Origin of the sequence: Croceicoccus sp. Ery15, assembly GCF_020985305.1 — a bacterium.
GTDB lineage: Bacteria > Pseudomonadota > Alphaproteobacteria > Sphingomonadales > Sphingomonadaceae > Croceicoccus.
Map to the genome: position 1 here is coordinate 57,672 of NZ_CP087588.1, position 112,207 is coordinate 169,878.

Annotated in this window: 112 protein-coding genes and 5 tRNA genes (1 of these 117 running past the window's edge); 65 read left to right on the top strand and 52 right to left on the bottom strand. The window is 63.6% G+C overall.

The features are described from left to right. The 7 genes from LOZ77_RS00345 to LOZ77_RS00375 all read left to right on the top strand — a co-directional run. Window positions 1-115: the 3' end of a YbjN domain-containing protein gene (locus LOZ77_RS00345; RefSeq protein WP_370638091.1), read on the top strand. The gene continues 389 nt to the left of window position 1, outside the view; only the last 115 of its 504 coding nucleotides appear in the window; the start codon falls outside the window, past its left edge; the stop codon is at window positions 113-115. A 148-nt stretch (window positions 116-263) separates the two neighbouring features. Beyond that, window positions 264-1,016 carry a Bax inhibitor-1/YccA family protein gene (locus LOZ77_RS00350; RefSeq protein ID WP_230280331.1) on the top strand — a complete coding sequence of 251 codons (753 nt, stop codon included), beginning with the start codon at window positions 264-266 and terminating at the stop codon, window positions 1,014-1,016. A 243-nt stretch (window positions 1,017-1,259) separates the two neighbouring features. Continuing rightward, window positions 1,260-2,048, top strand: coding sequence for a hypothetical protein (locus LOZ77_RS00355; protein ID WP_230280332.1), 789 nt, complete (start codon window positions 1,260-1,262; stop codon window positions 2,046-2,048). Window positions 2,049-2,151: 103 nt separating this feature from the next. Continuing rightward, window positions 2,152-2,227, top strand: a tRNA-Ala gene (locus LOZ77_RS00360). Window positions 2,228-2,396: 169 nt separating this feature from the next. Then, entirely contained in the window at window positions 2,397-3,479 is a 1,083-nt protein-coding gene (gene obgE / locus LOZ77_RS00365) for a GTPase ObgE (RefSeq protein WP_230280333.1), read from the top strand. A gap of 83 nt (window positions 3,480-3,562) precedes the next feature. Further along, window positions 3,563-4,726, top strand: coding sequence for a glutamate 5-kinase (gene proB, locus LOZ77_RS00370; protein ID WP_370638036.1), 1,164 nt, complete (start codon window positions 3,563-3,565; stop codon window positions 4,724-4,726). A gap of 10 nt (window positions 4,727-4,736) precedes the next feature. After that, window positions 4,737-5,639, top strand: a complete 903-nt coding sequence (locus LOZ77_RS00375; protein WP_230280334.1) for an NAD(P)-dependent oxidoreductase — start codon at window positions 4,737-4,739, stop codon at window positions 5,637-5,639. Between the two features lie 17 nt (window positions 5,640-5,656). Here LOZ77_RS00375 and LOZ77_RS00380 read toward each other — a convergent pair whose 3' ends face one another. The 8 genes from LOZ77_RS00380 to sseA form a co-directional block, all read right to left on the bottom strand. Then, window positions 5,657-6,451 carry a phosphoadenylyl-sulfate reductase gene (locus tag LOZ77_RS00380; RefSeq protein WP_230280335.1) on the bottom strand — a complete coding sequence of 265 codons (795 nt, stop codon included), beginning with the start codon at window positions 6,449-6,451 and terminating at the stop codon, window positions 5,657-5,659. Continuing rightward, window positions 6,444-6,890 carry a DUF934 domain-containing protein gene (locus tag LOZ77_RS00385; RefSeq protein WP_230280336.1) on the bottom strand — a complete coding sequence of 149 codons (447 nt, stop codon included), beginning with the start codon at window positions 6,888-6,890 and terminating at the stop codon, window positions 6,444-6,446. Before LOZ77_RS00385 ends, LOZ77_RS00380 begins: the two co-directional genes overlap by 8 nt. Continuing rightward, window positions 6,883-8,517, bottom strand: a complete 1,635-nt coding sequence (locus tag LOZ77_RS00390) for a nitrite/sulfite reductase (RefSeq protein WP_230280337.1) — start codon at window positions 8,515-8,517, stop codon at window positions 6,883-6,885. Before LOZ77_RS00390 ends, LOZ77_RS00385 begins: the two co-directional genes overlap by 8 nt. 1 nt (window position 8,518) lies before the next feature. Beyond that, window positions 8,519-8,815, bottom strand: a complete 297-nt coding sequence (locus LOZ77_RS00395) for a DUF2849 domain-containing protein (protein WP_230280338.1) — start codon at window positions 8,813-8,815, stop codon at window positions 8,519-8,521. Beyond that, window positions 8,812-9,597 (bottom strand): uroporphyrinogen-III C-methyltransferase, encoded by a 786-nt coding sequence (gene cobA, locus LOZ77_RS00400; RefSeq protein WP_230280339.1) that lies wholly within the window; start codon window positions 9,595-9,597, stop codon window positions 8,812-8,814. The genes LOZ77_RS00395 and cobA overlap by 4 nt, the downstream gene beginning before the upstream one ends. A gap of 100 nt (window positions 9,598-9,697) precedes the next feature. Continuing rightward, window positions 9,698-10,816 carry a mechanosensitive ion channel family protein gene (locus LOZ77_RS00405; RefSeq protein ID WP_230280340.1) on the bottom strand — a complete coding sequence of 373 codons (1,119 nt, stop codon included), beginning with the start codon at window positions 10,814-10,816 and terminating at the stop codon, window positions 9,698-9,700. Further along, on the bottom strand, window positions 10,813-12,078 hold the full coding sequence (metC, locus tag LOZ77_RS00410) for a cystathionine beta-lyase (protein WP_230280341.1): 1,266 nt from the start codon (window positions 12,076-12,078) through the stop codon (window positions 10,813-10,815). The genes LOZ77_RS00405 and metC overlap by 4 nt, the downstream gene beginning before the upstream one ends. Beyond that, window positions 12,071-12,919: a 3-mercaptopyruvate sulfurtransferase gene (gene sseA, locus LOZ77_RS00415; RefSeq protein WP_230280342.1), complete on the bottom strand. Its 849-nt coding sequence runs from the start codon at window positions 12,917-12,919 to the stop codon at window positions 12,071-12,073. The genes metC and sseA overlap by 8 nt, the downstream gene beginning before the upstream one ends. A gap of 82 nt (window positions 12,920-13,001) precedes the next feature. Between sseA and queF the strand changes: the two genes are divergently transcribed. Further along, on the top strand, window positions 13,002-13,463 hold the full coding sequence (gene queF, locus LOZ77_RS00420; protein WP_230280343.1) for a preQ(1) synthase: 462 nt from the start codon (window positions 13,002-13,004) through the stop codon (window positions 13,461-13,463). Window positions 13,464-13,511: 48 nt separating this feature from the next. Here the strand turns inward: queF and LOZ77_RS00425 are convergent, their stop codons facing one another. The 4 genes from LOZ77_RS00425 to LOZ77_RS00440 all read right to left on the bottom strand — a co-directional run bounded on the left by LOZ77_RS00425 (window position 13,512) and on the right by LOZ77_RS00440 (window position 16,776). Continuing rightward, complete coding sequence (locus LOZ77_RS00425; RefSeq protein ID WP_230280344.1) at window positions 13,512-14,339, bottom strand: undecaprenyl-diphosphate phosphatase; 828 nt, start codon at window positions 14,337-14,339, stop codon at window positions 13,512-13,514. A gap of 118 nt (window positions 14,340-14,457) precedes the next feature. After that, window positions 14,458-14,533 (bottom strand) — tRNA-Thr (locus LOZ77_RS00430). 42 nt (window positions 14,534-14,575) lie between these two features. Next, window positions 14,576-15,454 carry a hypothetical protein gene (locus tag LOZ77_RS00435; RefSeq protein WP_230280345.1) on the bottom strand — a complete coding sequence of 293 codons (879 nt, stop codon included), beginning with the start codon at window positions 15,452-15,454 and terminating at the stop codon, window positions 14,576-14,578. Then, a complete protein-coding gene (locus LOZ77_RS00440; protein WP_230280346.1) occupies window positions 15,454-16,776 on the bottom strand; it encodes a replication-associated recombination protein A in 1,323 nt (440 codons plus the stop codon). The genes LOZ77_RS00435 and LOZ77_RS00440 overlap by 1 nt, the downstream gene beginning before the upstream one ends. Before the next feature lie 101 nt (window positions 16,777-16,877). On the opposite strand from LOZ77_RS00440, the gene LOZ77_RS00445 reads away from it, so the two are divergent. Beyond that, a complete protein-coding gene (locus LOZ77_RS00445; protein WP_230280347.1) occupies window positions 16,878-17,615 on the top strand; it encodes a PadR family transcriptional regulator in 738 nt (245 codons plus the stop codon). Between the two features lie 112 nt (window positions 17,616-17,727). Further along, window positions 17,728-18,162, top strand: coding sequence for a hypothetical protein (locus LOZ77_RS00450; RefSeq protein ID WP_230280348.1), 435 nt, complete (start codon window positions 17,728-17,730; stop codon window positions 18,160-18,162). A gap of 28 nt (window positions 18,163-18,190) precedes the next feature. Here the strand turns inward: LOZ77_RS00450 and LOZ77_RS00455 are convergent, their stop codons facing one another. Continuing rightward, window positions 18,191-19,330 carry a glycosyltransferase family 1 protein gene (locus LOZ77_RS00455; RefSeq protein ID WP_230281939.1) on the bottom strand — a complete coding sequence of 380 codons (1,140 nt, stop codon included), beginning with the start codon at window positions 19,328-19,330 and terminating at the stop codon, window positions 18,191-18,193. Between the two features lie 422 nt (window positions 19,331-19,752). Here LOZ77_RS00455 and LOZ77_RS00460 point away from each other — a divergent pair, with 422 nt between their 5' ends. From LOZ77_RS00460 to gspN, 8 genes are read left to right on the top strand one after another with little or no spacing between them, the layout of a single operon-like run. Next, complete coding sequence (locus LOZ77_RS00460) at window positions 19,753-20,529, top strand: type II secretion system protein N (RefSeq protein WP_230281940.1); 777 nt, start codon at window positions 19,753-19,755, stop codon at window positions 20,527-20,529. Next, the gene (gene gspD / locus LOZ77_RS00465; RefSeq protein WP_230280349.1) at window positions 20,529-22,742 is read left to right on the top strand and encodes a type II secretion system secretin GspD; all 2,214 of its coding nucleotides are present in this window, start codon (window positions 20,529-20,531) and stop codon (window positions 22,740-22,742) included. Before LOZ77_RS00460 ends, gspD begins: the two co-directional genes overlap by 1 nt. 55 nt (window positions 22,743-22,797) lie before the next feature. After that, entirely contained in the window at window positions 22,798-24,321 is a 1,524-nt protein-coding gene (locus tag LOZ77_RS00470) for a GspE/PulE family protein (protein WP_230281941.1), read from the top strand. Next, window positions 24,321-25,547: a type II secretion system inner membrane protein GspF gene (gspF, locus tag LOZ77_RS00475; protein ID WP_230280350.1), complete on the top strand. Its 1,227-nt coding sequence runs from the start codon at window positions 24,321-24,323 to the stop codon at window positions 25,545-25,547. Before LOZ77_RS00470 ends, gspF begins: the two co-directional genes overlap by 1 nt. A gap of 4 nt (window positions 25,548-25,551) precedes the next feature. Continuing rightward, entirely contained in the window at window positions 25,552-26,016 is a 465-nt protein-coding gene (gspG, locus tag LOZ77_RS00480) for a type II secretion system major pseudopilin GspG (RefSeq protein ID WP_230280351.1), read from the top strand. 8 nt (window positions 26,017-26,024) lie between these two features. Then, the gene (gene gspL / locus LOZ77_RS00485; RefSeq protein ID WP_230280352.1) at window positions 26,025-27,182 is read left to right on the top strand and encodes a type II secretion system protein GspL; all 1,158 of its coding nucleotides are present in this window, start codon (window positions 26,025-26,027) and stop codon (window positions 27,180-27,182) included. Then, a complete protein-coding gene (gspM, locus tag LOZ77_RS00490) occupies window positions 27,179-27,664 on the top strand; it encodes a type II secretion system protein GspM (RefSeq protein WP_230280353.1) in 486 nt (161 codons plus the stop codon). Before gspL ends, gspM begins: the two co-directional genes overlap by 4 nt. Next, window positions 27,661-28,407 (top strand): type II secretion system protein N, encoded by a 747-nt coding sequence (gene gspN, locus LOZ77_RS00495; RefSeq protein WP_230280354.1) that lies wholly within the window; start codon window positions 27,661-27,663, stop codon window positions 28,405-28,407. Before gspM ends, gspN begins: the two co-directional genes overlap by 4 nt. 20 nt (window positions 28,408-28,427) lie before the next feature. Here the strand turns inward: gspN and LOZ77_RS00500 are convergent, their stop codons facing one another. Continuing rightward, window positions 28,428-28,880: a Dps family protein gene (locus LOZ77_RS00500; RefSeq protein WP_230280355.1), complete on the bottom strand. Its 453-nt coding sequence runs from the start codon at window positions 28,878-28,880 to the stop codon at window positions 28,428-28,430. Window positions 28,881-29,083: 203 nt separating this feature from the next. On the opposite strand from LOZ77_RS00500, the gene LOZ77_RS00505 reads away from it, so the two are divergent. Beyond that, a complete protein-coding gene (locus LOZ77_RS00505; protein WP_230280356.1) occupies window positions 29,084-30,079 on the top strand; it encodes an adenosine kinase in 996 nt (331 codons plus the stop codon). 3 nt (window positions 30,080-30,082) lie between these two features. Continuing rightward, window positions 30,083-30,658 (top strand): TIGR00730 family Rossman fold protein, encoded by a 576-nt coding sequence (locus LOZ77_RS00510; RefSeq protein ID WP_230280357.1) that lies wholly within the window; start codon window positions 30,083-30,085, stop codon window positions 30,656-30,658. A gap of 38 nt (window positions 30,659-30,696) precedes the next feature. Here LOZ77_RS00510 and LOZ77_RS00515 read toward each other — a convergent pair whose 3' ends face one another. The 7 genes from LOZ77_RS00515 to LOZ77_RS00545 form a co-directional block, all read right to left on the bottom strand. Next, the gene (locus tag LOZ77_RS00515; RefSeq protein WP_230280358.1) at window positions 30,697-31,122 is read right to left on the bottom strand and encodes a hypothetical protein; all 426 of its coding nucleotides are present in this window, start codon (window positions 31,120-31,122) and stop codon (window positions 30,697-30,699) included. Between the two features lie 13 nt (window positions 31,123-31,135). Next, a complete protein-coding gene (locus tag LOZ77_RS00520; protein WP_230280359.1) occupies window positions 31,136-31,573 on the bottom strand; it encodes a hypothetical protein in 438 nt (145 codons plus the stop codon). Window positions 31,574-31,702: 129 nt separating this feature from the next. Beyond that, window positions 31,703-32,380, bottom strand: coding sequence for a phosphoribosylformylglycinamidine synthase subunit PurQ (gene purQ / locus LOZ77_RS00525; RefSeq protein ID WP_230280360.1), 678 nt, complete (start codon window positions 32,378-32,380; stop codon window positions 31,703-31,705). 30 nt (window positions 32,381-32,410) lie between these two features. Next, a complete protein-coding gene (purS, locus tag LOZ77_RS00530) occupies window positions 32,411-32,644 on the bottom strand; it encodes a phosphoribosylformylglycinamidine synthase subunit PurS (protein ID WP_230280361.1) in 234 nt (77 codons plus the stop codon). A gap of 91 nt (window positions 32,645-32,735) precedes the next feature. Continuing rightward, window positions 32,736-35,708, bottom strand: a complete 2,973-nt coding sequence (locus LOZ77_RS00535) for a pitrilysin family protein (RefSeq protein ID WP_230280362.1) — start codon at window positions 35,706-35,708, stop codon at window positions 32,736-32,738. Between the two features lie 91 nt (window positions 35,709-35,799). Next, window positions 35,800-36,582, bottom strand: coding sequence for a phosphoribosylaminoimidazolesuccinocarboxamide synthase (gene purC / locus LOZ77_RS00540; protein WP_230280363.1), 783 nt, complete (start codon window positions 36,580-36,582; stop codon window positions 35,800-35,802). Between the two features lie 190 nt (window positions 36,583-36,772). Continuing rightward, window positions 36,773-39,340: a TonB-dependent receptor gene (locus tag LOZ77_RS00545; protein WP_230280364.1), complete on the bottom strand. Its 2,568-nt coding sequence runs from the start codon at window positions 39,338-39,340 to the stop codon at window positions 36,773-36,775. A gap of 69 nt (window positions 39,341-39,409) precedes the next feature. Between LOZ77_RS00545 and LOZ77_RS00550 the strand changes: the two genes are divergently transcribed. From LOZ77_RS00550 to folE, 9 genes are all read left to right on the top strand, one after another. After that, window positions 39,410-39,580, top strand: coding sequence for a hypothetical protein (locus LOZ77_RS00550; RefSeq protein ID WP_230280365.1), 171 nt, complete (start codon window positions 39,410-39,412; stop codon window positions 39,578-39,580). A gap of 36 nt (window positions 39,581-39,616) precedes the next feature. Further along, window positions 39,617-39,862, top strand: coding sequence for a translation initiation factor IF-1 (gene infA / locus LOZ77_RS00555; protein WP_066771685.1), 246 nt, complete (start codon window positions 39,617-39,619; stop codon window positions 39,860-39,862). Window positions 39,863-39,876: 14 nt separating this feature from the next. Then, window positions 39,877-40,452, top strand: coding sequence for a nucleoside triphosphate pyrophosphatase (locus LOZ77_RS00560; RefSeq protein WP_230280366.1), 576 nt, complete (start codon window positions 39,877-39,879; stop codon window positions 40,450-40,452). After that, the gene (locus tag LOZ77_RS00565) at window positions 40,445-41,419 is read left to right on the top strand and encodes a ribonuclease E/G (RefSeq protein WP_230280367.1); all 975 of its coding nucleotides are present in this window, start codon (window positions 40,445-40,447) and stop codon (window positions 41,417-41,419) included. The genes LOZ77_RS00560 and LOZ77_RS00565 overlap by 8 nt, the downstream gene beginning before the upstream one ends. Next, window positions 41,416-41,604 (top strand): DNA gyrase inhibitor YacG, encoded by a 189-nt coding sequence (gene yacG, locus LOZ77_RS00570; protein WP_230280368.1) that lies wholly within the window; start codon window positions 41,416-41,418, stop codon window positions 41,602-41,604. Before LOZ77_RS00565 ends, yacG begins: the two co-directional genes overlap by 4 nt. A 149-nt stretch (window positions 41,605-41,753) precedes the next feature. Continuing rightward, window positions 41,754-41,828, top strand: a tRNA-Phe gene (locus LOZ77_RS00575). Between the two features lie 23 nt (window positions 41,829-41,851). Continuing rightward, on the top strand, window positions 41,852-42,532 hold the full coding sequence (locus LOZ77_RS00580; protein WP_230280369.1) for a hypothetical protein: 681 nt from the start codon (window positions 41,852-41,854) through the stop codon (window positions 42,530-42,532). Window positions 42,533-42,583: 51 nt separating this feature from the next. Beyond that, the gene (gene uvrC, locus LOZ77_RS00585; protein WP_230280370.1) at window positions 42,584-44,539 is read left to right on the top strand and encodes an excinuclease ABC subunit UvrC; all 1,956 of its coding nucleotides are present in this window, start codon (window positions 42,584-42,586) and stop codon (window positions 44,537-44,539) included. Between the two features lie 71 nt (window positions 44,540-44,610). Next, entirely contained in the window at window positions 44,611-45,219 is a 609-nt protein-coding gene (gene folE, locus LOZ77_RS00590) for a GTP cyclohydrolase I FolE (protein ID WP_230280371.1), read from the top strand. Here the strand turns inward: folE and LOZ77_RS00595 are convergent. Continuing rightward, window positions 45,213-45,836 (bottom strand): TetR/AcrR family transcriptional regulator, encoded by a 624-nt coding sequence (locus LOZ77_RS00595; RefSeq protein ID WP_230280372.1) that lies wholly within the window; start codon window positions 45,834-45,836, stop codon window positions 45,213-45,215. The genes folE and LOZ77_RS00595 overlap by 7 nt on opposite strands. Before the next feature lie 142 nt (window positions 45,837-45,978). On the opposite strand from LOZ77_RS00595, the gene LOZ77_RS00600 reads away from it, so the two are divergent. After that, the gene (locus tag LOZ77_RS00600) at window positions 45,979-48,642 is read left to right on the top strand and encodes a DUF2339 domain-containing protein (protein WP_230280373.1); all 2,664 of its coding nucleotides are present in this window, start codon (window positions 45,979-45,981) and stop codon (window positions 48,640-48,642) included. On the opposite strand, the gene LOZ77_RS00605 is transcribed toward LOZ77_RS00600, so the two are convergent. The 8 genes from LOZ77_RS00605 to LOZ77_RS00640 all read right to left on the bottom strand — a co-directional run bounded on the left by LOZ77_RS00605 (window position 48,581) and on the right by LOZ77_RS00640 (window position 57,112). Then, a complete protein-coding gene (locus LOZ77_RS00605; protein WP_230280374.1) occupies window positions 48,581-49,633 on the bottom strand; it encodes a DUF475 domain-containing protein in 1,053 nt (350 codons plus the stop codon). The genes LOZ77_RS00600 and LOZ77_RS00605 overlap by 62 nt on opposite strands. A 154-nt stretch (window positions 49,634-49,787) precedes the next feature. Beyond that, window positions 49,788-51,224: an efflux transporter outer membrane subunit gene (locus LOZ77_RS00610; RefSeq protein ID WP_230280375.1), complete on the bottom strand. Its 1,437-nt coding sequence runs from the start codon at window positions 51,222-51,224 to the stop codon at window positions 49,788-49,790. A 6-nt stretch (window positions 51,225-51,230) separates the two neighbouring features. Beyond that, the gene (locus LOZ77_RS00615; protein WP_230280376.1) at window positions 51,231-52,334 is read right to left on the bottom strand and encodes an ABC transporter permease; all 1,104 of its coding nucleotides are present in this window, start codon (window positions 52,332-52,334) and stop codon (window positions 51,231-51,233) included. Then, complete coding sequence (locus LOZ77_RS00620; RefSeq protein ID WP_230280377.1) at window positions 52,334-53,461, bottom strand: ABC transporter permease; 1,128 nt, start codon at window positions 53,459-53,461, stop codon at window positions 52,334-52,336. The genes LOZ77_RS00615 and LOZ77_RS00620 overlap by 1 nt, the downstream gene beginning before the upstream one ends. Then, complete coding sequence (locus LOZ77_RS00625) at window positions 53,458-55,233, bottom strand: ATP-binding cassette domain-containing protein (protein WP_230280378.1); 1,776 nt, start codon at window positions 55,231-55,233, stop codon at window positions 53,458-53,460. Before LOZ77_RS00625 ends, LOZ77_RS00620 begins: the two co-directional genes overlap by 4 nt. A gap of 2 nt (window positions 55,234-55,235) precedes the next feature. Beyond that, entirely contained in the window at window positions 55,236-56,237 is a 1,002-nt protein-coding gene (locus tag LOZ77_RS00630; protein WP_230280379.1) for an HlyD family efflux transporter periplasmic adaptor subunit, read from the bottom strand. 1 nt (window position 56,238) lies between these two features. Further along, entirely contained in the window at window positions 56,239-56,862 is a 624-nt protein-coding gene (locus tag LOZ77_RS00635) for a CerR family C-terminal domain-containing protein (RefSeq protein ID WP_230280380.1), read from the bottom strand. Between the two features lie 173 nt (window positions 56,863-57,035). Then, window positions 57,036-57,112 (bottom strand) — tRNA-Pro (locus LOZ77_RS00640). Window positions 57,113-57,326: 214 nt separating this feature from the next. Between LOZ77_RS00640 and yajC the strand changes: the two genes are divergently transcribed. The 4 genes from yajC to LOZ77_RS00660 all read left to right on the top strand — a co-directional run bounded on the left by yajC (window position 57,327) and on the right by LOZ77_RS00660 (window position 62,596). After that, entirely contained in the window at window positions 57,327-57,659 is a 333-nt protein-coding gene (yajC, locus tag LOZ77_RS00645; RefSeq protein WP_230280381.1) for a preprotein translocase subunit YajC, read from the top strand. Between the two features lie 10 nt (window positions 57,660-57,669). After that, window positions 57,670-59,262 (top strand): protein translocase subunit SecD, encoded by a 1,593-nt coding sequence (gene secD / locus LOZ77_RS00650; protein ID WP_230280382.1) that lies wholly within the window; start codon window positions 57,670-57,672, stop codon window positions 59,260-59,262. Between the two features lie 13 nt (window positions 59,263-59,275). Then, the gene (secF, locus tag LOZ77_RS00655; RefSeq protein ID WP_230280383.1) at window positions 59,276-60,304 is read left to right on the top strand and encodes a protein translocase subunit SecF; all 1,029 of its coding nucleotides are present in this window, start codon (window positions 59,276-59,278) and stop codon (window positions 60,302-60,304) included. A gap of 348 nt (window positions 60,305-60,652) precedes the next feature. Further along, window positions 60,653-62,596, top strand: a complete 1,944-nt coding sequence (locus LOZ77_RS00660) for a glycosyltransferase (protein WP_230280384.1) — start codon at window positions 60,653-60,655, stop codon at window positions 62,594-62,596. Here the strand turns inward: LOZ77_RS00660 and LOZ77_RS00665 are convergent. Next, window positions 62,593-63,165, bottom strand: a complete 573-nt coding sequence (locus LOZ77_RS00665; RefSeq protein WP_230280385.1) for a helix-turn-helix domain-containing protein — start codon at window positions 63,163-63,165, stop codon at window positions 62,593-62,595. The genes LOZ77_RS00660 and LOZ77_RS00665 overlap by 4 nt on opposite strands. A gap of 104 nt (window positions 63,166-63,269) precedes the next feature. Between LOZ77_RS00665 and LOZ77_RS00670 the strand changes: the two genes are divergently transcribed. Together LOZ77_RS00670 and LOZ77_RS00675 are read left to right on the top strand one after the other, a co-directional pair. Beyond that, window positions 63,270-63,782, top strand: a complete 513-nt coding sequence (locus LOZ77_RS00670) for a DUF6456 domain-containing protein (protein WP_230280386.1) — start codon at window positions 63,270-63,272, stop codon at window positions 63,780-63,782. An 84-nt stretch (window positions 63,783-63,866) separates the two neighbouring features. Further along, window positions 63,867-65,681 carry a DUF885 family protein gene (locus tag LOZ77_RS00675; RefSeq protein ID WP_230280387.1) on the top strand — a complete coding sequence of 605 codons (1,815 nt, stop codon included), beginning with the start codon at window positions 63,867-63,869 and terminating at the stop codon, window positions 65,679-65,681. Window positions 65,682-65,722: 41 nt separating this feature from the next. Here LOZ77_RS00675 and LOZ77_RS00680 read toward each other — a convergent pair whose 3' ends face one another. Continuing rightward, complete coding sequence (locus tag LOZ77_RS00680) at window positions 65,723-67,525, bottom strand: ABC-F family ATP-binding cassette domain-containing protein (RefSeq protein ID WP_230280388.1); 1,803 nt, start codon at window positions 67,523-67,525, stop codon at window positions 65,723-65,725. A 125-nt stretch (window positions 67,526-67,650) separates the two neighbouring features. On the opposite strand from LOZ77_RS00680, the gene LOZ77_RS00685 reads away from it, so the two are divergent. The 4 genes from LOZ77_RS00685 (at window position 67,651) to LOZ77_RS00700 (ending at window position 71,197) form a co-directional block, all read left to right on the top strand. Beyond that, the gene (locus LOZ77_RS00685) at window positions 67,651-68,406 is read left to right on the top strand and encodes an SIMPL domain-containing protein (RefSeq protein ID WP_230280389.1); all 756 of its coding nucleotides are present in this window, start codon (window positions 67,651-67,653) and stop codon (window positions 68,404-68,406) included. 98 nt (window positions 68,407-68,504) lie between these two features. Beyond that, a complete protein-coding gene (locus tag LOZ77_RS00690; protein ID WP_370638037.1) occupies window positions 68,505-68,855 on the top strand; it encodes a PepSY domain-containing protein in 351 nt (116 codons plus the stop codon). Between the two features lie 129 nt (window positions 68,856-68,984). Next, entirely contained in the window at window positions 68,985-69,662 is a 678-nt protein-coding gene (locus LOZ77_RS00695; RefSeq protein WP_230280390.1) for a response regulator transcription factor, read from the top strand. A 137-nt stretch (window positions 69,663-69,799) separates the two neighbouring features. Further along, window positions 69,800-71,197 (top strand): ATP-binding protein, encoded by a 1,398-nt coding sequence (locus tag LOZ77_RS00700; protein ID WP_230281943.1) that lies wholly within the window; start codon window positions 69,800-69,802, stop codon window positions 71,195-71,197. Window positions 71,198-71,251: 54 nt separating this feature from the next. On the opposite strand, the gene LOZ77_RS00705 is transcribed toward LOZ77_RS00700, so the two are convergent. From LOZ77_RS00705 to LOZ77_RS00750, 10 genes are all read right to left on the bottom strand, one after another. Next, window positions 71,252-73,021, bottom strand: a complete 1,770-nt coding sequence (locus tag LOZ77_RS00705) for a DUF885 family protein (protein WP_230280391.1) — start codon at window positions 73,019-73,021, stop codon at window positions 71,252-71,254. A gap of 296 nt (window positions 73,022-73,317) precedes the next feature. Continuing rightward, complete coding sequence (locus LOZ77_RS00710; protein WP_230280392.1) at window positions 73,318-73,728, bottom strand: SufE family protein; 411 nt, start codon at window positions 73,726-73,728, stop codon at window positions 73,318-73,320. Between the two features lie 42 nt (window positions 73,729-73,770). Further along, complete coding sequence (locus tag LOZ77_RS00715; RefSeq protein ID WP_230280393.1) at window positions 73,771-74,022, bottom strand: hypothetical protein; 252 nt, start codon at window positions 74,020-74,022, stop codon at window positions 73,771-73,773. A 14-nt stretch (window positions 74,023-74,036) separates the two neighbouring features. Further along, window positions 74,037-74,303, bottom strand: coding sequence for a hypothetical protein (locus tag LOZ77_RS00720; protein ID WP_230280394.1), 267 nt, complete (start codon window positions 74,301-74,303; stop codon window positions 74,037-74,039). Next, entirely contained in the window at window positions 74,300-74,638 is a 339-nt protein-coding gene (locus LOZ77_RS00725; protein ID WP_230280395.1) for a hypothetical protein, read from the bottom strand. Before LOZ77_RS00725 ends, LOZ77_RS00720 begins: the two co-directional genes overlap by 4 nt. A gap of 3 nt (window positions 74,639-74,641) precedes the next feature. Further along, window positions 74,642-74,929 (bottom strand): hypothetical protein, encoded by a 288-nt coding sequence (locus LOZ77_RS00730; RefSeq protein ID WP_230280396.1) that lies wholly within the window; start codon window positions 74,927-74,929, stop codon window positions 74,642-74,644. A gap of 27 nt (window positions 74,930-74,956) precedes the next feature. Beyond that, entirely contained in the window at window positions 74,957-75,334 is a 378-nt protein-coding gene (gene pspC, locus LOZ77_RS00735; RefSeq protein ID WP_230280397.1) for an envelope stress response membrane protein PspC, read from the bottom strand. Then, on the bottom strand, window positions 75,331-75,621 hold the full coding sequence (gene pspB / locus LOZ77_RS00740) for an envelope stress response membrane protein PspB (protein WP_230280398.1): 291 nt from the start codon (window positions 75,619-75,621) through the stop codon (window positions 75,331-75,333). Before pspB ends, pspC begins: the two co-directional genes overlap by 4 nt. A gap of 4 nt (window positions 75,622-75,625) precedes the next feature. Beyond that, window positions 75,626-76,600, bottom strand: a complete 975-nt coding sequence (pspA, locus tag LOZ77_RS00745) for a phage shock protein PspA (RefSeq protein WP_230280399.1) — start codon at window positions 76,598-76,600, stop codon at window positions 75,626-75,628. 25 nt (window positions 76,601-76,625) lie between these two features. Next, window positions 76,626-76,811: a hypothetical protein gene (locus LOZ77_RS00750; protein ID WP_230280400.1), complete on the bottom strand. Its 186-nt coding sequence runs from the start codon at window positions 76,809-76,811 to the stop codon at window positions 76,626-76,628. 152 nt (window positions 76,812-76,963) lie between these two features. On the opposite strand from LOZ77_RS00750, the gene pspF reads away from it, so the two are divergent. The 14 genes from pspF (at window position 76,964) to LOZ77_RS00820 (ending at window position 91,933) form a co-directional block, all read left to right on the top strand. Next, complete coding sequence (pspF, locus tag LOZ77_RS00755; RefSeq protein ID WP_230280401.1) at window positions 76,964-78,010, top strand: phage shock protein operon transcriptional activator; 1,047 nt, start codon at window positions 76,964-76,966, stop codon at window positions 78,008-78,010. Between the two features lie 156 nt (window positions 78,011-78,166). After that, window positions 78,167-78,742, top strand: coding sequence for a ribosome maturation protein RimP (rimP, locus tag LOZ77_RS00760; protein WP_230280402.1), 576 nt, complete (start codon window positions 78,167-78,169; stop codon window positions 78,740-78,742). An 83-nt stretch (window positions 78,743-78,825) separates the two neighbouring features. Next, complete coding sequence (gene nusA / locus LOZ77_RS00765) at window positions 78,826-80,490, top strand: transcription termination factor NusA (protein WP_230280403.1); 1,665 nt, start codon at window positions 78,826-78,828, stop codon at window positions 80,488-80,490. Further along, window positions 80,471-81,265, top strand: a complete 795-nt coding sequence (locus tag LOZ77_RS00770; RefSeq protein WP_230280404.1) for a DUF448 domain-containing protein — start codon at window positions 80,471-80,473, stop codon at window positions 81,263-81,265. The genes nusA and LOZ77_RS00770 overlap by 20 nt, the downstream gene beginning before the upstream one ends. 103 nt (window positions 81,266-81,368) lie before the next feature. Next, complete coding sequence (infB, locus tag LOZ77_RS00775; protein WP_230280405.1) at window positions 81,369-83,981, top strand: translation initiation factor IF-2; 2,613 nt, start codon at window positions 81,369-81,371, stop codon at window positions 83,979-83,981. Between the two features lie 82 nt (window positions 83,982-84,063). Beyond that, window positions 84,064-84,600: a DUF1697 domain-containing protein gene (locus tag LOZ77_RS00780; protein ID WP_230280406.1), complete on the top strand. Its 537-nt coding sequence runs from the start codon at window positions 84,064-84,066 to the stop codon at window positions 84,598-84,600. 2 nt (window positions 84,601-84,602) lie between these two features. Further along, window positions 84,603-84,998: a 30S ribosome-binding factor RbfA gene (gene rbfA, locus LOZ77_RS00785; RefSeq protein ID WP_230280407.1), complete on the top strand. Its 396-nt coding sequence runs from the start codon at window positions 84,603-84,605 to the stop codon at window positions 84,996-84,998. Window positions 84,999-85,013: 15 nt separating this feature from the next. Continuing rightward, the gene (locus tag LOZ77_RS00790) at window positions 85,014-85,610 is read left to right on the top strand and encodes a thymidine kinase (protein WP_230280408.1); all 597 of its coding nucleotides are present in this window, start codon (window positions 85,014-85,016) and stop codon (window positions 85,608-85,610) included. A gap of 150 nt (window positions 85,611-85,760) precedes the next feature. Further along, window positions 85,761-86,681 carry a VOC family protein gene (locus LOZ77_RS00795; protein ID WP_230280409.1) on the top strand — a complete coding sequence of 307 codons (921 nt, stop codon included), beginning with the start codon at window positions 85,761-85,763 and terminating at the stop codon, window positions 86,679-86,681. A gap of 41 nt (window positions 86,682-86,722) precedes the next feature. Then, the gene (locus tag LOZ77_RS00800) at window positions 86,723-87,406 is read left to right on the top strand and encodes a site-2 protease family protein (protein WP_230280410.1); all 684 of its coding nucleotides are present in this window, start codon (window positions 86,723-86,725) and stop codon (window positions 87,404-87,406) included. After that, the gene (gene truB, locus LOZ77_RS00805; RefSeq protein WP_230280411.1) at window positions 87,403-88,392 is read left to right on the top strand and encodes a tRNA pseudouridine(55) synthase TruB; all 990 of its coding nucleotides are present in this window, start codon (window positions 87,403-87,405) and stop codon (window positions 88,390-88,392) included. Before LOZ77_RS00800 ends, truB begins: the two co-directional genes overlap by 4 nt. Before the next feature lie 21 nt (window positions 88,393-88,413). Further along, window positions 88,414-88,683 (top strand): 30S ribosomal protein S15, encoded by a 270-nt coding sequence (gene rpsO / locus LOZ77_RS00810; protein WP_230280412.1) that lies wholly within the window; start codon window positions 88,414-88,416, stop codon window positions 88,681-88,683. A gap of 198 nt (window positions 88,684-88,881) precedes the next feature. Next, window positions 88,882-91,170, top strand: coding sequence for a polyribonucleotide nucleotidyltransferase (pnp, locus tag LOZ77_RS00815; RefSeq protein ID WP_230280413.1), 2,289 nt, complete (start codon window positions 88,882-88,884; stop codon window positions 91,168-91,170). Window positions 91,171-91,243: 73 nt separating this feature from the next. Next, window positions 91,244-91,933, top strand: coding sequence for a spermidine synthase (locus LOZ77_RS00820; protein WP_230280414.1), 690 nt, complete (start codon window positions 91,244-91,246; stop codon window positions 91,931-91,933). A gap of 18 nt (window positions 91,934-91,951) precedes the next feature. Here the strand turns inward: LOZ77_RS00820 and LOZ77_RS00825 are convergent, their stop codons facing one another. Next, window positions 91,952-92,194 carry a hypothetical protein gene (locus LOZ77_RS00825; protein WP_230280415.1) on the bottom strand — a complete coding sequence of 81 codons (243 nt, stop codon included), beginning with the start codon at window positions 92,192-92,194 and terminating at the stop codon, window positions 91,952-91,954. Between the two features lie 108 nt (window positions 92,195-92,302). Then, entirely contained in the window at window positions 92,303-92,968 is a 666-nt protein-coding gene (locus LOZ77_RS00830; RefSeq protein WP_230280416.1) for a GcrA family cell cycle regulator, read from the bottom strand. Window positions 92,969-93,086: 118 nt separating this feature from the next. Here LOZ77_RS00830 and LOZ77_RS00835 point away from each other — a divergent pair, with 118 nt between their 5' ends. Continuing rightward, window positions 93,087-93,941 (top strand): ABC transporter permease, encoded by an 855-nt coding sequence (locus tag LOZ77_RS00835; protein WP_230280417.1) that lies wholly within the window; start codon window positions 93,087-93,089, stop codon window positions 93,939-93,941. Between the two features lie 63 nt (window positions 93,942-94,004). On the opposite strand, the gene hspQ is transcribed toward LOZ77_RS00835, so the two are convergent. Further along, complete coding sequence (gene hspQ, locus LOZ77_RS00840; protein ID WP_230280418.1) at window positions 94,005-94,439, bottom strand: heat shock protein HspQ; 435 nt, start codon at window positions 94,437-94,439, stop codon at window positions 94,005-94,007. 155 nt (window positions 94,440-94,594) lie between these two features. On the opposite strand from hspQ, the gene LOZ77_RS00845 reads away from it, so the two are divergent. After that, window positions 94,595-94,684: transfer RNA gene (locus tag LOZ77_RS00845), tRNA-Ser, on the top strand. Between the two features lie 157 nt (window positions 94,685-94,841). Further along, window positions 94,842-95,744 carry an integrase arm-type DNA-binding domain-containing protein gene (locus LOZ77_RS00850; RefSeq protein ID WP_230280419.1) on the top strand — a complete coding sequence of 301 codons (903 nt, stop codon included), beginning with the start codon at window positions 94,842-94,844 and terminating at the stop codon, window positions 95,742-95,744. A gap of 71 nt (window positions 95,745-95,815) precedes the next feature. Here LOZ77_RS00850 and istB read toward each other — a convergent pair whose 3' ends face one another. From istB to LOZ77_RS00880, 6 genes are all read right to left on the bottom strand, one after another. Continuing rightward, the gene (istB, locus tag LOZ77_RS00855) at window positions 95,816-96,583 is read right to left on the bottom strand and encodes an IS21-like element helper ATPase IstB (RefSeq protein WP_048578302.1); all 768 of its coding nucleotides are present in this window, start codon (window positions 96,581-96,583) and stop codon (window positions 95,816-95,818) included. Further along, window positions 96,580-98,070 (bottom strand): IS21 family transposase, encoded by a 1,491-nt coding sequence (gene istA / locus LOZ77_RS00860; protein WP_081261070.1) that lies wholly within the window; start codon window positions 98,068-98,070, stop codon window positions 96,580-96,582. The genes istB and istA overlap by 4 nt, the downstream gene beginning before the upstream one ends. 100 nt (window positions 98,071-98,170) lie before the next feature. Next, on the bottom strand, window positions 98,171-98,485 hold the full coding sequence (locus LOZ77_RS00865; RefSeq protein WP_230280420.1) for an RNA polymerase sigma factor: 315 nt from the start codon (window positions 98,483-98,485) through the stop codon (window positions 98,171-98,173). 476 nt (window positions 98,486-98,961) lie between these two features. Continuing rightward, window positions 98,962-99,717: a HEPN domain-containing protein gene (locus tag LOZ77_RS00870; RefSeq protein WP_230280421.1), complete on the bottom strand. Its 756-nt coding sequence runs from the start codon at window positions 99,715-99,717 to the stop codon at window positions 98,962-98,964. Further along, window positions 99,699-100,759 (bottom strand): IS630 family transposase gene (locus LOZ77_RS00875; protein ID WP_230279791.1). Its coding sequence is split into 2 segments (ribosomal slippage): window positions 99,699-100,267 and window positions 100,267-100,759, totalling 1,062 coding nucleotides; the frame shifts between segments, so codons are not numbered across the junction. Before LOZ77_RS00875 ends, LOZ77_RS00870 begins: the two co-directional genes overlap by 19 nt. A 71-nt stretch (window positions 100,760-100,830) precedes the next feature. Further along, on the bottom strand, window positions 100,831-101,046 hold the full coding sequence (locus tag LOZ77_RS00880) for a hypothetical protein (RefSeq protein WP_230280422.1): 216 nt from the start codon (window positions 101,044-101,046) through the stop codon (window positions 100,831-100,833). 516 nt (window positions 101,047-101,562) lie between these two features. Between LOZ77_RS00880 and LOZ77_RS00885 the strand changes: the two genes are divergently transcribed. The 8 genes from LOZ77_RS00885 to LOZ77_RS00920 all read left to right on the top strand — a co-directional run bounded on the left by LOZ77_RS00885 (window position 101,563) and on the right by LOZ77_RS00920 (window position 109,697). Beyond that, a complete protein-coding gene (locus LOZ77_RS00885; RefSeq protein ID WP_230280423.1) occupies window positions 101,563-102,579 on the top strand; it encodes an IS110 family transposase in 1,017 nt (338 codons plus the stop codon). 506 nt (window positions 102,580-103,085) lie between these two features. Next, a complete protein-coding gene (locus tag LOZ77_RS00890; protein ID WP_160771783.1) occupies window positions 103,086-103,511 on the top strand; it encodes an organic hydroperoxide resistance protein in 426 nt (141 codons plus the stop codon). Between the two features lie 11 nt (window positions 103,512-103,522). Further along, on the top strand, window positions 103,523-104,014 hold the full coding sequence (locus LOZ77_RS00895) for a MarR family winged helix-turn-helix transcriptional regulator (RefSeq protein WP_160771784.1): 492 nt from the start codon (window positions 103,523-103,525) through the stop codon (window positions 104,012-104,014). Between the two features lie 53 nt (window positions 104,015-104,067). Beyond that, window positions 104,068-104,700: a glutathione S-transferase family protein gene (locus tag LOZ77_RS00900; protein WP_230280424.1), complete on the top strand. Its 633-nt coding sequence runs from the start codon at window positions 104,068-104,070 to the stop codon at window positions 104,698-104,700. Window positions 104,701-104,817: 117 nt separating this feature from the next. Then, the gene (locus LOZ77_RS00905) at window positions 104,818-105,453 is read left to right on the top strand and encodes a TetR/AcrR family transcriptional regulator (RefSeq protein WP_230280425.1); all 636 of its coding nucleotides are present in this window, start codon (window positions 104,818-104,820) and stop codon (window positions 105,451-105,453) included. After that, window positions 105,446-107,122 (top strand): MFS transporter, encoded by a 1,677-nt coding sequence (locus LOZ77_RS00910; RefSeq protein WP_230281944.1) that lies wholly within the window; start codon window positions 105,446-105,448, stop codon window positions 107,120-107,122. The genes LOZ77_RS00905 and LOZ77_RS00910 overlap by 8 nt, the downstream gene beginning before the upstream one ends. Before the next feature lie 50 nt (window positions 107,123-107,172). Beyond that, window positions 107,173-108,312, top strand: coding sequence for an HlyD family secretion protein (locus tag LOZ77_RS00915; protein ID WP_230280426.1), 1,140 nt, complete (start codon window positions 107,173-107,175; stop codon window positions 108,310-108,312). After that, the gene (locus tag LOZ77_RS00920; protein ID WP_230280427.1) at window positions 108,312-109,697 is read left to right on the top strand and encodes an efflux transporter outer membrane subunit; all 1,386 of its coding nucleotides are present in this window, start codon (window positions 108,312-108,314) and stop codon (window positions 109,695-109,697) included. The genes LOZ77_RS00915 and LOZ77_RS00920 overlap by 1 nt, the downstream gene beginning before the upstream one ends. Before the next feature lie 849 nt (window positions 109,698-110,546). Here LOZ77_RS00920 and LOZ77_RS00925 read toward each other — a convergent pair. Continuing rightward, the gene (locus LOZ77_RS00925; protein ID WP_230280428.1) at window positions 110,547-111,965 is read right to left on the bottom strand and encodes an alpha/beta fold hydrolase; all 1,419 of its coding nucleotides are present in this window, start codon (window positions 111,963-111,965) and stop codon (window positions 110,547-110,549) included. Window positions 111,966-112,207 lie beyond the last annotated feature (242 nt).

Below are 112,207 nucleotides of genomic sequence, written 5' to 3' on the forward strand. Positions count from 1 at the left end.
GGCGGTTGATGAGTGCGACCGGTTCTATCCCGCGTTCCAGTTCGTGTTGTGGGGTGACCGAGACGCCGCCGATGCCTTGGCCAACGCGCTGGTGGATGCAGCGGGCGAGGCTTGACCGGCGCTCCGCGAGCGCGCGCGGCGGGCTGTATTATTACAGAATATTGCTGACTGGCGGTTTTCCTTGAAAAGAACCGCGTCACAGCCGATATTGTCACCAGAGCGCCCCCCGTTTGGGAGGGGCGACTGAGGAGAAGAACAAAGCTATGGCAAACTGGAACGACCCCCAGCCCACGCGTCCGCAGACGCGCGCCGGCTTCGGCGCGTCCACGGGCCTCGGCGCAAGCGTGCCGCGCACCGGATATGATGCCGGCCTGCGCAAATACATGCTTTCGATCTATAATTACATGGCATCGGCCGTGCTGCTTTCGGGCGTTGTCGCGCTGTTGATGGCCAGCAGCGGCATGACGCTGTCGATGATCGGCTCGCCGCTGATGTGGCTGGTGATGCTGTCGCCGCTCGCGATCGTTTTCGCGATGAGCTTTGGCGCGAACCGTTTCTCGCAGGGCACGCTCCAGATGCTTTTCTGGGGTTTCGCGATCCTGATGGGGATGAGCCTGTCGACGATTTTCCTCGTCTATACGGGCGGTTCGATCGCGGCGACCTTCTTTGCGACGGCGGGCGCTTTTGCCGGTCTGTCGCTGTTCGGTTACACGACCAAGAAGGATCTGTCGGGTTTCGGCAGCTTTCTGATCATGGGCGTGATTGGCCTGATCATCGCCTCGGTGATCAATATTTTCGTTCAGTCGACCGCGCTGATGTGGGCCGTCAGCTTCCTTGGCGTGCTGATCTTCGCGGGCCTTACGGCTTACGATACGCAGCGTTTGAAGATGCAGTATTACCAGCTGGCCGGAACCGAGTTCATGGGCAAGGCCGTGATCCTGGGCGCGCTGTCGCTCTATCTGGACTTCATCAATATGTTCCAGTTCCTGCTGGCTTTCATGGGCCAGAGGGACTGATCGGCAATTCAATGCCTTAAGAGCGGGGCGGCTGAAAGTTCCCTCGCCCGGACGACGAAAAACAACGCCCGATCGGACACAGCGTCCGGTCGGGCGTTTTCCTTGTGGACGAGTGGGATAATACCGATGCAGCATTTCTGCCAAAGGCGCATGCTATTGCTTCACCCGGGCGCAAGCTGCGCCCTGCTATAACCGGCCCATGGCGTGATTGGACGCCGTGGCCGCAAGAAACAGGAAAGACCCGTGTCGGGAAGCAAGCCCATCATTCGCATTACGACCGTGGCCGCCGCCGCAACCCTTGCTTCGTGTGGACCGCCGCCGCCGCCGCCGGTCGCGCCCCCGCCGCCTGTGCAAGAGGCTTTCCGCGCGCGCCCGATCGCACCGGGCTATGCGCAGGACAATCTGGCGATCCCGCAACGGAACGAATTGGGCATCCGCCAGACCGTCAACACCGGCCTGTCGACCGAACAGGCGACGTGGAACCTGCGGTCGGCCTATAACGTCGCGGCGCTGAACTGTAATGCACCCGAGGATGCCGCGATTGCCGAGCGGTACGGAGATTTCCTGAAAACCCACTCGCGTGAGCTCAGCACCACGAACCAGAAGGTCGATACCCAGTTCCGCGACAAGTTCGGCCGCAGCGAATACAAGCGCGCCCGCGACCAGTATATGACGCAGGTCTATAATTATTTCTCTCTGCCGCCCGCCTTGCCGCGTTTCTGCGCCGCCGCGCGCGAAACCAGCCTTGCGCTGGCCGATACGCCCAAGGGTAAGCTGGACGAGGCGGCACAGGCCGAACTGCCCAAGCTGGAGCTCGTCTTCCTCGGCTATTTCGACGAATACGAAGCCTATAGCGCAGAGGCGCAGGCATGGGACGCGGAATATCTGGCGACCTATGGCGAACCCTATCGCCATCGCCGCATGGTGCCGCCGCCGGTCGATCCCAATGCGCCGGTTGCCGCGCCCGTGGCCGATCCGGCCGCCATACCGTCTGCCTCTGCCGACAACACCAGCGGCAATTCGGAGGGCTAGCGGGCCAACCGATCTACGCATTTTTGCTTTGACTGGAGCGCGCCTTCGGGTAAGGGGCGCGCTCTTGCACATCGGCCTTGGCGGATGGTGCAGCGAATGGAACGGGGCCGTAGCTCAGTTGGGAGAGCGCGTCGTTCGCAATGACGAGGTCAGCGGTTCGATCCCGCTCGGCTCCACCATTCATCCATTTGCCTCGACCCGAACCGGACAGGCGATCTATTGCCGGTCGCCCGGCCCGATCTGGCATGCTTGCCATTCCGGCCGCTATTCGGATAGCGAGGCATGACGCTGTTTCCGGCCATGCGCGGCAAGTTTTCCGCGCTTTGCCCGCCATCGGATTGATCGCCCATGCATTTTCTCGACCAGGCCAAGATTTACGTGCGCTCCGGCGCGGGCGGGCCGGGCGCGGTCAGCTTCCGGCGCGAGAAATATGTCGAATATGGCGGACCCGACGGCGGCAACGGCGGTCGCGGCGGCGACATTGTGTTCGAGGCTGTTCAGGGCCTGAATACGCTGATCGATTTCCGCTATTCTCAGCATTTCAAGGCGCCGCGCGGCGGCCATGGCATGGGCAAGGACCGCACTGGCGCATCGGCCCCACCGCTGGTGATCGAAGTGCCGGTGGGCACGCAGATCCTGTCCGACGATAAAGAGGAAGTGCTCGCCGATTTTACCGAGGTCGGCCAGCGCATCACCCTGCTGGAAGGCGGCATGGGCGGTCGCGGCAATGCGAGTTACAAGACCAGCACCAACCGCGCCCCGCGCCAGCATCAGCCAGGCGAACCCGCGCAGGAACTGTGGGTGTGGCTGCGGCTGAAGCTGCTGGCCGATGTGGGTCTGGTGGGGCTGCCCAATGCGGGCAAGTCGACCTTTATCAATCAGGTGTCGAACACCCGTGCCAAGGTGGGCGATTATGCGTTCACGACCCTGGTGCCCAAGCTGGGCGTGGTGCGGCACAAGAACCGTGAATTCGTGCTGGCCGACATTCCCGGCCTGATCGAGGGTGCGGCAGATGGCGCGGGGATCGGGGACCGTTTTCTGGGCCATATCGAACGCTGCCGCGTGCTGATCCACCTGATCGACATTTCGGGCAGCGGTCCCGGGCAGGACCCGGCCGAGGCGCTGCGCATCGTCGAGGAAGAGCTGGAAGCCTATGGCGGCGGGCTTGAGGACAAGCCGCGCCTTGTCGCGCTGAACAAGCTGGATCTGGCCGACCGCGAACTGGCCGAAGGCTTTGCGCAGGAATTGCGCGAGGCGGGTGCGGAGAAAGTATTCGCCGTATCTGGGGCGACCGGGCAGGGCGTCAGCGAATTGCTCGATGCCGTGCTGTCGTTCCTGCCTGCCGCCACCAGCACCGAGACCAAGGGCGTAGAGCGTGAGGACGATGCGGGCGACGGGACCGAGGGCGAGAGCAACTGGTCGCCCATCTGATCCCCGGTTCGTTTTCGTGATCGGGCCGCCTGTCGGGAAAAGCCCCCTTTGCATCCGGCGCATGAGTGCCTAACTGCATGGTCATGCAGAAACCCGACGAAATGATCGCCCATCTGACGGACCTTCAATCGCCGGAGGCTTGCGGGCGTCTGGTCGTGAAGGTCGGATCGGCGCTGCTGGTCGGAAAGGACGGCAAGCCGCGCCGTAAATGGCTGACGGGGCTGGCCAACGAGATCGCGCAGGCGCGCGACCGCGGGCAGGAAGTGATCATCGTATCGTCCGGGGCGATCGCGCTGGGCGCGGCGATCCTCGGCCTTGAAAAGGGCGGGCGTGGCAGTCTTGCCGATGCGCAGGCCAGTGCCGCGGTGGGGCAGATCGCCTTGTCCAGCCTGTGGGCCGAATTGCTGGGCAACCACGAGATTGTCGCCGCGCAGGTTCTGATCACGCTGGAAGATCTGGAAGGCCGCCGCCGCTATCTCAACGCCTCTGCCACCTTAAACCGCTTGCTGGAAACCGGCGCCGTTCCCGTGGTGAACGAGAACGATACGGTTGCCACCCATGAAATCCGTTTCGGTGACAACGATCGTCTGGCCGCGCGCGTGGCGCAGGCGGCAAAGGCCCAAGCAGTGATCCTGCTGTCCGATATCGACGGGCTGTATGACAAGCACCCCTCCGAACCCGGCGCATCGCGCATTCCCATGGTCTGGGGCGTGGACGACGAAGTGCGCGCCATGGCGACCGGCGACAGCGATTCGGGCATCGGATCGGGCGGCATGCGGACCAAGGTGAACGCGGTGGAAATCGCCGAGCGCGCGGGTATCGCGCTGGTGATCGCCAACGGCAAATATGACGCGCCCATCGCGCGCGCCATCGGCCTGCATGGCGACGATGGCATCGGCACATTGTTCCTGCCGCGCCGTCACGACACGGGCCGCAAGGCATGGATCGGCGGGCGCTTGCGGATGAAGGGCACGATCGTGATCGACGAAGGCGCGGTCAATGCTCTGCGCGACGGCAACAGCCTGCTCGCCAAGGGCATCACCCGCGTCGAAGGGCGTTTCGTGCGCGGCGATCCCGTGCGGATCGAAGGGCCCGAGGGTGAATGGATCGCCAAGGGCCTGTCCGAATATGACGCGCCCGAATGCGTGGCTCTGGTCGGGTTGCATACCGACGAGCAGGAAGAGGTGCTGGGCTATACCCCGCGCTCTGCCGTGGTGCACCGCGACCAGCTTGTGATGCTGCGATAAAGGCCCGCCCGTGAAGCTGGCCATAACCGGCGCGATAGGATTTGTCGGCTCGACACTGATCGATCACGCGCTGGAACAGGGGCACGCGGTAAACGCGCTGACCCGCCGCGATCAGGCGCCGCGCAAGGGCGTGACATGGGTGCGCGGCGATCTGGCCAATCATGCGGCGCTGGCGGCATTATGCGATGGCTGCGATGCGGCGATCCATGTCGCGGGTGTGGTCAATGCCCCCGACCGCGCGGGGTTTCAGGAAGGCAATATTGCCGGTACGCGCGCGATGGTGGACGCCGCCAATGCGGCGGGCGTGCCGCGCTTCGTCCATGTTTCCTCTCTTGCCGCGCGTGAGCCTGCATTGTCCGATTACGGCTGGTCCAAGGCAGGCGCGGAAGGCGAGGCGGCGCAGGCGAAAAACTGCCTGATCGTGCGTCCGCCCGCGATCTATGGCCCCCGCGATACCGAGATGTTCGAACTGTTCCGCGCGGCGAAAAGCGGCATCGTGCCCCTGCCGCCACGCGGGCGCGCATCGATGATCCATGTCGGCGATCTGGCGCGGCTGCTGTTGACGCTGGCAGTGGAGGGCGCGCAAACCGGCGCGATTTACGAGGCCGATGACGGGCACGACAACGGCTGGAGCCATGAGGAGATGGCCCGCATGATCGGCGCGGCCATGGGGCGCAGGATCGTGCCGCTGCATGTGCCCCGCGCGCTGTTGACCTTTGCCGCTAGGGCGGATCGTGCGCTGCGCGGCAACAAGGCGAAGCTGACGCCCGATCGGGCCAGCTATATGTGCCATCCCGACTGGACGGCCCATGCGGACAAGCACCCTCCCGCCAGCCTGTGGCAGGCCCGCATCCCCACGCCCGACGGCCTGAAACAGACCGCGGACTGGTATCGCGCCGAAGGCTGGCTCTAACCCTTGAGAAAACGGGCCTAAAAGACAGGCTCGTAGCCCGGAGGCAGATCGCCCTCGTCACTGGCGCCTGGGACGGAGTGAATGCCACATTCAGTCTTGTCCCAACCGCGCCAGCGGCCCGAACGCGGGTCTTCCCCATCGGCCACCTTGCTGGTGCAGGGCATGCAGCCGATCGAGGGATAGCCCTGTTCCACCAGCGGATGGCGGGGCAAATCGTGCTTGTCCAGATAGGCCTGAAGATCGGCAGCGGACCAGCCGATCAGCGGATTGACCTTTAACCGGCCCGCCGTATCGCTCTCGTCGATTTCGAACACCGGCAGATCGGCGCGGGTGGCGGACTGGAAAGCCTTGCGGCCCGTGACCGATGCATCGTAACCCGCCAGCGCCTCGGCCAGCGGCTGGACCTTGCGAATGTCGCAGCAACCGTCGGGGTCATAGGACCAGCGCAGTCCGCTTTCGTCCTTGGCTGCCAGAGCCGCCGGATCGGGTCGCAGATTGACCACGCCCTTCAGCCCCAGCCGTGTCACCAGCGTGTCGCGATAGGCAAGCGTTTCGGGAAAATGCTTGCCCGTTTCAAGGAACAGCACGGTCGCCGCCGGATCGACACGCGAGGCGAGATGCAGCAACACCGCGCTTTCCGCGCCAAAGCTGGAGACAAGCGCGATCTTGCCCGCGACGCCGTCTATCAGCACGGCGCGCAGGATTTCATCCGCGCTCGCACGGCCAAAGCGTGCGTTCAGCACGGCGGCATCGGCGCGCGTAAAGCGCGGTCCGGTGTCGATACGGTCGATAGAACGTGCAGCTTCAGCCATCTTGATGCCTTTGGGCCCAGATCGGCACGCGCGTGTCGCTGGACTTTTGATAGACGTTTTCCCAACGCGTGAACGCGGCTTCCACATCGGCCTCGTTCATCGGTACGTCGGGCTGGAATGCGTCGAAACCGCACCGGCGCATCGGGAACAGCTGGTCCACCGCCACGTCGCCCACGGCGCGGATTTCGCCGGTATAGCCTGCTTCGCGCAGGATCTGTGCCGCGGAATAGCCGCGCCCGTCACCGAATGCGGGAAAATTGATTTCGACGCGGGTGATATGGTCCAGATGCGGCAACAGCAGCCGCGCATCGTCGCCCGGTTCGATCCGCACGGCGCCTGCGTTCGACTGTTCGGCAAAGGAATCGACCGTCACTGCCGGCGCATCGCTGGCGTTGTCCTCGCGCAGACGGACGAGTTCGGTAAAGCTGGCGTCAGTCATAAAGAGCCTCCTTGAACGGGGCCATGCCGATACGGCGATAGGTGTCGAGGAAACGCTCCCCGTCGATGCGCTGCGCGAGATAGACGTCGGTCACGGTCTCGACTGCCTTTACCACACCGTCCTCGTCGAAACCGGGGCCGGTGATCTTGGCGAGTGAGGTATCCTCCGCTTCTGACCCGCCCAGCAGCAGCTGGTAGTTTTCGGTGCCTTTGCGGTCCACGCCAAGGATGCCGATATGGCCTGCATGATGGTGCCCGCAGGCATTGATGCAGCCCGAAATCTTCAGCTTCAGCTGGCCCAGTTCCGCGCCCTTGCCATTGGCGGCAAAGCGTTCGGAAATCTTCTGCGCGACGGGGATCGAGCGCGCATTGGCAAGGCTGCAATAATCGAGGCCGGGGCAGGCGATGATATCGTCGATCATGTCCAGATTGGGCGTCGACAGGCCTGCCGCGTCCAGCCGTGCGAACAGCGCAGGCAGGTCCGCGATCTTCACATGGGGCAGCACAATGTTCTGCGTGTGCATCACGCGGCATTCGTCAAAGCTGAACTCCGTGGCGAGATCGGCCATCAGATGCATCTGTTCGACGCTGGCATCGCCGGGGATGCCGCCCACCGGCTTCAGCGAGATGACCGCCGACACATAGCCGTCGGTCTTGTGCGGATGGGTATTGCGGTCGACCCACAGCGCGAAATCCGGATCGCTACGATCGATGTCGCTCGAAAGCCCGGTCTCAAACGCGGGGTCCGCGAAATAGGTCTTGATGCGCTCCAGCTCGGCAAAGGGCGGTTCGACGCCCTGTTCCAGCATGTACGCGTATTCTTCCTCGACCTGACGGGTGTATTCCTCCTTGCCCAGTTCATGGACGAGGATCTTGATGCGCGCCTTGTACTTGTTGTCGCGGCGGCCATAGCGGTTGTAGACGCGCAGGCATGCCTCGGCATAGGTGATCAGCCGGTCGAGGGGCACGAAGTCATTGATGCAGGGCGCGATCATCGGAGTGCGACCCATGCCGCCGCCGACATAGAACGCCGCGCCGGCTTCGCCAGCGGCATTCTTCACGATCTGGATGCCGATGTCGTGAAGGCGCATGGCGGCACGATCGGTATCGCTTGCGATCACCGCAATCTTGAACTTGCGCGGCAGATAGCTGAATTCAGGGTGAAAGCTCGACCACTGGCGCATCAGCTCGGCATAGGGGCGCGGGTCGATCAGCTCGTCCGCAGCGGCGCCCGCGAAATGGTCGGAGCTGATATTGCGAATGCAATTGCCGCTGGTCTGGATCGCATGCATCTCGACCTTGGCCAGATCGGCAAGAATCTCCGGCGCGTCTTCCAGCTTGATCCAGTTGTACTGGATGTTCTGGCGCGTGGTGAAATGGCCGTAACCACGGTCATATTTCTGCGCGATATCGGCCAGCGCATGCATCTGCGCGCCCGACAGCGTGCCATAGGGCACAGCGACGCGCAGCATATAGGCGTGAAGCTGCAGATAGAGCCCGTTCATCAACCGCAGCGGGCGGAACTTTTCCTCCGGCAGCTCGCCCGAAAGGCGGCGGCGGGTCTGGTCGCGGAATTCCTCGACCCGGGTGTCGACCATCTGCTGGTCGTAATTGTCGTATTTGTACATGTCAGATCACCCAGTTGCCGGCGGCGGGGTCGGCGGGTTTCAGCGTAAGATCGGGGCGCACGGTGGGGCCAAGGGCGCGGATGCGTTCCTTGATGTGCGAAGGGCGAACACCCTGATCGTCGGTCGTGGCATCGACGGCATAGGGCACGTTGACGCGGCCCAGGGCTTCCTCGTGCGCAGCGATTTCGTCGGCCTTGTCGCCCACATCGACCGCATCGTTCACATGGAGCGACCAGTCGGTGCCGGTCCACCAGATGACCTCTCCGGTCTTGAGGTCGTTGCCTGTCAGGATTTTCATGCTTTTGCTTCCATGGCAATTCGGGCGAGGGCGGTATCGCCGCCTTCGCGCGTGACTTCGCCGATCACGATCAGCGCAGGGCTGCGCACATCGTTCTCGGCCACGATTTCGGGAAGGCCCGCCAGCACCCCGCGCAGCACCCGCATGCCGGGAAGCGATGCGCGTTCCACAACGGCGACGGCGGCATCGGGGGCAAGCCCGTCTTCCATCAGCTTTTCGGAAATCTGCGCCGCGGTTGCGACACCCATATAAATCACCAGCGTCCGGCCGACGCCTGCAAGGCCCGACCAGTCCTGTTCGGTCAGCCCCTTGCACTGGCCAGCGACGAAGCTGACGATGCTGGCATGGTCGCGGTGGGTCAGGGGAATCTGCCCCAGCGAACCGGCGGCCTGCGCGGCGGAAATGCCGGGAACGATCTCGACCGGAACGCCCGCGGCGCGGCATGCCTCTGCCTCTTCGCCGCCGCGCCCGAAGATCAGCGGATCGCCGCCCTTCAGCCGCACGACATGGCGACCGGCCAGCGCCTCGCGCACCAGCAGGGCATTGATCTCGTCCTGCTTCATCGTGTGGCGCGCGCGCGATTTGGCGACGCTGATCCGCCGTGCGCCAGCAGGGGCCATCGCCATGATTTCGGGCCCGACCAGCCCGTCGTGGACAAGCACTTCGGCCCGTTCGATCAGCCGCGCGGCCCGCAAGGTCAGCAATTCGGGATCGCCCGGTCCTGCGCCGACAAGGCTGACCGTTCCGACGGAACCGGATTGATGGGGCGGGAAATGAGCCATGGCGCCCAGATGGTCGCTGCAACAGCTTAGTGCCAGCCAGAATGCCTAAAAGGGGGGGTAGGTCAGCTTTAGCCGCGAACTATGCGGGCGTTGCAGGCACTTAGGCCGGGGGTTTGCCCGATGCGTCCAGCCTTTGGCCGATGGCTGCGACCAGCTGATCGAATTGTTCGTTCCCGCGCAAATTGATGTCCCGCTGCGGGAAGGGAATCTCGATATCGCTTTCCTGAAACAGGTCCCACAATTTCTTCAACACTTCGGACCGTATATTGCCCAGCCCGTTTTCGGGGTCGCGGATCCAGCAATGGATCGTGAAATCGACCGAATTATCGCCATAGCCCGACAGCCAGACGCTGGGCGCGGGCGTTTTCAGCACGCGCGCGCAGCTGGCCGCGGCCTCCAGCATCAGGCTTTCGGCCAGCTTGATGTCGCAATTATACGAAATGCCGACATTGACCTGCATGCGCACGTCGCGGCTGGAATAGGACCAGTTCTCGACCTGATTGATCATCAGGTTCTCGTTCGGGATCAGATATTCCTTTTCGTCGCGCGTCACGATGGACACCGCGCGAATGCCGATCTTGCGGATTTGTCCGAACGTCTCGTTCCCGGCGGTATCCGACACCGCGATCACGTCGCCCGGCTTGATCGACCGGTCCATCAGCAACAGGATCCCCGCGATCAGATTGCCGAAGGTTTTCTGCAGGCCGAAACCGATGGCAAGGCCGAAGGCGCCCGAAAACACGGCCAGCGCCGTCAGGTCGATGCCCAGAATATCGATCCCGATCAGGATCACGATGGCCCAGACCATCAGGGTCAGAAGCTTGTCGGCCAGCAGATGTTCGGTGGCCGACAGATTGGTGAACTTGTCCAGCGCCCTGTGCGCCATGCGCACACCCAGCCGGCCCAGCACGAAAATGCCGACCAGCACCAGAATCACAAGCAGCGCGGTCCAGACCGAAAAGCGTGTATCGCCGATGGTCACGCCCCAGCTGTCCAGCGTATCGATCACACCGCCCAGCGTGATCGAATGTTCCTGCAACACTTCCTTGATCTGTTCGGCCCCCTCGATCGGGGCGTCCAGCGGTTCGGCGGGCGCGGCACTGGCCGCCTCGTTTGCCGTGTCGGTCGCTACCTGGGTTGCGACGGCTATGTCGGCCGAAGCGCTATCGGCGGCCTGTGGGCTTGCCGCTGCCGTGATCGCGCTCCATGCCCATGTCATCCGCCTGCCTCCATCGCCGCAAACCCCTGCTCAAGATCGGCGATCAGATCGACCGGGTCCTCAAGCCCTATCGACAGGCGTACCGCAAAACGGTCGCCTTCGTCCAATCCGGCCCATCCGTCAGCGGGATTGCCAACGGGCGGCCACGCCCGGACCGAACGACAGGTTTCGGGATCGACGGGCAGGGCAAGGCTTTCGAACCCGCCCCAGCTATAGCCGATACCGAACAGGTCCAGCGCATCGATCAGCCGCGCGCGGGCCGCCGTGTCGCGCCCCTTCAAAACAAAGGCAAACAGCCCGCAGCCGCCGGTAAAATCGCGGCGCCACAGATCATGGCCCGGTGCGCCATCCAGCATGGGGCACAGCACGGCGGCGACTTCCGGACGCTTTGCCAGCCATTGCGCGATTTCCAGCGCGCTGGCCGTTTCCTGCTTCAGCCGCAGGTCCAAAGTGCGCAGGCCCCGCAGCGCCAGAGCGGCATCGTCGGGCGACACGACTGTGCCCAGTTGCTGCGCGGTGCGGCGCAGGCGGCGATAAAGCCGCTCCGTCCCCGATACCGCGCCCATCATCAGATCGGAATGCCCGCCCACATGCTTCGTCAGCGCGGTGATCACCCCGTCGCAGCCATGGGGAATGCCCGAAAAACCGGTCGGCCCCGCCCAGGTATTGTCGATCAGCACCCATGCGCCCGCTGCCTTGGCAATGGCGGCAAGGGCGGGGACGTCGCACATCTCGAACGTCAGGCTGCCGGGCGCTTCCAGCAGGACCGTGCCGATCTTGCCGTCCTGCGCGCACAGGGCGCGGAACGCCTCTATATCCAGCGGGTCGAAGAATTCGGGCTTTACGCCGAAATTCTTCATCAATCCCGTGCCGATATTGCGCGACGGGTCATAGGCATTGTCGGTGATCAGCAACCGCTCGCCGGGGCGCAGCACCGCCAGATAGGCACCCGTGATCGCCGCCACGCCCGATGGGTAGAGCATCGTGCCATAGGCGCCTTTCTCCAGTCCCGTCAGCGCCTCTGCCAATGCCCATTGCGTCGGCGCGCCGCGGCGGCCGTAATAGAACCTTCCGTCTTCGTTGGCGCTGGCCGCTGCCTCTTTCAGTGCGGCGCAGTTTTCGTACAAATGGGTGCTGGCCCGCCAGACGGGGGGATTGACCACGCCGCCGGCCAGATCGGGCACGCTGGTCCATTGCTTGCGTCGTCCGGCCTCGACCACGCGGGTCGCGGTGCGGTGCTGATTATCCTGATCGTCAGCCAATGGCCGGCCCCTCGGCCTTGGGGGTGGCAGGATCGCTGCCCCATTCGGACCAGCTGCCATCGTAAAGCGCCACATCGGTCTTGCCGAGCCGAGCCAGCGCAAGGCTGAGCACGGCCGCCGTCACGCCCGAACCGCACGAAGTGATCACCGGCCGCGCCAGATCGACGCCTGCGCCGATAAGCTCCGCCTCGATTCCGCCCGCGTCCTTCATCGTGCCGTCCGCCTCGTACAACAGGCCGATGGGAAGATTGCGCGCGCCCGGGATATGGCCCGATGCCATGCCGGGGCGCGGTTCGGGCTCCGCCGCCGTGAAACGCGCTGCGCCGCGTGCGTCCACCACTTGCGCAGCCGTGCCGATCGAGGTGAGCACCGCCTGCTTGTCGCGCAGCAGGTCGGGGTTGGGGGCTGCGGTGAAATCGCCCGCAGGCCGCTGTGTCACCTCTTGCGTTTCAGGCCGACCCTCGGCCTTCCACTTGGCCAGACCGCCGTCGAGGATGGAGACATGGCCCGCCCCGAACAGGGTGAACAGGAACCAGCCCCGTGCCGCGCTTTTCAGCGGGCTGTCGTCATACAGAACCACACGGCTGCCCGCCGATACGCCAAGCGCGCGGACGCGGTCCTGAAACTGCTGTGCGGTGGGCACCGTATTGTCGAATCGGCCTGCCGGATCGTTCAGCGCGCCAAGGTTCAGGAATTGCGCCTGCGGGATATGTCCCGCCGCGAATTCCGCCGCGGCGTCACGGCCCGTGGGCGCAAGGTGATAGCTGGCGTCGAGCAGCACGATATCCGCATCGCCGAGATGATCCGCAAGCCATGCGGTGGAAACGAGAAATCCGGTCATGCCTGCCACGCTAGCCGATGCAATGGCACCGCGCCAAGTGCGCTCTCTTGAGTAGTCGGGATCAAAGTGCCAAAGCGCGCCTATGGCCGACGAACATCAACAGCCCCTCCATCTGGGGCAGACCAGCGCGCTTCCCGCATCGCCCGAACAGGCCGTGCTTGATTACGTGCCCAATCCGCGCGCGGGATCGCTCTATATGGTGCGCTTTGCCGCGCCCGAGTTCACATCGCTGTGCCCTGTGACCGGCCAGCCGGACTTCGCCCATCTGGTGATCGATTATGCCCCGCGCGAGACGATCGTCGAATCGAAATCGCTGAAACTGTTCCTTGGCTCGTTCCGCAATCATGCCGGTTTCCACGAAGATGTGACCGTCGGGATCGGCCAGCGCCTGTTCGACGAGATGAAGCCCGAATGGCTGCGCATCGGCGGGTACTGGTATCCGCGCGGCGGTATTCCCATCGACGTGTTCTGGCAAAGCGGCGCGGCCCCGCAAGGGCTGTGGGTGCCCGATCAGGGCGTGTCGTCCTATCGCGGGCGCGGCTGATTCGCGCGCAGGCGGCCAGGCGACGGGCACTGCCCTGTCAGGTTGCAATCAAAACGGTTCGATCACGCCGGTAAACAGCAGCACCAATAACGTGCTGCCCAAAAGCACGCGATAGATCACGAACGAGATATAGCTGCGCGTGCTGACCAGCTTTAAAAAGCCCATGATCACCGCATAGCCCGAGACAAAGGCGACGATGGTCGCCACGATCGTCGGCATGGCCATGCTGCTCGTGAAGTCGCCCCAATAGTTGTAGAGCTGGTAAAAGCCCGATGCCAGCACGGCGGGGATCGCCAGCAGGAACGAATAGCGTGCCGCCGCCTCGCGCGTGTAGCCCATCGCCAGTCCTGCCGTGATCGTGCCGCCCGAACGCGACACGCCCGGGATCAGTGCCATGGCCTGCGCAAAGCCGAAGATCAGCCCGTGTTTCCATGTCAGGTTTTCCAGCGGGCGGCTGCGTTGTCCCAGCCGGTCGGCCAGCCCCAGCAACAAGCCGAAAACGATCAGCATGGTGGCGGTGATATACATGTTGCGCAGATAGGTTTCGATCGCGTCCTTGAACAAAACGCCCAGGATCGCGATGGGCAGCGTGCCGATGATAATCAGCCAGCCCATGCGTACATCGGCCATTTCGCGCTTTTCCGCGCGCGGCAGATATTGTCGGATCCACGCCTCTGCAATGCGCCAGATATCCTTGCGGAAATAGAGGAGCACGGCAGCCTCGGTCCCGATCTGGATAACGGCGGTAAAGGCCGCGCCCGGATCGCCCGACGACAGAAACGGGCCCGCCAGCCGCAAATGCGCGCTGGACGAGATAGGCAGAAACTCGGTCAGGCCCTGAAGCAGGCCGACGAGAATGGCTTCGATAATGCTCATGCGGAAATGATCGTCCCGGTGCGATTTCGCAGTTGCACACATGGCTGCGGGCACAGCGCGACAAGGTCAAGGGGGCGATCGCGTTTGCCCCCGAATGGTAGTTCGAATGCCAAGGGGATGGTGCCGGCTACAGGATTCGAACCCGTGGCCCCCTGATTACAAATCAGGTGCTCTACCAACTGAGCTAAGCCGGCCCATTGCGATCGCGCGACAGATTCGCGGAAGCGCTCTTTGCGTCAAGGCGCGCCGAAGGTCCAGCCCTCCGTTTGCGCGACATCGATCAGGCCGGGCGGATTCCACAGCGCGTCGTCGTGCGCCGCGACGCGCAGCCATGCGGCGGAGAGCAATGCGTCGGCACTGTGATCGTCGATCGGTCCGCTGCCTTGGGGTGCGGGGCTGCCCAAAGCAGTCAGCGCGGCGGCAAGTTCTTCATGGCTGCGGATTTTTGACGCGCCCGCGCGCCGTCCCGCGGCGATGGCGGGGATTGCGGTATAGATCTCGACGATAACGCTGCCCGATTGCGGCAACGGGTCAACCGGCCAAACGGGGATACGCCCGTTCAGCCGGTGCAGGACGCGCATGCCGGTCAGGCTGGATTTCCCGACCTGTGCCGCGCCGACAAGGTTGAAATTGGAATAGGGCGAGCAGCCGAGCGCGGCCTGACGTTCTTCGGTTATGCGGAAACGGCCGCGGCGGTGGCGGGCGTCCGGCGCGTGGAAACAGGCGCCCTCGCGCCCGTTATGGCGGCGGAAAAACGCGCTGAGTTCGCTGTGATCGACGAAACTTGTGGCGCCAAGATGCGCGTCATCGGCGCAAATATGGTCGATCAGGGACCATAAAGCGCGCGCATCGGGCGGGGTTTCGCGCCAGCCGGGGAAAAATCCGCCGCAATCGGCAAAGGGCAGCGATATGCCAAGGTCGAGCCCGACGAGCGTATCGTCGGGCAGCCCGTCCAGCAGGATCGCCAGCACGTCCCGACGCGACCAGCCGCGACCTGCATCGACCAGCACCGGCGCGCCGCCATCGCCATGGGCCAGCGCCATGGCGATCCCGCGGGGGCGTTCCACGGCGGCGCCCGACCAGTCGATGGCAAGGAAATGGCGAAAGCGCGGCATCAGCCGCCCCGTTCAGCGCGCTTCTTCGCCCACCACTCCATCCGCTCGATCACTTGCCGTTCGAAACCGCGCGGGACGGGCTGGTAATAATCCTGCGCCTCCATCCCCTCGGGCCAGTAATGCGCGCCCGAAAACCCGTCGGCCGCATCGTGGTCATAGGCGTAGTCCTTGCCATAGCCGACATCCTTCATCAGCTTTGTCGGAGCATTGAGGATGTTGGCGGGCGGCATCAGGCTGCCCGTTTCGCGCGCACTTTTGAACGCGGCCTTCTGCGCCTTGTAAGCTGCGTTCGATTTGGGTGCGGTCGCGCAATAGAGGCACGCTTGCACGATGGCGAGTTCGCCTTCGGGACTGCCGAGGAAATCATACGCATCCTTGGCGGCAAGACACTGGACCAGCGCCTGAGGATCGGCGAGGCCGATATCTTCGCTCGCAAAACGGACGAGGCGGCGCAGCACGTAAAGCGGTTCCTCTCCCGCCGTCAGCATGCGGGCGAGGTAATAGAGCGCGGCCTGCGGGTCCGATCCGCGCAGGCTTTTGTGCAGGGCGCTGATCAGGTTGTAATGTCCGTCGCGGTCCTTGTCGTAAACGGCGACGCGGCGTTGCAGGAACTGGCCAAGCGCGGCGGGGGTCAGCGGGGCGTCGATCCTTGCGGCATAGAGCGTTTCCGCCTGATTGAGCAGGAAACGCCCGTCGCCGTCGGCGCTGGCGACCAATGCGGCGCGGGCATCGGCATCAAGGGGCAGGGGACGTTCCGTCAGTGCCTCTGCACGGTCGAGCAGTTTCGCCAGCGCTTCTGCGTCCAGCCGGTGCAGGATCAGCACCTGTGCGCGGCTGAGCAAGGCGGCATTTAGCGCAAAGCTGGGGTTTTCGGTCGTTGCGCCGACCAGCGTAACCGTGCCGCGTTCGACAAAGGGCAGAAACCCGTCCTGCTGCGCGCGGTTGAAGCGGTGAATCTCGTCCACGAAGAGCAGCGTGCGTTTTCCCGCCTTTTGCATCGCCTCGGCTTCGGCAAAGGCCTTTTTCAGATCGGCCACGCCCGAAAATACCGCGCTGACGGCGGCAAAGCGCATGCCCACGCTATCGGCCAGCAGGCGCGCGATGCTGGTCTTGCCCGTGCCGGGCGGGCCCCACAGGATCATGCTGGTCAGCCGTCCGGCCTCTACCATGCGCCCGATCGCGCCTTCGGGGCCGGTCAGATGCTCCTGGCCGATCACTTCGCCCAGATTCGCGGGGCGCAACCGGTCGGCCAGCGGCGCATCGGGGGCGATGGCGTCGGGCGGGGTTTGCGCTGCTTCGTCGTCGGCAAAAAGGTCGGTCATCGCCGGCGAAGATAGGTTGCCTGAAAAAATTTTCACCTGCCGCTTGTAAAGATGTTCTTACGATATATCTTAAGAGCATCGAAAAGGAGTTATTGAAGACCATGAAGTTTGAAAAGCAAATGGGCGGCCGCAATCGGGATGCCCGCAATATGGATGTCGAGCGCACGGGTCGTCGCGGTGGACGCGGCGGCGGACGGGGCGGTGGACGGGGCGAACGCGCCGGTCCCTGGGGCGACGGTCCGTTCGGTTCCGGCCCGTGGGGCAAAGGCTTTGGCGATGATTTCGGCGATCGCGTTCCCCGCGGGCGTGGTAGCCGGATGGGTCGTGGCCCCGGAATCGGCGAGGGCTTCGGCGAAGGGCGTGGTCGCGGACGCGGCAAGCGGATCTTTGGCCATGGCCAGCTGCGGCTGGTGCTGCTGGAGCTGATCGGCAAGCAGGAGCGCCACGGCTACGAGCTGATCAAGGCGATCGAGGAACTGACCGGCGGACGTTATGCGCCCAGTCCCGGTGCGGTCTATCCCACCCTGTCCATGCTGGCCGACGAAGGGTTGATTGCCGAGGCTGCCGGGCATGAGGACAGCGCGAAAAAGCCGTTCACCCTGACCGAAGAAGGCCAGACCGCGCTGGCCGCAGAGGCGGACAAGGTCGAGAAAATCCTTTCTCGCCTTGCCGCCATGAACGAAGGCGAAGCGCGCGAAAGCCCGCCGATCCGCCGCGCCATCGGCAATTTGCTGATGGCCACCCGCAACCGTGCGCAGGCCGAGGGTTTCTCCGACCAGACCGCGCACGACATTGCCGCCATTCTTGACGAGGCGGCGGGCCGGATCGAGCGGCTTTAACACCGCTCCCGCCCGACCCTCGGCGCCCCGCAACACCCGCATATTTGGCAATCCGTTCATCTGCGGTATAGGTTGCGCCCGAATTGCGGGGCGTATCGGGAGGGAGACGATCATGGCCAGCAGGGCGATAAAAGTGCCGGTCAGCTTTTGGGTGGTCGCAGGGCTAAGCCTGTTGTGGAACGCCTATGGCGCGTTCGATTACACGATGACTCAGCTGGATGCAGAGGCGCTGATGGGCAATTTCACCGCCGAGGAACGTGCTTATTTCACCAGCTTTCCTGCATGGCATACCGTGTTCTGGGCGCTGGGCGTATGGGGATCGGTCGCGGGGTCGGTTTTGCTGCTGGCGCGCTCGCGCTGGGCGGTGGCGGCGTTTCTGGTGTCACTGGCGGGACTGACCGTAACGACGATCTATTCCGCGATGAAACCCATGCCCGCCAGCCTTGAAGGGCCGGGATACTGGGGCGTGACCATGGTGATCTGGGCGATCCTGCTGGCGCTGCTTGCCTATTCGCGCAGGGCTTTGGCACGCGGATATATCGCCTGAGCACCTGCTGCCCTGCGGCGAAACGGGATCAGCCCTTCGCCGCGAGCAAGCGGCGATAGGTGTCGAGCACGGCGGAATTGATCCGGTCCCAGCCGAATTCCTCGGCCCGCGCCTCTCCCGCCTTGCCATGCTTTGCGGCCAGTGCCGTATCGCTGCAATAGGCTTCCAGCGCATCGGCAAAGCCGCCGATGTCGCCCGGTTTTACCAGCCGTCCCGACACGCCGTCGCGCACCAGGCTTTCGCTGCCCGTTGCCGCCGCCGCGACCACGGGCAAGGCGCAGGCCATCGCCTCCAGCGTGACATTGCCGAATGTCTCGGTCACCGAAGGATTGAACAGCATGTCCATCGACGCAACCGCGCGGCCCAGACCCTCGCCGGTCTGGTGCCCGACGAATACGCCGCCCCGCAGCCGTTGTTCGAACCATTCGCGCGCAGGCCCTTCGCCGATGACCAGCACCCTGTGCGCCACGCCGCGCCGGATCAGTTCGGCGCAGGCATCGGTAAACACGTCCAGCCCCTTTTCCATGACCAGCCGGCCAAGGAAGCCGATCACACGTTCGTCATTGCCGATGCCCAGCGACTGCCGCCAAGCCAGATCGCGCGCGGCGGGCGAGAAAATCGTGCGATCCACGCCCCGCGTCCACAGCGAGACATCGTCGTTCATGCCCTGCTGTTTCAACAGTTCGACCATCGATTCCGACGGCGCGACCAGCGCGTCGCAGCGGTTATAGAACCGCCGCAGACCCGCCACCAACGCGGGTTCGACAAAACCCATATTGTAATAGCGCGGATAGGTTTCGAACCGCGTATGCACCGATGCCAGCACCGGAATACCGCGCGCACGGGCCCAGCGCACCGCGCCATGGGCAGCGATATCGGGGCTGGAGACATGCAGCACATGCGGCGCGAACCGGCCCAGATCCTTCTTCACCGCCGAAGACAGCGCCAGCGGAAAGCGATATTCGCTGCGGCCCGGGATGGGCATGGCGGGAATGCCTACCAGCTCGCCCGTCGGTTCAAAGGCGGGATTGTTCACCTTGGGCGCATAGACCCGCACGTCGCAACCCTGTCGCAGCAAATAGCCGACCAGCCGGTTCAGCGCCTGGTTCGCGCCGTCGCGCACGTAATTGTAATTGCCGCTGAACAGCGCGATGCGCAGCCCATTCATCGGACCCGCAGCCGGGCTTGCGCTGGAAAGGAGCGTGCCTTCGTTTTGCATCGTTTCGGCATCTGCATGGGACATGGCAGCGGGCCATAGACGCATGGCGCGGTTTTGGCGAGGCGGGAAGCGCCCGCACGCCTCGCAATTCGTCGCGAGTTTCCAACATGATCGCCGTGTTTGACATGAATTTGTCAAAAAACTGCGACAATGGCGGTGCCGGGCATGTCGGTCACGGGTCTGCCATCCGGCATATGGCGTGGACGCAATCACGGCCCGATGGCCACAGGAACGGGCATTGCGCCGCTTGTGCAACCGGCGCGCGGCCCATAGGTCTAGGCACCTTGATATTGACGGGTGGGATGAAGAGCTTGCGATTCGGTCGTTTAGGCCAAAGCGGTCCTCGCCTGCGGGGGGTGAGCTTGCACGATGTGCTATGGTGGCTGCTGGCCATCGGCATCGTGATCGCCGCCGTGCGCTTGCTGTGGATGATCGTAACGCCGGTATCGCCGCTGGGCGACTGGCGTCCGGCCAGCGTGCGGGTGATGCCCGATGGCGCGCGCAGTGCATTGATGCGCGGGTTCGATCCGTTCAACCGTACGCCCCCGCAGATCATGGCAGAGGCGGGGCCGGTAGAGACGATCACCGATCTGCCGCTGACCGTGTATGGCATACGGTACAACGCGGCGACGGGCGCGGGCACCGCGATCATCGCGGACAACGATGGCGAGCAGAATATCTTCCGCATCGGCGAGGAAGTGTCGCCGGGCGTGACGCTCAGCGCGCTGGAATTCGACCATGTCGTGCTCAGCCGCGGCGGCGCGCGCGAATTGCTTTACCTCGATCAGTCGCAGCCGGCGCCTTCGATCCAGCCTTCGGTTCGGCCGTCACTGCGGCCTGAACCTGCCGGTGGCGAGGCGCAGAACCCGATTACGGCCAGCGAATTGCGCAGCGGCGTTTCGTTTGCCCCCTCGGGACAGGGCGGCAATTTCGCCGGCATGGCGGTATCGCCCGCGGGCGACGGCAGCGTGTTTCGCGCCGTCGGCCTGCGCGACGGCGATATCGTGGTGGCCATGGGCGGACAGCGCATCAGCTCTCCTGCACAGGCCGCGCAGCTTTCGGGCGCGTTCGCGCCCGGTTCGCAAGTTTCCCTCACCGTCCGGCGCGACGGGCGCGAGGTTCCGGTCAATATAACGGTGGCACCCTAATGCGTGTTTTCAATCAGGCGCTTGCCGCCGCTCTTACCTCTACCATCGCGATCTGCGCCAGCGTGACGCCTGCCCATGCGCAATATGTGCTGAACATGCGCGATGCCGATGTGCGCACCTTTGTCGCCGATGCGGCGCAGGTGACGGGGCGGACCTTTATCGTCGACGGGCGTGTGAACCAGAAGATTTCGGTCGTCTCCGACCGTCCGCTGACCCGCAGCGAATATTTCGAGGTTTTCCTGTCGACCCTGCGCGCCAACGGTCTGGTCGCGGTGCCGACTTCGGATGGCGCGTTCCGCATCCAGCCCGCCGCCAATGCCGCATCGCAGCCCAGCCGCGTAGGCAGCCAGGGCGCGCCGGGCAACCAGATGGTCACCGATGTGGTCCGTCTTGGCGCGGTAGAGGCCGAGCAGGCGGTCAACACGCTGAAACCTCTGGTCAGCCCCGAGGGTTCGATCACTGCCAATCGCGCGGGCAATTCGCTGGTCATCGTCGATTATGCCGATAATCTGCGCCGCATCCGCGCGCTGTTGAAACAGATCGATACCGACAATAGCGCGACCGAAATGATCGCGCTGAACCATGCGGGTGCGCGCGAAATCGCGGCGGCGCTGACAGAGCTGGTGCCGCAAGGGCAGGGCGGCGGCGGTTCGCTGGCCAGCGTGGTCGCGGTCGACAGTTCCAATTCGCTGCTGCTGCGCGGAGAGCGCGAGACGCTGAACCGCCTGTCGGGCATGGCGCGCGAGCTGGACAATCGCGCGGCCGCGGGCAGCGAGATCAAGGTGATCTGGCTGGATTACGCCGATGCGGGCGCGATGGTCGCCATGCTGGAAAAGCTGATCGGCGGATCGGGCAGCTATACCGCGCCGTCGACCGAAACGGTGCGCCGCACCAGCGGGCTTTCGACCATGGGCACCGAAGGCGGGCAGACCACACCTGTTGCAGGCGGCAATGCCAGCGCCGACGGCAATCTGGGCGGCGGCGTGATCGAATTGTCGGGCGGGCGCGGCACGGCGGTCATCACCCGATACCCCGGTGCCAATGCCATCGTCATTTCGGCCCCCGTCAATATCCAGCGCCAGATGGCCGAACTGGTGCGCCAGCTGGACGTGCGGCAGGATCAGGTTCTGGTCGAGGCGATCATCGTCGAGATTTCGGATTCGGTTGCCAAGGAACTGGGCCTGCAATTCCTGATCGGCGGAGAGGACGTGCCCTTTGCCATCACCAATTTCACCAATGTGGCACCCAATATCATCGATATCGCGGGCGGCCTGCTGGCCGACCGTTTCGACGAGACGACGACGGTGATCAACGGCGATACCGTCACCACCAGCACCAATAGCAGCGTGTCCGACATGCTGCGCGAAAACGCGGCGCAGGCGGTGCTGGGCACCAGTGGCGGTCTGGGCGGCTATGCCACCAAGTTCGGCGGCGACAATTACCTTGGCGTGCTGATCAACGCGGTGGAGGAGGATTCGGATTCGAACATCCTGTCCACCCCGCATCTGACCACGAACGATAATGTGCCCGCGTCGATCCTGTTCGGTCAGGAAATCCCGATCTCGACCGGCGAGGCGCTGTCCGATAATTTCGACAATGCCTTCCGCACGATCCAGCGCCAGAACGTGGGCATTTCGCTGGATGTCACCCCGCAGATCAACGCCGGGGACGAGATCAAGCTGAACCTGCGGCAGGAAGTCTCCTCGATCGCGGGGCCGGTCTCCAACGATTTCAACGAGCTTATCATCAACAAGCGCGAGATTGCGACCACCGTCACCGTCGGCAATGGCGAGATTCTGGTGCTGGGCGGATTGCTTGACGATAACGAGCGCAAGACGATCCACAAGGTGCCGTTGCTGGGCGATATTCCGGTGATCGGCGAATTGTTCAAATCGCGCGGGAAAAGCCATGTGAAGACCAATCTGATGGTCTTTATCCGCCCGACCATCCTGCGCACCGCCGCCGACCGGCAGCGCGTGACCGCGCAGCGTTACGGCGCGATCCGCACCGCGCAGCAGAATTTCGATCCCGACCGTCAGCCCGCGATCGACCAGCTGGTTATCGATTATCTGGGGGCAGTGCCGCCAACGATGCCGGTAACGCCTGCCGATACGGTGATCACGCCCGCCGGAACGGTGCAGCAGCCTGCACCCGTCGTTCAGCAGCCGGTGGTGCAGCCGACGCCCGTTCCTGCCTCCACCGCAGGCCAGTAAGACCGGCGCCATGGCCCATCCCGACCAGCCAGACGATATCGCGCTCACCGAGGACATGGCGTTCGCCGGTGCCGAAAGCGTGGCGGCGGAACGCAGCGCGCCCGCGCTCTCCTATGCCGAGGCGCGCGATCATGGCGTATTGCTGGTCGAGGGGGAGGGTGGCGCGCATCTGGCCATGCGCAGTTCCGCCGATCCGCTGGTGCTGCTGGATTTGCGCCGCCGTTTCGGGCGGCCCCTGCGGGTCGAGAAGGTGGAGCCGCAGCGTTTTGAGGCGTTGCTGGCCGAAACCTATGGCGATGCCGGTTCGCTGGCCGCCGACAGTATGGGGTTCGAGGCGAGCGGCGACACCGAGCTGATGGGCCTGCCGAGCGCGGAGGATCTGCTCGACAGCGCGGACGATGCGCCTGCGATCCGGCTGATCAACGGGCTGATCGCGCAAGGGCTGCGCGAGGGCGCGTCGGACATTCATGTCGAGCCATACGAACAGGCGCTGGTCGTCCGTTTCCGCGAAGACGGCGTTCTGGTCGAGAAATTGCGCATGCCCCCGCATGTCGCCCCCGTGCTGGTCAGCCGCATCAAGGTGATGGCGCGGCTGGATATTGCCGAACGCCGCGTGCCGCAGGACGGGCGCATCGGCCTGTCGCTGGCGGGCAAGCTGGTCGACGTGCGCGTCTCCACCCTGCCGAACCGCGCGGGCGAGCGCGTGGTGCTGCGCCTGCTCGACAAGGATAATGCGGGGCTGTCGCTCAAAGATCTCGGCCTCGACGAAAAAGCGGGCGAGGTGCTGGAACGCGCATTGAAAGAGCCCAATGGCATCGTGCTGGTCACCGGCCCCACCGGATCGGGCAAGACGACGACGCTTTATGCCGGTCTGCGGCGGTTGAACGACGGTCAGCGTAATATCCTGACTGTGGAAGACCCTGTGGAATATGCTGTGGACGGGGTGGGGCAAACGCAGGTCAACGCCAAGGTCGGGCTCGACTTCGCGGCGGGGCTGCGCGCGATCCTGCGGCAGGACCCCGACGTGGTGATGGTCGGCGAAATCCGCGACAAGGAAACCGCCGATATCGCGGTGCAGGCCTCGCTGACGGGCCATCTGGTGCTGTCCACCGTGCACACCAATGACAGCGTCGGCGCGATCACGCGCATGCGCGACATGGGCGTCGAACCATTCCTGCTGGCCAGCACCTTGCGCGGCGTCATCGCGCAGCGTCTGGTCCGCCGCCTGTGCCCGCATTGCAAGCGCGAGGCGGCGATCGATCCGGCACTGGGCGCGATCCTTGGCATCAAGCCGGACAGGACCGTCTATGAACCGGAGGGCTGCAAGCAATGCGGCGAAACCGGCTATGCGGGCCGTATCGGCGTGTACGAGGCAGTGCGCGTGGACGAGACGATCCGCCGCATGATCCACGAAAACGCGGACGAGGAGCGGATTGCCGATTACGCATTCGGCAAGACCGCCGACGGCAAGCGGCGCGGCCAGCGCCTTGCCCGCGCGGCAAGGCGGCTGGTGCTGGCGGGCGTGACCTCTGCCGCCGAGGCCGCCCGCGTCGCAAGGCGTGAGGACGAGCAGGGATAATGGCGAAATACGCCTATCTCGCGGTCGATCCGCAGGGGCGCGAAAGGCGCGGGGCGGTGGATGCCGCCTCGACCGGGGCCGCGCGCGAGGCATTGGCGAAAAAGCGCTGGCATGTGCTGAGCGTTGAGGAGAAATCGGCTGCGGCCGCGCCAGTTAAGGCGGGCGGTTTCAACCTGCCGATGATAGGCCGCAAGCTGACAACCAAGCAATTGTCGCTTTTCACTCGGCAGCTTGCCTCGCTGATGATGGTCAGCCCGCTGGAAGAGGCATTGCGCACGATCAGCCGCCAGACCGAAAAGGACAAGGCGCGCGCGATCCTGTCGAACGTGCACGCCGGCATCGTCGAAGGGCAGCCGCTGGCCGAAGCGCTGAGGCGCGAGGAAGCGAGCTTTCCCCCCGTCTATCGCGCGATGATCGCGGCGGGCGAGAATTCGGGAAGCCTGCCATCGATTGCCGAGCGTCTGGCCGACAGCCTTGAATCGCAGGCCGAGATCAGGGGCAAGATCATCGCCGCGCTCGCCTATCCGATCATCCTGTCGCTGGTCGCCGTGGCCGTGGTGACGGGGTTGATGGTCTCGGTCGTGCCGCGCGTGGTCGAACAATTTGACAATGCCTCGCGCCAGTTGCCGCTGCTGACGCGGATCGTGATCGTGGTGTCGGAATTCCTGTCGGCATGGTGGTGGGTTCTGGCCCTGCTGATCGCGCTGTGCATCCTCGGCTTTCTGCGTGCGCTGAAAAGCCCTGCGTTCAAGCTGCGGTTTGATACGCTGCTGTTGAAGACACCCTTTATCGGGCGGCTGATCCGTGACATGCATGCGGCTGCATTGGCGCGCACGCTGTCCACCATGATCGCCGCGCGCCTGCCGCTGGTTGACGGGCTGCGCCTTGCCAGCCGGACGGTACATAATTCGGTGCAGCGCCGCGCATTGGAAGGGATTACCGAAAAGGTGCGCGCGGGCACGTCGCTTTCCACCGCCATGCGCGAGGCGGCGACTTTTCCGCCGCTGCTCGTCTATCTCGCCGCCAGCGGAGAGGCGGCGGGACAGCTTGGCCCGATGCTGGAACGCGCGGGCGAATATCTTGAGCGTGAGTTCGCCAGCTTTACCGCGGCGGCGATGGCGCTGCTGGAACCTGCTATCATCATATTGATGGGCGCGGTGGTCGCGACGATCATCCTCGCCATCCTTCTTCCCATCCTGCAATTGCAGGAACTGACCGGACTGTAAGATCATGACCGAGACCGAAACCCCCAACCCGATATCGCAGACCGCCCGCAAGAAGCGCCGCAAGAACGGCTTTTCGCTGGTCGAACTGATGGTGGTGCTGTTCATCATCGGCCTGCTGGCCAGCGTCGTCATCATCAATGTGCTGCCCAGCCAGGACAAGGCGATGCGCGTGAAAGCCGAAGCGGATATCTCCACGCTGAACCAGGCGCTGGAAATGTACCGGCTCGACACCGCGACCTATCCGGGGGCGGCCGACGGGCTGACCGCGCTGGTCACGCCGCCCGCCGATCTGATGATGCCGCAGAACTACCGTTCGGGCGGCTATATCAAGGAACTGCCCAGCGACCCGTGGGGCCGCCCCTATCAATATCGCGTGCCGGGCAGCAATGGTAAGCCGTTCGACGTCTATTCGCTGGGGGCCGATGGCCAGCCCGGCGGCGATGGCGAGAATGCGGACATCATCGGCTGAACCGGACCATGGCGCGCTTTTCCCAACCGCTTCCCGATGATGGCGACCGCGCGGCAGGGCTGATCGTCCTGCTGGGCGATCAGCCGCGCGATGCATGGCGCTGGTGGCGGGTGTCCTCCACCGATGCGGGCGGCGCGGGGTTGGAGAGCGAGCATAGCTATACCCCCGGTGCCGATGCGCCATGGGGCGATGTCGACGGGGCCCGCGTGGTCGCTCTGGTCCCTGCGGTCGGCGCGCCGGTGCGGATTGCGCCGCGCGGCGATATGCCCGCCGCGCAGGCGGTGGCGGCGGCACGTCTTGCACCGGCAGGTCTGTCGGGCGCAGGGCCGGCGCATATGGCCGCCGCGGCAGAGGGCGATCATGTGCTGTCCTGCCGCGCGGCGCAGCACGACATGGATGTGTGGCTGGCCGAACTGGCGGCGGCGGGGCTGGATGCGGATGCGCTGGTCCCGGCCGCTCTGGTCCTGCCCGCTGCGGACGAAGGCGTGGTGCAGGGTGAGATCGGCGGGCAAATGCTCGCGCGCAGCCGCGATGCCGCCTTTGCCGGAGAGCCCGAGCTGATCGATGCGCTGGCCGCCGGTGGCGTGCGCCGCGAACTGGCGCCCGATGCACTGGCGGCGCGTCTGGCCGAAATATGGCGCGAACCGCCGCTGAATTTGCGTCAGGGTGCCTATGCCCGTCCGCGCGTTTCGTTTTTTCGCTTGCCCGACTGGGCGGGGCTGGCCCGCATGGCGGCAGTGCTGGCGCTGCTCGGTTTCCTGATCCTTGCGGTCGAAATCGTCCGGCTGGAACTCGACAGCAAGGCGCTGGAGGATAAGGCGCTGGCCGCCGCGCAGCAGCGGTTCCCCGCAGTAACCGATCTGGCGAGTGCCGAGGCGCAGGTGAATGCCGAACTGTTGCGGCGCGGGGCAGGGGGCGCCAGTTTCGGCGCGGTTACGTCTGCCGTTTTCGCCGCGATGCAGCCGCTGCCCGATGTGCAGCTTCGTTCGCTCAGCTGGCAGGGCAATGGTACGCTGGCGATCCGCGCCGCCGCGCCGCGCGTAGAGGATATCAATACGATGCTGATCGCCTTGCAGGCCGATGGCTGGGAAGTGACCGTGCCGCCCGAAACCGCGCCCGACGCGACCGGCGCGACCGTCGTCGACATCACGGTCCGTAATCCATGAGCGGGCTGATGCAGGGCTTGCGCGACTGGTTCGCAGCACTGTCGGGCCGCGAACGCTGGCTGGTCGGGATCGCGGGCGTGCTCGCGGTGCTGGTGATCGGCATTTACGGCGTGGTGCTGCCGCTGGGCGCGGCGCATGATGCCGCGCACGACCGCCACCGCGAGGCTGTGTTCGCCTCGTCCCGCGTGCTGGCGCGGCTGGAGGCGCTGGAACAGGCGCCCGATGCGGCGCAGGCGGGCAGCGGGCCGGTGGCGCAGGCCATTGCCGCCGCCGCCGACGCGCAGGGTCTGGTGCTGCAGGCCAATAGCGCGCGCGGCAATGACGGCGCGCAGATCAGCGTGGCGACCGCCGCACCGGGGGCGGCGCTGGCGCTGCTCGACACGCTGGCGGCAGAGGGGATCGCGGCCGAGCAGGTGACGATCACGCCCGCCGCCGACGGTTCGGTCTCGCTCAGCGCATCGCTGAAAAGGGTGGCGCCATGATGGGGCGCTGGATCTTCATCCGCGACAAAAGGCTGACGCGGGCAGCGAAAATCGTGCTGGCAGTCATTGCCATTGCCGCCCTGCTGGCGATGCTGCCGCTGCGGCTGGTGTTGGGCTGGGCCGATCCGTCGGGCCGCACCCTGCGCGCGCAAGCGGTGGAAGGCGTGGCATGGGACGGTCTGGTCGGCGAATTGCAACTGGGGCCTTTGCCGCTGGGGCTGATGGAAGTCGATCTGATGCCGCTGCCGCTATTAATAGGGCGCGCCCAGTTCGCGTTGGAGCGGCCCGATTATCCCGGCGCCCGCCCGTTCAGCGCGCGCGTGCGCGGCAGTGCGGGCAATCTGGCGATCAGCCATGCGAGCGGAGAAGTGCCGCTGGGCGGCATGATGGCTCCGCTGCCGGTGCGTACCTTGACGATGAACGGATTTTCCGCGCAGATCGATGGCGGGGCTTGCGTGGCGGCATCGGGCACATTGGGGCTGGTGGTGCCCGCGATGGGCGCGATGGTCGATGCCGAAACCGTTCTGGCGGGAGAGGCGCGGTGCGAGGACGGGTCGCTGGTGGTGCCGATGACCGGACCTTCAGGGGCGGAGCGCGTCGATTTCCGCATCGCGCCCGATGGACGCTGGACGGCGACCATGTCGCTGATCGGGGTGCCGCCTGAAATGGCTACGCCGCTGATCGAAATGGGCTTCGAACAGCGGCGCAACGGCGTGGGGATGACGTCAAGCGGAACGCTCTGACGCCAGTCCGCTTAAGTGTTTCAGCCAAGCGTGGCCGACAGGAACCAGGTGCGTTCCTCTGCCTGATCGGTCCAGTCGTCGATCAACCCGTCGGTCGCATTGTCGCCAGCCTCTTCGGCCAGTTCCTTCAGCTCTTTCAACGTTTTGACCAGCTGGGCATTGTCGTCGCGCAGCTGACCGACCATGTCCATCGCTTCCAGATCGGATGCGTGCTGATCCTCGACCTTGGTCTTTTCCATGATCGAACCGATCGACGTCAGCGTCGCGCCATCCAGCTTGCGGACACGCTCGGCAATGATGTCGACATTGCCAAAGATTTCGCCTGCCTGTTCGTCGAACATCAGGTGAAGCTCGCGGAATTGCGGACCTTTGACGTGCCAGTGGAAGTTCTTGGTCTTCATATAAAGCGCAAGATGATCGGCCAGCAGCCCGTTGAGCCCGTCGATCAGTGCTTTCTTGGCATTGTCACCCATAATTCTTTCCTCCTGGCGGTAATTCCAAAACTCGATATGGTGTCTTAACGCGAATGCACAAATCGGGTTTCCCGCTTTATGCCAGTTTCTGTGATCGAATTTATCGATACTTAGGTATGGCCCGCGCCGCTTGGCGATTGACCGCGCTTGCCATGTGCCGCTAACGGCGCTGTCAGATCCATGATTCAGCGCAAATTTCCCCTATGAACGGCGTTTCTTCTGCCGAGGAACCGGCCCAGATCGTCGCCCTTGGCGATGCGATCGTCGACGTGCTGGCGCAGCGGGACGAGGATTTTCTGGTCGATTGCGGCGTGCTGAAAGGCACGATGCGCCTGCTGGCGGATGACGAGGCGGAGCAACTGGCCGCCGCCATGGCGGGCAGCGGTGTGGTAGAGGAAGTGCCCGGCGGATCGGCAGCGAACAGCCTTGCGGGCGCGGCGGCGCTGGGCGCGCGGTGCCGCTTTATCGGGCTGACGGGCGATGACCGGCTGGGTGCGCTGTTCAAACGGCATATGGCGGACCTCGACATCGCGTTCGATACGCCCCCGCATGCCAGCGCGCCGACGGGCCGGTGCTTTATCCTTGTCACCCCCGATGGCGAACGCACGATGCAGACATCGCCCGCGGCCAGCCATTGCCTGACGGCCGAAGCGCTGGACGAACAGGCGATCCGCGCCTGCGACACGCTGTTTCTGGAAGGCTATCTGTGGGGCCCTGATACGCCGCGCAGTGCCATGCGCCGCGCGATCGAGATTGCACGCAGGGAAACGCGGCGCATCGCCTTTACCCTGTCGGACAGCATTGCCCTGCCGGGTCGACGCGATTCGATTATCGGCCTTGTCCGCGATGGCGGGGTCGATGTGCTGTTCGCCAACGAGTATGAGGCGAAGCTGATGGCGGGTGTCGACGATTTCGATGCCGCGATGCGCTTTCTGGCCGATATCTGCCCGCTGCCCGTCGTCACGCGCGGGGCCGCCGGCGCGGTGGCCATGTGGCAGGGCGACAGGATCGAACGCCCCGCGGCCAAGCCTGCCGCGATCGTCGATACCACCGGCGCGGGCGACCAGTTCGCCGCCGGTTTCCTTGCCGCGCTGATCGCGGGGCGCGACGTGGCGCAAAGCCTGGACACCGGTGCGCGCAATGCGGCCGAAGTGCTGGGCCATGTCGGCGCACGCCCGCTGAACCGAATGGAGCTTTAAACGATGAGCCTCAACTCGCTGGCCGTCTATTGCGGCTCTGCCATGGGCAGGAACCCGATCCATGCCGATGCCACGCGCGAGCTGGGGCAGGCGATGGTCCGGCGCGGGATCGATCTGGTCTATGGCGGCGGAAAGCTGGGGTTGATGGGCCTGATCGCGGATACGGTGCTGGACGCGGGCGGCAAGGCCTATGGTGTCATCCCCGAGGCTTTGCGCAGCCACGAAGTCGCCCATATGGGGCTGACCGAATTGCATCACGTTGCCGACATGCACCAGCGCAAGGCCAAGATGACGCAGCTGGCCGATGCCTTCGTCTGCCTGCCGGGCGGGATCGGCACGCTGGACGAGCTGATGGAGGCGTGGACGTGGAACGCGCTGGGCTATCACGCAAAGCCGTTCTGCCTGCTGGATATCGGGGGGTATTGGCAGGGTTTCGCGCAATTCTGCGACACGGTGATGGCAGAAGGTTTCATGAGCGAGGGCCGCCGCGCCCAGTTGCTGGTCGCGCCCGATGTCGAGACCGCGCTCGACATGCTGGTCGACGCGACGGAAAAGGCCAGCGCCGGTCCTGTCTGGTAACGGTCCGGTCCGGTAAGCCGCGCGCTCAGTGAAAGCCTTCAGGCGGCGGGCGGCTCCGACGTTTCCGCCAGCCGCCGGATGATCCAGCGCACGGCGGGATCCTCCACATTCACCGAAATCCATGTGCCGTCGGGCGCGATGCTTTCCTCGTCGCAAGAGGTCTGTCCGTTGCTGCTGGTGCAGAACAGGCCGCGTTCGGGCGTTTCCCATGTGCCGGTTTCGACAATCTCGCCGTCCTGCATGTTGCGATAGGTGCCGTCCGCCAGCACCTCTTGCACGATTACCGCGCCGCTATCGGCAGAGCTGATTTCGAAGCGCCCCGTCGCGGTGCCGCCATCGGCAGCGGGATAGACAGGCGCGGTTTCGACGGGGGCAGGGGCTTCCTCGCGCGGTTCGTCGGCACACGCGGTCAGGGTCAGCGGCACCATCGCAAGGAACAGCGCAAGAAAGCGGGTGCCCGGCATCGCGGCGACCGGATTATTCCGCCGCCTGCGTCGGCAAGGCTTCGCTGCCCATCACGCGTTCGATGGTCCAGACATCGTCCGGATCCTCGATATTGGTCGCGGTCCAGCTGCCGTCCACCATGCTTTCGGCATAGCAATCGGTGCCGTCTTCGCCCTCCATCGTGACGCAGAAATTGCCGTCCGCGTCATATTCCCATGTGCCGGGCACATTGCCGACATCCTTGACGACATTGATCATGGTCCCGTCCTGTTTGACGTTTTCCATCATCGTTTCGCCGCTGGAAGAGGTCAGCTTGAACACGCCATAGGGCGGCAGGCCATCGGGCGCCATCGGCTCGGCGGTGGCGGCCTCTGGCGCGGGGGCCTCTTCACTGGCGGGTTCGTCACCTGCCTGACAGGCCGCCAGCACCAGCACGGCGGCGCTTGCGGCGATGATGCGGATCGTTTTCATGGCATTCTCCCCGTATTGAACGGAGCGCAGCCTATAACGCGCACGGCAGGCAGCAAGCAAAAGCGGCTGGCTTCTGCTTAAATGCCGGAGAACTCAACGCAAAATCTGCGCCGGCGCGGTGTCCGCGGATCAGGCGACCGCCAGCGACTCGAAGATGGAGGCGAACAGGGCGCGACCGTCGGCGCTGCCCTGCTCGGGCTCTATTGCGCGTTCAGGGTGCGGCATCATGCCCAGCACATTGCCCTTTTCGTTCAGGACGCCCGCGATCTGGCAGGCCGAACCGTTCACCGCCTCGCCATAGCGGAACGCGATGCGGCCTTCGCCGTCAAGGCGCCGCAGCACCTCTTCCTCAGCGAAATAATTGCCGTCGTGATGGGCGACGGGGATATGGATCGTATCGCCCTTTCGATATCCGCGCGTGAACAGGCTGCTGTCGTTTTCGACGACCAGCGGCACGGTGCGGCAGACAAAGCGGATGCCCGCATTGCGCATCAGCGCACCGGGCAGCAGCCGCGCCTCGGTCAGAACCTGAAAACCGTTGCACACGCCCAACACGGGCACGCCGCGATCCGCCGCTGCAATGACAGAGCGCATGATCGGGCTGTTCGCAGCCATCGCGCCCGACCGCAGATAATCGCCATAGGAAAACCCGCCCGGCACCGCGACGAAATCGATATTGTCGGGCAGATCGGCATCGCCGTGCCAGATGCGCAAGGGAGCCTTGCCCGCAACCTGCTCGATGGCCACGGCCATGTCGCGGTCGCAGTTCGAACCGGGAAAGGTGATGACGCCAGCGGTGAAAGCCATCTGTCGGGTTCCTTCAGATCAGCCTGGAATTCAGCCGAGTTTCTCGACGCGGTAATTCTCGATCACCGTGTTCGCCAGCAGCTTGCGGCACATTTCGTCCAAAGCCTCGTCGCTGGTGTCGTCGGCGACTTCCAGTGCGATTTCGCGGCCGACGCGCACATCGGCCACGCCGTCAAAGCCCAGCCCTTCGAGCGCGTGATGGATCGCACGCCCCTGCGGATCGAGCACGCCGGGTTTCAGCGAAACATGGACCTGCACCTTCATTATGACTGACCTTCTTGATCTGGTGGGTTCAACCTGTCGCTGCCCCTATGGCCAGATGCGCCGTGGTGCAAGCGTGCAGTGGCAAATCCGGTCAGGGAACGGGGGATGGCGCATCTTGCGGCACCACCAGAAACTCCAGCGCGCGCGCGGGATCGAGCCACCGGCGCGCCTCTTCCTGCAATTCGGCCGATGTCACTGCCTTTGCACGTTGCTGCGCAAGGGCGATTCGTTCCAGCCGGTCGCCTTCGCTTTGCGCGCGGTCGGCAATGGCCAGCCAGCCCGAATTGGATTTGAGCAGATTGTCATAGGCCGACACCAGCGGCGCGCGGGCGCGTTCGACCAGATCGTCGGGGATCGGTTCGGACCGCAGCGCCTCGACCGTCGCGGCAAGTGCGGCGCGCGCGGCAGGCAATTGCGCCAGCTCGACCTGCGCCCGGATCGAGAATGTGCCCCAGTCCGGCCAGACCTTGCTTTGCGAATTCGACACGGCGGGCGAATAGGCCTGTCCCAGACGCTCGCGCAATTCGTCGGTGATGGCGATGCGGGCAACGCGTTCCAGCAGTTCCATGCGGATTTCCTGCACCGCGTCGGAATCGTCGGTCGTGGGCCACACCATCTCGACCAGGGATTGCGTCGGCTCGCCCTCGTGCCGCAGCACCACCGCGCCGCGCTTGTCGGTAAAACGGCGGTCCAGCGCGGCGGGATCGGGGGTAAAGCCGGTGTCGCGAGCGGGCAGGGCGCCCAGTGTCTTGCCGACCAGTTCGATGGCGGCACCCTCGTCCATGTCGCCCACGATGGCGATTTCGATTGGCCCATGCGCAAGGCTGGGGCCGATCACGTCGCGCAGCTGATCGAAATCCAGCGCGCGATAGGCATCGATCTGCTGCTGGGTAAAGCGCGGATCATTGTCGCTGATCACCCCGCCGCGCCCGCTGTTCAATGCCGAGGCGGGTGTGGCGCGCAACCGCGCGAAATAATCGGGCAGCGCGTTGCGGAACCGGGTGACAGGCTCGGTCCGCCAGCCCGCATCGGTCAGCAGCGCGGCCATCAACTGCAATTGCAGTTCCAGATCCTCCGCCCGCGTGCTGCCGGTGGAGATGAACGCATCGCTGCCCGCGCCGAAATCGAACCCCACGCGCTTGCCCGCAAGGATCGTTTCCAGCGTATCGGCATCGTGCTTGCCCAATCCGCTGGCGGGCAGGCGCGATGTCAGCTCGACCCCATTGGGCTGCTCGCGGCTTTCCAGCAGCTTGCCGCCCGGAATGGACATGCGGACCAGCACCTGATTGCGCGCCAGATCGGTATGCTTGACGTTCAGCCGCACATTATTGGCAAATCGTACGGTGCGCACATTGAACACCGGCTCGCGCGTGTCGGCCACGACCGTGCCTGCCGGACCGAAATCCGTATAGGCAAAGGGCACCGCCTCGATCGCGGCTTCCTGTGCCAGCGGCGCCTTCATCGCGGCGGTCCATGCGCGGCGCAGCGCGGCCTCGCCCCCTTCGGGCGCGGTGCGGCCGCGAAAGCGGATATGGGCGTTCTCGTCCAGCGGCACCGCCTCGTCGCGCAAGGCGGCGAGCACGGCATCGGGGGTGATTTCGGCGCGCATCGCCAGATATCGTTCGGTCGCCTCGGGCCCTGTCGTCGGGATGCGGCCTTCACCCACCCAGCGCAGAATGCGGTCGACCATGAAATCATTGGTCCGCGTGGGTTCTGACACGGCCGCCGCCTCGTACCGCTCGTCCAGATCGGCCAGCTGTTCGGCGATTTCCGCATCGGAAAAGCCGCGTTCCAGCGCATTGCGATATTCGGCGGCGGCTGCGTTCAGCCCCGCCTGCCAGTGGCCGTCCACGCTATCGACAATCAGCCGCGTGACACGCGCCTTGCGAAACACGTCGCCGGTGCCGAAACCCGCCGATTTGAACGGCGCATCGCTGCGCCGCGCCAGCCGCGTCAACCGCCGGTTCACCGCGTCATAACCAATCTGGCGCAGGACGGTGGCGCGGCGCTCCTCTGCCGTGTCGGGCGCGTTGAGCGCGGGGCCGACGGCGAAGGCAGTGAACCTTTGCGACAAGGCGGGGTGCAAGTGGATCTCGACGCTGGCGGGGCGGTCGAAATCGACCGTGCCATAATCGCGCGGGGCGGGGGCGGGGGCATCGGCCTGCCAGTCGGCGAAACGCGCGGTGATGGCGGCCTCTATTGCGTCGGGATCGACATCGCCCACCACGATCAGCGCCGCATTGTCGGGCCGGTAATGCGATGCCCAGAACGTGCGCAGCCCTGCCGCGTCGGCCTTGTTCAAAGTTTCGACCGTGCCGCCCGCCCAGCGGTCGACATAAAGCGCGTCGGGCGTTTCGAAACGATATCGCTCCAGCGCGTCTTCCAGCTGGTAATTGTCGCGGTCGCGTCTTTCGGCCAGCAGCACGCCGCGCTCGCGCTCGACGGCGTCGGGGTCGAAGTTCAGCTCGCCCGCAATCTCGCTCATCAGCATCAGCGATGTATCGATCAGCGCCGGATCGGTGCGCGGCAGTCCCAGCTTGTAGATGGTATGCTCGAACCCGGTCGAGGCATTGGTGTCCGCGCCGAACGCCAGCCCCTCGCGCTCCAGCAGGCGGATCATCTCTCCCTCGGCCACGTTGGTGGACCCGTTGAAGGCCATATGTTCGACATAATGGGCAAAGCCGCGCTCGCCGTCAGCCTCGTCCAGAGAGCCTGCATCGAAGGCGAGGCGGATTTCGGCAGTGCCTTTTGGCGTGCCATTGGGCCGGATCGCCCAGAACAGCCCGTTGGGCAGGCGTCCCCAGCGGATCGCGGTATCGGGTTCCAGATCGCTGCTGGCCAGTGCCGCTTCGGGCAGGGCGTATCCGCTGCGATTGACGGCCGCAGCGGGTTCGGAAGGCGCGGCAACCGGCGCGTCCGACACCTGCGGCGCGGCGCAGCCCGACAGCAGGGCAATGGCCAGCGTGCCCGCCAATCCTTTGGCCAGTCCCTTGGCCAATCCACTGGCCAGCCCATTGGCCAGCACGCGGTTCAGCCTTGGCCGATAGCAGGCGCGATCAATCAAGCGCGCCCGCCCGGCACATCACCTGCTTACCGCCGGTTCCGGCGTTGTTTTGCTGTTGTCCTCTTCCCATTCAATTATCGCGGTGCGGCCCTTATTTCTTTCCCCGCAACTTGCGATGATGGTTGAGGTCGAAGACTTCACTCGGCCCGTCATCCTGCAGCACGCCCAGCCTGCGGGCGACTTCCTGATAGGCGTCTTCCTCGCCGCCGAGATCGCGGCGGAACCGGTCCTTGTCCAGCTTTTCGCCGGTGGCCATGTCCCACAGGCGGCAGCCGTCGGGGCTGATTTCGTCGGCCAGGATCACGCGGCTGTAATCGCCGTCCCACAGGCGGCCGAATTCCAGCTTGAAATCGACCAGCCGGATACCGACCGCGGCGAACATGCCGCACATGAAATCGTTGATGCGGATCGCCATGGCCGAGATGTCCTGCATCTCCTCGTTCGAGGCCCAGCCGAAACAGGCGATATGCTCTTCCGCGATCAGCGGATCGCCCAGCGCATCGTCCTTATAGTAATATTCAAGCAGCGTGTGGGGCAGGGGCTCGCCCTCTTCCAGTCCCAGACGCTTGGAAATCGAACCGGCCGCGACATTGCGCACCACCACTTCGATCGGGATGATGTCGACCTGCCGGACCAGTTGTTCGCGCATGTTCAGGCGGCGGATGAAATGGGTCGGGATGCCGATATGCGACAGGCGGGTGAACACGAACTCGCTGATGCGGTTGTTGATCACGCCCTTGCCGTTGATCGTGCCCTTTTTCTGGGCGTTGAACGCGGTGGCGTCATCCTTGAAATACTGGATGAGCGTGCCCGGTTCGGGGCCTTCGTAAAGGATCTTGGCCTTGCCTTCGTAAATCTGGCGGCGACGCGACATCTTGCCTTCGCTTTCCAAGCTAATGCGCCCGAATTCCGCCGGTGCAGGGCGGGGGCGGAAAACACCAAGCCCCGGTCTGACCGGTCCCGTCAGGACGGGGCGCGGACACGGCCGGGGCGTTACAATGCGGCCTATAATGGAAGCCCGCCGTAAAAGCAAAGCGCGCGTTCGCGGCGGGCTGGCGGCGGGATCAGAACCGCTTGCGGAAGTCGATTTCAAAGAAGCGGCCTGCCGGATCGGTAAAGTCGGGCAGATAGCTTGTTGGTATAGTCCCGTCCTCGTCCGTCACGCGTTGCTGCGCATCGAAAATATTGTCGATAGAGAACGAGATACGGCTGCCCTTGAAGAAGGGCACTGCCTCGACCAGACCGGTCTGGCGTTCCAGATCGGCGAACAGGCGCAGGTCGAATGTGGCGATCGGATCGAATGTCAGGCCCGAACCGGTGCCTGCCGTATCCTCGATGCTCGCACCGCCAAGGTAATTCCCCGACAGCCGCGCGCCGAACCCGTTATAGAAAATGCGCCCCGTCATCTCCACCTCGTGCCGCGCGACGGGGGTGGAGGTCAGCGACTCGCCGTCCAGCAGGTCGAGCACGGGAGTGCCCGATGCGATCTGGACCGATTCCTCGAACCGGACGGTGTGATAGAGCGCAAGGCCCCATTGTCCGCCGCTGCGCCCGCCCGGCGGTCCGAAGCCCGGCCCACCGCCACCGCCGCCGCCGCCGCGCCCGCCGCGTCCACCGCTTTGGCCGCCTTCGCTGTCCTCTTCGCCCGAAATACGGTCCGAAATGTCGAACCCGTAACGCAGGCGCCGCCCGTCCTGATGCGCATAGGTCACGGGACGCTGGTCGATGCTGACCAGATTGCCGTCGCCTTCGCGCACCACGCGGTCGGGGAATGCCGCCTCGATCGTCGGGGTTAGCGCGGGAAAGCTGCTCGACACATCGGTCGAGCTTTCGTCGTAATATTCGACGATCAGGTTCGACCGGCGGAAGAAGGGCAATTCGTAATTCGCCCCGATCTTCCAGTCGCGCTGCTTCTCGGCGACCAGGTTCGGATTGCCGCCGGTGATCAGGTCGACCACGACCGTTTCGCCAATGGTGAAATCATAAACGGTCGCGCCGGTCGTGACCAGTTCGGGGGTGCCCAGCTGGATCAGCGACGGTGCCTCCTCCGTATAGATGTGGCTGACTTGAAGGTTGAGCCTTTCGAACGGTGACCAGTTTACGCCGGCGCTCCAGTTATACAGGCTGCCAAAGTCCGAGAGGTGGTTAACCCCGCCCGAAAGGTCGAGCGTGATGTCTCCGATCGCGGCCAGCACATTGTCTTTGCGACTGGTCAGTGGAATGCCCAAAGTGATCCCGCCATTGGCGTCGCCACGCGTCAAACGTGTCGTGATCCCCGGGTTGTCGGTGCTGCGGCTGTCGATGTCCGACCAGTCGAACCCCGCCTGAACCGTCACCGCCAGCTGTCCGGCAGGCAGCCATAGCGGCCTGCCTGTAACAGTCGCGAGCGAGGTCGCTTCCTCGGTATTCGCATAGCTGGTATTGAAACTCTGGTCAGGCACAAAGGCCAGCAAGTCGTCGACAGGTGCATCGATACCGACCTGCCCGGCAAGGGCCGCCGCCTGAAGCGCCGACATATCGGTCGGCGCAGTGCTGCGCGATACGGTATCGTCATGGGTCCAGCGGCCCGTTGCCGTCAGATCCCAGTCGCCCAATGGCTTGTTGAATGTCGTGCCGACCTCGAAACCGGCTGACCGGCTGTCTGCGATGCGCGCGCCGCGGCCCAGCGCTTCGGAAACCAGCGCACGCTGCGCAGTTGCACCGCTGCCATCGGTTAGCGAGACCGTGTCCGGCCCTGCGAGAAAATGGGAATCGTTGCGTGTTATGGTGCCATTGATAGTCAAGGAGCCGTTATCGCCGTCTTCGCCCAGCCCGCGCGTCCATGCGCCGTTCAGCGTGAGATCGCGGGTATCCTCGACCAAAGAGCGGTAGTCGGCCGGATTGGCATCGCCATAGACCGGGTCGAAGTCATAGGACGAGACATTGCGCTCGCCCTCGGTCAGCATCGAGCTATCGTCGGCCTCGACCGCCAGGTTGAAGCGGTTGGGGCCGTTGATCGACAGTATCGAAACCTCGACCTCGCTGGTGTGATATCCGCCGTCCTGCGGCAGGCCATATTCCAGCTCGATCCCCTTGGATGCGTAATGTTCCTTCAGGATGAAATTGATCACGCGCTGGTCGGGGCGGAAACCGAAGCGGATTGCCGCTTCCTCGGGCAGGATTTCCACGCGGGCCAGCGCCTCGGGCGGATAGTTGCGCATTTCGCGGAAACCCGAAATGCGCTGCCCGTTCACCAGAATGGCGGGCGGGCCGTCCGATCCGCGCCCGCGTCCCGAACCGGTTTGCGGTGCCAGCTCCTCCAGCAATTCAACCAGAGAGCTGGCCCCGATGCTCAGGATCTCTTCCTCGTCCAGAACGGCCACGGGCGTTTGCGGAATGTCCACGCTGCCGCGATTGACCTGCGGGGCAGTCACGATGATCTCGTCGCTGAGGTCGATATCGTCGTCGCCGCCGACCGGATCGACGGTCTGCTGGCTGGCGGCCATGCCTGCTTCGTCGGTTTCGGCCGCAAGGGCGGGCGTACCCAGCGAAAGCGCCAGCGCCAGCAGGCTGGTCGCGGTACGGGTTGTACGGACGGTACAGGCGGCTCGGGCGCGCAGGCGGGGGCGCAGCATGGGGGAAGTCTCTCTCATAATCGGGGATGTCACGGATTTGCGATCTTGGGCCAAGTCGCCCGATGTATCAAAATGTCGCAATGCAGCATGGACCTTTTCGATCCCGCGCGCGAACGGGAAACGGGCTGGCGCATCATTTTATTTCCTATATCGCGGATAGAGCACGGCCGGGGACGGCAGGGGTTAGCGATTGAATTGCAACTGCGGGCTTTCCATATGCGCTTTGCGCCGCTATGGGGCCGCGCAGGATTTTTCTGACATTTTAGTGAAAGGATGGGCGCCTGGCGCCCGGGCATGGCGAAAGAAGAACTTCTCGAAATGCGTGGCACGGTTGTGGAACTGCTTCCCAACGCGATGTTCCGCGTGCGCCTGGAAAACGATCACGAGATCCTGGGCCATACCGCTGGCAAGATGCGCAAGAACCGTATTCGCGTGCTGGTGGGCGACGAAGTTCTGGTCGAGCTTACGCCCTATGATCTGACCAAGGGGCGGATCACCTATCGCTTTATGCCTGGCCGCGGCGGCCCCGGGCCCAGCTAGTTTCTGGTGCCGTGATGACGGCCCGAAAGCTGATACTCGCATCGGCCAGCCCGCGCCGGCGCGAGCTTTTGGCGCGTCTGGGCGTCATCCCTGCGCAGATCGCGCCCGCCGATATCGACGAAACGCCGCATAAGGGCGAATTGCCGCGCCCCTATGTGCAGCGCATGGCGCGCGAAAAGGCGCTTGCCGTTGCCGCGGATGACGGTTTCGTGCTGGCGGGCGACACGGTGGTCGCTGCCGGACGGCGCATCTTGCCCAAGGCCGAGGACGAGGCGACCGCGCGCAACTGCCTGAAGCTGCTGTCGGGCCGTCGCCACCGCGTATTTTCTGCCATCGCCATGGCCGCGCCCGACGGTTCGGTCCGTGAACGGATGAGCGAGACCATCGTGCGTTTCAAGGTGCTGAGCGCCGGGGAGGTCGATGCCTATATCGCGGGCGGCGAATGGCACGGCAAGGCAGGCGGCTATGCCATTCAGGGCCATGCCGAGGCGCTGGTCGCATGGATTCAGGGCAGCCATTCGGGTGTCGTCGGACTGCCGCTGTTCGAAACGCGCGCCCTTTTGAAGGCGGCGGGCTTCGCCATTGGCTGACTGGCTGATCGAGCAGGGCATCGGCGAAACCCGCGCCGTGCTGGTCGAGGATGGCGCCATCGTCGCTGCAAAAATCGAATGGGAAGGCGAACTCGCCGCGGGCGCCGTGGTCGAAGGCGTGCTGGCATCGCGGGCAAGCGGATCGGCGCGCGGCACAGTGCGGCTGGACAGCGGCGAGGACGTGCTGGTCGACCGCCTGCCCAAAAGCGCCAGCGAAGGCGCGCCGCTGCGCATCGAAATCCACCGCGCCCGTATCGAGGAAGGAACCCGCACCAAGCGCGCGCAGGGGCGGCCCACCGACCGCGCATTGCGCCCCGCGCCCGGCATCGAACAGCGGCTGAAGGCGGAAGGGCACGATGTCCGCGTCGTGCGGCGTTTTCCCGTATCGGGCTGGAGCGAACTGATCGGTGAGGCGTTCGAACGGCAGGTGTCTTTCAATGGCGGCGCGCTGCATATTTCGCCCACGCCTGCCATGGTGCTGATCGATATCGACGGTACGCTGCCGCCCCGCGCGCTGGCCCTGTCGGCGGTGCCCGCGATTGCCGCCAGCCTGCGTCGGCTGGATATCGGCGGATCGATCGGCATCGATTTTCCCACCTTGCAGGAAAAGGCCGACCGCCGCGCGGTGGACGAGGCCTTGTCGATAGCGCTGGACGGTTTTGCGCATGAACGCACCGCGATGAACGGTTTCGGTTTCGTCCAGATCGTCGCGCGGCTGGAAGGGCCGTCGATCCTGCATCGCGTTGCCCGCCACCGTCTTGCCGCTGCCGCCCGCCTGTTGTTGCGCCGCGCGGAACATGTCGCCGATCCGGGCGCGATCCTGCTGACCATGCATCCCGCGCTCACCGTGAGGATATCGCCTGCATGGCGGGACGAGCTGGCCCGCCGCACGGGGCGCGAAATCCGCATCGAAACCGATCCCGCCCTTGCGCCAGAGGCGGGACTGGCCCAATCGGTGCCGCTATGACCCAGACACCGAAACGCGCCGTCAAAAGCTGTCCGATCTGCGGAAAGCCCCGCTCGGCCGATCATGCGCCGTTCTGTTCGGCGCGCTGCAAGGACCGCGATCTCGTTCAATGGCTGCAGGACGGCTATGCGATTCCCGGCGAGCCTGCGCAGATTTCGACCGACCCCGAGGACGGCGATTTCTGACCGCTTTGCAAAGCGATCGAAAAATCCCGCATTTTCCGGTTTGGCCCCTATTTTCCGGTTTGACACCACGCGCGGCTTTGGCCATAGGCGGCGCTCCCGACGCCAAGCGCGATTCAGATCGCAGGCGCCGGTCCCGCCTTTCCGGCGATGCCTGGGTAGCTCAGTGGTAGAGCAGACGACTGAAAATCGTCGTGTCGGTGGTTCGACTCCGCCCCCGGGCACCATTTCCTGCTTTTGTGGAGATGGTGTGACACTTCCCACTCCGTTCCGTATCGCTGCGCTGGCCCTAACGGCGTTTTTGTGCACGCCTGCCAGCGCGCAGGACGCGCCGGTGCAGCCTTCCTGCATGGAAGAGCTGTCGGGCCCCTATGCGGTGCGCCGCATGGAAATTGGCGGCGGTATCCTGCTGCGCCCCGACGGTAGTTTCGGGTACGAGCTGTCCTATGGCGCGCTTGATGAATTCGCGCAGGGGCAGTGGAGTTGCGAAGGCGATACGGTCACGCTGACGGGCGATCCGGTCAATCCGCCGCGCTTTGTGACGCTGTCCGACAAGCCCGTTACCGCCGACCGGCTGGCCATCGAACTCGATCTGGGGGGAGGGTCGGGGCACCCATATTTCAGCGTGCTGGCGCTCTATCCCGACGGATCGCGCGAATGGCTGGATTTTCAGGATCGCGTGCTGACCATCGATCTTTCGGAATCGCCCCGGCCCGTAACGGTCCAGATTATGCTGGAACTCTATCAGATCGCCGGCGACGCGATCCCCGTTCCCGCGACGGGCGGGGCCGATGTGACCGTGCGGTTCGATCGCAACGATATGGGCAGGGTGGCATTCGCAGGTACCACCGCGCGGGTCGATAACGATGTGCTGATGCTGGAACGCTTTGGCGAGGCCCTGCGGTTCGAGAGGGTGGGCGAGCGGCCATAAGCTGCGCCGGCACGCTTTTCATCCCGACCGCCAGACCCTATCTGAACCGCAATGAGCCGTACCCCCGCCGGAACCCCGCCCCATCCCAAGGGGGCCGACCGCTTTCACGAGGATAAGGCCGCCTATACGGTGCGCGGCAGCCAGCCGGATATAGAGGCGGGGCTGGCCGCCATCCTCGAGGTGCAGCGCACGCTGCCCCCGCGTCCCGGCGTCTATCGCATGGTCGATGCCCGCGGCGACGTGCTCTATGTGGGCAAGGCCCGCGCGCTGAAGAACCGCGTGGCCAATTATCTGCAAGTCGACCGCCTGCCGCTGAGGTTGAAGCGCATGGTCGCGCAAACGCGCGAAATGACCATTGTGACAACCAATAGCGAGGCCGAGGCCCTGCTGCTGGAAGCGCAGCTGATCAAGCGCTTCCGCCCGCCATATAATGTGCTGCTGCGCGACGATAAAAGCTTTCCCTTTATCCTGCTGCGCGCCGACAATGATTTTCCGCGCATCATGAAACATCGCGGGGCGCGGCGGGCGAAGGGCAATTATTACGGCCCCTTCGCCAGCGCCGGTTCGGTCAACACCACGATCAATGCGCTGCAAAAACTGTTCCTGCTGCGCAGTTGCACCGACGGCTTCTTCAGCCGTCGCGACCGTCCCTGCCTGCTCTATCAGATCAAGCGATGCAGCGCGCCATGCGTCGGGCGGATCGACAAGGACGGCTATGCCGAACTGGTGCGGCAGGCCAAGGACTTCCTTGCCGGCAAGTCGAGCGCGGTGCAGCAGGAAATCGAAAGCCAGATGGCCGATGCGGCCGAACGGCTGGATTTCGAAACCGCTGCCATGCTGCGTGACCGTTTGCGCGCCGCGACCTTTATCCAGGGGTCGCAAGCGATCAATGCGCAGGGCGTGGGCGATGCCGATGTGTTCGCGATGGCGGATAAGGGCGGGCAGATCGGCGTGCAGGCGTTCTTTATCCGCGGCGGCCAGAACTGGGGGCATCGCGCCTTTTTCCCGCGCCATACCGAGGGGTTGAGCCACGAGGAGGTGTTCAGTGCCTTCCTCGCCCAGTTTTACGAGGAAGTGCCGCCCGCGCGGACGATCCTGCTCGACCGCGCGCTGCCCGATTGCGCGCTGCTGGAAGAAGCGTTCGGCGCCATTGCCGGGCGCAAGGTAGAGATCAGCGTGCCGCAGCGCGGTGACCGCCGCCGCCTGATCGAACAGGCCAGCCGCAACGCGGCCGAAGCGTTGGACCGCCGCCTTGCCGAGAGCGGGACGCAAGCGAAGATATGGCGCGAGATGGCCGAATTCCTCGAGCTGCCCGAAATTCCGCAGCGCGTGGAGATATACGACAACTCGCATATTCAGGGTGCGAATGCGGTGGGTGCGATGGTCGTCGCGGGGCCGGAAGGGTTCCTGAAGAACCAGTATCGCAAGTTCAATATCAAGCAGGCACAGACCAACGACGATTTCGCCATGATGCGCGAAGTGCTGAACCGCCGCTTCGCCCGTGCGCTGAAAGACGATCCCGATCGCGAAACCGCTGGAAAGGGCGATGCGGCATGGCCCGATCTGGTGCTGCTGGACGGCGGCAAGGGCCAGATGTCGAGCGTGATGGACACGCTGGAAGAGCTGGGGATCGAGGATGTGCCCGTCGTCGGTGTGGCCAAAGGCCCGCATCATGGACGCGAAGGGCGCGAGGTTTTCCATTTTTCCGACGGGCGCGAAAAGACCCTGCCGACCAATTCGCCCGTGCTGTTCCATCTGCAACGCCTGCGCGACGAGGTGCACCGATTTGCCATCGGCGCGCATCGGGCCAAGCGCAGCCGTTCGATACAGGCCAGCCCGCTGGACGAAATTCCCGGCATCGGCCCCGCGCGCAAGCGGGCGCTGCTGCTGCATTTCGGCACCGCCGGAAAGGTGCGTGCCGCCGCGCTGGACGATTTGCGACGCGTTCCGGGCGTTTCGGAGCATGTCGCGCGGCAGATCTATGATTTCTATCATCCCGGCGGTTAGTCGGCCGCAGGGGGTGACGGATTGCCGCGGCGAACCTATCTCAGCGCGGATAAAGCAGGAAAGTGACGAATATGAGCAGCCTTGTCGGCCCCGACGAAGACAACCCACTCGGTAAGCCGCCGGTGCCCGAAGACGTGCAGGAAGCGATCCGCACGCTGATCCGCTGGTCGGGCGACGATCCGACGCGCGAAGGCCTGCTCGACACGCCCAAGCGCGTGGCGCGTGCGTGGAAGGAATATTGCCAGGGCTATGGCGAAGACCCCTCCATCCATCTGTCGCGCATTTTCGAGGAAGTGGGCGGCTATGACGAGGTCGTGCTGCTGAAGGACATTCCGTTCCAGTCGCATTGCGAACATCACATGGCGCCGATCATCGGCAAGGCGGCCATCGCCTATCTGCCGCGCGATCACGTGGTCGGCATTTCAAAGCTGGCCCGCGTACTGCACGGATTTGCGCGGCGGCTGCAGATTCAGGAAAGGCTGACGGCGGAAGTCGCGCAGTGCATCTGGGACCATCTGAAGCCGCATGGTGTGGCCGTGGTGATCGAGGCAAGCCATGCCTGCATGACCGCGCGCGGCGTGCGCACGCCCGGCGTTGGCATGGTCACCAGCCGCATGATGGGCACGTTCCGCGACGATGAAAGGTCGCGCAAGGAAGTGCTGTCGCTGATGGGTTATTGAGCCTGACGGGGTGTTGAAGGGGGGCGATAGCCATGCGCCGCCAGCACCTCGCGCACGCGGGCGAGGGCGCAGCCCAGCGGGTCGTCGACGCCCATCAGCGCAAAGCTGCCGGTCACGGTAAAGCTGCAATGGCCGTGGACCACCGCCACCAGCGAGCGTGACAGGCGGAAAATATCGGCATCGCTAGCGGGCGGCAGGGCGGCGCGGATTTCCTGTTCGACAATCGCGGTCAGCGTTTCGCGCTTGGAATGATCCGCGTCGGGCAGGGCGAAACCGTCGGGCAAATGGTGCTCGTAAATCGCCGACCACAGATGCGGGTTTTCCTGCGCAAAAGCGAAATAGGCTGCGACCAGAGTGCCGATCCGGTCTGGCCCTCCTGCTTCCAACCTTTCGCGCAGTTCCGCTGCCCAGATTTCGAAACTGCGCGAATTGATCGCGACGATCAGATGGTCGAGCGATCCGAATACATGATAGATCGTGCCCACCGAATAGCCAGCCTGCTTCGCCACTTCCCGCCCGGAAAAGCGGGCGAGGCCCGTTTCGGCCAGCAGATCGTGACCCAGCGAGATCAGCATTTCGCGCAGCTCGGCGCGCGTATGATCGGATCTTCGTCCCATCCGGGCGGAATAGGCCTGTAATTGAACATTGTCCAATTTTTATATTGAACGCCGTTCAATTATCACCTATTGCGCTTCGCCAGACAGTCGCGCCATGTTCGCCTGTAAAGGATAGCACGGCGGGTTCAGGGAATTTACGATCATGGAATTCTTCCTTCTCGTCGGTGCGGCGGTCGCGCTGGTCCTGTTGTGGAAGCGGGTCGACCGGCTGGAAGAAGACTTGCGCGAATTGCGCGGCTCTGTCGCGACAGGGCAGTACGAGAAGGTCGGGGCGCAACCGCCGTCACCTGCTCCCGAACCGGCACCGCAACCCGCTCGCGAACCGCGCAAGGCCGCGACGATCGTTCCCAAGGTGGCCCGCATCGCGCCCGCGCTGGCGGCAAAGCCTGCCGGACCGGACGCCGCACCCGCGCCGCAAGCGGCACCCCGGCCTGAACGCAAGGGTTTCTCTTTCGATTTCGAGGAATTGTTCGGCCGCCAGCTGCCCATCTGGGCTGGCGGCATCACGCTGGCGGTCGCGGGGTTCTTCCTTGTCCGCTATGCCATCGATGTCGGCCTGCTCAGCCCCGCGGTGCGCGTTGCGATGGGGCTGGTCTTCGGCTTTGCGCTGATCGCGGGGGCAGAGGCAGCGCATCGTTTCAGGGACCGCGTTGCCGATGTGCGCGTGCCGCAGGCCCTGTCGGGCGCGGGGCTTGCCGTGCTCTATGCCAGCGTGTTCCTTGCGGGCACGTTCTATGGGCTGATCGGCACGGGCACCGCCTTTGTCGGGCTGGCGCTGGTGACGGCGGCGGCCATCGGCCTGTCTTTCCGCTTTGGCCTGCCCAGCGCGGTGCTGGGCCTTGTCGGCGGATTCGCAGCGCCAGCGCTGGTGGGGGCAGAGGAATCGAACCTGCCGCTGCTGGCGTTCTATCTGGCGCTGGTCGCGGGCGGGCTGGGCCATGCGGGCCGTAAACAAGGCGCTCTTGCCGAAGGTGGCGGCTGGGCCGGTGGCGGCTGGCTGGGGCTGGCCGGTATCGTCGGCGGTCTGGGCTGGGGCCTGATCATGTTGATCGCGCAGCCCAGCGGTCCGGGCGATGTCGTCGCAGTCGGCTTTTACCTGCTGGTGCTGGGCGCATTGCTGCCCGCGCTGGTCCTGCCCGATCTGCGCGAAAGCCGCTGGCTGCGGCTGGCGGCGGGGGGCTTTGCCTCGCTGCAAATGGCGGCCTTGCTGGAAAGCAGCGGTTATGAACCTTTGTCATGGGGGCTTTACCTGCTGCTGGGCGCGGCCTTTGCGGGGCTGGGGTGGAAGACCGGTGCGCTGCGCGACGCGGCGGCGATTGCGGGCGGCGTGGGCGCGTGGATGCTGGGTTTCTGGTATCAACCCGACCCCGCCATGTTCGCACTGGTCGGCGCGGCCATGGCGGCGGTGTTCGCGGGCGTTCCGCTGGCGCATCTGTGGCGCGGCGACGCACGCGGAGCGGATGTGGCGGCGCTGGCGGTGATGCCGCTGGCAATCGTTCTGGCCGGACAATGGCATTTCGGCGGTTTCGGCGCATCGCGCGAAATGCTGCTGGGCCTTGCCGCGCTGGCGCTGGCCGTGGTCCCTGCGGTGGGCGCGTGGCGAGCAGGCGCGCAAAACGGGTGGCGCACGGCATTGCTGGAGGCGTCTGCCGTGCTGACTGCCTATGCGGGGCTGACGCAGATCGTGCCAGAGGATTATCTGCCCTGGATCGCGGCCGTGGCGGCGGCGGCCTTGGCTTTCGGGCTGGCCGGACGGCGCTGGGCCGCGCGCACCGCGCTGGGCGTGGCGCTGGTCTGGGCGCTGTGGCCGCTGGGCTGGTGGGCGGGCGCGTCGGTTGACTCGCTTGCCGGATCGCCCCTGCTGGTCAGCGATCTGCCCGCGCCGCGCGATGTGCTTCTCTACCTCGTGCCGGCAGCGCTTGCGGCACTGGCGGTCGCCGCGAGCGAATCCGGCCGGCTGTCTTCCGCGGCGGCGGCACTTGCGGCGCTGCCCGCAATGGCGGCGGCGCATATCGGGTTCAAGCAGCTCTTCGCGATCCGCGAATGGCACGACCGGTTCCCTGAATGGCGCGAATTTGTCACCTATGGGCTGGCAGAGCGAACCGCGTGGGAAGCGGCATTGCTGCTGGCCGCGCTGGGTGCGTGGCGGATGCGCCATCGCTGGGCACAGGCAAGATTTACGGCAGCGGGTCTGGCTGCGGCGGCTCTGGCGCATTTCGCTTATTTCACCGGACTTGCGCACAACCCGCTGTGGAGCGAGCAGGCCGTCGGGCCGACGCCGGTCGCGAACCTGCTGATCCCCGCCTATGCCATCGGCGCGGCGGCGCTGGTTTTGCTGGGCCGCAGCCTGACCGTGCCCGAAGCGCTACAGCGCCCGCTGCGCGTGGGTGTGGATGCGGCGCTGATGCTGTTGATCGGCATGTTCGCCCTGTCCGAATTGCGACAGGGCTTTGCGGGCACGATCCTGACCGATCCGCCGGTGGGTCAGGCCGAGGATCTGCTGCGCTCTCTGCTGGGGATCGTGCTGGCGGGCGGCTTCCTGTTGTGGGGCGCGCGCAGCGGCACACGCAGCTGGCGCATCGGTTCGCTGGTGCTGATGCTGGTCGCCGTGTGCAAGGTGTTCATCTATGACACGGCGGGGCTGGAAGGGCTGGTCCGTATCGCCAGCTTCCTTGCGCTGGGCTTCAGCCTGATCGCGATCGGCTGGTTCTATTCGCGGATCCTGCGGGTTCCGGCAGGGGATGCTATGCCTGCGTCCCCGCCCGATCCCGCCGCAGCCGCGCCCGGTTCCAGCGAAGCGAGCTGATAAAGGCCAGACCGATCAGCACCGCGCCGATCAGGCCGGTCACCACCTCGGGAATGTGATATTCGACGTTCAGGAACATGATCGTGGCCAGCGCAAGGATCGCGTAGAACGCGCCATGTTCCAGAAAGCGATATTCGCTCATCGTGCCCTGATGGACGAGGTAGATCGTCATCGACCGCACGAACATCGCACCAATGCCAAGGCCGATGGCGATGACGAACAGGTTGGTCGACAGCGCAAAGGCCCCGATCACCCCGTCGAACGAGAAGCTGGCGTCGAGCACTTCGAGATAAAGGAACGATGCCAGCCCCGACCGCGCCGCCGCCTCGGTCGTGCCTTCGGGCGCGCCAAGGATGTCGCCGATCATTTCCACCCCGATAAAGGTGACCAGCCCGAACAGGCCCGCGGTGATGAAGGTCAACCGCTCGTCCCCCTCCAGCATGGTGGAGGTGCCCCATATGGCGAGGATCATCACCCCGATCTCGAACGCCTGAAGCCGCCCGAATTTCGCCAGCGGTTCCTCTATCATGCGGATCCAGTGGATTTCCTTGTCCGCGTCGAAGAAATATTTGAGGCCGACCATGCCCAGAAACGCGCCGCCGAAACCCATCAGTCCGGTATGCGCATCGCCCATGATCGCGGCGTATCGCGCCGGTTCGTTGATCGCCAGCATCAGCGCGCCCCACGGGCCGAGCGAGGCGGCAATGGCGACGATCACGATGGGGAACACGATACGCATGCCGAACACGGCGATGGCGATGCCCCATGTCAGGAAGCGGTGCTGCCATTTCGGGTCCATGTCCTTCAGCACGGTGGCGTTAACCGCCGCATTGTCGAATGAGAGCGAGGTTTCCAGTACCGCCAGCACGCAGCAGATCCACAGGATCGACAGCATCCCTTCGACCGTGCCGGTATATTCCCAGCCGACAAAGGCGCCCAGCGCCAGCGCCACGACGGTAAAGATGATCGATCCGGTGAAATGCTTGAGCAAGGGGAAGCGGCCTTATGGGGGAAAGAATCAGCGCGGGCCATGACGCCCGCGCGCGGAACCGTCATTGGATAACGGCCGTCTAGATATAGACGGCACGCGACAGATCAAGCGCGCCGGGGGCTGCACGGTTCCCCATTCGCCGACAAGCGGGCAATCAGGGGGCGGGATCGGCGCCTTCGGCCATCCATGCGCCGCCCAATGCCTTATACACCGCGACGGCGGCATTGGCGGCCTCCAGCCGGGCGGTGGCATGGGCCTGTTGCCGCGCCAGATGGTCCAGCCGCGCCGCTTCCAGTGTCAGCCGGTCATCCTCTCCGCCCGCGAAGCGCTGTGCGGCGAGGTCGAACGCCTGTTGCTGCGCGGCGGCGGCACGGGCGGCGGCATCCTCGCGCTTGCGTGCTTCCAGAAAGCGGTTGATCGCGCCCTCGCTGTCCGACAGCGCATTGGCGACGGACTGGCTATAGGCCGCGGCGGCGGCATCGGCCCCCGCGTCGGCAGCGCGGATGCGGGCGCGGATCTGGCCGCCGGCAAAGACCGGCCAGCTGAAACTGGGCCCGATGGCAAAGCGGGTGGAGGCCGGATCGAACAGATCGCCTGCGTTCTGCGCCTGCGTTCCCAATCCGCCCGTCAGCGAGAAGCGCGGGAACAGATCGGCGGTCGCCACGCCGATTTGCGCGGTGGCGGCGGCCAGTTCGCGTTCGGCCTGCCGCACATCGGGGCGGCGGCGCAGCAGGTCGGATCGCAGCCCGACCAGAATGTCCTGCGGCGCGTCGGGAATGGGGGCAGGCGCGCGCAATTCGGGCACGATGTTTTCGGGCGGCAGGCCCATCAGCGCCGCAAGGCGATAGGCCGCGCCAGCCTCTGCCGTGCGGGCCTGCGCGGCAGCGTCAGCGGCGCTGGCTGCTTCGGCGCTGGCGGCTTCGGCGTCGATCCGGCTTGCCTCGCCCGCGAGGTAAAGCTGGCCGGTCAGCGCGGCAAGCCCGGCGCTCGCTTCCTCGCGCTGTGCGGCCAGCGCCGATGCGCGCTGGGCGGCGCGCAAATCCATATAGCTGCGCGCGATTTCTCCCGTCAGCTGGACCAGCGCGTCCTGATAGGCGGCCTCGGCGGCACCGGCGCGGGCGTTGGCGGCCTCGCCCTCCCGCGTGCGCCGGCCCCACAGGTCGATTTCCCAGCTGGCATCGAAACCAAGGTCGAACAGCCCGTATTCGGGGTCGAAGCCGGGGAACTGGCCGATGGGCAGAAACCCGTTTTCGCTGATGCGGTTTTCGGTGGCCGACCCGCTGGCTGACACTTGCGGCAGGCGCTGGCCCAGCACGGCATCGCGATTGGCCCGCGCCTCGGCCAGCCGCGCGCGTGCCTCTGCCAGTGTGGGGGCATCGGCCATGGCGCGGGTGATCAGCGCGCTGAGTTGCGGATCGCCGAACCGGTCCCACCACGCAGGCTGAACCGCGGCGTCGTTCGCCCGTTCGCTATCGGCCTGTTCGATCCACGCGTCCGACACGCGCATTTCGGGCGCTTCGTAATCGGGTCCGACGGTGCATCCGGACAGCAGCGTGGCACCGGCCAGAAACGGGAAAAGGGGGCGGAACATTCGCATTCACTCCATGCGCGCGCGGAACAGCCAGCCCGATACCGATATGGTCACCACGCCGATCAGCACCAGCGGCCACAATAATGGCAGCATGTCGGCGGCGGGCATGGCTTTCAGGAACTGGCCGATCGAGATTTCGAGGAAATAGCGCGCGGGGTTGATATAGGTGATGGTCTGCAACCAGCCGGGCATGTTCTCCAGCGGGCTGGCGAAACCGGACAGAAGAATGACCGGAATGGTCGCCACGAACGATCCCAGAAACGCCTGTTGCTGGGTGGTCGACAGTGACGACACGAACATGCCCAGCCCGACCAGCGAGACGAGATAGACCGACAGGCCGACATAGAACCACGGGATCGATCCGGTGAACGGCACGCCGAATACCAGCGGTGCAACCACCAGATAGACGGTGCCGTTGAACAGCCCCACGCAGAACGGCGGCACCATCTTGCCGATCAGTATTTGCGGCACCGTCAGCGGGCTGACCATCAGCTGGTCGAACGTCCCCATCTCCCGCTCGCGCGCGACGGTCTGGGCGGTGACCGACAGGCCCGCGACCGATACGATCACGACCAGCAGGCTGGGCATGTTGAACCAGATATATTCCAGATTGGGATTGAACCAGTTGATCGCGACCGCCTGCTGCGGCGGAGCGGTAGAGGCGGGGCGCAGTTCCAGACCGGCGTCGGTGGCGATCTGCGTCAGGTAACCGCCCACGATCTGCGCCGCGTTCGACCGCCTGCCGTCCAGCACGACGCCGACGGTCGCGGGCTCGCCGCTGGCGACGCGGCGGTCGAAATCCTCGTCGATGACCAGCGCGGCCAGCACTTCCTGCCGGTCGATCGCGCGGCGCAGATCCTCTGCCGAATGCAGGCGCTTGATCTCGTCGAATGTTTCCGCCCCCGCGATCCGCTGGACCAGTTCGGTGCTGGCGCTGCCGCTCGACCGGTCGAGCACGCCGATATCGACATTCTCGACCTGCAAGGTCACCGCAAAGCTGAAGATCAGCAACTGGATCAACGGCGGCAGGACCAGCGTGATGCGCCCTTTGGGATCGCGCAGCAGGGCCCAGAATTCCTTGACGATCATGGCTTTCAAGGCGCCGCTCATCAATCGAGGCTCCGTTTCGTGACCATGATGCACAGCGCGAAGAAGCCTGCCCCGAACAGCAGCATGATGCCGACATTGGGCCAGATCATCGGCCAGATATCGCCCGCCAGAAACACGCTTTGCAGCAGCGGCACGAAATAGCGTGCGGGCACGATATAGGTGATCGCCTGAATGATCGTGGGCATCGACGAAATCTCGAACATAAAGCCCGAGAGGAGGAAAGTCGGCAGGAATCCGGTCAACAATGCGACCTGGCTGGCAACGAACTGGTTCTTGGTCGCTGCCGAAATGAACAGCCCCTGTCCCAGCGCGGGCATCAGATAGGCCATGGCGATCACCATCAGCGCAAGGATGGACCCGCGCAGCGGCACGCCGAATACGGTGACGGCCAGCAATGTGCATAGCACCATCGATGCCATGGCCAGCACGAAATAGGGCACGATCTTGCTGATCAGGAATTCGGCCATATGCATGGGGGTGGCCATCATCGCCTCCATCGTGCCGCGTTCCCATTCGCGCGCGATGACAAGGCTGGTCAGCAGCGTGCCGATCATGGTCATCACGATGGCAATCGCGCCCGGCACCAGAAAATTGCGGCTGGTGAGCGAGGGATTGTACCAATAGCGCAGCGACAGCTGGACCGGCGGGCTGGCATCGACGCCTTTCGCCGGGGCCTCGTTCGCCATCCATGTCGACAGCAGCCCTTCGGCATAGGCGCGGGTGAAATTGGCGGTATTGGGCATCGACCCGTCGGCGATGATCTGCACCGGCGGCGGATGGCCCCGTGCATAGCCGCGCCCGAAATCCTGCGGGATGACGACGATGCCGCGAATCTCGCCGCTGACCATCCTGTCCTTCAACGGCTGGACGCTGCGCGCGGTGATCACTTCGAAATTCGGATTGTTCTGATAGGCGCCCGCCAGCGACAGGGCAGGGGCGCTCGAATCCTCTATCGCAATGCCGATGCGGGTGTGGGTGGAATCGAGGTTGAGTGCATAGCCGAACAGGAACAGCAGCAGCAGCGGCAGGATAAAGGCGATCAGGAAGGTCGAGGGATCGCGCATGATCTGCGCGATTTCCTTGGCGATCATCGCGGCCAGCCTGCGCTTTTCGACGGGCATGCTCATACGGATTCGCTTTCGGCGCGTTCGCGGCGCGCGTCGCTGGCCTCGATCATGGCGATAAACGTGTCTTCCATCGTCGGATCGTCGAGCGTTGCCATATCGGCGGCCTGCGCCTTCAATTCGTCAGGCGTGCCGCTGGCGATCTGTTCAGAACGATAGATCAGCGTGATCGCGTCGCAATATTCGGCCTCTTCCATGAAATGGGTGGTGACCAGCACCGCCACGCCCTTTTCGACCAGACCGTTGATATGCATCCAGAATTCGCGCCGAGTGACGGGATCGACCCCGCTCGTCGGCTCGTCCAGAAACAGCACGGGCGGTTCGTGCAGCACGGCGGCGGCCAGCGCCAGACGCTGCTTGAACCCCAAGGGCAGCGTACCCGCGGTCGCTTTCATCCGGTCGCCCAGTTCGAAAATATCGGTCACCCGTTCGACCGCACGCCGCGCCTCGCGCCCTTCAAGCCCATAGGCACCGGCAAAAAAGTTCAGGTTCTGCGCCACCGACAATTCGCCGTAGAGCGAGAATTTTTGCGCCATATAGCCCAGCGCCGACCGCGCCTTGCCGCCCGATGTGCGCAGATCGTGCCCCGCCACCGCGCCCGAACCTTCGCTGGGGGTTAGCAGGCCGCACAGCATCTTGAAGGTGGTAGATTTGCCCGCGCCATTCGGTCCCAGCAGGCCGAAGATCGAGCCATAGGGCACGGTAAAGCTGACATCGCTGGCGGCGGTGAAATCGCCGAATCTCCGGGTCAGCCCCTTGGCCTCGATCGCGGGCGCTTCGTCGCCCTCGATCATGCGATAGGCCTCGGCCAGCGCGCTGGTGCCCTTTGGTCCGCCGCCCAGTCGTTCGATAAATCCGTCCTCGAACCGTGGCTGCGCGGGGACAAGGTCAAAGCCGGTTTCGCGCGCCAGCTCGTCCGGCGTTTTCAGCAGCAGGCGGACCGAGCGGCCCTGTATCGTGCCATCCAGCACGCCGTCGCGGTCCAGCATCTGGGTCAGCACATGGCGGCGGCGCCCTTGAAATCCCGTCAGCCGCACGACGCGCCGGTCGACCGATCGAGTCAGCCCGGCCGGCTCGCCGCTGAACAGCAATTCGCCCTCGCTCAGCAGATAGACGTGATCGCATTTCTCCGCCTCGTCCAGATAGGCGGTGGACCACAGCACGCCCAGACTCTGTTCATCGGGCCCATCCGAAATCAGTTCCTGCACCATGGCCCAAAGCTCGCGGCGCGAGATCGGGTCGACGCCTACGCCCGGTTCGTCCAGCAGCAACAGGCGCGGCGTTTTGACGAGCGCGCAGGCAAGGCCCAGCTTTTGCTTCATCCCGCCCGACAGCGCCCCTGCCAGCCGGTCGCGGAACCGCGCCAGATCGGTAAAGGCGAGCAGCCGGTCGAACGTCTCGGCGCGCTGTTCATCGGGCAGGGCGCGCATTTCGGCATAGAGGTCGAGGTTCTGCTGGACGGTCAGGTCTTCATACAGGCCGAAGCGCTGCGGCATGTAACCGATCTGCTCCATATCCTTGCCCGGCGCATCGCCCAGCACGCTGACCGAACCCGCGTCGGCGGCCATCAGCCCTGCCAGAATGCGGATCAGCGTCGTCTTGCCCGCGCCGTCGGGACCGACAAGGCCGGTGACCCGTCCCGTCAATATGTCCAGCGACACGCCGTTCAGCGCCGGTTTCTCCGCGCCTTTGAAATTCTTCACCAGCCCGTCGGCGCGCGCCACCGTGTTGGGCGCGACGGTATCGGGGGAAGCTGGGGGCTTCGCGCCCGACATGATCAGTCCTCCGCCGCCGGACGGGCCGCGGGGATCGATACGGTGACGGGCTGGCCCTGCCGCAATCCCTGATCGGGATTTTCGACGACGATGCGCAGGCGATAGACCAGATCGGTGCGCAGATCCTCGGTCTCCACCGACTTGGGCGTGAATTCGGCTCGCGGCGAGATATAGCCGATGGTGCCCTGATAGGTCTTGGGATTGCCGTCCGCCGTCACCTCGACCTTCATGCCCGGATTGATCCGCGCCATATCGGTCTGCGCGACATAGGCGCGCACCCGCAACGGTCGGTCGATGGCAATGGTAAAGGCGTTGAGGCCGGGGGAGACAAGGCTGCCCGGTTCGATCGAGCGCGTGACCACCGTGCCTGCCAGCGGCGCGGTCAACCGCGTGTAATCGAGATCGGTGTCGATGGCCGCACGTGATGCCTTCGCCGCTTCAAGCTGGGCGCGGGCAGCGGCAATATCCTCGGCACGCGGGCCTTCCTGTGCCAGCGATGCGCCCTGGCTCGCCTCGGCATATTGCGCCTCTGCCGTGCGAAGGGCGGTGACGGTCTTTTCCCATGCGGCGCGGCTGATCGCCCCCGATTCGACCAGCGGCTTGCGGCGGTCGTAGTCGGCCTGCGCATCATTAAGCGCGGCGCGCGCGGCGGTTTGCTGCGCATTGGCCTGCCGGATTTCCTGCGGACGGCTGCCTGCCTGCAATTTCGCCAGCTGCGCGCGTGCCTGCGCCAGTTGCGCATCCGCCTGCGCCAGCCGGTCCTGCGCCTGACTGGGGTCGAGCACGGCCAGAAGCGTGCCCTTTTCGACCCGCTGGCCCTCTTCCACCGGCACTTCGGCCACGCGGCCCGATGCCTGAAACGCCATATCGACCTCTCGGATATCGACATTGCCGTAAAGGGTGAGGGGGCCACCACCGCCCCTGAACAGGCCGAAGCCCGACGTGGCAAGGGCGATCAGCACCAGCGCGGCGATGGCGATACCGGCAATCAGGCGGCGGTTCATGTCAGTTATGCTCCGGTTGGGCGGAAAGGATGCAACGCGTATTGGCGACGAAGCGTTCGATCAGAATGTCGGCAGTGGCGGGATCGATTTCGGAAACGTCCATCACGCGGCAGACCGATGCCCGCGCGGTACGCAGCATCAACGCCTGACCCCACAAGGCTACGGCGCAGGTACGCGCGTCGTTTTGCGAGAAATCGGCACGTGCCCGGCGGATCAGGCCGATAGCCATGCAGAGCAGACGCTCCATCACACCGGTCCAGATACGCTCGAAAGCCTCCGTCGGCTCGTGCTGTTCGCGTACGATGAAATAGGACCAGTTTTCGGATTTGGGATCGAGCATGATCCGGGCAAAGGTCGACAAAAGCGCGCATAATGTGTCGACGGCCTGTTCGGGCGATTGGGGGGGATTGGCCTCGATCGCTCTGACCTCGGGCTCGAACCGTTCCGCCACGCAGGAGGCGATATGGTCGGCGCAGGCCAGATACAGCCCTTCCTTGCCGCCGAAATGATAGGTGATCGACGACATCGCCGTATCCGCCTCTTTCGCGATGGCGCGGGTGGCGGCACCGGCAAAACCCAGCCGCCCGAAATGGGCGATGGCGATATCGAGCAGAACGTCCTTCATCGGCGCGACTCGTTAATTCGTTCGATCGAACAAGTAAAGGGCGGCAAAGCCGCGCGGCCACGAATCGCTGCGCGGCAGGGCAGGCCCGTCCCCGGCATAGTGAACAAATATGTCAGTAATTTGGGGTGATGGTTTTTCCGCCTGTGCGCCCTGTCGGCGCGGCGGAAGAAGTTTGGTCGGGACGAGAGGATTCGAACCTCCGACCCCCACACCCCCAGTGTGATGCGCTACCAGGCTGCGCTACGTCCCGACCGGAGAGCGGCCCTATAGTCGGGCATTTCGGCAAGCGCAAGGCCAGTTACGACCAGGCCGCTGCTGTTTTTCCCAAAGTGCCCACAAGCCGCGCTGCACCGCATGTTTGCCACCTGTGCGCAATGCTGCTAACCGCCCCTGCCATCATTGGCGTGCGGGGCCACACGGCCCTGTGCGCGATTCCCTTTTGCGAAAGCATCGGTTCTTTTTTCATGACCAGCACTCTTCTGTTTCTTGCCGCCGCACCCGCCAACGCAGGCCCGCCCGTTTGGACCAATTTCGTCCTGCTGGGCGGCATGGCACTGATCTTCTGGTTCCTGATCCTTGGCCCGCAGCGCAAGCGGATGAAGGAACATCAGGCCAAGGTCGCGGGCCTTAAAAAGGGTGACCGCGTCGTCACCGCGGGCGGCATCATCGGTAAGGTGGTGAAGCTGGACGACGATTACGTCGATCTGGAACTGGCACAGGGCGTGCGGGTCAAGGCCGTGCGCAACACCATCGGCGACGTGATTCCCGCAGGCAGCGCCACGCCCGCGAACGACTGAGGCCGCTTCGATGCTCGACTTTCCCGTGTGGAAGCGCGTCTGGCTGTGGGGCATCACCCTGCTGGGCGCGCTTTTGGCCGTTCCCTCGATCGTGATGCTGGCGGGCGGTGCATGGCCGTCCGGTCTGCCCGATCCCGAAATCAATCTCGGCCTCGACCTTGCCGGTGGCAGCCATATCCTGCTTGAGGCAGAGACCGACGAGGTTCTGGGCCTGCGCCTGACTTCCATGGAAGAGGAAGTGCGCAATGCCATGGGCAAGGCGGGCATCGGCATCGGCGATATCAGCCGCGAGAACGGCCGCCTGACCTTTATGCTGGAAGAGGCAAGCGACGTCGACGCGGCGCGTGAACAGCTTCTTCCCATGATCGAAGGCGTCGGCCTGACGGGGCAACGCGATTGGGACCTGTCGGTGATGGACGGGCAGCGCATGGTGCTGACCCCGACCGGCGCGGGGCTGACGCAGGCCGTCGAGAACGCGATGGATACCGCGACCGACGTGGTCCGCCGCCGCATCGATGAGCTGGGCACGCGCGAACCGACGATCATCCGGCAGGGCGACAACCGCATCGTGGTGCAGGTACCCGGCCTGCAGGACCCCGAAGCGCTGAAGGAATTGCTGGGCCAGACGGCGAAGCTGGAATTCAAGCTGGTCGATACATCGGCCCTGCCCGACCAGATCGCGCAGGGCATTGCCCCTCCGGGCAGCCAGATCCTGCCCTTCGCGCCCGATGCGAACCAGCAGGGCGTGATCGCCGTGCGCCGCCTTGGCGGGATTCAGGGCGACCAGCTGACCAATGCGCAGCAGGGCTATGACCAGAACGGCGCGCCGGTGGTCAGCATCACATTCAATCAGGAAGGCGGTCGCCGTTTCGCGCAATTGACGACGCAGAACGTCAACCGCCCCTTTGCGATCATCCTCGACGGCGAAGTGCTGTCGGCGCCCAATATCAACGAACCGATTCTGGGCGGTCAGGCGCAGATTTCGGGCGGTTTCAGCGTCGACAGCGCGAACAACCTCGCCATTTCGCTGCGTTCGGGCGCGCTACCTGTCGATCTGGCGGTGGTGGAAGAGCGCACCGTCGGCCCCGACCTTGGCGCCGATTCGATCGAACGCGGCGTGCTTGCGCTGATCATCGGCGGCGTCGCGGTGCTGGTGTTCATGGTCGCCACCTATGGCCGCTTTGGCCTCTATGCCAATGGCGCGCTGGTGCTGAACGTATTGCTGATCCTTGGCATCATGGCGCTGCTGGGATCGACCCTGACGCTGCCGGGTATTGCCGGTTTCGTGCTGACCATCGGTACGGCGGTCGACGCCAATGTGCTGATCAACGAACGCATCCGCGAGGAACGCCGACGCGGCCGCCGCGTGGTGCAAGCGGTCGAGGTCGGCTATCGCGAGGCGCAGCGCGCCATTTTCGACGCCAATATCACCAATGTCATCGCGGGCGTGCTGCTTTTCCTGTTCGGATCGGGCCCGATCCGCGGCTTTGCCATCGTTCTGATCATCGGCATCGTCACCTCGGTCTTTACCGCGGTTGTGCTGACGCGCATGTGGGTCGCAGGCTATCTGCGCCGCAAGCGCCCCGCCGATCTGCATATTTAAGGGAGGGGCAGATATGAAACTCCTAAAGCTCGTTCCTGACACGACGAACATCCACTTTCTAAAGTGGCGCGTGCCGTTCTATATCGTCTCCATCCTGCTGATCGTGGCCAGCTGGGGCCTTGTGGCGACGCAGGGCCTGAACCTTGGCGTCGACTTCGTCGGTGGCCAGATGATCCGCGCCACCTTCACGCAGGATGCCGAAGCGCCCGTGGCCGAATTGCGGCGCGAAATCGGCGCTCTCGGCTATGGCGAGCCGGTGATCCAGCGTTTCGGCCAGCCGAACGAAGTATCGATCCGCATGCGCCTACCTGAAGCGAATGGGCCTGAAGCAAAGGGGCCTGAGGCGAAGGGATCAGAAGGCGGTCAGGCATCGGAAGCGAAAGATCTGGCCGACCGGATGACGGTCGCCATCACCGGCGATATGCAGGCCAATCACCCTGGCGTGCGCATCGACGGCGTCGATTCGGTGTCGGGCAAGGTTTCGGGCGAATTGTTCGAAACCGGCATGTACGCCCTGCTGGGGGCGATGGTGATGATCTCGATCTATATCTGGATCCGCTTCGAATGGCAGTTTGGCGTGGGCGCGATGTTTGCCCTGTTGCATGACGTTTCGCTGACGCTGGGCATGTTCGCGGTGACGGGTATGGAATTCGACCTGAATATCGTGGCCGCCATTCTGGCCATCATCGGCTATTCGCTGAACGATACGATTGTCGTCTATGACCGCATCCGCGAAAACCTGAAGAAATATCGCAAGATGCCGATGACCGAATTGCTCGACCTGTCGGTGAACGAGACTTTGTCGCGAACGGTCGTCACCTCGCTCACCACGCTGGCCGTGCTGCTGGTGCTGATGTTCGTGGGTCCGGCGATGACTTTCGGTTTCGCGGCCGCGATCGCATTCGGCATTTTCGTCGGTACCTACAGCTCGATCTATATGGCGGCGCCGATCCTGATCTGGCTGCGGGTCAAATCCGACAGCTTCGTCCCTCGCGAGAGCGAGGCGGACAAGCAGGAAAGGCTGGCCCGCGGCGAGGTCTGAGGACGAAAATCCACCCGAATCGACGACAAGCCACGAACGCACGGCAACCCTTTACGGGCTGCCGTGCGTTTTGCTTTGGCCTGACGCGGCGCGACGGTGGGACTAATCCAAACGGATTATGGCGGAATCAGGGCAATTCGTCGCGTTGCAACTTGCCGTGGCGAGGCGGTTAACCCTTGTAACGCACGGTATCGCGCGGTTTTGGTGCCCCGATCGCGTTCGGGAACGAACCCGCACTATGGGTGTATCAGCGATACAATCGACGAAAATCCGTCACGCCGCCGTTTGTATCCACAACGAAAGTTCTTCGTTTTGCTGATCCCTGTCCGTGCCGATTTTGATTCCTGGATGCTGTTCCTGGGTCTGCTTACCTTTCTGATTGCGATCTGGTCCGCGTGGCGGCGCGACGCTGATGGCGCGCCCGAAACATTGGGCGGCTGGATCAATCTGAAGGGTAATCAGCGCATCGGTGGCTATCTTCCGCGCAATATCGCTGAACTGTCGGCACTGACCGCGTTCGCCTATGTGGTCGCAGGGGCAGTTATGGGGCAGTTCTATACGCTGCTGATCCCGCTAGGCGCGTTCCTGCTGGCGCTGTCGCTGCGCCAGACGATGGGCTGGCGGCTCAGCCTGCCGGGCATGGCATGGTTGAGTGTCGAGGCGCTGGCGCTCGCTGTCAGCTGGTGGTGGCTGTGCCTGCTCGTGAACGAAGCGCCGCTTCCCCTGTGGAACGAAGCGGCGCTGTATATCGCGATCACCGTGGCGCTGGCGCTGGGCTATCTCGGCTGGATCGAACGGATCGCGCGCGAGGCTTCGCTGACCCACAGTCATTGGCGTCTGCCCAATCGCGCACCGCGTGACGGGGAGCGTCCGGCCCGACACTGGGCGGGTGCCCGCGCCCTGTCCGCCAGCGATCCGTTCGAACCGCGCGTATCGGTGCATCTGCCCTGCTACGCCGAACCGCCGCAGGTGGTGAAGGAGACGATGAACCGGCTTGCCGCGCAGGAATACACCAATTTCGAAGTCATCGTCATCGATAACAACACCAAGGACGAGGCGCTGTGGCGTCCGCTGGAATCCCACGCCGCGCTGCTGAACCAGCGCCTTGGGCGCGAGGTGTTCCGCTTCTTTCACGTCAATCCGCTGCCGGGCGCCAAGGCCGGTGCGCTGAACTGGGTGCTGGACGGGCGGATGGACCCGTCGGCCGAAATCGTGTCGGTCATCGATGCCGATTATCTGGCCGAACCCGATTTCCTGTCGCGCCTCGTGCCGTTTTTCCGCGACCGGTCGGTCGGCTATCTTCAGACGCCGCACGATTACCGCGATTACGAGAACAGCCCCTATCTGACCGGCTGTCACTGGGAATATATGCCCAACAACAAGGTCGATATGTGCGGCGTGTCGGAATATGGCGGCGCGTTCACGATCGGCACCATGTGCCTGCTGCGCGCCGATGCGCTGCGCCGCGTGGGCGGCTGGGCCGAATGGTGTCTGACCGAGGATTCGGAAGTTTCCGTGCGGCTGCGCGCGGCAGGCTATCGCGGCATGTATCTGGGCGAGACCTTCGGCCGCGGCCTGATCCCCGACAGTTTCGAGGATTACAAGAAGCAGCGCTTCCGCTGGACCGCGGGGCCGGTGCAGCAATTGCGCCGCCACTGGAAACTGTTCCTGCCCGATCCCTATGCGCCGCCGATGCCGGGCTGGACCAAGCTGCTGGAAATCCTGCGCTGCTCGGCACCCTTGCAGACGCTGGCGGGTATCGTGCTGGGACTAATCGGCATTACCGCCATCGCCATCGCCGTGCTGGCAGGCGCGATGGATGCGGTGGTGCTGGCCCCGATTACATGGCCGATGATCACGCTGGGTCTGGGCACGGGCCTGGTACGCAACTGGCACCGCTATCGCCTGACCGGATGCCACCGCATTGCCGACATGATCAGGGGAGAGATCGCGCGCGCATCGCTGACCTATATCGTGCTGGTATCGGGCGTCGCGGGCCTGTCGAAAAAGCCGCACGCATGGCGCCGCACGCCCAAGTTCGGCGCGAATGGCGGCGTTGCATCGGCGCTGGCCTGCACCGTGCCGGAGATATTGCTGGCGGCGGTCACGCTGGGAATCGCCGCATTCATGCTGGCCAATATGGCCGTGCTGGGCACCGGTTTCGCCCTGCTGATCGGCATGATCTATGGCTTCCTTGGCCTGCGCTTTCTGGCAGCCCCCTATATGGCGCTGCTGGCCCTGAAAAAGCCCGCCACCGCCGCCGAGACATCGGGCAGCGGGCAACTCGCCTAAAGCGCGCGTACCAGCAGGGCCGCCAGTGCGATCCACGGCGAACCCTGCACGACGATCTGGCGCTGACCCGCTCCGGGCGGAAGCAGCGCCAGATGATCGTCGGAGAAATCGATAAGACGGCCAAAGGCAAAGCGCCCGCCCGGGCGCGGGACCAGCACGTCGCGGTTGATCGCGCGCGGCCGGTCTTCGGGGGCAAGATCGCGCAGCCACAGCCGGTCGCCCGCCCGGTATTCGCCGACCGCGCTGTCCACTTCCAGCACATGGACATTGCCTTCGCCCAGCATGGCCAGAGGCTCCACCGCCTCGCGCGGGGAGGGGAGCGGTTCTGCCCCGTCCGCCGTCAGCCGCGCGACCACCATGGCGGCATCGCGCCGCTCGCTGACCAGCAGCAGTTCGGGGGCGACATCCAGCGCCGCCGCGATCCGGTTCAGCCAGTCGATCGATAAGGTGCGCATCCCCGTTTCCAGCCGCCCCACGGTTTGCGGCGTGGTGGGCGGGGTGCAGGCGGCGGCCAGATCGGCGAGCGTTAGCCCCTTGTCCTTGCGGATTGTGCGAATGCGGTTAATCACGGCGCGGTTCCTTTCGGGAAAATGCATGAACCGGATGGGTTTTATTTTCCTACAACACAAGCCTGCCGCAAGTCCCCTGCCAGTCTTATCAAGGGGAAACGACCATGACCGACGATCTGCATCAGGGCCCGGGCGAATATGTCACGCGCGAATTGACGAGCGAAGGACCGCGCCGGATATCGCAATCCTATCGTGGCGGCGCATCCAGACGTGCCCGTGCGGTTACCGTGAACCTTAGGGAATCGCCGCTCGGCTGGCTGTATGCCCATGGCCATCTGACCGAGCCGCAATATGAGGCGGGCGAGCGGTTGCGCGCCGACTGGGAACGCGCGCAGCTTGCCCCGTCGATCACCATGCGCTGGGACGTGGTGCGGGTCAGCGGGACCAATCCCGATCGCGGGCTGGACCCGTCGGAACGGCAGATCGCGGCCAAGGCGCGTTTCGACAAGGCCGTCGCTGCGGCGGGGCCGGGCCTGAACGATATCCTGTGGCGCGTGGTCTGCGCGGGCGAGACAGTGGGCATTGCGGAAAAGGCGATGGGCTGGCCGGCCCGCAGCGGCAAGCTGGTGCTGAGCCTTGCGCTGGACCGCGTGGCCGGATTTTACCGGATCGGTTGACGCCCGATCCAACCGGCTTGATCTTACGAGCCTCGCATGCAAGCTTCGGTTTCAGTTGAAACCGCCCAAAAGCGAGTCCTCTCCATGAAACCTGTTGCCTTGCACCGCCGCCAGTTCCTTGCCGGAACGGGCACCATTGCCCTTGCTTTTACGCTTCCCGCTGCGGCGCGGGCACAGGGCGGTGCGGGTGACCAACTGACTGCCACGATGGACCGTATATTTCAGGGCGATATGCGGATCAGCCCGACATCGATGACGTCGATGGGGATCGACACCGGCGATAACGCATGGGCGCGCCATCATCTGGGCAAATTCGGCCGCGCCGGAATCGAGGAAGAGGAAGCCCATGCCGAGGCGATGCTGGCCCGTATCAAGGCGATCCCCACCGATGGCCTGTCCGAACAGCACAAGGTGCAGCATGCCGTGGTCGCCGATATGATGGAAAAGCGGCTATGGGGTAAGCCCTATGGCATGGGCAGCGTCTATAGCCCCTATGTGCTGAGCCACATGGGCGGTTCGTACAGCGCGGTGCCCAGTTTCATGGATACCAAGCATCCGGTTGAGACGGCGGACGATGCCAATGCCTATCTGCAGCGCATGGTGCAATTTGCCGAAGGGCTGGACGCCGAGAGCGATTTGCAGCGCGAACAGGCGGCCAAGGGCTATCTGGCGCCCGCATGGTCGCTGGAAACCGCCATCGCGCAGATCACCGCCATGGCCGAAACCCCCGCCGCCGATACGCGGCTGGTGAAATCGCTGGCCGAACGAACCGCTGCCAAGGGTATCGCGGGCGAATGGGAATCACAGGCCATCGCCATCATGGACGGGCAGATCAAGCCTGCCCTGCTGCGTCAGGCAGCAATGCTGGAAGAGCTGAAACCGACCTCTGCCGCGGGTGACGGCATCTGGCGCGTGCCCGAAGGGGCGGAGCTTTACCGCCTCGAGCTTGCCAATTCGACCACGACCGATTTGTCGGCAGAGGACATCCACCAGATCGGCCTGACCCAGGTGGCCGAATTGAGCGCGCAGCTAGCCGGAATGCTGGCCGAAGTCGGGTTGACCGACGGCACGGTGGGTGAGCGGCTGGCGCAATTCAACGCGCGGCCCGACCAGCTTTACGCCAATTCGGCCGAGGGGCACGCGGCGATGATCGCCGACCTGAATGCCAGTAACGATGCGATGCAGGCAAAGCTGCCGCAGGCCTTTGCCACCCTGCCGACCCAGCCGGTCGAGATCCGCGCGGTGCCTGCCGAAATTCAGGACGGCGCGCCGCTGGGCTATTACGAACGGCCCTCGCTCGACGGGGCGCGCCCGGGTATTTATTACATCAACCTCAAACATACCGAGGACTGGCCGAAATACACGCTGCCCTCGCTCACCTATCACGAGGCGGTGCCCGGCCATCATCTGCACGGCAGCCTTGTCCAGCAGGCCGGCGACACGCCGATGCTGCTCAAGAACTATTACATTTCCGCCTATGGCGAGGGATGGGCGCTTTATGCCGAACAGCTTGCGGATGAGTTGGGCGGATATGAAGGCATGGAAAAGGCCGGCGCGCTGCAAAGCTGGCTGTTCCGCGCCGCGCGTCTGGTGGTCGATACCGGCCTGCACCACAAGAAATGGACGGTGGAGCAGGCAACCCAATATTTCGTCGACACCGTCGGCTTTACCCGCACACGGTCAGAGGCGGAGGTGCGCCGTTACTGCATGTGGCCGGGGCAGGCATGCAGCTACAAGATCGGCCAGAATAAATGGGTCGAACTGCGCGCCAGGGCGGAAGGCGAGCTGGGCGAAGCTTTTGACCTGCGCCAGTTCCACGAGCTGGTGAAGGAAGGCGTAATGCCGCTAAGCGTGCTGGAAGCGCGCGTCGACCGCTGGATCGCCGCGCAAAAGGCCTAGGGAAAGAGGCGAGGGGGTGGTCTGGTGTCAAGAAGCGCAGGCTACCCCTCCAGCGCCTCCACTTCTTCGGCCAGTGCCAGCCAGCGTTCTTCGGCCGCATCCTTTTCGCCGCGCAGCCTTTCCAGCGTGGCCGTCAGCGACGCGAACTTGTCGGGATTGGCGGTGTAGAGATCGGGATCGGCCAGCGCTTCCTCATTGGTTGAGATTTCGCCTTCCAATTCCTCGATCCGCCCCGGCAGCAGATCGTAATCGCGCTGGTCCTTGTAACTCAGCTTGGTCTTTTTCTGCGGCGGGGGAGGGGGCGTGGCGGCGGCCTTCTTCGGTGCGGCGCGTTGCTGGCTGCGATCCTTGCGCTTGCGCTCCCAATCGGCATAGCCGCCCGCGATAATGTCCACCGTGCCGCTGCCGTCGAGGCCAAGTGTCACCGTCACCGTGCGGTCGAGGAAATCGCGGTCGTGGCTGACGATCAGCACCGTGCCGTCGTAATCCGCGATCACTTCCTGCAACAGGTCAAGCGTTTCGAGGTCGAGATCGTTGGTCGGCTCGTCCAGCACCAGCAGGTTCGACGTGCGCGCAAATTCGCGGGCCAGCAACAGGCGCGACCGTTCGCCGCCCGATAATGTGCCGATCTTCGCCTCGACCAGACCCGGATCGAACAGGAATTCCTTCAGATAGCCCTGGATATGCTTGCGCACCCCGCGCACGTCGATCCAGTCGCCGCCCTCGGCCAGCACTTCGCGCACCGTCTTCTCGTCCGATAGCAGGCTGCGCTGCTGGTCGATCATCACGCCCGACAAGGTCTTGGCCAGCGTGACCTCTCCGCTGTCGGGCTGCAATTCGCCGGTCAGCATCTTCAGCAAGGTGGTCTTGCCCGCGCCATTGCCGCCGACGATGCCGATCCGGTCGCGCCGCTGGATGCGCAGCGAGAAATCCTTGATGACCGTGCGGTCCCCATAGGTTTTCGAGATGTGCTCGGCCGTGATGACGCTCTTGGTCTTGTTGTCGTCGCTGGCCAGCGCCATTTTGGCCGTGCCCTGCGGGTTGATCATGGCGGCCCGCGCCGCGCGCATTTCCCACAATTTCTCCAGCCGACCCTGATTGCGCTTGCGCCGCGCGGTCACTCCGCGCTCCAGCCAGTGCGCTTCCAGCTTCAGCTTTGCATCCAGCTTTTCAGCCGCGCGCGCTTCTTCGGCATAGACCTGCTCTTCCCATGCCTCGTAACCGCCGAAACCCACATCCTTGCGCCGCAGCGCCCCGCGATCCAGCCAGATCGTCGCGCGGGTCAGGCGGGTCAGGAAGGTCCGGTCGTGGCTGATGGTGACGAAGGCGCCGGTATAGCGGTTCAGCCAGTCTTCCAGCCAGTCGATGGCCGACAGGTCGAGGTGGTTCGTCGGCTCGTCCAGCAACAGCACATCGGGTTCGCTGGCAAGCGCGCGGGCGATGGCGGCGCGGCGCTTTTCGCCGCCGCTCGCCGCCTTGGGGTCGCGCGTCATGTCGATGCCGATCTGGCTGGCGATCGCTTCCACCGCGAACTGCTGCGGGGCATCGTCACCGTGCAGCGCATATTCCATCAGCGTCTTGCAGCCGGTAAAGTCGGGCTCCTGCTCCAGCGTAACGACCCGCGTGCCCGGCACGATCACGCGCTTGCCCTTGTCCATCTCGATCTCGCCCGCGATCAGCTTCATCAGCGTGGTCTTGCCCGCTCCGTTCCGGCCGATTAGCGCCAGCCGGTCGCGCGGGGCGATATGCAGGTCGAGGTCGCGGAACAGCCAGCCGTCGTTCACGGTCAGGCCCCCCTGCTGCAGGCCAAGATCTTCAAGCGAGAGAACGGGAGGTTGTGCCATCGCCGCCGCCTAGTCCCGTAACCGGCCCCCTGCAAGCGTTCCCCGACAATGTTCGGGGCAACGTTCAAGGAACAGCCAGCATGGCTACGTATTGATAGGGACATGTGAAGAGGAGATCATTGTTCATGTCCCGAACCGCTTTCAAATCGCTGCTTGCCGTTCCCGCCATCGCCGTCATGGCCATGGGCGCGGGTGTCGGCGTGTCGGCTTTTCCGGGCACCGCGATGGCTGCCGACGTTGCCGTCGCGTCGCAAGGTCCCGTTGTCGAATTGCAGGTGATGCAGCAGGTCGTCGGCGATCCTGACAAGGCGACGGTGGGCGCGGGGGTCACCACGCGCGCCGCCACCGCGCAGGCCGCGATGCAGCAGAATGCCACCGAAATGGACAAGGTGCTGAAACGGTTGGATTCGCTGGGGATCGACCGCGATTACGTGCAGACCACCGGCATCCGGCTGAACCCGCAATATGATTACCGCAACGGCGAACAGCCGCGCTTTACGGGGTATGAGGCATCGAACGCTGTCTCGGTCGAATTGCGCGATATCGACAGGGTGGGCGATGTGCTCGACGCGCTGGTGGCAGCCGGGGCGACCAACCTCAGCGGGCCCGAATGGGGCATCGTCGACGACAGCGGCGCGCGGGCACAGGCGCGCAAGGCGGCGTGGGAACAATCGCTGGCACAGGCGCGCGATTATGCGCGCATGACCGGATACCGCGATGTAAAGCTGCTGACCGTGTCGGAGAGCATGGGCTTTTCCGCGCCGGTGCAGGAACGCGCGCTGATGGTGCAGGCATCGGCCCCCGCGGCAAAGACGCCGACGCGGCCCGGTCAGGTATCGACGCAGGTCACACTTTCGACAAGATTTGAACTCGTGAACTGATCGAATATGTTGCGTTCCGGTAACGGGGGCCGCTTTCAAATGCCGGAACGCAACATTCACGCCTTGTTCAATGGTCGGGGCTTAGGCAGTCTCTTGTCATGAGGCTGCTGTCCCCCCTTCGTCCCTTGTCCGGCATTGCGCTGTTCCGCCATGGTCTGGCGGCGCTGGCGCTGTGCGGCATGGTCGCCCCCGTGACGGCGGTGCCCGCCATGGCGCAGGCCAAGGACGGGCAGAGCGAGGCGCGGCGCGAATTGCGGGCGGGCAATGTGCTGCCCCTGCGCCAGATCGAACGCAGCGTGGTCCCCCGCATGGGCGGCGCGCGCTATCTGGGGCCGGAATTCGACAGTGCGGCGATGATCTATCGGCTGAAATTCATGGAAGACGGCGGGCGCGTGGTGTTCGTCGACGTCGATGCCCGCACCGGCCGCGTGGTCGGGCGCAGCCGGTAACACAGCGGTCCATTCCCGAAACCGCCCGCATCTTGACCGATTCCCGCGCGGCCCCCATCTTTTCAGCTGAAAACCGGGCGCCGGATACGGGGCCCTATATAATCACGGCATAAGATAACCGGAGACTGCATGCGGATCCTGATCGTCGAGGACGAACCCACGCTGGGCAGCCAGCTTAAAAACACGCTGGAAGCCAATGGCTATGCCGTGGACCTGTCCACCGATGGCGAGGACGGGCATTTCCTCGGCTCGACCGAGGATTACGACGCGGTCGTGCTCGATCTGGGGCTGCCGGAAATCGACGGGCTAACCGTGCTGGGCATGTGGCGCAAGGAGGGGCGCAATTTCCCCGTTCTCGTGCTGACCGCGCGCGACAGCTGGTCCGACAAGGTGGCAGGGCTTGACGCGGGCGCCGACGATTACCTTGCCAAGCCCTTCCAGACCGAGGAGCTGATCGCCCGCCTGCGCGCGCTGATCCGCCGTTCGACCGGCAATGCCAGCAGCGAGCTGACGGCGGGACCCGTGCGGCTGGACACGCGTTCGGGCCGCGTCACCCTTGCGGGGGAACCGGTGAAACTGACCGCGCAGGAATACAAGCTGCTGTCCTATCTGATGCACCACAAGGGCAAGGTGGTCAGCCGGACCGAGCTGATCGAACATATCTACGATCAGGATTTCGACCGCGATTCCAACACGATCGAAGTGTTCGTCACGCGCATCCGCAAAAAGCTGGGCGCCGATGTCATCACCACCATCCGCGGCCTTGGCTATAGCCTCGACGATCCCGCCGAAGCGCCCCGCAGCTGACGCAGGCGGTGGCGGAGCTTTTCGAAGCCGCACCCCGCACCGGCCCTGACGAGGACAAGGCCGGCAGCACCGCTGCGCCCGCCAAGGGAGATGCGCCCGCTGCCGGACCTGACAGGACATCGCTGCGTCCGCCCGCCATGGCGCGGCTGAAGCTGAAAGGCGTGAAGCTGGGCGCGGGCCATACCGGCTCGCTCTCGCGCCGCATGATGCTGATCGCCTTTGCGTGGACGGCGTTCCTGCTGCTGGCGGGCGGCATTGCGCTGGATCGCGCGCTGACCGGTCTGATCACCCGCAATTTCGACGAACAGCTCGATTACATGCTGACCGCGATGGTCGCCTCTGCCGAAATCGGCCCGGACGGAGAGGTGTTCTTCTCGCGCCCGCTGGGCGACCAGCGCTTCCTTGAACCCAATAGCGGACTGTACTGGCAGATCACGGGCGAGGGGCACGAGGATTTCCCCTCGCGCAGCCTGTGGGACCGCACGCTGACGGTGCAGGAAGCCCGCCATGTCGAACCGCTGGTCTATGACAGCGCCCAGTTCGCGGGAGAGCCGCTGCGCATGATGCAGCGCCCGATCTTCCTGCCGGGCAGCGAGACGCAGTGGTGGTTCGTCGTCGCCGCCAGCCGCGAAGAGCTGGATGTGCAGATCGGGCGCATCCGGCACATCCTCGTCTATTCCTTTGCCGCATTGGCGGTGGGACTGATCGCCATGGCGGCGCTGCAGATCTGGCTGGGACTGTCGCCCCTGCGCGGCGTGCGGCTGGCGATCCAGCATATCCGCATGACCGGCGCGTCCCGCGTGACCCAGCCGTTGCCGCTGGAAGTGCAGCCAATGGTGGAGGAGCTGAACGCGCTGCTCGCCCATTCGGAAAAACAGGCAGAAGAGGCGCGCGCCCATGCCGGCAATCTGGCCCATGCGCTGAAAACCCCGCTGACCGTGCTGAACAATGCCGCCGCCGCCCATGCCGATAACCTGCCCGAACTGGTCGAACGCGAAGTGGCGGCGATGCGGCGGCAGGTCGATCACCATCTGGCGCGCGCCCGCGCATTGGGCCGCCGTGCGGTCGGCCTGTCGCGCGCCGATGTCCACGCCTCGGCCGAGGCGGTGGAGCGGGCGGTGTCGCGCCTGTATCCGCATGTCCGCTTCGATCTCGACGGGCCGAAACCGGGCGCGCCGCAGCCGATGGTCGCGATGGAGCGGCAGGATCTTGACGAGATACTGGGCAATCTGATCGAGAATGCCGCGAAATATGGCGGGGGCAGCGTGTTCGTGACGCTGGATGCCGTGCCAGATGCGCCTTTATGCGAAATCTGGATCGAGGATGACGGCGCGGGCATCGATGCTGCCGACCGCGACAAGCTGTTTGCCCGCGGCGCGCGGCTGGACACCAATAAGCCCGGCACCGGCCTTGGCCTTGCCATCGTGCGCGACGTGGTCGAAATCTATGGCGGATCGGTCGCGCTGGACGAAAGCGAGGATCTGGGCGGATTGCTGGTGAAACTCAGCCTCCCCCGCGCGGCCGCGCCGCAATAGCCGCTCGGGCTGCGCCGCAGGCATAGTCGCAGCGAGCACAGGCGCCGCGTCCACTCAGTCGTATGCCACGCCAGCCAGACCCTGCCCGCCATCGGCGATGAAAGCGTCGATCCGCGCTTCCAGCACGGGCAGCGGCACCGAACCCAGCGACAGCACCACATCGTGGAACTTGCGAATGTCGAAACGCGGGCCCAGCGCGTCCTCTGCCCTGGCCCGGACGCGGCGCAGGGTCAGCTCGCCCAGCTTGTAGGACAGCGCCTGCGCGGGCCAGCTGATATAGCGGTCGACTTCGGTCCCCACCTCGTGCCGCGACAGCGCAGTGCGCGCGGCAAGGTAGTCGATGGCCTTTTCGCGGTCCCAGCCATAGGCATGGATGCCCGTATCGATCACCAGCCGCGCAGCCCGCCACATCTCGTAACTCAGCCGCCCGAACCGTTCGTATGGCGTGCGATAGATGCCCATCTCCTCGCCCAGATATTCGGTATAAAGACCCCAGCCTTCGCCGAACCCGCTGAAATACACATCGCGGCGGAACGCGGGCATGGCGGGCTGTTCCAGCGCCACGCCTGCCTGAAAACTGTGGCCGGGACTGCATTCGTGCAGCGTAAGCGCGGGAATATTATACAGCGGGCGCGATGGCAGGTCGTGCGTGTTCATCTGGCACGCATCCAGCCCGCCGCGCCCCGCAGTATAGAACGGCGCGATGGCAGGGGCGACCGGCCGGATCGCGAAGCGGTGGCGCGGCAGGAAGCCGAAATAATCGCCGATCCGCCCGTCCACCCGCTTTGCCACATAGGCAGAGACGCCCATCAGCTCGTCGCCCGTGCGCGCGATAAATCGCGGATCGCTGCGCAGCGCTTCGTTGAATTCGCCGATGCTGCCCGAAAAGCCGACTTCTGCCATGATCGCGCGCATCTCGCCCTCGATCCGCGCCACTTCGGACAGGCCGGTCCGGTGGATCTGCTCCGCCGTCAGGTCGAGCGTGGTATAGGCCCTGATCTGCTGCGCATAATATGCCTTGCCATCGGGCAGGTCATAGGCGGCAAGGCCGGTGCGCGTATGCGGCAGGTAATCGTCGCGCAGGAACGCGAGCAGGCCGGTATAGGCAGGGACGATGCTGTCCGCGACGGCGGCCTCGGCCTCTGCCCGCAGCCTTGCCTGCTCGGCAGCGGGGATACTGGCGGGCATCGTGTCGAACGCGGTCAAAAACGGATTGCCGCGGAGCTGCGTGTAAGGTTCGATCGAAACGTCGCGACCTTCCAGCGACACGCGCGGCACGCTGAACCCGCGCGCAAGGCCGCGGCGCGCATTGGCGATATGTTCGGCAAAATAACGCGGCACATCGCGCATGCGGGCGATGTAATCGTCATATTCCCTGACACTGGCAAAGGGCGCGCCGGCGTTCAGATAGCTCCAGAAATTGCTGTCCGAATTGAACGGCATCTCATGGCTGCGGAATTTTGCATCGCCGATCCGCTCGTCAAGCAGGGCGCGGAACACGGCGGCATTGATTGTCTCGGCAGGCGACAGGCGCTGTGCATCGATGGCGTCCAGCGCGGTCAGCATCGCCCGTGCATGTTCGGCGCGCCGCGCCTCTGCCTCCGGCGTTACCGAGCGCAGCGCAGGCCCCGCTTCGCTGCGCCCGTCGGGCCGCGCGATCCGCCGGTCATCCTCCAGCCGCCATGCGTAATCGCTTTCGTACAGCGCGCGCAATTGCGCATCGGCACTGGCCTGTGCGGCAGGGGTCTGGGCAAGAACCGGAGACGGCAAGACAACGGCGGGTGCGGCCAGCAAAAGGGCCGTAAAGATGGCAAGGCGGGTCATGACAGATCGAGGCATGGAAGGGGACTTAGACCAAGTCCACCTGCCTGTCCGGTTTAACTGTCCTACATCGATGTCATCGTGCATGGGGAAGGGGCACGCCAAGCGTCGGGCCGCTCTTTCAACCTGTGAATTTTCCGCGCACCGCCAAATGTCGTCCGGACGGCGAAAAGCGGTGAAAACCCGCGCAATCCTGCGGCTTTGCGCAGGGTGACAGTGTTTGTACGAAGTGTCACCTTTGTCACCCTGAACAGCCGCAAGCGCGCCCGTTTCGGGGCAGCGGGGAGCCGGGGTAAGGGTCAGCCTTCGGCCGCGATCCTTGCGGCGGTTTCGCGGATCAGCGCGATCATGTTCGGCACGCCTTGCGTCCGGTTCGAAGACAGCTGGTTTTTGAGGTCGAAGGGGGCCAGCACGGCGGCGATATCGGTATCGGCGACTTCGGCGGCGGGCCGGTCCTGCACCGCCGCGATCACCAGCGCGACAATGCCCTTGGTGATGGCGGCATTGCTGTCGGCCAGAAAATGCAGCCTGTCACCGTCCCTTGTGGGATAGACCCAGACAGCGGCGGAGCATCCTTTTACCTGCGTCGCTTCGGTCTTCAGCGCGGCGGGCATCGGTTCCAGCTCGCGCCCCAGCTCGATCAGCAGGCGGTAACGCTCGTCGCCTTCGAGGAATTCATATTCTTCGGCAATATCGTCGATGGATCGCATATGCGGCGGGCTAGCCTTGACCGGCCGTCGCCGCAAGGGGGGCTACAGGTCAACCCCGTTGGCAATCGCCTCCAGCCTGCGGACGCGTTCGCGCAAATCGGCCAGTTCGATCCGCGCGGCGGCAGGTGCATCGCCCTCGTCCGCGACGGGCAGGGCGGCAAAACCCCCCTGCGCCGCGTCCAGCTGCCGCATTTTCAGCGTCAGCCAGCCCTGCCAGCCATAAAGCAGCGCTGCCGTCACGATGGACAGGCCGATCAGCGCGAACAATGTGGTCGATGTGATCTCGATGCTCATGGGTCAGCTTCCTCTCAGCGGTCGCGCAGCAGTTCGATCTCTTCGGCAAGACCCAGCCTCTGGCGTTCGTCGGTGGCGATGCGTTCCAGCACTTTTACCCGCTCTTTCAGCTCGGCGATCTCGGCGCGCAGGCGGGCTTCTTCGGCCTCGTCACGCTGGCGCGCGACCGGATTGCCATCCTCGTCGGTGGCGAACCCGGCCTGCGCATTGTGCCGCGACCGGATCACCTGCGTGATCGATACGATCAGCACGATCAGGACGATGGCGGTCACCCAGCTCATTGATATTGACCTTCCTTCGCGCCCGTTTTCATATCGGCAGAGCGCAGTGCCTCGATCTCGTGCGTCAGATGGTAACCGCTGTCGGTCACGATGCGCTCTACATTGGCAAGGCGGTCCTTCACCGAACCCAGCTCGGCGCGAAGCTGCGCGTTTTCCTGTGACGCCAGCTTCAGCCGCTCGATCGTCTCGTTATCCTTGCTCGGATAGACCGATTTGCCCCAGCTGTTCTCCAGCGGATAGCCGTGGCGCACCCGGATCGCGGTGTTCACCACCCATGCAACGCCGAATGTTACGATGGCTGCGACGATAACGGCAGGGTTAAGCAGATCTTCCATGACTTAAACCTCGTGACGCGGTTTGACGGGTGCGCTCAGGCGCTGGTCGCTTTCTTCCTCGCGCAGCGCCTCGATCTGGCGGGCAAGGTCGGTGCCCTTGTCGGTCACGATGCGTTCCAGCACGCGGACCCGCTCTTCCAGTTGCGCGGTGTGCTGCGCATATTGGGCGGCTTTTTCGGCGGTGGCCTTCACTTGCAATTCGGCCATCTTGGTCTGGTGCTTGGTCCACATCCACAGCCCGCCCAGAAGGAACGGGGCCAGAGGGATCAGCAGGGCAAGTTCGTCTTCCATTGTCTATAGTCCCCTGTTTGTCGCGTCTCAGCGCAGCTTCTCGATCTCGTTCGAAAGCTGGCGATTGCCGCTGACGTAATATTCCTCGACATGCGCAAGTCGGCGGTCGATATCGCGGAACCTGGCCTTTACCTCGCGGGCGGTGCGGGCGGGCGACTGGCGGACACCCTGCCAGAACTGCTGCTCCTGCCGGTCGGTATAAAGATGGGCTGGCTTCTTCGGCGCCATGAAACCCAGTGCGATATAGATGAAGAACGGCCAGCCCATGGTGATGGTGGCGATCAGAAATCCAAGGCGGATCCAGATCGCGTCGATGCCGGTGTAATCGGCAAGGCCCGCAGACACGCCCAGGAACTTGCCGTTCACCTTGTCACGGTAAAAACGGGTGCGTTCGGTGCTGCTCATTGTGCGTTCCTTTCCTTCATCATGCGTTCCAGCTCGGCCAGCTTCAGATTGTCGGATTCCTGGTCCGCGATCAGCCGGGGCTTGGAAAATTCGTCATTGTCTGCGGCGACCAGTCGCTCGACTGTGTCCATCCTCTCGTCGAGGCGGCGGGCAAGACGATAAAGCTCGTCGAGCATCTCCTCGTCACCCTGCGTCAGGGTGGGGGCAGTCTTCCACTTGGTCACATAGTGAAAGATCATGCCCGGCAAGACGACGAAGATGCAGATAATTGCAAGAAAGCCTTCCACGGGATCAATCCTCCTTCTTCGCGGTCGGGTTGCCCATGGCGCGCTTCAGCGCTTCCAGTTCCTCGTCGACCTTGTCGACGGCGGACAGCCCCTCGATCTGTTCGGCAAGCGTCGGCTCGCCCTTCATGGCAATTCCCAGCGCATCGGCCTGCCCCTCGGCATAATCGACGCGGCGCTCCAGCATTTCAAAGCGGGCCAGCGCCTCGTCCACGCGCTCGGTAGTCATCAGCTTGCGCAGGCGGACGCGGTTTTCCGCGCTTTCCAGGCGGGCCGCGATCATCGACTGGCGGCTACGCGCCTCGCGCAGGCGCTGCTGCAGCTTGGCGATGTCTTCCTCATTGGCGCGCAGGCTCTGTTCCAGCACGTCCATTTCGTCGGCCAGCTGCTTGGCCAGATCGGTCGCCTTGCGCTTTTCCAGCAGAGCGGCGCGGGCCAGATCCTCGCGGTCCTTGGACAGGGCCAGCTGCGCCTTGTCGGCCCAGTCGGCCTGCAACCGCTCCAGCTTCACCGCGTGACGCTGCATTTCCTTCTGGTCGGCGATGGTGCGGGCGGCGCCTGCACGAACTTCGACCAGCGTTTCCTCCATCTCGACGATGATCATGCGGATCATCTTTTCGGGATCGTCGGCCTTCTCGATCATATCCGAGAAGTTGGCGGCAATGATGTCACGGGTGCGTGAAAATATTCCCATCAATTGGGCTCCGTTCTGCCTCAGGCTGTTGCCGCCGCGAAAGCGGATCGGCTCTTCATCGTCATAGTCGCGCTGGCGGCGCGGTTCACCCCGGTCGCGATCCGATTTCAGGCGGGCGACCTCGCGCTCGAAGCGCGACGCGGCCTTCCGGTCGATTGATGGCCGATCGATCGATAACCGGTCTCCGGTTTCCCCGTCGTCGGTCCACGGCGTATCGGCCAGCTTGCGGGCATCGTCATCGGCCTGCATCTTGCCCGTTTCGGGTGAAAGCTTGTTCTTGTCGTCCATAGCGTCCTCTTCAGGGATATCTGCTTCAGGCCAGCACGTAACCGAAAGCCGCAGGGGCCTTGGCCGGCGTTACCAGCTTGATGTCGCAGACCGGCGGAAGCGAGCAGGTCATGTCACGCACCGCATAGGCGCTGAGCGAAAGCATCGCGATCGCAGCGAGAATGCTGGTGGCAACTGGACCGATCGGGCCGGATTGGCGAAAACTAAACATGATGTCCCCACATCTTCGAACTATGCCAGATACTATGCAGGGAGCGTGCCAACTCGATATAAGTGTTATATTACAATTACTTGTGAGATCGCTGTGGCGACAGGCGTCGAAAATATTGCCAAGAGTTGGGAAAATGCGCTAACTTCTGGTCAATGGATCGGGGAAAGCAGTTTGTCGGCCAGTCACAGGCCATTCTCGACGCGGTCGAACGGGCCAGTCGCGCCGCTGCATTGTCGCGCCCCGTCCTTGTAATCGGTGAGCGCGGCACTGGCAAAGAGCTGATCGCCGAACGACTTCACCATCTGTCCGACCGCTGGGGCGAACCGCTGGTCGTCATGAACTGCGCCGCATTGCCCGAGACTTTGATCGAAGCCGAATTGTTCGGGCACGAGGCGGGGGCCTTTACCGGCGCATCCAAGGCGCGGGCAGGGCGGTTCGAGGAAGCCGATGGCGGCACATTGTTTCTGGACGAGCTGGGCACATTATCGATGGCGGCGCAGGAACGCCTGTTGCGCGCGGTCGAATATGGCGAGGTTACGCGCATCGGCGCATCGCGCCCCACGACGGTCGATGTGCGCATCGTGGCCGCCACGAACGAGGATCTGCCGACATTGGCCGAACGCGGCGAATTCCGCGCCGACTTGCTCGACCGGCTGAGTTTCGAGGTGATCACCCTGCCGCCCCTGCGTGCGCGTGAGGGCGATGTCGTGGTGATCGCCGATTTCTTCGGACGGCGCATGGCGGCCGAATTGCTGTGGGACGACTGGCCGGGCTTTTCCGACAGCGTGATGGAGCAGCTGGAAGCCTACCCGTGGCCCGGCAATGTGCGCGAATTGCGCAATGTGATCGAACGTGCGGTCTATCGCTGGGACGACTGGAAGACGCCCGTCGGCTCGGTGGTGTTCGATCCCTTCGCCTCGCCATGGGCGCCAAGGGCGTCGCAGCGCGCAGCGACCGGCAGAAGCGATCCCTTGCCGCCGGTCGAATTGAAACCGGTGTTCGACTTTGCCGCCGTTACCGATTTGCGCGCGGCGGTCGACGGGCACGAACGGGCCATCGTCGAATCCGCGCTCGACCGGCATCGCTGGAACCAGCGCCGCGCGGCCGAAGCCCTGGGGCTCAGCTATGACCAGTTGCGCCATTGCATCCGCAAGCACGGGCTGAACGAGGCGGATGCCGAAGGCGGGAAGGCGGCCTGAACGCGCAAACTGCCGGTCGATCCGGCTTGCTTTTTGCGCATCGCGCGCCTATCTGACGACTCATCCCGACATTGTCGCGCACAAAGCCGGGCCGGCACCGCAAGGTTCCGGCGCGCTTTTTCGTATTCGCGGCATAGAGGTCCAACAAGGAATGGCATGACCGATATCGCGCGTCTCACCGATCTGATCGAACAGGAAGTCAAAGCTTCCGGCTTCGAACTCGTGCGCGTGAAACTGTTCGGTTCGGATGACGAGCGGACCTTGCAGATCATGGCCGAGAACCCCGAAACGGGTCAGCTGGTCATCGACCAGTGCATGGCGATCTCGCGCAGGGTGTCTGATGCGATCGACGCGCGCGAGGAAGCGGGCGACGAGCTGATCGAGGGCGCATACCGGCTGGAGGTTTCCTCTCCCGGTATCGACCGCCCGCTGACCCGAGCCAAGGATTTCGCGAACTGGATCGGGCACGAGGCGCGGATTACCCTGTCCAAGGATGCCGAGGCTCCCGCAGGGAACAAGCGCACGTTTCAGGGCGATCTGGCCGCGTTCGATGACGGGATGGTCACGGTCGAGGATAAGAAGCTGGGCACGGTGACGATGCCGCTGGCCGATATTCACTCGGCCAAGCTGATGCTGACCGACCGGCTGATCAAGTCGACCGTCCCGCTGGACACCACCGGCGCGGACGAGGTGGAAGAAGTCGAGGATATGTCGGAAGAGGACGCAGAGTAGGACTCGCGCTTTCGACGGCAAACCATTATGCGGCGGGCCACCAATGGGGCCTTTGCCGGAATTGAACAGGGAAGACGATTAACATGGCGAATGCGATTTCGGCGAACCGCGCAGAGCTTCTGGCGATTGCCAATGCGGTGGCCAGCGAAAAGATGATCGACAAGTCCATCGTGATCGAAGCGATGGAAGAAGCGATCCAGAAGAGCGCGCGCAACCGCTATGGCGCCGAGAATGACATTCGCGCCAAGCTGGACCCGCAAACCGGCGACCTTCGCCTGTGGCGCGTCGTGGAAGTCGTCGAAGAGGTCGAGGACTATTTCAAGCAGGTTTCGGTCGAGCAGGCGCAGAAGCTGCAGGATGGCGCGCAGGTCGGTGACTTCATCGTCGATCCGCTGCCGCCCGTCGATCTGGGCCGCATCGACGCGCAGTCGGCAAAGCAGGTGATCTTCCAGAAGGTCCGCGATGCCGAGCGCGAACGCCAGTACGAGGAATTCAAGGACCGCGCGAGCGAAGTGATCACCGGCGTGATCAAGTCGGTCGAATTCGGCCATGTGATCGTAAACCTCGGCCGCGCCGAAGGCATTATCCGCCGCGACCAGCAGATCCCGCGCGAAGTCGCCCGCGTGGGCGAACGCGTCCGTGCCCTGATCATGAAGGTCGAGCGGTCGAACCGCGGCCCGCAGATTTTCCTGAGCCGCGCGCACCCCGAATTCATGAAGAAGCTGTTCGCGCAGGAAGTGCCCGAAATTTACGACGGCATCATCCAGATCAAGGCCGCCGCCCGTGATCCGGGTTCGCGCGCGAAGATCGGCGTGATCAGCCATGACAGCAGCATCGACCCCGTCGGCGCCTGCGTCGGCATGAAGGGCAGCCGCGTTCAGGCCGTCGTGCAGGAACTGCAGGGCGAGAAGATCGACATCATCCCGTGGAGCGAGGACACCGCGACTTTCGTCGTCAACGCGCTTCAGCCCGCGACCGTCAGCCGCGTCGTCATCGACGAGGAAGAGGGCCGTATCGAAGTCGTCGTTCCCGACGACCAGCTGTCGCTGGCCATCGGTCGCCGCGGCCAGAACGTGCGTCTGGCCAGCCAGTTGACCGAAAGCCAGATCGACATCATGACCGAGGCGGAATCGAGCGAGAAGCGTTCGAAGGAATTCGCCGAGCGTTCCAAGATGTTCGAGGAAGAGCTGGACGTCGACGAGACCCTGTCGCAGCTGCTGGTGGCCGAAGGCTTCACCGAGCTGGAAGAAGTCGCCTATGTCGAGCGTGACGAGCTGGCCGCCATCGAAGGCTTCGACGAAGACCTTGCCGAAGAGCTGCAGTCGCGTGCTGTCGAGGCGCTGGAGCGCCGCGAGGAAACCTTCCGCACCGCCCGCCGCGAGATGGGGGTAGAGGACGCGCTGGCCGAAATCCCGCATCTGAGCGAGGAAATGCTGGTCGTGCTGGGCAATGCCGGTATCCTGACGCTGGACGATCTGGCCGACCTCGCCACCGACGAGCTGATCGCCAAGCGCCGCGAAGGCCCGCGTCGCCGTGGTGGTCCCGATAAGGGCCCGCCGATGAAGCGCGACCGTCGCCCCGAAGACAAGGGCGGCGTGCTGGGCGCGTACGGTTTGACCGAAGAGCAGGGCAACGAGATCATCATGGCGGCCCGCGCGCACTGGTTTGAAGATGAAGTCGAAGCGGTAAGCGCGCCTGCCACCGACGAGAACACGCAGGAGGCCGCCGATGCGGACTCCGAACAATGAGACCCTAACGTCCGACATCGACGGTAAGGCGGCCGAATTCGACGAGGTCGCCGTCACCCGCCGCAGCAGCGCGCGGGGCGATGGTCCTATGCGCAAATGCGTGATCACGGGCCGCATCGCTCCGCGTGAGGAATTGCTGCGGCTGGCGATGGGGCCCGATGCCAATGGCAGGCCCAGCGTGCTGCCCGACGCCCATGCCAAGGCGCCGGGGCGCGGCGCATGGATCGGCGTGACGCGCGCCGAACTTGAAGAAGCGATCGCCAAGGGCCATCTGAAGGGTGCGCTGGCGCGTGGCTTCAAGGGCGCGCCGCCGGCCATTCCGGACGATCTGCCCGATCTGGCACAGCAGGCGCTCACCCGTTCGCTGACCGACCGGCTGGGTATAGAATACCGCGCCGGCAACGTGCTGGCAGGGTCCGACCGCATTGCCGAAGCGGCACGCATGGGCAAGGTCTGGTGGCTGGCCCATGCCAGCGATGCAGGCGGCGACGGATCGCGCCGTCTGGACCAGGCATGGCGCGTGGGAGAGGAAAAAGAGGGCTCAGGCCTTTCAGGCATACGCTTGCCTCTGGACCGGATGGCGCTGTCTGTGGCATTGGGCCGCGACAATACCGTCCATCTGGCGTTGACCGATCGTGCCGCCGCCGGACGTGTTTCGACCTTGCTTGCAAGGCTCAACCGATACCTTGGGCATGATGGTGCACCGCCGTCTGCCGCCGGAAATGCCGGGTCGGACCACCGGGGGCCTGCCGCGCCGCAGGCCAGCGAACCGTAAAGGCGGGCGCGTTCGGCGCACCTGCACAGGCGGGCCGCAGCAGATGACGACGCCGGATGCGGCGTGACGACGAAGACGATTTTGATAGGGCTTTTTGACCAGTATGAGCGATAACGACAACAACACCCGGACCCGCAAGCCGCTTGGATTGAAGCGTGCGGTGGACGCGGGCGAGGTCAAGCAGACCTTTAGCCATGGCCGCACCAACAAGGTCGCGGTCGAGGTGAAGCGCAAGCGCAAGATCCTGAAGCCGGGCGAGGCCGCGCCGGCTCCCGCGCCTGCGCCCGAACCGGCAGCCAAGGCTCCTGCGCCCGCCGCAGCCCCTCAACCCGCGCCCGCTCCGGTCGCTAAAAAGCCCGCGCCCAAGCGCCCCGCGCCCAGCGACGAGACGCCGCAGGAGCGCGTCGCCCGCCTTCAGCGCGAGGCCGAGGAAGATCGCCTGAAGCTGGCCGAGGAAGCCCGCCGCCGCGAGGAAGAGGCCAAGGCGAAGGCTATCGAGGAAGAGAAACAGCGCGCCGAAGCCAATCGCGAGGCCGAAGCCGAAGCGGAAGCGAAAAAGGCCGCCGAGGCAGAGGCCGCCAAGGCAGCCGAACAGGAAGCCCCGGCCGCAGCCGAAACCGGCGAACCCCCCGTTGAGGCCGAAGCCGAAACCGCGCCCGGCGACGATGGCGATGGCGAAGCCGTGCCCGCGCCGCGCAAGTTCACGCCGGTCAAGCGTCCCGAGCCCAAGAAGCCCGAGAAAAAGCCTGCCGCCGACAAGAAGGGCGGCGCCCGCGATGCACGCGGCGATACGCGCAATGCCGAAGCCAAGGGCGCGGACCGTCGCCGTGGCGGCAAGCTGACCGTGAACCGCGCGCTGAACGATGACGAGGGTGCGCGTGCGCGCAGCCTTGCCGCGCTGAAGCGTGCGCGGGAAAAGGAACGCCGTTCGCAATATCGCGGCCAGCAGCAGCAGCGTGAAAAGCAGGTGCGCGACGTGATCGTGCCCGAAGCCATCACCGTGCAGGAACTGGCCAACCGCATGGCCGAAAAGGGCGCGGATCTGGTGAAGGCCCTGTTCAACATGGGCATGATGGTCACCGTCAACCAGACGATCGATCAGGACACCGCCGAATTGCTGGTCGAGGAATTCGGCCACAATATCGAACGCGTGTCGGAAAGCGATGTCGATATCGACAATACCGTCGACGTCGATCCCGAAGAAACGCTGAAGCCGCGTCCTCCGGTCGTGACCATCATGGGCCATGTCGACCACGGCAAGACCAGCCTGCTCGACGCGCTGCGCGGTACCGATGTGACCGCGGGCGAAGCGGGCGGCATCACGCAGCATATCGGCGCCTATCAGATCAAGACCAAGGGCGGTGACCTGATCACCTTCCTCGATACGCCGGGCCACGAAGCCTTTACCGAAATGCGCGCGCGCGGTGCCAATGTGACGGATATCGTCATTCTGGTGGTCGCTGCCGACGACGGGCTGATGCCGCAGACGATCGAGGCGATCAATCACACCAAGGCGGCGGGCGTGCCGATGATCGTGGCGATCAACAAGATCGACAAGGACGAGGCGAACCCGCAAAAGATCCGCGAACGTCTGCTGGAGCACGAAATCATCGTCGAAGCCATGAGCGGTGACGTGATGGATGTAGAGGTATCGGCCAAGAAGAAGATCGGCCTCGACAAGCTGCTCGACGCGATCGCGCTGCAGGCCGAACTGCTGGAGCTGAAAGCCAATCCCGACCGCGACGCCGAGGCGACCGTGATCGAGGCGCAGCTCGACAAGGGCAAGGGCCCGCTGGCGACCGTTCTGGTCACGCGCGGCACGCTGCGGCGTGGCGATGTGTTCGTTGTCGGCACCGAAAGCGGCCGTGTCCGCGCGCTGCATGACGACAAGGGTCGTCAGGTGAAGGAAGCCGGTCCCTCGACCCCGGTCGAAGTGCTGGGTCTGGGCGGCGTGCCGCGTGCCGGCGACACATTGTCGGTGGTCGAGAACGAGCAGCGCGCCCGCGAGGTTGCGGCCTATCGTACAGAAAAGGCGAACGAGAAGCGCACCGCCATGCCGGTCAGCAATTTCGAGAACATGTTCTCGGCGTTGAAGAGCGAGATGGTTGAGTTCCCCGTCGTCATCAAGGCGGACGTGCAGGGTTCGGTCGAGGCGATTTCGACCGCTCTTGCCAAGATCTCGAACGATCTGATCAAGGTCCGCGTCCTGCATTCGGGCGTGGGTGCCATCACCGAAAGCGACGTGACGCTGGCGGCGGCATCGGGCGCTCCGATCATCGGCTTTAACGTGCGTCCCAATGCCAAGGCGCGCCAGCAGATGGAAAAGGACAAGGTGGAGATGATGTATTACGACGTCATCTATCACCTGACCGAGGAAATCGCGAAGCGCATGGCAGGCGAGCTTGGTCCCGAGCGGATCGAGAACGTGGTCGGCCGTGCGAGCATCAAGCAGGTGTTCCCTGCGGGCAAGAAGGACAAGGCGGCCGGTCTGCTGGTCGAGGAAGGCGTCATCCGCAAGGGTCTGTTCGCCCGTCTCACCCGCAACGATGTCATCGTTTCGGCGACCTCCATCGCCTCGCTGCGTCGTTTCAAGGACGACGTGGACGAGGTCCGCGCGGGTCTGGAATGCGGCGTGGTGCTGGAAGACACGAACGACATCAAGCCGGGAGACCAGCTGGAAGTCTTTGAGGTCGAGGAACGCGAGCGCGTTCTGTAACCCCAAGTGTAACGGCGTGGCGGCAGGTGGGTGCTGATCCTGCCTGCTGCCACACAACGCACGCCCGGCGAAGGAGCCGACCATGCCCCGCTATGCCGCCTTCTTTGCCAGCATGAATGTCGGCGGCAACCGGCTTAAAATGACCGATCTGCGCGATGCGCTGGAGCGTGAGAATCTGGAGGACGTCGAGACCGTCGTTGCCAGCGGGAACGTGCTGTTCTCTTTCGACGAGCGGCCCAGCGAGGGGCTGTCCGAAATGCTGGCCTTTATCGTGAAGGACCGCTTCGGCTTTGACACTTTCGCCGCCGTGCGCAGCAAGGAAGAGGTGTGCGCCGCGATCGAGCGCAACCCTTTCCACGGAGAGGGTGAGGACAAGCTTGTCCATACGCTTTTCCTCGACGGAGAGGTCGATCCGGACCAGTTCAACGTGCTGACTGCCGCCTATGAAGGTCGCGGGCCGGAACGGATCGCCATGGGCGAGCGCTGCATCTATGTCGATTATGTCGATGGTGCGGGTAACAGCCGGCTGACCGGCCCTTTTATCCAGCGCAAGCTGGACCGGCGCTTTACCGCGCGGAACATGGCCTCGCTCAAACGCATATTGGGAAAAATGGACTGATCATGGCCCGCAATTCCACCCCCGAACAGCAATCCGTCCGCGTCCTGAAAGTGGGCGAGCGGGTGCGCCACATCCTGTCCGAACTGCTGTCGCGCGGCGAGGTGCATGACGATACGATATCGTCCCATGCGGTCAGCGTGACCGAGGTGCGCATGTCGCCCGATCTGCGGCAGGCAAAGGTCTATGTGAAGCCGCTGCTGGGCGCGGACGAGGCAAAGATCGTCAAAGCGCTGCAGGTCAATACCGCCTTTTTCCAGAAAGAGGTCGCCCAGCGTCTTGGCCTGAAATTTGCGCCCAGGCTGCAATTCCGCGCGGACGAGACCTTTGACGAGGCAAGCCGCATCGACCGCCTGCTCGACGATCCGCGCGTCAGGCGCGATCTGGACGAAGACGAATAGGGTCCTGCGCACGCGATGGCGAAGCTCTATTTCTACTACGCCAGCATGAATGCGGGGAAATCGACCACGCTGCTGCAGGCCGATTTCAACTATCGCGAACGGGGCATGACGACCATGCTGTGGACGGCTGCGCTGGACGACCGCAGCGCGAAGTCAGGTGGGGGAAAGCCGATCCATTCGCGTATAGGGCTGCAGGCCGACGCGCATCTCTATTGCCCCGATACCGATTTGTGGGACGCCGTCGCGCCGCTGCATGCGGTAAACCCCATTGCCTGCGTGCTGATCGACGAGGCGCAGTTCCTGTCCGAAGAGCAAGTCTGGCAATGCGCGCGGCTGTCGGATGAGGCGGGCGTTCCGGTGCTTTGCTATGGCCTGCGGACCGATTTTCGCGGGCGGCTGTTCGAAGGGTCGGCGGCGCTGCTGGGCATTGCCGACGCGTTGGTCGAACTGAAGGCGGTGTGCCATTGCGGGCGAAAGGCGACGATGAACCTGCGCGTCGATGCACAGGGCAACGCCATCGTCGAAGGCGCGCAGACCGAGATCGGCGGGAATGACCGTTACGTGGCGCTATGCCGGCGGCATTTTACCGAGGCGGGCTGCCATCCGGGATAGAGCGGGCACCAAACCGCACCGCCTGACACAAATTGGTGCACGCCAACACTTGTAAAGATGCTCGGTTCGGGCAAGCATGCGTCGGCTAAGAATATTGGGCAGTAAGAGAGGGGGCTGCGCAGGGGACTTGGGACTTGTTGGAGTGCGCCTGTGTCGGGACATATCGTTCATATCGGTTATCACAAGACCGCGACTACCTGGTTTCAAAAAACGGTATTTCCGGCTGCCAGCAGTCACGAGCTGATCGCGCGCAAAGCCGTTCAATCGGCCATGATGGCCCCGCCGGGCATGCATTTCTGCCCGAACAAGGCGCGCCAGATGCTAGGTCTGGAAGGGCGCAACCGCCCCGTCGTTCTGAGCGAGGAGAATCTGACCGGCTATCTCCACAACGGGGGCTTGCACGGCCTGGTCGGTCCCGAAATGGCGCGGCGGATACATGCCACATTGCCCGATGCGCGGATCGTGGTGTTTATCCGCAACCAGTTCGACATATTGCGTGCATCCTATACGCAATATGTGGCGGGTGGCGGCACGTTTTCGCAAAAACGCTATTTCGGCGGAATGCAGCATTGCCGCGGCGCGCTGACCCATCCGTGGAAAGCGCCAGCCTTTGAATATGAACATTTCGATTTCGACCGGCTGATCGCCTTTTACGAGGATCTGTTCGGGGCAGAGCGGGTGCATGTCTATCCCTATGAATGGCTGCGCGATGAGGGAGCCCTGTTGAAGCGGATGGAAACCGAACTGGGGATCGAATTCTGCCACCGGCCGGGCAGGTCGAAGGGGCGCAATGCGGCGCTGGGGCGGTTGTCGGTCGAGATTCTACGCCGCGCCAATCTGTTCACGCGCCAGTCGGTAGTGAACAAGGATTGCTGGCTCGACCTGCCGGGCGGGCAGGCCTATCGCCATGCAGTCAAGCGCGGGCTGGCGGGTATGCCGTGGCTGAACAATCGCAAGCCCGAATTGCGTAGCGATGTGCGCGGCAAGGCGCAGGACGCTTATGCCGAGGGGAACCGACGCCTGATGGCGCGGCGCGATCTGCCGCTGGAGGAATTGGGTTATCCGGTCTGAAGGGCTGGCCGAATGGCGGGTAGCGCCCTATCTGCCGTGCCATGACCGACCAGATCATTCTTGCCGCGATCCTTATTCCTTGCCTGATCGTCGCCATCGTCTTTCACGAAGTGTCGCACGGATGGTCCGCGCTGTTGCTGGGCGATCCCACCGCGCAAGAGGCGCGGCGCCTGTCGCTTAATCCGCTGCGCCATGTCGATCCGGTGGGCACGGTGCTGCTGCCCGGTTCGATGGCGCTGATCGGCGGGCCGGTTTTCGGCTGGGCAAAGCCGGTGCCGGTGAACAAATGGCGGCTGAACAATCCGCGCTTCGGCATGATGGCTGTGGCGGCGGCGGGGCCGGCCAGCAATTTTGTGATGGCTGGCATCGCGGCCGTCGTGCTTGGCCTGCTGGCGCGCAATCTCGATCCGGCAAGCGTGTCGGTGCCGATGCAATGGACGGTGACGGGAATCGACTATTTCATCCTGATCAATATCTTCCTCGCCTTCTTTAACCTGCTGCCGATCCCGCCGTTCGACGGTTCGCATATCGTCGAAGGTCTGCTGCCGCCCAGCGCGGCGCGCGCCTATGCGAAACTGCGTCCCGCAGGCATGTTGCTGCTGGTCGGCGTAATCGCGGTCAGCTGGTTCTTCCCCGAACTGGGCGTGATCGAGAATGTCGTCTGGCCGCCGGTGGACTGGCTGCGCGGCATTTTTCTCGGCCTTGCGGATATGATTGCATCATGAGTGGTGACAGGCCCCTTCCACCCAGTGGCTGGATCATCCTCGACAAGCCGCTGGAGATTGGGTCGACGCAGGCCGTGGCGGCGGTGAAGCGTAATTTTCGCCAGGCCGGTTTCGGCAAGGTGAAGGTGGGGCATGGCGGCACGCTCGATCCGTTGGCGACGGGCGTGCTGCCCATCGCGATCGGCGAGGCGACAAAGCTGGCGGGTCGCATGCTGGATGCGACGAAGACCTATGAATTCACGATCCGGTTCGGATCCGAAACCGATACGCTGGACGCGGAAGGGGCGGTCGTGGAGACGAGCGCCCGCCGCCCGCCGGCCGCTGCGCTGACGGCAATATGCGAGGCGTTTACCGGCGCAATCGACCAGGTGCCGCCAAAATATTCGGCGCTGAAGATCGATGGCGAGCGGGCCTATGACCTTGCCCGCGCAGGCGAGCAGGTGGAGATGAAATCGCGCCGTGTGACGATCCATGCGCTGGGGCCGGTGGGGAGCCGCGGGCGAGGGGCGGATATTAGTTCGACCTTTGCCATCGGCGCGGGGCGACCCGATCCCTATGACGCGGCGATCCCGCTGGAAATGATGGAAAGCGTCACGCTGGAGGCCACCGTATCCAAGGGCACCTATATCCGCAGCCTTGCGCGCGATATTGCCCGCGCCCTTGGAACTTGCGGCCATGTCACCTATCTAAGGCGCACGCGCGCAGGGCCGTTCGGCCTTGAATCCGCGATTTCGCTGGACAAACTCAACGAATTCGGTAAGGGCGCGCCACTTGCTGAAATACTTCTGCCGCTGGAGGCAGGGCTGGACGACATCCCGGCCCTCGATCTCCTCCCCGATCAGGCAGAGGCGGTCCGACAGGGCCGGCAATTGACCGGGCTGGAACACCTTGACGGAACGATCTGGGCGAAATGCGGCGGCAAGCCGGTTGCCCTGATGGAAGTTTCAGGCGGGGTGGCCAGGGTCCTTCGGGGCTTTAATCTGTAATCGATGTCGCGGAGTGAAACTATGTCGGTTACCGCCGAAAAGAAGCAGGAAATCATCAAGGACAACGCCCGTCAGACGACTGACACCGGCAGTCCCGAAGTGCAGGTCGCGATCCTTACGGAACGTATTCGCAACCTGACCGAACACTTCAAGGATCACCACAAGGACAATCACTCGCGGCGCGGTCTGCTGGTGATGGTCAACAAGCGCCGTTCGCTGCTCGCCTATCTGAAGAGGAAGGACGTGGCACGCTATAACGCGCTGATCCAGAAGCTCGGCCTGCGTAAGTAAGAGTTTCCAAAGGGCGGCCCCCAGTGGCCGCCCTTGACGCATTCGGGGCCGACGAACCGGCCCCTTAATACGGGCAATTCTCGCAATCCGGCGAGAGCGCCTTGGGGCAGCAAAAAGGCCCCGCACCGGACCGGGACGGTATCCCCGGCAGTAGGCCCCGCGCTGCAATACGGCACTGCGGGTTCATAAGGAAAATACATGTTCGACACGAAAACCGTATCGCTGGAGTGGGGCGGAAAGACCCTCACCCTCGAAACCGGCCGTATCGCCCGTCAGGCTGACGGCGCGGTTCTGGCCACCTATGGCGAAACCGTGGTGCTGTGCGCCGTGACCGCCGCCAAGTCCGTGAAGGACGGGCAGGATTTCTTCCCGCTCACCGTTCACTACCAGGAAAAATTCTCCTCGGCAGGCCGCATTCCCGGTGGCTTCTTCAAGCGCGAACGCGGCGCGACCGAGAAGGAAACCCTGACCAGCCGTCTGATCGACCGTCCGATCCGCCCGCTGTTCCCCGAAGGTTTCTATAACGAAATCAACGTCATCTGTCAGGTGATGAGCTATGATGGCGAGACCGAGGCCGATATCGTCGCGATGATCGCGGCATCGGCTGCCCTCACCATCAGCGGCGTTCCCTTCATGGGCCCGATCGGTGCGGCGCGCGTCGGCTTTGTCGACGGCGAATATGTGCTGAACCCGCGTCAGGAAACCGCGCTGGAAGACGGACGCCTCGACCTTGTCGTCGCCGCCACCAGCGAAGCGGTGATGATGGTGGAATCGGAAGCCAAGGAGCTGACCGAGGAAGAAATGCTGGGCGCCGTGATGTTCGCCCACGACGAATCGCGCAAGGTGATCAATGCGATCATCGATCTTGCCGAACAGGCCGCCAAGGAACCTTGGGAACTGAACCTGTCGGACGACAGCGCGGGCATGAAGGAAGAGCTGCGCGGCCTGGTCGGCGCGGATATCGCCGCTGCCTACAAGCTGACCGACAAGTCGGCCCGTTCGAACGCGCTGAACGAAGCGCGCGCGAAGGCCAAGGCGAAGTTTGCCGAGGCCGATGGCCAGACGCAGATGACCGCGGGCAAGCTGGTCAAGAAGCTGGAAGCCGAGATCGTTCGGACCGCCATTCTGAAGGACGGTGCCCGTATCGACGGTCGCAAGCTGGACCAGATCCGTCCGATCGAAGCGACTGCGGGCTTCCTGCCCCGCACGCATGGTTCGGCCCTGTTCACGCGCGGTGAAACGCAGGCGATCTGCACCACCACGCTGGGCACCAAGGACGCCGAGCAGATGATCGACGGCCTTGACGGCCTGACCTATTCGAACTTCATGCTGCACTATAACTTCCCGCCTTATTCGGTCGGTGAAGTGGGCCGCTTCGGCGCGCCGGGCCGCCGCGAGATCGGCCACGGCAAGCTGGCATGGCGTGCACTGCACCCCGTGCTGCCGACGAAGGACGAATTCCCCTATACCATCCGTATCCTGTCGGACATCACCGAGTCCAACGGCTCGTCCTCGATGGCGACCGTTTGCGGCGGCTGTCTTGCCATGATGGACGCGGGCGTTCCGATTGCGCGTCCGGTGTCGGGCATTGCCATGGGCCTCATCCTCGAAGGGGACGAGTTCGCGGTTCTGTCGGACATCCTCGGCGACGAGGATCACCTTGGCGACATGGACTTCAAGGTTGCAGGCACCGAAGCGGGCATCACCAGCCTGCAGATGGACATCAAGATCGCCGGCATCACCAAGGAAATCATGGCCAAGGCGCTTGAGCAGGCGAAAGCCGGCCGCGCGCACATCCTTGGCGAGATGACCAAGGCGTTGGGTTCGGCCCGCACCGAACTGTCGGCGCACGCTCCGCGTATCGAAACGATGCAGATCGACAAGTCGAAGATCCGTGACGTCATCGGCACCGGCGGCAAGGTGATCCGCGAGATCGTCGCCGAAACCGGCGCGAAGGTGGACATCGACGACGAGGGCGTGATCAAGATCTCGTCCAGCGACATCGCGCAGATCGAAGCGGCCAAGAAGTGGATCGAAGGCATCGTCGAAGAGGCGGAAGTCGGCAAGATCTACAACGGCAAGGTCGTCAACATCGTCGACTTCGGCGCATTCGTGAACTTTATGGGCGGCAAGGACGGACTGGTCCACGTGTCAGAAATGAAGAACGAGCGCGTCGAAAAGCCGACCGACGTCGTGTCGGAAGGCCAGGAAGTGAAGGTCAAGGTCCTCGAGATCGACAACCGCGGCAAGGTCCGCCTGTCGATGCGCGTGGTCGATCAGGAAACTGGCGAAGAGCTGGAGGACACCCGTCCTCCGCGCGAACCCCGCGAGCCGCGTGGTGATCGTGGCGATCGTCGTGGCCCGCGTGGCGACCGTGGTGGTCGCGGCGGTGGCCGTGATCGCGGTCCGCGTCGCGATCGCGAGGGCGGTGAAGGCAAGGAAGGGGGCAACCCCGACCATATGCCCGCGTTCCTGAAGGACGACTAAGTCCTTTGACGTGACGAAAGAAAGGGGCCGCCGGAGCGATCCGGCGGCCTTTTTCGTAGACAGGAGATTTTCGATGCTGGCGCGCGAATTGCTGGGCACGGCGCAGGTTCCGGGAGGCGAGGAATTGCGCCTCTATTCCCATGGCCGCGATTTCATGATCGTGCTCGACCGAAACGAGCTGATGAGCACCCGCATGCGCGGATCGGAAGAAGCGCTTGCGGTAATGAGCCTGGAGCGGCTGGCCCATGTGGCCGCTCCGCATCTGCTGATCGGCGGCTATGGCATGGGCTTCACCTTGCGTGCCGCGCTGAAACAGGCGCCCCCCAAGGCGAAGATCACGGTGGCCGAGCTGGTGCCCGAAATCATAGAATGGGCGCGCGGTCCCATGGCCGAAGTGGCAGACGGCTGTCTTGACGATCCCCGGGTGACCGTACGGATGGGCGACGTGGCCGATGCCATCGCAGAGCGGCCCGGTCGCTATGATGCGATCCTGCTTGACGTCGACAATGGCCCCGACGGGCTGGTGTGCGAAGAGAACGACCGCATCTATTCCAACGCCGGACTTGCCGCCGCGCACCGTGCGCTTACGCCCGAAGGGGTGCTGGCGATCTGGTCCGCTGCGCCCGATCCGCGCTTTACCAAACAGCTGCAACGCGCGCGTTTCCACGTCGAACCGGTCGAAGTCAGTGCCCGTTACGACGCGAAGGGCAAGGGCAAGGGGCCCAAGCACACGATCTGGTTCTGCTCGCGCCGAGAGGGGTGAACGCCGACATCGGAATGCCTATTCGCCGATGTCGATCACCGATTTTCGTGCACGCCAGCATTTTCCCGCCAGCCAGAACATGATGACCGCGAGGATCATGCCGATCCATCGCAGGCCATGTTCGTCCGTTGGAAGCGAGAGATAGCCCGCCACGAATCCGACGATGCCCAGAACAGACGCCACAATACGGTTCAGTCCCGTTTCCAGACGGCGACCGACTTTGCGGCGATACCAGTTCTCGTGTGGATCCTGCGGTTCCATGGCGCGACCATACTGCAAGACGCGTTAACGACCCACGAAAAAGCCCGCCTTGCACGGGGCAGGGCGGGCCGATCGTTCGATTTTGCTTTAGAGGCCGGTTTACGTCTTTTACCGTACCCGCGGACCGCCAAAAGGCAGCGGCGGAGGTGGACGGCGCGCGCCGCGGGGCAGCTGTGCCTGATAGGCGCGGCCGCAATGTTCGACGCAATAGGGGAAACCGGGGTTCACCTTTTCGCCGCAGAAATGGAAATCGGGCTCGCCGGGGTGTCCCATCGGCCAGCGGCAGATACGGTCGTTCAGATCCAGCAGGCTCGTCTTGCCCTCGATCTCGGGGCTGGGCTTGGCAGGGACCAGACGGCGCGGCGGCGCAGGCGGGATCGGCGATTGCTGATCGCCAGGACCCTGACGCAGAAAGCCACCGGGGCCGACCGAAACGATGCGCGGCTGGTTGCTTTGCGGCGCAGCGGGGCGCACTTCGGGCGCGGCTGCGACCGGCGCTGCTGCCCGCGGAGCCGGTGCGGGTGCAGGCGCGGGGCGCGCGGGCGCCTCAGCCTTGGGCGCGGCGTCGACCTTCTTCGGCGCCGGCTTGGGCTTGGCCTTGGCCGCGGCCTTTTCCTTGACCGGAGAGGGGCGTGCCTTCAGGCCAAGGCGATGTGCCTTGCCGATCACCGCATTGCGGCTGACACCGCCCAGTTCCTCGGCAATCTGGCTGGCGGTCGAGCCGCTTTCCCACATCTTGGTAAGCTTCTCGATCCGTTCGTCGGTCCAGCTCATGCGATCTCCAAAAAAATCCGTCTGGCGCGGCGAGATTAATGCTGGCCGAATCCGGCCATGCCCTTGTTCCGCGGCGCGCGCTTGCCATATCGATTGCCCGCCATTACGCGAGCATTTAATGAACGACCCCGCACCAGAAACCGCCAATAATCCAGCTTTTCACCAGTTCGGAGAGCCAGTCATCGGCCGGATTAACCGGCTGGGGCTGTGGACCCTCTATATTAAGGAAGTCCGCCGTTTCTTCAAGGTGCAGACGCAGACGATCTGGGCCCCTGCGATTACGACGCTGCTCTATCTGGTGATATTTTCGGTCGCGCTGGGTCGCGGCGGGCGCGAAGTGCTGGGCGTGAACTTCACCACCTTCGTCGCGCCGGGGCTGATCGTGATGGGGATGATGCAGAATGCCTTTGCCAATGCCAGCTTTTCGTTGCTGGGCGGCAAGATACAGGGCACGATCATCGATTATCTGATGCCGCCCCTATCCACGCTGGAACTGTTGATCGGCATCGTCGGCGCGGCGGTCACGCGCGGCATTCTGGTCGGGCTTGCCGTGGGCGCGGCCGTTTGGGTTTATCCCGGCGCAGAGCTGCGGCTGGCGCATCCGGTGGCGATCGTCTGGTTCGGCCTGATGGGCGTGATCCTGCTGTCGCTGATGGGCGTGCTGACGTCGATCTGGGCCGAGAAGTTCGACCATAACGCGGCGGTCACCAATTTCATTGTCGCGCCGCTGGCGCTGCTTTCGGGCACGTTTTACGTGATCGACAATCTGTCGCCCGTCTTCCAGACGATCAGCCGGTTCAATCCGTTTTTCTACGTGATATCGGGCTTCCGCTATGGCTTTCTGGTCGAAAGCGACATCGGTAATAACGGTCATGCGGTTCTGTGGGCAGGGATCGGCCTTGGCGTTCTGAACGCGGTTTTCCTGGTCGCGACCTATTTGGTGCTGAAGTCCGGCTGGAAGCTGAAAAGCTGATCGCGGCGATAGCGCGATGCGCTGACGGCGGGGCGAACAAGCCCCGCCCCGCAGGCTGGCAGCCTAGTGCCTCAGGCTGCGGTGCAGCGTATAACGTTCGCCATCCAGATCGTAGTCGCCGAATACCATTTCGATTGAAGGATGTTCGACCGGACCGCCGATACCATCCTCGATCAGGTTTTGCTGGCTGACATAGGCGATATAGCTCGATTCCTCATTCTCGGCGAAGAGGTGATAGAACGGCTGGTCGCGCATCGGGCGCATGGCACTGGGGATCGATTCGTACCATTCCTCGCTATTGGCGAAGACGGGATCGATATCGAATACCACCCCGCGAAAATCGTGCAGCTTGTGGCGCACGATATCGCCGATGGCGAAGCGGGCTTCGGCAATTTTCGGTGCTGAAACCGTGCCTCCGGCCTGCGGCGAGAAGAACGAGGAGCGGGTATCGCGCTCTGGCGCGCCCTGGTGCGGGATGTTGCGAAAACTTCCGGGCATGGCTCTAATATAGGTTCCAGCGCGTTAACCCACAAGCGGAAGCGACAGGTTAACCCCGAAACATTGAAATTGCCCCTTGGCAAGCGGTAATTCATCGGCTAACCGCCCGGCTTCCTAACGACCGGCGGGCATTTTCGTCCGCGTGCAGTCCTCGCGGAGAGGTGGCAGAGAGGTCGAATGCGCCGCACTCGAAATGCGGTGTACGGGCAACCGTACCGTGGGTTCGAATCCCACCCTCTCCGCCAGTCACCTTTCCTCAAGCGTCCGGAAACCCACGGTTTTCCTTGATTTTTGGCCATTTTCGGCTAATTTGCGTTCTCTATTTGTTTCGATTTTTCCATATGGATCCACCACATTTGGGGGCACATTTGGGGGCATCGAATTGCAAAATTGGGGGCACAGATGCTCAGCGAACTTGCAGTGCGGAAGGCTAAGGCGAAAGAGAAGGATTACAAACTCGCTGATTTCGAGGGGCTGTACCTATTTGTCGCTAAATCCGGTCGTCGCAGTTGGCGGTTGAAATATCGGTTTGCGGGAAAGGAGCGCAGGCTCATTTTGGGGACCTATCCCGAACTTTCCTTGCAGGAGGCTCGCGAGCGTAAGCTGGAGGCGCGCAGGCTGTTGGCGGATGGGAAAGATCCCGGCATCGAAGCCAAGAAGGCTGCCATTGCTCGGACTTTGGCTAAAACAAATACTTTCGAGATTGTGGCCAGGGACTGGTTTGCTCTGCAGGAGGATCGTTGGTCTGCCGTCCATGCGAGGGATGTGATCACCAGCCTCGAGAAGGAAATATTCCCGTGGATCGGTGCGCTGCCAGTGACAGAAATCGATGAGCCAGTGGTTCTTTCGGTGCTTCGAAAGATTGAGCGTCGTGGCGCCATTGAGACCGCCCATCGCGTTCGGCAGAGAATGTCTGCCGTCTTTGTGCACGCAATTGCCGAGGGTCGATCAGGCAGAGATCCAGCAGCCGTCGTTGGAAAAGCCCTCAAGCCGGTACCGCGTAGCCGCAAGCGCCCCGCCATTCTCAGCGTGGAAGGCTTGCAGGATATGATCCGTAAAACCGAGATCGAATTTGCCTCACCGCTCACCAAGCTTGCTTCGAGATTTGTTGCGATGACGGCCCAGCGTCTTGGGGCCGTGCGGTCGATGTCGTGGACCGAACTGGAGGGCATCGATTGGGAAGGCTCAGAACCCTCCACCTCTGCGATCTGGCGAATTCCTCCCGGTCATATGAAGCTTACGAGTGAGCTTGTCAACGGCGGCGTAAAAGTCGTCCATTGGGCGGAGCAAAACCAGGCCACTTGATCCGGGTGTTGGCGAGCGCCGGGAGGGCGTAGCCCGAGCGGGGGTCGCCAACACCCGGATTGCCGTTTCTGTCAGGGGTTGGGACGTGCTTTGCGTGCCTGGCTCTGGGCCAGGCGATAGCTCTCGCCGTTCATCTCGAGGATGCTGACGTGGTGGGTGAGCCGGTCGAGGAGCGCGCCTGTCAGGCGCTCGGAACCGAACGTCTCGGTCCATTCGTCGAACGGCAGGTTGCTGGTGATCAGCGTCGAGCCGCGTTCGTAGCGCTGTGAGATCAGCTCGAACAGCAGTTCCGCGCCGGTTTTGGAGAGGGGCACGAACCCCAGCTCATCGATGATGAGAAGCTTATAGCCGGTCATCTGCTTGTGTAAGCGCAGTAGGCGGCGTTCGTCGCGTGCCTCCATCATCTCGCTGACCAGCGCGGAAGCAGTGATGAACCCGACCGTCAGGCCCTTCTGGCAGGCCGCCAGGCCAAGACCGATCGCGACATGGGTCTTGCCGGTCCCCGACGGGCCAAGGGCGATGACGTTCTCGCGACGGGTAATCCAGTCACAACGCGCCAGTTCGAGCACCTGCATCTTGTTGAGCTTCGGAATGGCGGCAAAGTCGAAGCTGTCGAGGCTCTTGGCGGCCGGGAACCGCGCGGCCTTGATCCGGCGCTCGACCATCCGGCGTTCCCGGTCGATCAGTTCCAGTTCGACAAGCCGAGCAAGGTAGCGGACATGATCTACGCCCTCTGCTGCGCATTGCCGGGCCAGCTTGTCATGCTCGCGCAGGAAGGTTGGCAGCTTGAGCGTCTTGAGGTGGCTGGCGAGCAGCAGTTCGGGAGCTTGGCTGCTCATGCCGCTGCTCCGCCGGTCAACAGCCGCATGTACGAGCGCGCCGATGTTGTCTCCACTCTGGCCCTGGGCAGGTAGGGATAGATCGCCATGTCCAGTCGGGGCGGGCGGCGCTCCACCCGGCATAACAGGAGATGCTTCACCGCATCGAAGCCGATCGCGCCCATATCAAGGGCCTGCTTCACCGCGCCATGCAGATCGGCCAGAGCGAAGCTCTCCAGCAGGCGCAGTACCTGCACATATTCGCGCCGGCCATGCTTGCCCATGCGCGTCTCCATCAGCCGGCGCAGCGTTGTAAATACCTCGGGCAGGTCCCAGCCCTGCAATGGTGCGGCCTGATCGAGGGCATTGATCTTCTGTTCGATCAGGGGAAGGTAATGGATCGGATCGAAGATCACATCCTCGCGCTCGTAGCTGCGCACATGGCGGGCAATGATCTCGCCCCGGCAACCGATCACCACCTCGTCGACATAGCCCCTGATCCACACCTCCTGGTGGCCGAAGCGCACCGGCACCGAGTAATCGTTGGTCCGGTAACGCACCAGCGCCTGCGATGAGACCTGGCCGCTGGTCTGGTCACAGGCCTCGAAGGGGGAAGCCGGCAGTTCCTGCATCGCCGCCAGATCGCGCCGCAGCCTCTCGCCAATCGTCTCACTCTCGCCCCGCAGCCGGTCGTTCTGCCGTTTGCGGCATTGCTCCTCGAGCCACAGGTTGAACGCCTCCCATGTCGGGAACCGGGGGATCGGCACCATGAAGTTGCGCCGGCAATAGCCGACAAGGCCTTCAACGCCGCCCTTATCGTTACCCTTGCCGGGGCGGCCGTAACGATCACGGATCAGGTAGTGCGACAGGAAGGCGCTGAACAGCCTCGCGCGCAGCCGCGTCCCGTCAGGCAGGATCTTCGAGACCAGGCAGCGGTCGTTGTCGTAGACGATCGACAGCGGCACCGCGCCGAAGAACGCAAAGGCGTGGACATGGCCGTCCATCCAGGCCTCGGCAACGGCAGCCGGATAGGCGCGTACGTAGCAGGCGTCGCTGTGCGGCAGATCGAGCACGAAGAAGTGCGCCTTCTGCTCCACCCCGCCGATCTCGACCAGAGCTTCTCCAAAATCTGCCTGCCCATGGCCGGGTGCGTGTGCCAGCGGCACGAACATCTCCCGGCTGCGCTGATCCCGATCCCGGATGTAATCCTTGATGATCGTGTAGCCTCCGGTGAAGCCATGCTCTTCGCGAAGGCGATCGAACACACGCTTCGCCGTATGGCGCTGCTTGCGCGGGACCGACCGGTCCCCATCCAGCCAGCCGTCGATGATCGGTATGAACGCTTCCAGCTTCGGTCGCCGCACCGGGGCGCTGCGACGGTAACCGGGCGGCTCGGAATACGACAGCATCTTGCGGACCGTGTCGCGCGATATGTTGAAATGCTTCGCTGCCGCCCGGGCGCTCATGCCGCCCGCGCAGGCAAGACGAACCTTCAGGTAAAGTTCCACGGTGTAAATCCCTCATCCCTCCTCGCCAGCATCGCGAAAAGGGAAAAAGTGGACGACTTTTACGCCGCCCGCAGCAGCACTTCGCCGCCGCTACCGTGGTCTAATTTTGCACCGCCGTTCTCAGGTCACGCAAAAGATTCTGGGCGATGCGGGTCAGATAACCGCTGGGATTACGGAGCGTTGTTGGTACGTCATGTCCAATTACTCGGGTGAAGGTCTCCTGTACGAGGTCCTGCGCCTCGTCGGGACAGGCGGTGCGTCGCCGGAAAAAACGATGTAGGCGGGGTGCTTCGGCTGCATAGAGCGCTGCTGCATCCGGCTTCTGCCGAGCTTCCATGCCACCGGCGTCCGCTTCCGGCGCGTCAATAGGCTCGGCCTCGGCCGGGTTCACCCGCACGTCAGGTTTGGACGGCAACGCCGTCCCTCCCGACCATCGTAAATTGCAGTCTTATCCATTGACCGGCCTCCGCAAGCGAGGCTCGGCCTTTAAAAAGCCGGGTGATGAGAACGTGCTTGGGAAAACACGCGCCGACGCCTTTAGCCGCGCACGACCTGGACATGCACGCCGACCACCCGGCCGCAGAAAGCAACCGGTGACTTGTCCCAAGCGAGGTTCTCACGCCTCGGCGCCGCCCTGATTGCGGCGCGCCAATAGACTATACTGGCGTCGCCATAGTTCAAGCTATGACAGTCAAATCATCTGAAAAGTGAAGTAAGCTGCGGAGAGGTTGCTACAAATTGAAGTACAGCGAATAAAAGGTCTCTCGCGCCAGTTGAGTGATAACTGCTGTTTCGCCTTTCAGTCAGAGCGAGCGCAGGAGCGGTTAACGGGAACGACGGCGTGAGCGATGCTGCGCTCCGTTGGGCTTTGGCGGATTGTCCACCGCCGACTCAATGTTGGGCGTCGCGCCGCAGCAGGTCGAGGTGATCGCGGCAGACCGCTTCGACGATTTCGCGAAGCTGTTTCACTGATGCGGAGATAGCCTCAAGATCCTCGGCACCTATTTCGTAACTCGCCGAATAACGTGCTTCGACATAGGCGCGTTTCAAAAGCTCGAACCGTCTGCGGTCAGCCCTCGATCCACGCGACCACGCCTCGATCAGCCGGGGCTCCTTGTCCTCCGCCAGAGAACGCAGGAATTTAATATTGTGCGAGCGGGGGAAGTAGAGTGTGCGGACCAATAGAAAGCATGCGTAGGCCGTTTCCGTAGCCTGATGAAAATTGAAGGCAGCTTTGTTTTGCCATGAGCCCGATGCCCCTTTACTAAAAGCCATTTCAGCCAGTTCGATCCATTCGCCCAACGAAACAATTTTTTCGTCAAAATACCGTTTCGCCATCTCATACGCATCCGTTGGTGCTAGTGGCTGGGGCGCAGTCAGGGCGTGGTTCGGCAGTTCATAAACCACTATTCCGTCGCGGACGATATCGACCCAAAAATACTCACCGCGTTCGAGCGCCTGATTAACTTCCTGCAGCGTGTGTACGATTATATTGACCGGGCGACCGACCGTCGGGTCATGCAGTATTTTGTCCTCGGCGATGTACCAATAGTCGGCGATGTCGGTCAGGCTTTCGTGATTGACGATGATCAGCAAATCGAAATCCGACTGATACCAAGGCGCGCTGATCAGAACCCATGAGCCCATTGTCGCATTCCAATGGACATGATGCGCCACGGCTGATCGACGAGCTTGTTCCATGCGAAGCAGCAGTGGTCGACGATATCGTCGTAGGATTTGAAGATGCGGTTCGACAGCCAGTTGTCGCGCATGAACTGCCACAGGTTCTCGACCGGGTTCAGTTCAGGGCATCGTGGCGGCAGCGGCATCAGCGTGATGTTGGGCGGAACGATCAGTTCGGCCGATCCGTGCCATCCAGCCTGGTCGAGGATCAGTACGGCGTGGGCGCCCGGCGCGATATGGAAGGCGATTTCCTCCAGATGCATACTCATCGCTTCGCTGTTGCACCGGGGCATGACGATGCCGGCAGCCTTGCCTTCAGCGGGACAGATCGCGCCGAAGAGCCAGGCTGAAGAGCGCCGCTGATCTTTGGGCGCCGACGGTCTCGTGCCGCGCTTCGCCCAGCGCCGCGTGAGCTTGGTCTGCTGACCGATACGGGCTTCATCCTGCCACCATAGCTCTACAGGCGTTCCTTGCGGGAGGCTGCATCTGATTTGCGCCAGGCGGGCAGCGAACTCTTTTTAAAAATGGCAATGTCTTCACGCTTCTGGCCGCGATGGCGGGGTCGGGCCGAGAGCTTGCGATAACCCATCGCACGCAGTTCGCGCCCAAGAGTGTGGCGCGTGACCGACAGTTCGAATTCGTCCCAGACCCACTGCGCCAGATCACACAGCCGCCAACGCACTACGCCATGCGACGCGGGGATCGGGCCCGCCTCGACGATCTCGGCCAGCCGGGCGCGCTGATCGTCATTCAAGATCGAAGCCCGCCCCGGAGCCTTGCGAGTGGCAAGACCGTCGGGGCCACCCTCGTTGAAGCGCAGAACCCAGTCGCGCACGATCTGCAGCGTCACGCCGGCAATCTTCGCCGCTTCGCTGCGGCTCCCGCCGTCAAGAACCAGCGCAATGGCCAATAGGCGCCGGACCTGATCGGCATCATCGCATCGTCGCGCAAGCCCTCGCAAATCCGTCGAAGTGTAGTCAGATCTAATCTCAATCGCTGCCGCCATCGCAAGCCTCCTGTGCTTGCCATGGTGAATCAGAAAATCATCAACTTGGGAATCCCCGGCGTGAGTCAGCCTCAGCGCGCCTTGGTATGATACCCATTGTCCGGCTCATCGACCCAGTCGTCGCGTGCATAGCTGCCGAACAAGATGATCTTGAGGATACGCCCATTGCGCTTCCACGGCTGGGTCGCGCCGGAAATCGCCCGCGAGAATTCGGTCATCAACGTCTCGCGGACGCGTGCAAGTTCTGCTTGTTGTACTTCGGGAAGATGATCGAGGTCGACGCGCATAGTTGTCCTGTCGGCAGATGCCCTGACTGTATCGCCGAAGACTCCGCTGCTCAATGGATAGCCCTGCCCGGGCGTTGAGAAGTCGCTTGGAAACAACCGCCGGCACCCTTAGTGCAAGCACCTGGACACAGCGCCGACCACCCGGGCAGGACCGGATACAGTTTGACGACCTGATATGGATAGGGGAAGCGTCCCGAGGCTTTCTCCAGAACATTGGCTATCTCGTGGTAAATGTTTGAGCTGGATGACACCACTTGATTTAGAGCCGCTAGTTTGGACAGTCCGGAACGGCGGCTTTTGGAAAGCTCGATGGGATAGCGGACGTTCCGATCGGCGCGCCGGCGTGTCAGCTTAGCGCCCGAATTCGGTCATGAGACGCGGCTCTTCGGTTGCCCGAAAGCGGACATCAATTTGTCAGGTCGGAACGGCTGCTGCGTCGGACACCGCGTAATTGATGTAGCCGCCCTCCTAGATGGTACGAAGTCGCATGAACGCTTCAATGCAGGAGGGTGACCAATGTCGATCTATGCAGGGTTGGACGTAAGCGACAAGACCACACATGTATGTCTTGTAGATTCCGAGGGGGAAATTCTGCGACGTGATGTCGTAGCGAGTGATCCGGAGGTTCTGGCCAGATGGTTCGAGAAATATGGCCCTGATCTTGTTCGCGCCGTGCTCGAAACCGGTGCACTGGCCACATTCCTTTATCATGGCCTGACCGAGCGAGGTGTCCCCGTCGAGTGCATCTGTGCTCGACATGCCAAGGGTGTGTTGGCCGCGCGGGTCAATAAGAGCGACGTCCATGATGCTGAGGGGCTGGCGCATCTTGCGCGGACAGGATGGTTCAAGCGCGTCCATATGAAGGCATCGGCCACACACATTGACCGAGCTGCCCTCCGTATTCGCATGCAACTGATCACTGCGCGAAATGCCATGGCGAACCAGCTGCGGGGGCTCATGAAACTCTTCGGCCTGCGGATGGGATCGGTGAATACGACCGGGAAGCGCGCAGAACGTCTGCATGCGCTGTTCCAGCAGCGACCGGATCTCGAACCGTTGTTTGCCCCTTTGATAACTTCAATCGAGGCCTTGGAGGAGCAATTGCGTGCATCCGGCCGACTGCTTGAAAGGCGTGCGGCGGCCGATCCCGTCTGCGTTCGCCTTATGACAGTTCCAGGCGTAGGTCCGATTACAGCGCTCACCTATGCCGCCAGTATCGAAGACCCTCATCGCTTTGCGCGAAGTGAGGATGTCGGTGCTTATGCTGGTCTCGTGCCGCGTCGAAGCCAATCTGGGGAACGCGACACGCTGGGCAGTATATCTAAAGCCGGTGACGGGCTGCTGCGCCGTGCCCTCTATGAAGCTGCCAATGTAGTGCTATCTCGTGTCCAGCGCCCCTTCGCGTTGCGGGAATGGGGCAAGCGTATCGAAGAGACTAAAGGCACCAAACGTGCACGGACGGCGGTAGCCCGCAAGCTCGCTATCCTGCTCCATTCGCTTTGGCTGCACGAGACAGAGTTCCGCTGGGTCTGAGCTTGGCGTATCTCTTCCCGAACAGCCATGCCCGGATGATCTCGACCGGATCGTCGAGGTTCTAACCTCGTGTCGGACACAGAGACATCCAACCCTGACCGCCCGGCCGCGATCATGAAGGCTTGGACAGCAGGCTGGCAAAGCCGTCCAATGACCTCGAAGACAACCCTTGGCCAACGGGAAGAAGGAAGTCCGATGATCAAATCAATTAGACAACGATCCGGAATGGCAGGTTTTACGGAGCGATACCGGGATAGCGGACGCTTTATCGTACGAGATGATGCGTCAGCTACGCGCCCCAATTAAGGCCATCGAATTCCATGCGACGATCACCTCGAAGCGGACATTAGAATGCATCGGTGGCGATCTGTCGGCAAAGCTTCAGCAATCATCAGGCATAGCCCATGTCAGCCAGCCCCCGGAACTGACCAAATAGAAAAAGAGACCGCTTGACGAAATTACATTGCAGCCCATATTATGGCCAGCCAGTTAAAAGGACCGATGCCATGAAGATACTCTATACTGCCCAGGTCACTGCCACAGGCGGTCGTAGCGGTTGCGTTGCCAGCGACGATGGGTTGCTCGAAGTCGATCTTGCCCTGCCCGCAGCACTGGGCGGAAAGGGTGGAGCGACCAATCCCGAACAGCTTTTCGCGGCTGGTTACGCTGCCTGTTTCGGCAATGCGGTAATCCACGTCACCCGCAACACGCACAAGATCGCCGATAACGACGTCACAGTCGTCGGTACGGTCTCGATGTCGCCGAATGCCGAAGGTGGCTTTGTCCTGTCGGTCGCACTCGATGTCGCTATTGCCGGGGTCGACCAGGACACGGCTGAAAAGATCGTGGCACAGGCACACGAAGTCTGCCCCTATTCCAACGCGGTGCGCGGAAATGTCGATGTTGACCTTAAGGTTCGGGCAGAGGCCTAACGGAATCGCCCGTGACGACAGAGCACCGTCCATCAGCTGAAGAGGAGGATGAACTGCTGCGGCTCGACCGGCAGCTGTGCTTCCCCCTCTATGCCGCAACCAATCTTCTCCAGCGCCTGTATCGGCCGCTGCTGGAACCGCTTGGCCTGACCTATTCGCAATACCTCGTGATGCTGGTTCTGTGGGAGCGTGAGCCCGTCACGGTAGGTGCGCTGCAGTCCTGCCTGCACCTCGATGTCGGCACGCTCAGCCCCATGCTCAAGCGCATGGAGCGTGCCGGGCTGGTGGAACGGATGCGCGATCCGCAAGACGAACGCCGCGTTCTGATTGCACCCACTGCGCATGGGCGCGATCTGCATAGCGCAGCTCGGGAAATACCGCGTGCCTTGTCGAAGCAGGTGGGAATCGAGGAAAACCAGCTCGCCGATCTGCGCGCCATGACCAGTGCCTTGGTCGAGCGTTTGGGAGAGGCAGCGGAGCAGGACGGCCATCACTCCGCATGATCCTGACCCTTGCGCCAAAAACAAACTATGCGCCCACTCCAGAGGATAAACGCATGATCGTCGTTCACCACCTTGAAACTTCGCGTTCGACACGTATTCTGTGGCTATTGGAAGAGCTTGATCTCAAATACGAGCTGCAAAGCCACGCCAGGGTTGGCGGACGCGCGCCCGAAAATCTCAAGCATATCCATCCGCTGGGCAAGGCGCCCTTCATCGTCGATGGCGATCTGGTCCTTGCGGAATCGAGCGCGATCCTGCGCTATATCGACGCTCGTTACGGCGATGGCCGTCATTCTCCCAAGGCGGGCACCGCACAGGGCGCGATGCACGACCAATGGCTCGATCTGGCGGAGGGGTCTGCCAGTTTTCCGCTTCTGCTGCCGTTGCTTGGCCGGATGATGGGCGGGCTTCCCGATCCGATCGCGCAGTTCGCGGATGCGCGAGGCAAGGATCTGCTCGCCTACATTTCCGAAGGGGTGGGCGAAGGGCCTTTCCTGATGGGCGGTGAACTGACGCTAGCCGACATCCAGATGGTCTATACGCTTGAAATGGCCAGAATGGCAGGCGCCCTCGATGCCTTCCCTCTGCTGCAATCCTATCGTGACCGGCTGCATCGGCAAGCGGGCTTCATCAAGGCGATCGAGATGGGCGGCCCGCTCGTGCCGCCAGGGTGGGCGAGCGCCTGAATCCCCCGCGGGAGCGGGCAAGCGCACACCACGTTGCCGACCCTTTATTTCATCGCTTGATTAAATAATAATTGCGTCTATCTGTCGGTCCATTCGCGGCGCGTGGAAGGATCGATCATGACGCAAACCGAACGTGGTCGTGGCAGGCCCAAGAGAAACGAAATCGATTCCGTGCAGGCCATCATGGAAAGCGCGGTGCCCATCTTCGCCGCCAAGGGTTTCGACGCCGCCAACCTTCGTGAAATCGCCGATGAAGCCGGGGTCAACATGGCGCTGGTGTCTTACAATTTCGGGTCCAAACTTGATCTGTGGAAGCGGATCGTCGAGATCATCGGCCAGAAGATCGAGGCGACCCAGACGTCGCTGGCACGCAGCACCGGCTTCAGCGATTCGGGTGCAGCGCTGCGTGCCGCGATGAGCGCGTACATCGGCTTCATGGCGGCCCGGCCTGAGGCAGCACGCTTCATGGTTCGCGACATCGATCACGATCCCGAACGCGCGCAATGGGTCTACGAGCATGTGACTCGCCGCCTGCTTGACCAGTTCCTTCCCCTGATCGCACGCGCAAATGCAGATGGCGCAATCCGCGCCGCACATCCCGAAATGACCTTCCTGCAATTCGCCTTTGGCACGGCCGCCTGCATCATGCGGCGTGACCGGCTGACGCAGGATTCCCCTGAATTTTCCGATGATGGCCGTTTTCGCGCAGCCCTGCACGAAGCGCTTGTCGAACCCCTGTTCCTTGATGACTGACTCCGCGCTTTCTTCCGGCGGCTATGTGTTCAAGCCGCATGAGCGGCCTTTCCTGGCAGGCTCTCCCGCCACGCCGGATCATCCGACGGCGCGCAAGGTGGGCTATCTGCTGATCGGAATATATCTTGCCGTGCTGGGCGGTTTCCAGAACGGCCTGCTGCTGGCCAATCTCACCGGGCTGCAGGGGCATCTCGCGCTCACCACGGTGGAATCGGGCTGGGTCACGGTCGCTTACAACATGACCAATGCACTGATGAGCATATTGCTGTTCAAACTTCGCCAGCAGTTCGGCATCCAGCGTTTTGTCCGTATCGCCATGGGCACGCTGCTGCTGGCCAACTTCGTGCAACTGTTCGACGCAGGCTACGAGATCGAGCTGGTCTCGCGCGGGATTTCCGGCATCGCCGCCAGTGGCCTGACGACGCTGGGCATCTATTACCTGATGCAGGGGCTGCCGTCGAAGGCGCGGATCGCGGGCGTCCTGATTGGCCTTGGTCTGTCGCAAATTGCCCTGCCGCTGGCGCGCGCCATCTCACCCGCACTGGTTGCCGGGGGCGACATCACCCACCTGTTCGACCTGCAATTCGCACTTTCGCTGGTGGCCTTCGGCTCGGTATTCATCCTGCCGCTGCCGCCCGGCGATATCGAGAAGGCTTTCGAGAAGCTGGATCTTGTCACCTTCCCGCTCCTGGCCACCGGGATGGGGCTGCTGTGCGCGTTCCTCGTGCAGGGCCGCATCCAGTGGTGGAGCACCCCGTGGCTGGGATGGGCGCTGGCGGGCGCCATGGTGATGATCGGCGCCGCATTCCTGATCGAACATAACCGCGCCAATCCCATGCTGCATACCCGCTGGATGACGAGCAAGAACATCCTCATCTTTGCCGTTACCGGCGCCCTGATGCGGGTTTTGCTGTCCGAACAGGGTTTTGGAGCTGGCGGCCTGCTGGCCACAGTCGGCATGATAAACGATCAACTGGTGACCTATTACTGGATCATCACCGGCGCGACGTTGCTTGGCCTTGTGGTGCTGATCGTGCGACTGGATGTCAGTGATCTGCAACGCCCATCGCTGGTGGCGCTGGCGCTGATAGCCGTGGCGGCTTTCATCGATACGCGCGCCGGCCTGCTGTCGCGCCCGGAGAATTTCTACTGGACGCAGGCGATGATGGCCTTTGCCGCGATCTACTTCATCGGATCGGCCATGATGGAAGGGTTGCTGCGCGCACTGGCACGGGGGATGGACTATATCATCAGCTTCATTGCCGTGTTCTCGCTTTCGCAAACACTGGGCGGGCTGGCCGGTGTTGCCGGGCTGGCCGCGTTCCAGACCATTCGGACAAAAGTGCATCTGATGGAAATCGGGCGGGAATTATCGCTGACCGATCCCGCCGTTGCGCAGGCCATCCAGCAGCGTGCTGCCGCCTATAACGCCACCATGGCCGATCCGGTGCTGCGGCAGGCCAGCGGCGCCGGGCAACTGATCCAGCAGGCGGGGCGCGACGCGGCGATCCTTGCCTTCAACGACATGTTTTTCCTCATTGGTGTGATTGCGTCCATCGCCTTTGCAGTGCTCCTTGCGAACTGGCTCTACAACCGTGCGCGCGGGATCAAGCCCCTGGCCAAGGAACTTGAGGCGCTTGCAGCGATCATGGGCGGAGCAAAAGAATGAGCCAGAAAAAGCCAGACCAGCAAACCGAAGGGGCCGGCAAAGGGCCGGACATGCAACCAGACAAAACACCTGATAACGGCACCGGTACAATTCCCGGTGAAGGGGGTTCCGAGGCAGAACCCACGGCGCACGAGACCAGTGCCGAAGGATGGGCCCCGGAGAGATCGCGCCTCAAGACGATCTTCTTTGCCCTTGCCATCATCGCTGGCGCACTGGCCGTGCTCTATGCTTGGCAGTTGCTGCCGTTTCAGGCGGACAGCCAGACGACGGACAATGCCTATGTGCGCGGCCAGACCACTGTCATCAGTCCGCAGGTCGGCGGATATGTCACCGAAGTGCTGGTGCGGGATTTCGCCGATGTAAAAGAGGGCGAACCGCTGGTGCGCATCGATGACAGGATCTACCGGCAACGGGTGGCACAGGGCGAGGCCGGCATGGCAGCGCAGAACGCCAGCCTCGCCAATGCGGCACAGAGCCGGCGCTCGGCTGAGGCGCAGCTGCGCCTGCAAGAGGCCTCCGTCGCCAATGCCCGCGCCCAGCTGGCCAAAGCGCGGGCCGATATACGCCGGGTCGACGAACTGGTCGGCGAAGGATCGGTATCGCTGCGCGAACGCGACCAGACACGGGCTGCCTTGCGTCAGGCAGAGGCGGGTGTGGCGCAGGCCATGGCTCAACGCGACATCGCGCGCGAGCAGCTGCGCTCGGTCGATGTCGGGCAAGGCGGGTTGGAAGCGCAGGTCGAAGGAGCCACCGCATCGCGCGACCTTGCGCAGATCGATCTCGACAACACTGTTATTCGCGCCCCGCGCGATGGCCGTCTGAGCGAGGTTTCGGTGCGTGAAGGGCAGCTCGTCTCGCCCGGCACGCAGATGATGTATCTGGTGCCGGAACAGCTGTGGGTGGTCGCCAATTTCAAGGAAGCCCAAACTGCCGGGATCAGAGTGGGCCAACCAGCCACACTCAGGATCGACGCGCTGGGCGGGCTTGAACTTGCAGGCACGGTGCAGAGCGTCTCGCCCGCTGCGGGTAGCGAATTCAGCGTCATCAAGCCCGATACCGGCGCAGGCAACTTCGTAAAGGTTCCGCAGCGCATCGCAGTGCGTATCCGCATCGATCCGAACCAGGAAGCGGCGGCCAGACTGGGGCCGGGCATGTCGGTGATCGCAACGGTTCACACGGGGGATCGCTGATGCGCCGCCACACCGCCCGCCGTTTGACCCCGATCGCCTTCCTTGCCGCTTTGGCCGGATGCGCACCCACGCTTGCGCCAATCCCCGATACCAGCGTGGTGACGCCGCCTGTCGCATGGCGGACGCACCTAGATGCGCGCGGCGATGTAGAGCGGCAGTGGTGGGATGCCTTTGGCGATCCGGCACTTTCGCAAATCGTGGCCGATGCACAGGCCAACAATCCCGATATCGCCATCGCAGCCGCGCGCGTTCGTGAAGCGCGCGGGCAGGAACGCGCCGCGCGCAGCCTGCTGCTCCCCACGCTCAACGCCACGGCGGGGATCAGCGAATCGCGCAGCCTGAACGCCTTTGGCAGCGCCAACGAGGGGCTGGCCGCGCAACCGCTGTTTCAGGCGGCTTACGAGATCGATCTGTTCGGCCTCAACCGGGCACAGATAGATGCCGCGCGCGCCAACAGCGCGGCAACACAGGCAGCGCGGGAAGCCGCCACGCTAGCTGTTACAGCAGCTACGGTATCTGGCTATATCACCCTGCTGGCGCTCGATAGCAGGCTCGAAATTCTGCGGGAGGCGCTTGCCGCGCGCGCCGAGGCGCTGAGGATCGCGCGCGACCGTGCGGAGGCTGGCTATACCTCGCAGCTCGAACTGCGGCAGGCAGAGGCCGAATATCGCGCCGCGCAGCAACAAATTCCCGCGATAGAAGCCGCGATTGCCAGGCAGGAAAACGCGCTGTCGCAGCTGGTCGGGCAAACCCCGCGCGCTGTCGCCCGCGGCGGAACCGTCGCCGATCTGCAAGCACCCGCCATTCCCGCCGTTCTCCCAAGCGAATTGACGCGGCGTCGGCCCGACATTGCTCAGGCGGAATTCACTCTGGCCGCTAGCGACGCCCGCCTGCGCGCGGCGCGGGCGCAGTTTCTTCCGCAACTGCGCCTTGCCGCCTCTGCCGGTGCGGTGCTTTCGTCGAACCTGGACGATCCGGTGGGGATCTGGTCGCTTGGCGGTAGCGTCCTTGCACCCCTGTTCAGCGGTGGCAGGCTGGAAGGGCAGTTCGACGCCGCGACAGCCCAGCGTGATCAGGCCGCCTTCGCCTATCAGCGCACGGTCCTGACGGCATTTCGCGAGGTAGAGGATCAACTGGCCGTGATTGACCGTCTGGCACAGCAGGAGCGCGCCCTGCAGGCCCAGCGCGCAGCCGTGGCCGATGCCCTTCGCCATGCCACCAACCGGTATCGTGCAGGCTATTCGCCCTACCTCGAACAGATCGACGCGCAGCGCGCGCTGCTGTCGGTCGATCTCGCGCTAGTTCAGATCCAGAGCGACCGCCTCAATGCCCATGTCGCGCTATACCAGGCGCTGGGCGGCGCTCCGGGCGACTCGCCGTCATGAACAAAATCCAGTAACTGGCTTGATGTCGCACAGTGGCCAATTTTCGCCTGTCATCGGCCCGCGTAAATACGACCGTTTCCAGCGCTGCGAGGTTGAGCACTGATGGCATTCGTGGGGGGATGGAAGAGGGAAACCAGACAAGCCTGAGGTTTGCCCTCGCGCCAATTGCCCTTGTTCAGTAGGCACAGTTTCACCGCAGCATTGCTGCCGTCGGCCCAAAGCGCCGACCCCCTTACGAAACTCGACATATCGCTGACCAGGAACAGCGCATGCTGCCTACCCGATCTTAGCGACCACTGTCGCATGCCGAATGTCGGCATTCCCCCGTCGCCCGGCTGAGAGAAGACGGTCCAAAATCGGCCACTTTTACTCGTAATCAGCCGCGTGAATGTACGGCAGATTTCGGCGGGGGGACAGAGGCCGGGAATGACGGCTATGTCGGCGACTGCGGCCTATTGGAATAGAGACGCCAAAATTCGTCACCCCCTCCAGACACACTGGAACAGTGCCCGCCATTGCCCTTCGAAAGAAGAGCGTTAGAGTCGTCGGAAGTCGCTCAATCAATAGTTTGAGAGGACGGGCTGCACGCTTGCAGCCTTTGCGCGAGCATCGGCTCGCTTAAGCGCGGACCGCTTTGCAGTTGTGCGCCGCGCTCCCCCATTTCGGCATGACTCAACCTCTAACACCCCACCCTTGGGTGCCTGCTTGGCCTTGCGCGCCTTCACGCCTGCAAGATAGCCGTTGAGTTCAAGCGTCTTCATGGCTTCTCAGATAGTCCTAAATGCGCCGGATTACCAGATTCTTCGATGATACGCCGATAGAGGTAAGCAAGGTCTAACTGCCTAGAGATCACTGCTTCCTGTCAGGCAACAAACCTTCATCCTTGCCGAGAAAGTCTTGCAGCAATCTTTGAAATTCTTCCGGCGCGCTCATCAGGATAAAGTGAGGCGCCTGTTCGACCGGGATTAGCGAGATGTCACCTGCCGCCTCCAGCGGGGCGACATGCTCTCGGGCTCCGTCAAATGGGGTCTTGGGATCGAGCGTGCCGTGGAGGACGATTGTGGGAGGAATATTTTCAGGGCTTTTCCCGAAGTTTGCATCCGGCTCGTAGGTCGGGATACCGCCTGACAGCAGAAGTGACGGCAGGGGACTGGCGAAGAGATATCCCTCCGCTTCGTTCTCGATTATCTCAGCTGTCAGTTCCGGACGCGCATTGTTCTCCGAGCGACTGATCAGATTCACCAGTGGAATGGATGAGCCGCTTTGCGGATAGGCTTGGAGAACGGAACCGATGCTTACCAGCTGGTCTATGGCATGGTCCAGCCACGCAGGATCGCCTGCCTGCAATCCCGCGATAACATCGGGAAGCATCGCTCGTGCTTCGGGAAAATCGAGCAGAGCAGACAGCCTGTATCTTGGATTCGGGCCAGTCAGTTTCTCGATATCGTGACGCTTGAGAACTTCAGTGAGAGCCCGCTCGGCTCCATCGGGGAAATACCGGCTGCAATCGGGTACTTCGTCGCATTGGCGCAGCACTTGCCGGCCAATGCGGTCAGTGATGGCTGACCGGTGGCTCAAATCTAGCTGATTGTTGCTCTCAAGCGGGACGAGCGAGTCGAGAATGACCCCGTCGAGATCATCCTGCGGCGCCAGTGTGAGCATACGTAGGACCAGTTGAGTGCCGTATGAGACGCCGTAGAGATACGAGCTCGTGCCAAGGTCGAACCGGGACATCAAGAGATCAAGGTCATGCGCGGCATTCGAGATGGTGAAAGACCTGGTCCGGTCCGCATTCGCATTGAGCGCACCAAAGCATGTACCCCATTCGTCGCCGACCAAAACAGTCCCTGCGGCACTCGCCGGATTCTCCTCTGCCGGACAGAGCCTTGTCGAAAAGCCCGTTCCGCGATGATCGGGGACCATCAGGTCGAAGCCCGGGGCCGCCGCACGTATGGTCTCGATGTATGGATAGAACGAGGCACCGGACTCTCCCGGACCGCCAGCAACCAGCCACAACTGGCCCTTGCTGGCTCCCTCGGCAGGAAACTTGCGAAGGAATAGCCGAACCGTTCCGGCGTCCGGCATGGAGTAGTCGAGCGGCACGTCGATACGAACGCATTCGGTCCCGAGTAGCGAGACGTGCGAACCGGCATCCTTGCATTCGGCGAACTCCTTTGAAGCCGCTTCAGCATTGCTTGCATGGGCAGGGTATGCCAGCGTCAGAGAAACTAACGCCAATAACATCCATATCCGAAAGGCGACGACCACTGTTCTCTCCGAATGGCAAGCGAGAAGCTCGCGGCCTAGTGGTTCGCCGGCACTTGCACAATTAGCTGCTGTTGCCGACCCCCGACCCCGGGATGAAGGTAACGATCTGCTCTATCGCAGTATAACAACGGACTTTTGGCAACCTGCCTGATACCTTTCAATCCGAGAGCCAAATTTTGTGCTGAACGAACGCCTGCTTTCGGCGAAAGGGAATGGCTCTGGGAAGGTTGGCTCTGTCGGCG

Excerpts from the sequence above, each read along its gene's own strand:
- LOZ77_RS00350 (WP_230280331.1), top strand. The coding sequence starts at position 264 with ATGGCAAACTGGAACGACCCCCAGCCCACGCGTCCGCAGACGCGCGCC.
- obgE (WP_230280333.1), top strand. The coding sequence starts at position 2,397 with ATGCATTTTCTCGACCAGGCCAAGATTTACGTGCGCTCCGGCGCGGGC.
- proB (WP_370638036.1), top strand. The coding sequence starts at position 3,563 with ATGCAGAAACCCGACGAAATGATCGCCCATCTGACGGACCTTCAATCG.
- LOZ77_RS00380 (WP_230280335.1), bottom strand. The coding sequence starts at position 6,451 with ATGGCTGAAGCTGCACGTTCTATCGACCGTATCGACACCGGACCGCGC.
- LOZ77_RS00385 (WP_230280336.1), bottom strand. The coding sequence starts at position 6,890 with ATGACTGACGCCAGCTTTACCGAACTCGTCCGTCTGCGCGAGGACAAC.
- LOZ77_RS00390 (WP_230280337.1), bottom strand. The coding sequence starts at position 8,517 with ATGTACAAATACGACAATTACGACCAGCAGATGGTCGACACCCGGGTC.
- LOZ77_RS00395 (WP_230280338.1), bottom strand. The coding sequence starts at position 8,815 with ATGAAAATCCTGACAGGCAACGACCTCAAGACCGGAGAGGTCATCTGG.
- cobA (WP_230280339.1), bottom strand. The coding sequence starts at position 9,597 with ATGGCTCATTTCCCGCCCCATCAATCCGGTTCCGTCGGAACGGTCAGC.
- LOZ77_RS00405 (WP_230280340.1), bottom strand. The coding sequence starts at position 10,816 with ATGACATGGGCATGGAGCGCGATCACGGCAGCGGCAAGCCCACAGGCC.
- sseA (WP_230280342.1), bottom strand. The coding sequence starts at position 12,919 with ATGACCGGATTTCTCGTTTCCACCGCATGGCTTGCGGATCATCTCGGC.
- queF (WP_230280343.1), top strand. The coding sequence starts at position 13,002 with ATGGCCGACGAACATCAACAGCCCCTCCATCTGGGGCAGACCAGCGCG.
- LOZ77_RS00425 (WP_230280344.1), bottom strand. The coding sequence starts at position 14,339 with ATGAGCATTATCGAAGCCATTCTCGTCGGCCTGCTTCAGGGCCTGACC.
- LOZ77_RS00435 (WP_230280345.1), bottom strand. The coding sequence starts at position 15,454 with ATGCCGCGCTTTCGCCATTTCCTTGCCATCGACTGGTCGGGCGCCGCC.
- LOZ77_RS00440 (WP_230280346.1), bottom strand. The coding sequence starts at position 16,776 with ATGACCGACCTTTTTGCCGACGACGAAGCAGCGCAAACCCCGCCCGAC.
- LOZ77_RS00445 (WP_230280347.1), top strand. The coding sequence starts at position 16,878 with ATGAAGTTTGAAAAGCAAATGGGCGGCCGCAATCGGGATGCCCGCAAT.
- LOZ77_RS00450 (WP_230280348.1), top strand. The coding sequence starts at position 17,728 with ATGGCCAGCAGGGCGATAAAAGTGCCGGTCAGCTTTTGGGTGGTCGCA.
- LOZ77_RS00455 (WP_230281939.1), bottom strand. The coding sequence starts at position 19,330 with ATGAATGGGCTGCGCATCGCGCTGTTCAGCGGCAATTACAATTACGTG.
- gspD (WP_230280349.1), top strand. The coding sequence starts at position 20,529 with ATGCGTGTTTTCAATCAGGCGCTTGCCGCCGCTCTTACCTCTACCATC.
- LOZ77_RS00470 (WP_230281941.1), top strand. The coding sequence starts at position 22,798 with ATGGCGTTCGCCGGTGCCGAAAGCGTGGCGGCGGAACGCAGCGCGCCC.
- gspF (WP_230280350.1), top strand. The coding sequence starts at position 24,321 with ATGGCGAAATACGCCTATCTCGCGGTCGATCCGCAGGGGCGCGAAAGG.
- gspG (WP_230280351.1), top strand. The coding sequence starts at position 25,552 with ATGACCGAGACCGAAACCCCCAACCCGATATCGCAGACCGCCCGCAAG.
- gspL (WP_230280352.1), top strand. The coding sequence starts at position 26,025 with ATGGCGCGCTTTTCCCAACCGCTTCCCGATGATGGCGACCGCGCGGCA.
- gspM (WP_230280353.1), top strand. The coding sequence starts at position 27,179 with ATGAGCGGGCTGATGCAGGGCTTGCGCGACTGGTTCGCAGCACTGTCG.
- gspN (WP_230280354.1), top strand. The coding sequence starts at position 27,661 with ATGATGGGGCGCTGGATCTTCATCCGCGACAAAAGGCTGACGCGGGCA.
- LOZ77_RS00500 (WP_230280355.1), bottom strand. The coding sequence starts at position 28,880 with ATGGGTGACAATGCCAAGAAAGCACTGATCGACGGGCTCAACGGGCTG.
- LOZ77_RS00505 (WP_230280356.1), top strand. The coding sequence starts at position 29,084 with ATGAACGGCGTTTCTTCTGCCGAGGAACCGGCCCAGATCGTCGCCCTT.
- LOZ77_RS00510 (WP_230280357.1), top strand. The coding sequence starts at position 30,083 with ATGAGCCTCAACTCGCTGGCCGTCTATTGCGGCTCTGCCATGGGCAGG.
- LOZ77_RS00515 (WP_230280358.1), bottom strand. The coding sequence starts at position 31,122 with ATGCCGGGCACCCGCTTTCTTGCGCTGTTCCTTGCGATGGTGCCGCTG.
- LOZ77_RS00520 (WP_230280359.1), bottom strand. The coding sequence starts at position 31,573 with ATGAAAACGATCCGCATCATCGCCGCAAGCGCCGCCGTGCTGGTGCTG.
- purQ (WP_230280360.1), bottom strand. The coding sequence starts at position 32,380 with ATGGCTTTCACCGCTGGCGTCATCACCTTTCCCGGTTCGAACTGCGAC.
- purS (WP_230280361.1), bottom strand. The coding sequence starts at position 32,644 with ATGAAGGTGCAGGTCCATGTTTCGCTGAAACCCGGCGTGCTCGATCCG.
- purC (WP_230280363.1), bottom strand. The coding sequence starts at position 36,582 with ATGTCGCGTCGCCGCCAGATTTACGAAGGCAAGGCCAAGATCCTTTAC.
- LOZ77_RS00545 (WP_230280364.1), bottom strand. The coding sequence starts at position 39,340 with ATGAGAGAGACTTCCCCCATGCTGCGCCCCCGCCTGCGCGCCCGAGCC.
- LOZ77_RS00550 (WP_230280365.1), top strand. The coding sequence starts at position 39,410 with ATGGACCTTTTCGATCCCGCGCGCGAACGGGAAACGGGCTGGCGCATC.
- infA (WP_066771685.1), top strand. The coding sequence starts at position 39,617 with ATGGCGAAAGAAGAACTTCTCGAAATGCGTGGCACGGTTGTGGAACTG.
- LOZ77_RS00560 (WP_230280366.1), top strand. The coding sequence starts at position 39,877 with ATGACGGCCCGAAAGCTGATACTCGCATCGGCCAGCCCGCGCCGGCGC.
- yacG (WP_230280368.1), top strand. The coding sequence starts at position 41,416 with ATGACCCAGACACCGAAACGCGCCGTCAAAAGCTGTCCGATCTGCGGA.
- uvrC (WP_230280370.1), top strand. The coding sequence starts at position 42,584 with ATGAGCCGTACCCCCGCCGGAACCCCGCCCCATCCCAAGGGGGCCGAC.
- folE (WP_230280371.1), top strand. The coding sequence starts at position 44,611 with ATGAGCAGCCTTGTCGGCCCCGACGAAGACAACCCACTCGGTAAGCCG.
- LOZ77_RS00595 (WP_230280372.1), bottom strand. The coding sequence starts at position 45,836 with ATGGGACGAAGATCCGATCATACGCGCGCCGAGCTGCGCGAAATGCTG.
- LOZ77_RS00600 (WP_230280373.1), top strand. The coding sequence starts at position 45,979 with ATGGAATTCTTCCTTCTCGTCGGTGCGGCGGTCGCGCTGGTCCTGTTG.
- LOZ77_RS00610 (WP_230280375.1), bottom strand. The coding sequence starts at position 51,224 with ATGTTCCGCCCCCTTTTCCCGTTTCTGGCCGGTGCCACGCTGCTGTCC.
- LOZ77_RS00615 (WP_230280376.1), bottom strand. The coding sequence starts at position 52,334 with ATGAGCGGCGCCTTGAAAGCCATGATCGTCAAGGAATTCTGGGCCCTG.
- LOZ77_RS00620 (WP_230280377.1), bottom strand. The coding sequence starts at position 53,461 with ATGAGCATGCCCGTCGAAAAGCGCAGGCTGGCCGCGATGATCGCCAAG.
- LOZ77_RS00625 (WP_230280378.1), bottom strand. The coding sequence starts at position 55,233 with ATGTCGGGCGCGAAGCCCCCAGCTTCCCCCGATACCGTCGCGCCCAAC.
- LOZ77_RS00630 (WP_230280379.1), bottom strand. The coding sequence starts at position 56,237 with ATGAACCGCCGCCTGATTGCCGGTATCGCCATCGCCGCGCTGGTGCTG.
- LOZ77_RS00635 (WP_230280380.1), bottom strand. The coding sequence starts at position 56,862 with ATGAAGGACGTTCTGCTCGATATCGCCATCGCCCATTTCGGGCGGCTG.
- yajC (WP_230280381.1), top strand. The coding sequence starts at position 57,327 with ATGACCAGCACTCTTCTGTTTCTTGCCGCCGCACCCGCCAACGCAGGC.
- secD (WP_230280382.1), top strand. The coding sequence starts at position 57,670 with ATGCTCGACTTTCCCGTGTGGAAGCGCGTCTGGCTGTGGGGCATCACC.
- secF (WP_230280383.1), top strand. The coding sequence starts at position 59,276 with ATGAAACTCCTAAAGCTCGTTCCTGACACGACGAACATCCACTTTCTA.
- LOZ77_RS00660 (WP_230280384.1), top strand. The coding sequence starts at position 60,653 with ATGCTGTTCCTGGGTCTGCTTACCTTTCTGATTGCGATCTGGTCCGCG.
- LOZ77_RS00670 (WP_230280386.1), top strand. The coding sequence starts at position 63,270 with ATGACCGACGATCTGCATCAGGGCCCGGGCGAATATGTCACGCGCGAA.
- LOZ77_RS00675 (WP_230280387.1), top strand. The coding sequence starts at position 63,867 with ATGAAACCTGTTGCCTTGCACCGCCGCCAGTTCCTTGCCGGAACGGGC.
- LOZ77_RS00680 (WP_230280388.1), bottom strand. The coding sequence starts at position 67,525 with ATGGCACAACCTCCCGTTCTCTCGCTTGAAGATCTTGGCCTGCAGCAG.
- LOZ77_RS00685 (WP_230280389.1), top strand. The coding sequence starts at position 67,651 with ATGTCCCGAACCGCTTTCAAATCGCTGCTTGCCGTTCCCGCCATCGCC.
- LOZ77_RS00690 (WP_370638037.1), top strand. The coding sequence starts at position 68,505 with ATGAGGCTGCTGTCCCCCCTTCGTCCCTTGTCCGGCATTGCGCTGTTC.
- LOZ77_RS00695 (WP_230280390.1), top strand. The coding sequence starts at position 68,985 with ATGCGGATCCTGATCGTCGAGGACGAACCCACGCTGGGCAGCCAGCTT.
- LOZ77_RS00700 (WP_230281943.1), top strand. The coding sequence starts at position 69,800 with ATGGCGCGGCTGAAGCTGAAAGGCGTGAAGCTGGGCGCGGGCCATACC.
- LOZ77_RS00705 (WP_230280391.1), bottom strand. The coding sequence starts at position 73,021 with ATGACCCGCCTTGCCATCTTTACGGCCCTTTTGCTGGCCGCACCCGCC.
- LOZ77_RS00710 (WP_230280392.1), bottom strand. The coding sequence starts at position 73,728 with ATGCGATCCATCGACGATATTGCCGAAGAATATGAATTCCTCGAAGGC.
- LOZ77_RS00715 (WP_230280393.1), bottom strand. The coding sequence starts at position 74,022 with ATGAGCATCGAGATCACATCGACCACATTGTTCGCGCTGATCGGCCTG.
- LOZ77_RS00720 (WP_230280394.1), bottom strand. The coding sequence starts at position 74,303 with ATGAGCTGGGTGACCGCCATCGTCCTGATCGTGCTGATCGTATCGATC.
- LOZ77_RS00725 (WP_230280395.1), bottom strand. The coding sequence starts at position 74,638 with ATGGAAGATCTGCTTAACCCTGCCGTTATCGTCGCAGCCATCGTAACA.
- LOZ77_RS00730 (WP_230280396.1), bottom strand. The coding sequence starts at position 74,929 with ATGGAAGACGAACTTGCCCTGCTGATCCCTCTGGCCCCGTTCCTTCTG.
- pspC (WP_230280397.1), bottom strand. The coding sequence starts at position 75,334 with ATGAGCAGCACCGAACGCACCCGTTTTTACCGTGACAAGGTGAACGGC.
- pspA (WP_230280399.1), bottom strand. The coding sequence starts at position 76,600 with ATGGACGACAAGAACAAGCTTTCACCCGAAACGGGCAAGATGCAGGCC.
- LOZ77_RS00750 (WP_230280400.1), bottom strand. The coding sequence starts at position 76,811 with ATGTTTAGTTTTCGCCAATCCGGCCCGATCGGTCCAGTTGCCACCAGC.
- pspF (WP_230280401.1), top strand. The coding sequence starts at position 76,964 with ATGGATCGGGGAAAGCAGTTTGTCGGCCAGTCACAGGCCATTCTCGAC.
- rimP (WP_230280402.1), top strand. The coding sequence starts at position 78,167 with ATGACCGATATCGCGCGTCTCACCGATCTGATCGAACAGGAAGTCAAA.
- nusA (WP_230280403.1), top strand. The coding sequence starts at position 78,826 with ATGGCGAATGCGATTTCGGCGAACCGCGCAGAGCTTCTGGCGATTGCC.
- LOZ77_RS00770 (WP_230280404.1), top strand. The coding sequence starts at position 80,471 with ATGCGGACTCCGAACAATGAGACCCTAACGTCCGACATCGACGGTAAG.
- infB (WP_230280405.1), top strand. The coding sequence starts at position 81,369 with ATGAGCGATAACGACAACAACACCCGGACCCGCAAGCCGCTTGGATTG.
- LOZ77_RS00780 (WP_230280406.1), top strand. The coding sequence starts at position 84,064 with ATGCCCCGCTATGCCGCCTTCTTTGCCAGCATGAATGTCGGCGGCAAC.
- rbfA (WP_230280407.1), top strand. The coding sequence starts at position 84,603 with ATGGCCCGCAATTCCACCCCCGAACAGCAATCCGTCCGCGTCCTGAAA.
- LOZ77_RS00790 (WP_230280408.1), top strand. The coding sequence starts at position 85,014 with ATGGCGAAGCTCTATTTCTACTACGCCAGCATGAATGCGGGGAAATCG.
- LOZ77_RS00800 (WP_230280410.1), top strand. The coding sequence starts at position 86,723 with ATGACCGACCAGATCATTCTTGCCGCGATCCTTATTCCTTGCCTGATC.
- truB (WP_230280411.1), top strand. The coding sequence starts at position 87,403 with ATGAGTGGTGACAGGCCCCTTCCACCCAGTGGCTGGATCATCCTCGAC.
- rpsO (WP_230280412.1), top strand. The coding sequence starts at position 88,414 with ATGTCGGTTACCGCCGAAAAGAAGCAGGAAATCATCAAGGACAACGCC.
- pnp (WP_230280413.1), top strand. The coding sequence starts at position 88,882 with ATGTTCGACACGAAAACCGTATCGCTGGAGTGGGGCGGAAAGACCCTC.
- LOZ77_RS00820 (WP_230280414.1), top strand. The coding sequence starts at position 91,244 with ATGCTGGCGCGCGAATTGCTGGGCACGGCGCAGGTTCCGGGAGGCGAG.
- LOZ77_RS00825 (WP_230280415.1), bottom strand. The coding sequence starts at position 92,194 with ATGGAACCGCAGGATCCACACGAGAACTGGTATCGCCGCAAAGTCGGT.
- LOZ77_RS00830 (WP_230280416.1), bottom strand. The coding sequence starts at position 92,968 with ATGAGCTGGACCGACGAACGGATCGAGAAGCTTACCAAGATGTGGGAA.
- LOZ77_RS00835 (WP_230280417.1), top strand. The coding sequence starts at position 93,087 with ATGAACGACCCCGCACCAGAAACCGCCAATAATCCAGCTTTTCACCAG.
- hspQ (WP_230280418.1), bottom strand. The coding sequence starts at position 94,439 with ATGCCCGGAAGTTTTCGCAACATCCCGCACCAGGGCGCGCCAGAGCGC.
- LOZ77_RS00850 (WP_230280419.1), top strand. The coding sequence starts at position 94,842 with ATGCTCAGCGAACTTGCAGTGCGGAAGGCTAAGGCGAAAGAGAAGGAT.
- istB (WP_048578302.1), bottom strand. The coding sequence starts at position 96,583 with ATGAGCAGCCAAGCTCCCGAACTGCTGCTCGCCAGCCACCTCAAGACG.
- LOZ77_RS00870 (WP_230280421.1), bottom strand. The coding sequence starts at position 99,717 with ATGGGCTCATGGGTTCTGATCAGCGCGCCTTGGTATCAGTCGGATTTC.
- LOZ77_RS00880 (WP_230280422.1), bottom strand. The coding sequence starts at position 101,046 with ATGCGCGTCGACCTCGATCATCTTCCCGAAGTACAACAAGCAGAACTT.
- LOZ77_RS00885 (WP_230280423.1), top strand. The coding sequence starts at position 101,563 with ATGTCGATCTATGCAGGGTTGGACGTAAGCGACAAGACCACACATGTA.
- LOZ77_RS00890 (WP_160771783.1), top strand. The coding sequence starts at position 103,086 with ATGAAGATACTCTATACTGCCCAGGTCACTGCCACAGGCGGTCGTAGC.
- LOZ77_RS00900 (WP_230280424.1), top strand. The coding sequence starts at position 104,068 with ATGATCGTCGTTCACCACCTTGAAACTTCGCGTTCGACACGTATTCTG.
- LOZ77_RS00905 (WP_230280425.1), top strand. The coding sequence starts at position 104,818 with ATGACGCAAACCGAACGTGGTCGTGGCAGGCCCAAGAGAAACGAAATC.
- LOZ77_RS00910 (WP_230281944.1), top strand. The coding sequence starts at position 105,446 with ATGACTGACTCCGCGCTTTCTTCCGGCGGCTATGTGTTCAAGCCGCAT.
- LOZ77_RS00915 (WP_230280426.1), top strand. The coding sequence starts at position 107,173 with ATGCAACCAGACAAAACACCTGATAACGGCACCGGTACAATTCCCGGT.
- LOZ77_RS00920 (WP_230280427.1), top strand. The coding sequence starts at position 108,312 with ATGCGCCGCCACACCGCCCGCCGTTTGACCCCGATCGCCTTCCTTGCC.